We start from the raw sequence: 111,156 nt of genomic DNA, 5'->3' as shown, positions 1-111,156 counted from the left end.
GCATCAGACCTGGCAAAAAATCCAAAAATTACAAAGGTTCAACACCAACCCCCACCCGACAGGGAAAAAAAGGGGGTCAGCAAAAAACGCGAGAAAATCAACCAACCCGCGCACACCAAACCAAACAGCAGCATGATCCATCAATGGATTCAACCACACCACCACCGGCACACACCCAAACAAACACAAAGGATGCAAAACACAGTGCACACAAGGCAGGCAAACAACCCACGCAACAAAAGTACATTGGCACACTATCGAGTTCTCAAACAACACCAGCACACCCAGCAACCAGAACCACACAGTCCCAGCCGATCAAGCGGCGCAAAAGAGTAAGTTACCCACCCGGTAAACAAAAGTCAAACCCAAGTTCAACCACCGTTCACCAAACGGCAACCATATCAACTTCACTCATTCCCCCTGACCGGCAACAACCGCTCAGAAGCAACGGATCGATATATAACCACGAACCACCAACCAACACAAACACCCAGGCAGCGAGGTATTTTAGTGGTATGCGGCGTTCGGCCCGTGAGGCCCGTCGATACCCTGCACCGGCGTATCGAAGATCTTGGTGGGAAGGTCGTCGCGCAGATGTAGTCGGCGTAGCGCGCGACGAAGTTAATGTCGTGCAGCATGATAACGATGGTGCGCCCGAATTCGCGTGCTGCGGCGTGTCTTGGCCCAGGCACCATCGCCACGTAGGCGCGCTTGCGCTGTCCACCCAAAGAAGCCGATGTAGCGCGAGATGATCGCTCCGTTCTGGCATCGGTGAGACAGACAAATTGTCCGCTACGGTTGAGGATCTCGGTGTATCCTTCACCGCGGTGACGTTCTTGAGCGGCGCGGAGTCGTTGATTACGGACAGCACCCCCCGAGCGTCCGCGTATCGACGACCAAAGGCCTAGCGACCAGCCCCCGGCTGGAACTCGATCGCCTTGCCCTGGGCACCCAGGGCAATCGTGTTCGTGTCAATGCGGTACACCGACGGGTTGGCGCGCAGGATCGCCTTGAGTTCGTCGGCCTTATTCATCGCCGCTGGCTCGCACAGGCGCTGAGTCTCGGCCATCGGCCCGACGTGCACCGCCCCGCGCCCGTCGACCTCGTAGGACGCGTTACCGGAATTGCAGCCGTCGTAGTAGTACACCCGGCCTTCCGGATAGAAAGTGAGGGCGATGTTCGGGTCGTCCTTCGCCTCGATGGGCTTCGCCAGCGCCGCCTTGGCTTCCCGCACGGGCAGCGGCTGGGCCCCTTCGGGCAGGTCCTTCATCACGAAACCACTCCCCTGGCGCATCACCGCGCTGTCCTGCGTCGACAGCGCCTGTTGCACCCACTGGTCGACACCCTGGCCAGTGGACGACATCTGGGCGCTGGCGACTCCGGCGCCGAGGACGGCACCAGCAGACGCGGCGAGCGCGGTTGCGGCGGACACAATTTTCGCTGTCGTTGACATCGTTTTGGAAGTCATGCGCCCGACCGTACGTGGTGGCGCCGAGGGCGCAATGGAATTCACCGAACGCGCACGGAACTCCAACACGCTGTCCACCCTCTTCTACGGTGAAACCCCCGACCGTGCAGGTCGGGGGTTTCACACTCGGTGGAGCCGCCGGGAATTGAACCCGGGTCCTTCATCACCGCGCCAGGGCTTCTCCGTGCGCAGTCCGCACGTCGTCTCTCATCGACCCTCCGGATCAGGCAAACATGTCCGGATGACGGGCCCAGTCAGTGAAAGGTGTCCCTTCCAAGGCCCCACTGACACGGCCGGAAGGCAAGTCCCCTTAGTCGACGCCAGGTACCGGGTCGGGGACTTCCCCGGCCTGACGGACACGCAGGTCGCTTGCTCTATTTATTAGGCAGCGAGGGCGTAGTCACGCTGAGAGTTCTTCTCTGCGTTTATTGGTTACAGCGACGCTTACGGTGGTCTCCTGCCTGCACCGGCACGCTTCCCCTGGCTAAGTAGATGAAGTCGAAACCAGAATCGACCCCTTCGACTACGGGAACCGTAGGAGATGAAATGCTACCGCACGCGGCCCAGATGCACAAGAGGCGTTACGACGTCCGCGCCGGGCGCACGCGGAGAAACTCCACCACCGCGTCCGGCCCTGCGTCGACGGCCAACCGGGCCGCCTTGGCCACCTCCGCGGCGTCCATCTTCGGCCGGCCGTCATCGCCGGCGAGCATGTCCGTGTCGGTGCGCCCCGGGTGCAGGGAGGTCACGCGGATCCTGCCCGCCTCCTCTTCTTGCAGCGCGTCGGTAAATCCGCGCAGGGCGAACTTCGACGCGCAGTAGGCGGTGTTGTCCGCGACGCCGTGGAAGCCGGCGCCGGAGTTGATGGCGATGATGAGGCCGGAGGAACGTCGCAACGCAGGCAGCACCGCGCGGGTAAGCGCGACCGGCGCGAGGAGGTTCACGGCCATCGACTCGCGCCACTGCTCGTCGGTGAGCTCCTCGAACGGGCCCTTGTGCAGCACGCCGGCGGCGAGGACGAGGACATCGAGCTCCTCGATCTTGGAGGCCGCCTCCAAGATCGCGTCGGTGTCGGTGAGATCCACCTCGAACGGCTCGGCGCTGGGCAACGCGGCGACGACGTCGGAGGCGTCCTTCGATGCGCCGGCGTAGATGTGGTGGTCGCGGCCGAGCTCCTCGGCGATGGCGCGGCCGATGCCGCGTGATGCTCCGGTAATGAGTGCCTTCTTCATAGGCACCCACCGTAGCGAAATTAGGCCTTGATCCCCTTCAGCTTGCGGCCGAGGTCGCGGGTGATTTCGCGGTCCTCGGTGCGGCGCTTGATGTCGCGGCGCTTGTCGTAATCCTGCTTGCCCTGGGCGAGGCCGAGCTCGACCTTCGCGCGCCCGTCCTTGAGGTAGAGCGACAGCGGCACCAGCGTGCGGTTGCCGTCACGGAGCTTGCCCTCGAGCGAGTCGATCTCGCGGCGGTGGAGCAAGAGCTTGCGGGTGCGGCGCGGGGGGTGATTCGTCCAGTGTCCGCGCGAGTACTCCGGGATGTGCATGTTGCGCAGCCAGACCTCGCCGTTGTCGACGGTGGCGAAGGCCTCGACGAGCGACACCTTGCCCTCGCGCAGCGCCTTGATCTCCGTGCCCTGGAGCACGAGGCCGCACTCCCAGGTGTCCAAGATGGTGTAATCGTGGCGAGCTTTCCGGTTGGTCGCGAGGACACCGGTGTTGGAAAGCTTCGTCTTCTTGTTCTTCTTGGACATAAGAGCGCTAAGTGTACCCCCTACCGCCCTACTTACGCACGTAGGAGCGCAGCGCCACCTGCGCCGCGATGCCACCCAGCACCATGGCGACGAGCCCCACGAGCGGCATGACCGTCCACACCGCGCTGTCCGGCACTCGGGCGATGAGCTGGGAGGAGTAGAGGTCGCCGAGCATCGGGTCGACGACGAACTGCTTGCCGGCCCACACGCCCACGGTGGCCAGCACCGCGCCGATGAGCACGGAGAGCACGGCCTCGAGCACGAACGGCGCCTGGGTAAACCAGCGCGAGGCGCCCACCATGCGCATGATGCCGATTTGCTCGCGACGGTTGTACGCGGCGAGCTGAACCATGTTGGCGATGAGGAACACCGCGGCGAGCGCCTGCGCCGCCGCCACGGCGAACGCGGCGTTGCGGAACGTGTTCAGCGTCCCCGCCGCGGAGCGCACGGTGTCGGCCTGGTCGGTGATCACCGCGACCTGAGGCATGTCGCGGACCTTGTCCAGCGGCGCGGTGTTCGTCGGGTCCTTCAGCCGCACGTGCAGCGCCGCAGGCAGCGCGTCGGGGGCGGTTTCGCGCACAAGCTCCGGCTCGGAGTCCTGAAACAGCTCCACGAAGCGCTGGTAGGACTGCTCGCGGGAGCGGAACGTCACCTGCTCCACCTCGCTGTCCGCCTGCAGGGTGTCGCGCACCTGCTTGCAGGCGTCGGAGGAGCAGTCCTTGTCGTTCGCGGAAATGTCTTCGTCGAGCTCCACCATCACCTCGACGCGGTCGAGGTAGAGATCCTTCGTCTCCGCGGTCGCCTTCGAGATGAGCGCGCCGGTGCCCACGAGCGCGAGCGAAAGCGCGGTGGTGATCACGAGCGCAATAGTCATGGTGAGGTTGCGGCCGAGGCCTTTAAACCCTTCGCGGAAGATGAAATTCCAGTTCATGGTTACTTCCTCACATCCCCGTAGACCCCGTTGGTTTCGTCGCGCACGATCTTGCCCAGTTGCAGCTCCACGACACGCTTGCGCATCTCGTCCACCGCGCGCGCGTTGTGCGTGGACATGATCACCGTCGTACCCATGCGGTTGATGCGCGCAAGCAGCGCCATGATCTCGCTGGCGGTGCCGGGGTCGAGGTTGCCCGTAGGTTCGTCGCAAAGCATGAGCTTCGGCTTATCGACGAACGCACGAGCGATGGCCACGCGCTGCTGCTCGCCGCCGGAAAGTTCCTGCGGCATGCGCTGGGCCTTCGACGCGAGGCCAACGAGTTCGAGGGCCTCCGGGACGAGTTTGGCGATGCGGTCTTTCGGCTTGCCGATGACCTCGAGCGCGAACGCGACGTTGTCGTAGACGCTCAGCCGCGGCAGGAGGCGGAAATCCTGGAACACGTAGCCGATGGACTGGCGCAGCGCGTTGACCTGCTTGCCGGAGAGCGCGTTGACGTGGAAGTTGTCGAAGTAGATGTCGCCCGAGGTGACGTTCTCCTCGCGGATAAGCAGCTCCAGAAACGTGGACTTGCCGGAGCCGGACGCGCCGATGAGGAAGATGAATTCGCCGTCGGGGATCTCGAGGCTGACGTCGGACAGCGCGGGGCGCGTCGACGTCGGGTACGCCTTGGTCACATGGTCGAATCGGATCACGCGGCTCACCTTACCTGTTACTGCTGTGATTCCTGTTGCTGCTGCGCCATGCGCCAGCGGATCCCGGCCTCGAGGAACCCGTCGATGTCGCCGTCGAGCACCTTCTGCGGGTCGCCCACCTCGTACTCCGTGCGCAGGTCCTTCACCATCTGGTACGGGTGCAGCACGTAGGAGCGCATCTGGTTGCCCCAGCTCGCGTTGCCGCCGGCGCCGAGCGCATCGAGTTCCGCCTTCTCCTCCTGGCGCTTGCGCTCGAGCAGCTTGGACTGCAGCACGTTCATCGCGGAGGCCTTGTTCTGGATCTGGGACTTCTCGTTCTGGCAGGTGACCACGATGCCGGTGGGCAGGTGCGTGATGCGCACCGCCGAGTCGGTCGTGTTCACCGACTGGCCGCCCGGCCCGGAGGAGCGGTAGACGTCGACGCGGATGTCGGAGTCCGGAATGTCGATGTGGTCGGTTTGCTCCACCACCGGCAGCACCTCCACCTCGGCGAACGAGGTCTGGCGCCGGCCCTGGTTGTCAAACGGCGAGATGCGCACGAGCCGGTGCGCACCCTGCTCGACGGAGAGCTGGCCGTAGAGGTACTCGCCGTGCACGACGAAGGTGGCCGACTTGATGCCGGCCTCCTCCGCGTAAGAAATGTCGTAGACGTCGACCTTGTGCCCGGCCTTTTCCGCCCAGCGCACGTACATGCGCATGAGCATCTCGGCCCAGTCCGCGGCGTCGACGCCGCCGGCGCCGGAGCGGATGTTCACCACGGCCTCGCGCTGGTCGTACTCGCCGGAGAGCATCGTCTGCACCTCGAGCGAGTCGATCTGGGCGGCGACGTCCGCCAGCTCCTCGTCGGCCATCGAGGCGTCGCCTTCCTCCTCGGCGAGCTCGTACATGACCGGGAGGTCGTCGATACGCGAGCGCAGCGAGGACACCTTTTTCAGCCGCGCCTGCACGTTGGACAGCTCGGTGGTCACCTGCTGCGCGTGCGCCGGATCGTCCCAGAGCGACGGGTCGCCCGCCTGCGCCTCGAGTTCGCGGGCGCGCTCGGCGAGGTCGTCGAGGTCCATCACCTTCTCAATGGTGGAAAGCGTGGCACTGAGGGTGTTGATTCGCGCGTGCGTCTCCGGCTGCATGCTGGGCAAGTTTAGCGAACCGCCTGCCGGAACCTGAAAGACGCGTTAGACTGCCTGGCGTCCCAACACGGGCGCCCGGGGCACCGGGCTGAGATCGCGCTGACGCCACACGTGCACAGCCGCGCGAGCACCGTTCGAACCTGTCTGGTTAGCACCAGCGAAGGAAGTAAGGAGCATGCCATGTCGAACGACACTGCCGACATCTACGCCCGCGAAATCCACCCGAAGCACTCCTACGCGCCGATCGCGCAGGGTGGCCTCGAGGTACCGGAGACCGCGATCCAGCTCGACGACTCCCCCACCGGCCCGAACGCGCCGTTCAAGGTGTACCGCACCCGCGGGCCGTGGGCGGAGCCCGAAGAGGGCCTGCCCGACCTGCGCGGCGGGTGGATCGCGGACCGCGGCGACACCGAGGAGTACACGGGCCGCAGCCGCAATTTGCTTGACGACGGCCGTTCCGCCGTCAAGCGCGGCGCCGCAAGCGAGGAATGGCGCGGGGTCTCCCGCGCGCCCCGCAAGGCACACGAGGGCAAGCGCGTCACCCAGATGCACTACGCCCGGCGCGGCGAGATCACCCGCGAGATGGAGTTCGTCGCCCTGCGCGAGCACTGCGACCCGGAGAAGGTGCGCGCCGAGGTGGCCGCGGGCCGCGCGATCATCCCGAACAACGTCAACCACCCCGAGAGCGAGCCGATGATCATCGGCAACGCGTTTTTGACCAAGATCAACGCGAACATCGGCAACTCGGCGGTAACCTCCTCGATCCGCGAGGAGGTGGACAAGCTGCGCTGGGCGACACGCTGGGGCGCGGACACCGTGATGGACCTGTCCACCGGCGACGACATCCACGCCACCCGCGAGTGGATCCTGCGCAACTCGCCGGTGCCCATCGGCACCGTGCCCATCTACCAGGCGCTGGAGAAAGTCAACGGCATCGCGGAGGACCTGACGTGGGAGATCTTCCGCGACACCGTCATCGAGCAGTGCGAGCAGGGCGTCGACTACATGACCATCCACGCCGGCGTGCGCCTGCCGTACGTGCCGCTGACCTCGAAGCGCGTCACCGGCATCGTCTCCCGCGGCGGCTCGATCATGGCCGGCTGGTGCCTCGCCCACCACAAGGAGTCCTTCCTCTACGAGAACTTCGACGAGCTCTGCGAGATCTTCGCGGCCTACGACGTCGCATTCTCGCTTGGCGACGGCCTCCGGCCCGGCTCTGTGGCCGACGCCAACGACGCCGCCCAGTTCGCCGAGCTGAAAACCATCGGCGAGCTGTGCAAGCGCGCCTGGAACTACGACGTCCAGGTGATGATCGAGGGCCCGGGCCACGTGCCACTGAACATGATCCAGGTGAACAACGAGAAGGAAGAGGAATGGTGCGGCGGCGCCCCCTTCTACACCCTCGGCCCCCTGGTCACGGACATCGCGCCGGGCTACGACCACATCACCTCCGCCATCGGCGCGGCCAACATCGCGATGGGCGGCACGGCGATGCTGTGCTACGTCACCCCGAAAGAGCACCTCGGCCTGCCGAACAAGGACGACGTGAAAACGGGCGTGATCACCTACAAGCTCGCCGCCCACGCCGCCGACGTAGCGAAGGGCCACCCCGGCGCGCGCGACTGGGACGACGCGATGAGCAAGGCGCGCTTCGAGTTCCGCTGGAACGACCAGTTCGCGCTCTCCCTCGACCCGGACACCGCGCAGGCCTACCACGACGAGACGCTGCCGGCGGAGCCCGCGAAGACGGCGCACTTCTGCTCCATGTGCGGGCCGAAGTTCTGCTCGATGCGCATCAGCCAGGACATCCGCGACGAGTTCGGCGACGCCATCGACGAGGCCCTCGACGATGAGAACCGGGCGATGATCGCGGACCTGGGCATCCCCACCTTCGCCGGCGGGGAGGACTACCGCCGCGGCGAGGACGAGATGGCGCGGGAGTTCCGCGAGCTCGGCTCGAACGTCTACCTCGCGGAGACGGAGGCGCAGCACGGGCAGGACGCGCAGCACGGCGCGGGCGCGCCAGCTGCGCAATAATGGCCGCGTGACCGACACCCAAGCCTTCATCACCGCCCACCGCCACTCCACCGACGCCGAGCTCGCCGCCGCCCTCGTCGAGCACGCCGGCGCCCTCGCGCTCGAGATGCGCGCGGGCGGGCTGGGCACCGACTACAAGACGTCTATCTCCGACGTGGTCACCGACGCGGACCGGGCCGCCGAGCGGTTCGTCGCGGACGTGCTCGAGGCGCTGCGCGGCGAGGACGGCGTGCTCGGCGAGGAGGGTGCGGCCCGCGACTCGCAGACGGGCCGCACGTGGGTGATCGACCCGGTCGACGGCACGTACAACTTCTCGCAAGGCTCGGACTACTTCTGCTCCGCGCTCGCGCTCGTCAGCGCCGACGCAGACCGCACCCCCGCGATCGGCGCCGTCCACCGCCCCGCAACGGGCACGACGTGGCTCGCGGCGGACGGGGTGGCCACGCGTGACGGGGAGGTGCTCGGGTCGCTGCCGGAGGCGTCGATACGCGAAAAGGCCCTGGTGACGTACCTCCACCCCTCGAACATGCGCGACGACGCGGTGCGCGAGGCCTGGCTGCGGGTGGCGCGCGAGGCCGCGACGGTGCGGATGATGGGCGCGGGTTCGGTGGACCTGGCCAACATCGCGTCCGGCCAGATGGGTTGCTGGCTGCAGCACACGGTGGCGGACTGGGACTGGCTGCCCGGCAAGGCGCTCGTCGAGGCCGCCGGAGGGCGCGCGGAGAAGGTCGACGCGGGCGGGGTGACCTGGTGCGTCGCGGGCAACGCGCAGATGGCCGGCGACGTCATCGCGCTGCTGCGTAACGACGCCTAAAGCCCTCGGCGCCTAGGGCAAGCGGAAGCCGCCCGGCAGATCGGAAAGCACCGCGTCGAGGCGCACGGAGCCCGTCGGCGCGTGGATCGGCCCCTGCAGCGGCGTGTGGCAAGCAACGTTGAACGGCGGGTGCCACAGGCCGCCGTTGACCATCGCGATCACGCTATCGCCGACGAGCAGCGGCGCACCCGAGTCGCCCTGCATCGCGCAGACGTGGTTCTGGTTCACCGCTCCCCAGTCGCTGATGGTGGGCCCGCACGTGTAGCCGGAGGCGACGCCGAACTTGCACACCTGCCCGCCCGGCTTGACCGGGGCGCCGCCGAGGTGGTTGACGGTCACGCCGTTGTACGAGCGGGTCACCTCGGTGTTGCGCGCGAGGGTGATCACCGCGTAGTCGAGCTGCGGGTTGACGAAGGTGACGGTGCCGGTGCGGCCGAGCCGCCAGGCGTCGGCGGAGCTCACCGCGTCGCCGACGTTGCCGCAGTGCCCGGCGGTGAGCGCGACCTTCTCGCCCCGGTCGTTGTAGCCTGCGGCCGTGGTGGTGCACATGACCTCCTGGCCGGGGTTGTTGCCCACGTAGATCGGGGTGCCAGGGCCATAGAGGGCGTTGCCGCGCGCGGCGGCCTGCTCCGCCTCGGCGGGGATGCGCGGCGCGTCGAAGAGGGAGCCCGGGACGCGGTGGAGCACCTGGTCCGCGAACGGCTTGCCGGCCAGCGTCTTGGACACCGGGTCGGAGCGCCAGACGTAGTTTTGGAAGTTCTCCACCGGCGCGGCGTCGTCCGCGTGCGCGGCCGGGAGCGCGCCCGGCGCGACGGGCGCTGCACACCCGGCGGCAACCAAGAGCGAAGCGGCGAAGGTGCGAACGGCGTGGCGGCGGCGCATGAAATCCCCTATCACTTGTGCAACTTAAGCAACTTTAAAAACAATAGTCCCATTCAACCACACGCCGCGCGGCGGCGAGGCGCGTAGCATGAGCGCATGACGAGCACTCGCCGGCGTCTCCCCGTGGCTGATGCAGGACTGAGCCGGTAGCTTGGGGCTCATGAACCAACCTGCGCCGATTCCCCCTCCCAAGCCGAACCGCGCGACGCAGCAGCGCCTCATCGTCCCCGACCTCGCCCGGGGCACCGCCCTGTGGGGCATCGCGCTGGCAAACGCCTCCACCGCGTGGATTGTCAACGACTGGACGGAGGACCACACACGGGCGGGTTGGTCGGTCGGCGGCGTGCGCCCGGGGAACCTGCTCGACGAGGTCTGCGCCGTGCTCGCGGCGATGTTCGTCCACGTGCGCGGGCTGCCGATGTTTTCCACGCTGCTCGGCTTCGGTTTCGGCCTCGTCGCCGCGAGCCTCGCCCGCAAGGGCTACACCTCGAAGGAGGCGCGGCGCGTGCTGCTGCGCCGCTACGGCGCGCTGGCGCTGTTCGGCCTCGCGCACATGCTCCTGCTGTTCTACGGCGACATCATGCTCACCTACGGGCTCATCGGCGTGCTCCTCGCGCTCATGTTCACGCTTTCCGGCAAAGTCCTGCGCATCATCGCCTACACCATCCTCACGTGTTTCACGCTCCTCGGCACCCTCGGCGCCGCGGCGACCTACTTCTTCGAGGACACTGCCGCCGGCATGGACTCCCCGGGCGACTTCGCCTCGCTCAGCGCCTACTTCGCCGCGAACTTCCGCGGCGGCCTGCTCATGCTGGTCAACCAGCCGTTCGCGGTGGCGCAGCTCGGCGCGCTCACCATCATCGGGTACCTCTGGGCGAGGGAGCGGGTGCTTATCGACGTCGCCGAGCACCGCAAAACCCTCATCACCTGGACCGTCATCGGCGCTGCGGTGGTGCTCTGCATCGGCCTGCCCTGGGGCCTGGCGGCGGCCGGGGTCCTCCCGCCCGAGCTCGAGATGCCGTTCTACATGCTCAATCAGGGCTTCGGCATGTTCACCGGCCCGGGCATCCTCGCCGCGCTGGCGCTCGCGACGGATTCGCTGCGCAACGAGGTTCCCGCGTGGGCACGCGCGTTCGTCGCCCTGGGCAAGCGCTCGATGTCGGGCTACCTGGCGCAGTCGTTCCTCTTCGTCGCCATCGTCATGCCGTTTAGCCTCGGCCTCGCCCACGACGCGCCGGTTTCCGGCCAGCTTGGCGCGGGCACGCTCGTCTGGTTGATCACGCTCGCGCTCGCCGTGCTGCTCGACCGCGCGGGCAAGCAGGGCCCCTTCGAGTGGGCGCACCGCCACGTTTCCTACGGCACAACAGGAAGGATCGAGCCAAAATATGATCGCGTTCAAATCCCTGCATGAGATGACCCCACTCGAGGTCCACCAGCTGTACAAGCTGCGTGTCGACGTCTTCGTCGCCGAGCAGGACTGCCCCTACAACGAGATCGACGACCAGGACGCCAACCCGGACACGAGGCACATTCTCGCGATTGACGACGCACCTTCGGCCACCACCGTCGTCGGCTGCGCCCGCGTCTTCCCCACTGACACCGGCTCGCGCTTCGGCCGCTTCGTCGTGCGCCCCGACTACCGCGGCACCGGGCTCGGGCACGAGATCGTGCGCGCGGGCATCGAGTACACGCAGCGCTGGCCCGGCGACCTTGTCATCGAGGCGCAGGCCGGGCTCGTCGGCTACTACTCCCAGTTCGGGCTCGTGGCCGAGGGCGAGGAGTTCCTCGATACCGGCATCCCTCACCGGCGGATGCGGTTGCGGCGCTAGCGTGCGTCGATACGCTACTGCCCCGGCTTGATCAGCGCGCCGGCGGCGGACGAGGTGACGGCCGAGCCGACGAGCACGCCGACGGTGTAGAGGATGCCGGACACGCCGAGCATGCTGAGCAGCCAGCCGAAGAAGAGGGCGCCCACGACGGCGCCTGCGATTGCGATGACCCAACGGCCCATGGTGGTACCACCTTTCTGAAGCTTCCGATTGCGCAGCCCAGGGTACCGGTTTGCTACACTTTTGCTCCGTTGAAGGGGAGTAGCTCACCAACTGGCTGTTCGACACACTGGCGTCCCGGCTCTCGGCGGCGCCCGGGCAGCAGGCTCCGGTGCGACCGGATGCGGGCGAGACCTTCGGTGCCGTAATTTCCCCGACCCCAAAGGTGTATTCCATGCCCTCGCCTGCCAACGCGCCCGCGAACAACGCCCCCGCGAACGGGCAGAAGCTGCTCGAGCGGTTCATGTGGCTGTCCATCGTGGCCACCGTGCTCACCATCATTTTGAAGGCCACCGCCGCCTTTGTCACCGGCTCCGTCGGCTTCCTCTCGGATGCGATCGAGTCGGGCATCAACCTCATCGCCGCGTCCGTGGGGCTCTGGGCGCTCCGGCTCTCGGCGAAGCCCGCGGACGCGAACCACAACTTCGGCCACTCGCGCGCCGAGTACTTCTCCGCGCAGGTGGAGGGCTCGCTCATCCTCGTGGCGTCGGTGGCCATCATCATCACCGCCATCGACAGGCTCATCAACCCCTCGCCGCTCGAGCAGGTCGGCGTCGGCCTGCTGTTCTCCGTCGTGGCCACCGTGCTCAACGGCGCGGTCGGCGTCGCCCTCATCCGGGCGGGCAAGAAGTACCGCTCGGCCACTCTCGACGCCGACGGGCACCACCTGCTCACCGACGTGTGGACGACCGTCGGCGTCATCGTCGGCATGGCGCTGGTGTGGCTCACCGGCTGGCAGCCGCTCGACCCGATCGTGGCGCTCGTCGTCGGCCTGAACGTCATGTTCACCGGCTACAAGCTGCTCAAGGGCGCGATGCTGGGCCTGCTCTCCGAGGCGCTGCCGAAAGAGGAGACCGAGATCGTGCACAGGTTCCTCGACGACTACGCCGCGGCCAATGGCGTCACGTTCACCTCGGTGCGCACCGCCGCCGCCGGCCGCGAGCGCCTGGTCAACCTGGTCATGCAGGTGCCGGGCGAGTGGACGGTGTCGCGCTCGCACGACCACGCCGACGCCGTCGAGGCGGGGCTGGCGGAGGCGCTCGGCGGCGCGGAGACCATCGTCCACGTCGAGCCGCTCGGCCACCCCACCCGCACCGGCCCGATGACGGTCTAGCGCGCCTACTGTGGGGGCCATGGCTGACTCAATCAAGGACCCCGAGCTCTACGAGACCCTCCTCGAGGAGGGCAACTCCAAGTCCAAGGCCGCCGCGATCGCGAACGCGGCCGCGCGCGACGGCCGCTCCGCGGTGGGCAAGCGCGGCGGCGAGGCTGGCTCCTACGAGGACTGGACGAAGGACGAGCTGTACAAGCGCGCCCAGGAGCTGGACATCGAGGGCCGCTCCGAGATGACCAAGGACGAGCTGATCAAGGCGCTTCGTGACTAGGCCAACCGTCGACCTGCGCTGCTACTTCGTCACCGGCCAGGGCCCAGACGTGGTCGAGCGCGCCCGCGCGGCCGCGGCCGGTGGCGCGGGCGTGATCCAGGTCCGTTCGAAGCCGATCTCGGCGCGCGACCTGTACACCCTCGCGCGCGAGGTCGCGGCCTCCGTCCACGAGGTCAGCCCCGAGGCGCGGGTGCTTATCGACGACCGCGTGGACGTCGCGCTCGCCCTGCGCGGCCAGGGCGTCGCGGGCGTGCACCTCGGCCAGGACGACCTCGACGTCCGCGTTGCGCGCGAGCTGCTCGGGCCGGACGCCGTGATCGGCCTGACCACCGGCACGATGGAGCTTGTCCAGGCCGCGAACGAGCACAAGGACGCCATCGACTACATCGGCTGCGGGCCGTTTCGCGCCACCCCGACGAAGGACTCCGGCCGCTCACTCATCGGCCTCGATGGCTACCCCGCCCTCGCCGCGGCCTCGCGGCTGCCGATGGTGGCCATCGGCGACGTCACCGCCGACGACGCTGCCGACCTCGCCCGCGCGGGCGTCGACGGGTGCGCGATCGTGCGCGGCATCATGCACGCGGACGACCCGCAGGCCTACTGCGCCCGGGTGGTTACCGAGTTCGACCGCGGGCGCCGCGCGCTACGCTCGACACCGTGAATATCGACGTCGTCGGCGCTGGCATCATCGGGCTTTCCACCGCACTCACCCTCGCGGACCGGGGGCACAGCGTCACAGTCCACGACCCGGCCCCGGCGTCGGGCGCCTCGCACCACGCCGGCGGCATGCTCGCCCCCACCGCGGAGGTGGTGTACAAGCAGGAGCCGCTCTTCCCCCTCATGCGCGCCTCCGCCGAGTGGTACCCGGAGCTCATCGCCCTCGCCGCCAAGTACACCGACCTGCCCACCGGCTACCGCACGGACGGCACACTCGTCGTCGCCCGCGACACCGCGGACAAGACCCACCTCGCCGAGCTACGCGACTACCAGGCGCAGCACGGCATGGAGGTGGAGAAGGTAACCACCCGCGCGGCGCGCTCGCTCGAGCCCGCGCTCTCCCCCGCGATCAACGGCGCGGTGCGCATCGCCGGCGACCACCAGGTGCAGCCCCGCCTGTTCACGCAGGCGCTTCTCAGCGCCTGCCGGGCCGCCGGCGTCCGCGTCGACCCCCAGCGCATCGACGACGCACGCACGCTCGACGCCGACCAGGTCGTCATCGCCAACGGGCTCGGCGCCCGCGCGCTCCTGCCTTATCTCGACCTACGCCCGGTCTACGGCGACGTGCTCCAGCTGCGCGTGCCGGACCACCAGTACCCGCTGCTCACCCACGTCGTGCGCGGCTTCGTCGAGGACCGCCCCGTCTACCTCATCCCGCGCGAGGACCGCACGCTCACGGTCGGGGCGACCACGCGCGAGGACGGCCGCGCCGCGCCCCAGGTCCAGGGCGTGCACCAGCTGCTGCGCGACGCCATCGAGCTCGTGCCCGCCGTCGAGGAGTGCGACTTCCTCGAGGCCACGGCCGGCGCGCGGCCCGGCACCCCGGACGACCTGCCGTACCTCGGCCGGTTGGACGAGCGCACGGTCGTGTCCACGGGCTACTTCCGCCACGGGATCTTGCTCAGCGCGCTGGCGGCGCGGTGTGGGGCGGAGCTCGTCGAGAAGCACAAGCCCTCAATAGACTTGTCCGCATGCGACCCGAGGAGGCACGAATGAACATCACGCTCAACGGCGAAACCACCACGACGCGTGCGGGGACGGTCGCGGAGCTCGTCGCCGAGGCCGGCGCGCCCGAGAATGGCACGGCCGTGGCCATCGACGGCGAGGTCGTGCCCCGCTCGCAGTGGGACCGGGCGCTGCGCGAGGGCTGCGCCGCCGACATCCTCACCGCGGTGCAGGGGGGCTAGCTGTGCTGGAGATCGCGGGGACGCAGTTCGCGTCGCACCTCATCATGGGCACGGGCGGGGCGAGCTCGTTTGACATGCTCGAAAAGGCGCTGGCCGCCTCCGGCACCGAGCTGACCACCGTGGCCATGCGGCGCCACTCCGCCACCACCGGCGGCGGGGAGAGCGTCTTCGAACTGCTCGGCCGCCTGGGCATCCGCCCGCTGCCGAACACCGCGGGCTGCCGCACCGCGCGCGACGCCGTGATCACGGCGAAGCTCGCGCGCGAGGCGCTCGGCACCGACTGGGTGAAGCTCGAGGTCATCGCGGACGACCGGACGCTGTTGCCCGACGTCGTGGAGACCGTCGACGCGTGCGAGCAGCTCGTCGACGAGGGCTTCACCGTCCTCGCCTACACGTCCGACGACCCCGTGGCCGCGAAACGCCTCGAGGACCTCGGCGCCGCGGCGGTGATGCCGCTCGGCTCCCCCATCGGCACCGGCCTGGGCATCCTCAACCCCCACAACATCGAGCTCATCTGTTCGCGCGCCGAGGTGCCGGTGCTTATCGACGCAGGAGTGGGCACCGCCTCCGACGCGGCGCTGGCGATGGAGCTCGGCTGCTCGGGCGTGCTGTTGGCCAGCGCGGTGAACCGCTGCCAGGACCCGGTGGCGATGGCGCAGGCCATGCGGCACGCCGTCGAGGCGGGTCGGCTGGCGCGATCCGCAGGCAGGATCCCGAAGCGCGAGCACGCGGTGGCGTCTTCGACGTTCGAGGGCCTGGCGAGCTGGGCCGACGAGGTGCTGTAATTTGCTCCCCCGCGACGAACTGCAGCGCACCGCCCGCCAGATGAACCTCCCCGGCTTCGGCCCGGAGCAGCAAGAGCGCCTGCACGACGCCCGCGTCCTCGTCATCGGCGCGGGCGGCCTGGGGTGCCCGGTGATGCAGACGCTCGCCGCCACCGGGGTCGGGCACATCACGGTCTTCGACGACGACACGGTGGACATGACGAACATCCACCGCCAGATCCTCTTCGGCGCGCCCGACGTCGGCCGTCCCAAAGTCGAGGCCGCGGCCGAGCGACTGCGCACCCTGCAGCCGGGCATCGAGGTCGAGGCCGTGCGCGAGCGCCTCACCCCCGACAACATCCTCCGCGCGCTTTCCGGCGTCGACCTCCTCATCGACGGCTCCGACACCTTCGCCACCAAATTCCTCGCCGCCGACGCCGCCGAGATTACCGGCACGCCGCTCGTCTGGGGCTCGGTGCTGCGCTACCGCGGCGACGTCGCGCTGTGGTGGTCCGGCCCCGGCGCGCCTTCGGACGGCGTGGGTTTGCGCGACCTCTACCCCGCCCAGCCGGACGCGGACAGCGTACCGGACTGCGCCACCGCGGGCGTGCTCGGGGTGACCACCAGCGTTGTCGGCGCGCTCATGGCCACCGAGGCCGTGAAGTTCCTCGCCGGCGTCGGCGAATCCAAGGTCGGCCGCCTGCACATCTACGACGCGCTGACCACCACCATCCGCGCGTTCACCGTCGCGCGCGACCCGGCGCGCCCGCTCACCGCCGCCCTCGGCAGCTACGCGGACGCGTGCGCGGTGGACTCCACACAGGGCCAGTCGCTTATCGACGCCCTCTCGGCCGGCACCGCCCACGCCCTCGACATCCGCGAACCACACGAGCGCGCCATCGCGGACCTGCCGTTCCCGTCCGCACACCTGCCACTCAGCGAGGTGGAGCGCGACGCCGCCGCGGTGGAGCGCGCCCTCGCTGGCTACGCGCCGGGCGACGAGGTGGTCGTGTACTGCGCGGGGGGCGTGCGGTCCGGGAGGTTCGTCGATACGCATCACGCCCTGGCGGAGCAGTTGGGGATTTCGCTGGTCTCCTTGCCGGGTGGGGTGCAGCGCTGGGGATAGGCGAACATGTGATCGAATGTTCGGAACGCCGTGTCGGGGGCAAAAACGCGCGGACGACATCACCGGCCCGGTCCTCGCCGCCAACGGCACGGTCCGGCAGGCGCGGACGGGCCGGGTGGAACATCCCGGTGGCGGCCAGTTCACCGAACGGGTGAGGTGGGGTGTCGTCGAGTCCAGGCTCCTCGTCTTTACCGCGACGGGGTGGCTGCAGGCGGTCGACGACCCGGCGGAGGACGGTGCCTACCAGCTCAACGTCGCCCGCCTGGCCCGGCTGCTCGACGTCGCCGAGGCCGGGCTCGCGAGCGGCGCCGCCGATCCGGGCGCGCTCGAGCGGGCCGACCGCGAACTGCCCGGCGATTTCGAGGCCGACGCCCCGGCGGGTTTGGCCGAGCAGATCGACCGGATCCTCGTGTCCAACCCGGCGACGTAGCCGCGCCCGTCGCCGTGCGCCCGACGCCGTGCGCCCGCGCGTGCTGTAATGGTTGCATGACGTTCCTCGCGCTCTCGACCAGCGTCCACCGCTACGAATCCTCCGGCATCCACACCGGCATGTGGCTCGGTGAGTTCACGCACTTCTACGACGCGCTCACCGGGGCCGGACACGAGGTCACGCTTGCGAGCGTCGACGGCGGCGCCGTGCCCATCGACCCGGTGAGCCTGAAAACCCCCGTGATCCAGATGGGCGGGACGAACAAGCGCTACGAGGATCCGGAGTTCATGGCGCTGCTCGACGACACCCCCGCCATCGGCGAGGTCAACCTCGCCGCCTTCGACGGCATCTACCTCATCGGCGGCCACGGCACGATGTTCGACTTCCCCACCGAGCCCGTCGCGCGCGCCGTCGCCCACTTCGCCGACGCCGGCAAGATCGTCTCCGCCGTGTGCCACGGCCCGTGCGGCCTGCTTGGCGTCCCGCTCGCCAGCGGCGAGACGCTCCTGCACGGCCGCCGGGCCACCGGCTACTCCTGGACGGAGGAGAAGCTCGCGAACCGCACGGACGAGGTCCCCTTCAGCCTCGAGGACAAGCTGCGCGCCGAGGCCGGCGAGTACACGAAGGCGAAGGTGCCGATGACCAAGCACGTCGTGGTGGACGGCAAGCTCATCACCTGCCAGAACCCGATGAGCGCAACGGGCGTCGGCGAGGCGGTCGTGGAGCTTCTCCGCGCGTAGGGCCTTACTTGCTGGAGCCGGCCGTCTCCGAGCACGCCGCCACCGACGCGACCGCGCCGATGAGCAGCAGCGCCACGGCCGGCACGCCGGCGGCGGCCGCCACGTGATCGACCTGCGCCTGGTCGAGGGCCTCGCGGACCTGCGGGGCGGCGTGTTCTCCCGCTCAAAATAGAAGTCCTTGTCGGCCCACTCCGTGTTCGGGTTTACGTAGTGCTCGTTGTAGTGCTTCGTGCCGCTGACGAACTCCTCGTGGTTGCCCATGATGGCCGCACCCGGGGTCTGGCGGATCTGGTTTGGGCTGAAGAACTCGTTGTACTCGCGCATCTGGTCGCCCCAGCCCTCAACCTGGTCGCCCAGGTAGATGTGGAAGCCGGCGTCGGGGTACTGCGCGGCGCCGCGGGTGGCGGCGTCGCGCCAGTTGCGGCCCTACTCGTCGTACTTCAGGTTGGTGCCGATCTGGACGTCGAAGTAGACCTGCACGCCCTGGTTGCGGTCGCCGTCTGCGGTGGTGAAGGTGTTGATGGCGGACCAGCCGCCGTCGTCGGAACCGATCTGGTAGTTGTACCGCGCGCCCGGCTCCAGGCCGGAGGCCTCCGCGCGGCGGGAGGTGTAGGCGATCGCGCCGCCGTCGAACTCGCGGCCGGCGATGTCGGTGGAGTCCTTGGTGCCCTGTTTCCGCAGGCGGACGACCTCGTCGCCCTTGTAGTCGGAGCGCCAGGAGAAGGAGACGCTGGTGTCGTCGGGGCCGACGCCGAGGATGGCGCGGTAGGTCGGGTCGTTCTGGGCGAGGGCCGCAGGCGCGACGATGACGGTGGCGAGGGTGAGTGAGGTGGCGGTGAGGAAAGTGGCGAAGCGTTTCACGGGTGGCTCCTTGTTATTCCAATAGGACAAACCCAAGAAAAACACAGCCTAATGACAGCTAAGTGGCCGCAACACGACAATTTGGTGAGCTACGTCACACAGCTGTCCAACTTCGCCGCGGGGTCAGACCTCAGTGGTGCCCATGCCCGCCATCTCCACGCCGGCGGGTTCCTGTTCCTTATACGGGACGAGCTTGCCCTTCTCGTCGTAGGTGTATTCCTTGCCGCCGAACTTGAGGTACGCCGCCGTCACAACCACAAAAATGACGACGAGAACGGTGTCAACCACAATGCCGATGTCCATGGGATGTTCCTTTGGGGGCTCGATCCGCTTCCCAGCGACCTTCGCTTATGCGCCCATACTATCCCCCGCCCCGCGCGCCAGCACCCCCGCGCGCTGTTGTATGCGTTACAGCGGGCGCCTGCGTAGCGACGCCTCCCGGCCCCCAACGCAACACGGGAGCCGGCCTGCGGTGCAGACCGGCTCACGCCCAGCAGTGTTCGCTGCCGCTTAGTTTCCCTCAGTGAGGTCCTTGAGCTCGGCATCCTGCGCGGCGCGCTTGACCGCCTCAGTGCCCTTCACCGCCGCCGCCTTCGTCTCGTAGGCCTGGCCGGAGGCGACCTCCTCGCCGTTCGCCGCCTTGAGGCGGAAGCGGTACTTGCCCGCGGCGTCTTCGTAGATCTCAAACTTCGCTGCCATGGTGTCTCCGTTTGCTCGTGGTTCGTTTGCGTTGTCGCAGTGGACGGAACAGATCATATGCACCCGTCCAAGGCCCGCACTGAAAAACGGGTTCGGGTTCGCGGGGAGTTTGCTTAAGAGCTTCGCCAACCGGGTGCCGCCCACCTACTACGTCGAACGTTTGTTCTTTCCGTTTCTGGCCCCTCCCCTTACGATCAACCTCCCACCCAACCAACGAGAGGACGATCAGCACTGCACACCACGAGGGCATACCGAGTTGACGGGCGTTTCTTTTCGGTACCGGTAGGGCGGTATCGGGTACCGAGGTGTTGGTGGTTGCCGGTACCCGTTTTTTACCCCCGGTTACGGCTTTCGGGGTTGACGTAGCCGTGTGGGTGTCGTAGGGGCCATCCTTTCTTGTTTGATGTCGTCGCGGGTTCGCATGTCTTCTCCTGTCAGGGTGAGTTTCGAGCCGTGGTTGGCGAGTCTGGACATGACTGCGCCTGCCAGTGCTGCCTCTGAGAACACGTCGTACCAGTAATCGGGTTCGTGTTGGCTGGCGATCACGGTAGAGGCATGCTCACGCCCGACGAGCAGGTTGAATACCTGGTTCAACGCGTGCGCTGAGACATCGGTAGCGAGAAAGTCGTCGATGACGATGAGTGCGGGAGCCTGCAGGTCGGCGAGGAGTTGTTTGCGGGCCTGGGGATGCTCAGCCGCAGCGTCGAAGTCGTTGGCTAGGTCGTTGAGCCTGTAGTAACGGGCGGTGAGCTTTTTGCGGCACGCCGCGACGGCCAGGGCTTGAGCGAGAAAACTTTTACCGGTGCCGGTAGCTCCCACGATGATGAGGTCTTTGCCGTAGTCGATCCATTCGCAGGTGGCGAGCCGGTCGATGCGGTCTTGGGTCACACCGCGGCCGGGATAGGCATCGAAGCGCTCGAGTGCGGCGGTTGAGCCAAGGAGTTTCGCTTCACGCAACCTTGTCTGTATGACCTTGTTGTCGCGGGCGGTGAGTTGGGCTTCGAGGGCTTCTTTGATCTTGTCTTCGAAGGAATCGTTATCGCGCGAGGGGTCGTTGACGATCTCTTGGATCGTCGCGGCGAACACGCGCATCCCGCGCAGCGAGCCGAGCTTGTCGAAATCTTCATCGGTTAACGCCATGATGCTTCTACGCCTCCTCACCGAATTCAAGCTCACTGAACTCGAACGCTGCTTTGCCCCGTACGTGCGACGCCTGGGCTGGTGGTGCGGGACGAGTTACCGGCCTGGTTGACGCGGCAGATGATGTAGGTGATTGCGCACCACCTGTGGCGGTGGTGGTGCGGGTTGCGAGGTCTTTGATGGTGTCGTGGACTTTGCGCACCGACGGGACCATGTGGGAGTCGAGGACGTCTTGGCAGGCTTGTTCAAGCAGGCTGCGGGAGTACTTCTTCGACAGGCTCAGCACGCCAAGGGCGCTATTGTAGGCTTGGGCTTCAACTTGGCGGGCGTGAAACATCTGGCGGATGAGTTCGTAGGTTGCGGCCCCAATACTTTTGGCCCATGACTCAATCCGGCCCCGATCCCACTTGGTGGCCAAGTCCTTGTGCTTTGCCGGCACATGCTCTTTATCTGTGGAGTACTGCATGTTGCCCGGTTTCTTCAGGTGGGAAGCGATATGCTCACCCGCGCTGAAGATGTCGACGACATCGTCGAAGATCTGCACGTCGACACGTTTACCGGCGAAGCTCCACGGCACAGAGTAGAAATGCTTCTCCACTTGGACGTGGTAGTTCACCCCGGCTTTGGCGGTGCGCCACGTGGAATACGACCAGCGCTGTTGCGGCAGCGGGCGCAACGTCTCTGCTTCGCTTTCAACAAACAACTGCCTGCGGGTTGTTTTCCGGCCCCGGAATCCTTCCCGGTCGTTGATCCAGTCGACCTGTGCTGCAATAGCGGCGTTGAGTACCTCAAACGTGGCGAACTCTTGGCCCGCCAACGCTTCTACGACCCAGGTCTGGACGATATCGACCGCTTTTTCCACATGAGCCTTATCCCTGGGTTTACCCGGCCTGGCCGGGGTGATCCCGCAACCGTAGAATTCAGCGAACTGCTGGTAGCGCTCGTTGACTTCACGCACCGTCGCGCCACGTGTGATCTGGTTGGTTGCTGTCGAGGCGTTATCGGGAACGATGCGCACCGGCACGCCACCGATGTAGTCCAACGCGTCGCGGTGGGCACACAGCCACGACCGCATCCGCATATCCGGCCACGCACTGGCATGGATGAGCCCCGAATGCGGCAGCGACGCCACAAACACATACGCCCGCACAGACACCCCGGTCAACGGGTCAACAACTGCCATGGTTTCCCCGGACCAATCAACGCACAGCTCCTCACCAGGGGCATGGGTCAAAAGCGCAGTCAGGTCGTTGACATCGACGTAGTTTTCAAACAGCGCGCAGAACTGCCGGTAGGAATAGTGCTGCTGGCCAGAAGCGGCCTGACGGCGGGTGTATTTATGGTGTTCCACCTTCAACGTCACCCGCTCACCGCGTCGGCGCCGGGCGGCGATGCCTGCGAAATCCGGTTCCACGAACGCATCTGAATCCCGCCGGCGATTATCCGGAAACAACTCCGAAAGCTCCTGCGCCGACAACGCGGTGATCGTGTCCTCGTCCATCCCAGTCGAGCGCAACACTCGGCTGGCCTTATCGATACTGCTGCGCGAGCACCCCAAATCCGACGTGATCTGCGACCACGAGCGGCCTTGCACAAGCGCCAGCATGATCAGCCTGTAATTGGTGACCACACCAAACTCCTTCCATGGTTACGCGGCCCGCGCGTACACACTGCGCAGGGCCGTCAACCACAGACTGCCAACCTAACTACCCCCGGTACCCGATACACGCACACCCAGTACCCGATACACGCCCGACCGGTACTAAAAACCGAACCCGGTCACGAGTAGCCGACGAGTTCGAGACCAATTGGCGCGAGGAGATCCTCCTCGGCCTCCACGAGACCAAGGGATCAATCCCGCCATACGACTTCGAATGGAGCGATCCACTCGTCAACGACGTGAGCTAGCCGCGCCGCGCGGGCGGCGCCCCTTCCGGGCGTCTCGCCCCGCCACTCACCCCTCACATAGTAGGCCCTCAACCCACCTAGTAAGTGTCAAAAAACACTTCTTGAAATGCGGAAATACCCGTGTTAGGTTCCTTCATCGTCGAGACACAAACAAGCCCGACACCCCAACGACAAAGGAGGACCATTTGGGAGAAATTTTACGAGACGCCGTCTCAGCAACCTTCACACCGAGCCTCAACGGACCGGAGAAATCTACCCTCGCGCAGATTGCCACCTACGCCGACAATCGCAGCCGTCTTCGTGGGAACGTGATGGCTGGCGCTGCCGCAGGATCCGTTCCGGCCCTCAGTAGTTCCCCCTGGCGCATGGCTTATGCGGATTGGGCCCGGCCACCGCGCGTGAAAATACAGAAAAGGCACCCCGTGAAGGGTGCCTTTTCTGTTTCCGGGTTGTTTCCCGGTTCATAGTAGCGGGGGCAGGATTCGAACCTACGACCTCTGGGGTTATCGGATTACATTCGAGCCTAACAGGCGTTATTCGATTCTGAACATGCTGTTTAGAGGCGTTTTCGATCATTTAGAACCATTTAGAATCTTCCAGAATCATCCCTCTAGTGCACCATCTAGTGCACCATCTTCAAGTGCCGACTGCATGGCCGACACATCAGTGAGGTCGGTGTGATTTCGCGCGTTCATCGCTTCAGTGTGTCCAAAGGAGGCGCTACGGATCTCAGCGGGAACGCCGCGAGCGATCGCGCGGTTAATCAGCACGGTACGCCAGGCGTGAGACCTCATCGAGGAGATAGCCTGGTCTTCGAGTTGAACACCGATATCTTTATAGAGCGCCGCGCACGCTTTGACTGCATTATCTGTCCGCCAATGCGAGTGTGTATCCCCCTGTGCGGGAATAAGCGGATCGCTGGGGTCAATTGTCTTGATTCGTTCTAACCAGAACCACCTACACCGTGAGTCGAGCATCGGTACGGTTCGACCCCGGTGAGTCTTGGAGTGTTCTGCCCGCACTGTTACTGCCAGTGAGTCTTGCGTATTCGTCACGTCCTCACGAGTGAGCGCAAGCGCTTGGACCTGACCCGTTAGGTCCAACTTCCGGCAGAACTTGCCAAAGTCAACACCACGGTCCACAACGAGAACAAAGCCGAACAATAAACAGGACGACCAGCCCTCTACGACAACGCTATCCCAACCGACTACAACCACAACCTAGGCGTACAAAAAGATGGATAGGAACCTAACCCCCAACACGGGACAAAACCCAGACAAACCTTTTGTCGCTCTCCCGATTGGGTCGAATGACATTCACTCAGGAAAGTGCCACCCGAGCCCGAACAGAACCGCTAAGTTCCTCAGGGGAGCAAATCTCTATTCCAGGCGCCTGCATCGCCTTATGTGTTCCCAAAAAGTGCTTGCTCACATCCGATTTGTCAAGGTTCTCAAGAACCCTGAAAAACCTTTCAGCCTCCTTGGTATTTGGTGGTCCATAGGAATTGAGAGCTGCAAAAACAATGCTCCCACCGGAGGATACAGCAGAGAGTGCCTGACTAGTCAGATGCTGAAGTTTTTCAAAGTATTCATCGATATAAATCTTTCGCGCTACCGATTCTGGTTCATCGCTGACGTCGAAAAACACGATAAACCCTCTTAGAGGGGATAATTCAGGTAAATCTTCACCCTCTTGCACGACTGTAATATCCCTTGGGAAATCGTACTGAATTTCATCATCTTTAACTATTACAGAAAAGCTTGCAGCCAGTTGTTCCGCTACGTCCCAAGATTGCTCGGAGCTAACCCCGTATATAAGCATGTTACCCATTTCTACCACCCTTAATGGCTTCCTTGCAGGCTATATAACCAATAAGAATACCTACACATATCAAGAAAATTCCGGCAATCTGGCCGGCAAGAACAGTTGTCCAGGGAAGGGATTTCAACCCAGGTATATATCCAACTACGAAAGGTTCAGCTAAGAAACACAATGCGAGAATTAAGCTAAGCAAAGGGATTCTGTTCGATAAAGAGCCTAATAAGCCAAATATCATTCCTGCAGGCAATGCAGCGAGGAACCAAATCTGGTTATCAGAAAAAATACTAGATGAAAAAAATCCGAGAAGCGCGCCCGTCGCATAGTGGACTGCCAACATAAAAAGGAATGTAAGTACTCCGACAAACGATGAGAGTAGTGTTCTGCCCGATATGGATTTTCCTGCCAGAAATGCGCAGCTTATCCATAAAGACGCCGACCCCATGATTTGCCCCACTAGATTGCGTGAGAAAAGTAGCCCGTTCGCCTGCCCTTCGAGCATAGCTGTTGATGTTGCATGGGAAAATGCATAACCCACGGCGATGGCTAGGCAGACTGTCGGGAGAATGAATTTGTTCATGAGACCTAACGAAAGGACCTATTGGGTGGACCAGTACGCGTTGCAGATTCCCGCGGAGCTCCCGCCTGTCACACTAGCGGAAGCCCAGCTCCCGGGCTTAGCGGTCCTGGAGCTAGTTTTGGTACCCATAGTGGCCGTGGCGGTGTGGGTCTTTGTCCTGTGTATGTATTTAGACGTGCAAATCTTGGAACCGTCAGATGTGTAGCGGCTCCCATAGGTCCAGGTGCCACCGCCGACATTCTCCGTGGCCCGAGGTTTTATGATTGTGGTGTCCACATCAAAAGTCACAACCCCCGAAGTGGGGTTCCCCTCTTCATCCCATGTTAAAATTCGTTCGAAACTATAAGGGATGGATGGTTCGGACTGATTTTCTTGGGCAATAGCTTGGGGAGTTGCAAGGACTAGTCCAGCAACCACGATGGATGCAAGCACTCCCTTGAGCGTGCGTTTCATGCGAGTCTCCTTGTATTTGAGCGGAACTGGGGGCAAGGCCTAGTAGGCCATTCGAACAGCTGCCAATCAAGTAACTGAGTGACACTTTAAATCTATCATCAAATGGCTTGAGCTGCGATGGGCGGCGAGGACAGCAAAACGAGAAGACCCAACAGCCGAAGAGACTGGTGGGTCTCGGAAGTTGGTAGCGGGGGCCGGATTCGAACCAACGACCCCTGGATTATCGGAGCAAATTCGAGCCTATCGGGGGTTACCAGTGGATAACATTGCATTTCAGAGCCCTCAACGATCATTTGGAATCATTCAGAATCATTCAGGATCATGCCTACAGTGCACCGTCTAGTGCACCACCCGCAAGCGCCGACTGCATGGCCGAAACGTCGGTGAGGTCCGTGTAGTTTCGAGCGTTCAATGCTTCGGTGTGACCGAAAAACGCGCTGCGGATCTCAGCGGGAACTCCACGAGCGATCGCGCGGTTATTGAGTACCGTGCGCCAGGCGTGAGATCTCATGGTTGAAATAGTCTCGTCTTCAAGCCGGGCGCCGATATCGCGGTAGAGCGCTGCACATGCCTTGACGGCATTATCTGTCCGCCAGTGCGAGTGCGCATCCCCCGGTGCGGGAATGAGTGGATCGCCGGAGCCAATTGTTTTGATCCGCTCTCGCCAGAACTTCTCACACCGCGCGTCCAACATTGGCACGGTGCGCCCCCGGTGCGTCTTGGACTGTTCCGCCTGCACCGATACCGCGAGCGAGTCTTGTGTGACAGTCGCGTCCTCACGGGTAAGGGCGAGCGCTTCGCTAATACGCAGACCCGTACCGGCCTGGAGGACCGCTAGCGCCACTGTGATTTCGTGTTTCTTGATCGACGTGTGCCGCCTATCTGTTCCCGGTGGTATCGGCCCCGAGGTATCGCGCTCTACAAGGTGATCAACTACTGCGTCGTACTGTGCATCTGTGAGCGCGTGAGACTGTGCGGGCTTGCTCCCCTTGCGCGTAACGCCAAGGTCAATGGATATGCCCCTCAGCGGGTTGTGGTCGATAATGCCCTCGCGAATCAGCTGGTCAAGGACATACTTACTCAACACTGTGCGCGCCTGCCGTGCAGACTCAGCTCCGTGGTCACGCCCAATGTCCTGCAGCGCCTTTTCGAGAGTCCTAAACCGCACGGCATCGCCGATCGTTAGGCCGTCTAACTGTCGGCGCAGCTGCGATAGAGCCAGCTCATAGCGCTTCTTGGTATTAGGCCTCAGGCGCGCTGCTTTTACGGCAGGTTCGCTCACATCGTCAATAAAGGTTGTAATACGTTTCGCCTTCGTCCAGCTGCTCGTGGACGTGTTGAGATACTCGTCGATCTTCTCTTTGGCCTTGGCACGAAATTCGCCCTTCGTTGCCGCCCGGACATGGAATCGTTTGGAGCGTCCTTCCCAGTTCTTGACAGTGAAAAATTCGTCAAACGGTCCTCGCGTGCGCGTGTCAAGGACGCGCTCAACAGTATCTTCACCCGGTTGAAGTGGTGCGCGTGATGCTTGCTGCTTCTTCGCCATGCGCAAAACTATAGCACCACTTTTGTATAGGTTCGAATACTGGTAAACTGTTGGTCATGAACACGCCACGACCTGTCTGCTGGGATTCCTCCGAACTAATGCAGCGCCGCCTCAGTGATGGGGCAACTCCTCAGGAAGAACGCGAGGCTGAGCGAGCAGCCCTCGCGCGTGAACTCAAGACAATCAACACACGGCTAAAAGAGTTGAGTGCTGACATCAAGGCGTCGCATGGTGATAATGCGCTCGCCTCTGCCAGACGCGAACTCAAGGCGTTTAAGAAGGCGCTGACCGACCGGCTACGTGAGCTTGAATACGGAGAGTTACCCGCGCCCGGCCTTCAACCCGGAGCAGCCCCGTCGGCCTACGCCGGTACTCACTGGGGCACATCGTCGGCAACTGACCTCCCCTTTGACGATTGGTTTCCGCCCCTATTCAAATGGTCCTGAATGGTCTAAAATGATTGGCAGCCTTCCGGGCATCGCCAGCGAGGTGTCATCCTCGAAGTAAGTGGGATAACGATTTAGAACCGGACATGAAAAATAGCCCCTAAGCGTGAGCTGCGCAGGCTGGGGTTGTTTTTCCACGTCTGGAGAACCCACTGTGAATATCCACGAAGATATTCTCCGCCTGTCCGTAAAGTCCACAGTCGCTGCTGAAATGCTCGGGCTTTCGCGCGGCACCCTCGCTAATTGGCGAGCTGAAGGTCGCGGCCCCCGCTACATCAAACTCGGCAGGGATGTCCTCTATCGCGTCAGCGACCTTGAAGCTTGGCTCGACGCGCAGCCCACGATTGGTGGTGCTGCGTAATGCAAAAGAAAACAGCCCCCGCTAATCACAACGAGGACTGGTCCATTGAAGTTTGCACTACCAGTGTACCCGCCCCAGTGTCCAAGCGCTATCGGGAAATCAGGAAAGATGCCGTTGGCTGGCAGACCAAGTTGGTCAATTTTCAGACGGATTCACGCCTGAAATCCACCGCATTTGCTGCCGTGCTCTGGCGCGAAGAAACATTGGAGCTACAAACTATTGAAAGTTCCACTGGCATCAATTCTGAAAGTGATGCCAGTGACCAGTCGAAGATTCCGGACAAACCTGCTGGTCAAGATATTCGAGCAGGTTCCGGCCATATACCCCTACGGGAGGGTGGAGTGGCTGGCCGGACGCAGTCCGGTCAGCCACCGCACCCATGCGACTCCGATCCAGCATTCTCGGATCTGTCGACCACGAAGGCTATGTCGACGAATGAGCGTCGCATCGTCATCGGTGTTGACACTGAGTTCACGTATCACGGTAAGACCCGTGTCATCGACGCGTATCAGTTCGCCTGGCGCGATGTTCTCGACCCTGACACGATGTACGAACTTGTCGTGATGCCGTTGCAGGAAATGGAGCAGCGGATTTTGGTTGAGTCGTCGCTCTACGTCGCCTCGCGCATTGGTCGATTCCATCGTTATGCGAACGGGTTGAAGGATGCCGATCAAATTGGTACTTCGGACCTTGACCCTCGTGGTCTTCGACGTGATCAGGTCGTCCGTGACCCTCGCGGCGGTGAGGGGAACCTCCACAATCGTTATTCGATTCCTATCGTTCTGGTTGGGCACTTTCTAAAAGCCGATCTGACAGCGTTTCAACGCGGCTCGTCGAAAGTCACCGACGCTATGCGTCGCGTGACGTCTGCGGGTGGTGGCCTTGTCAGTCTCAAGCCTGTTCGGTTTACGCACTACCTTGGTACTGGCTCATCGCAGCGTCTGTTGCCGTTTAGCGTATCCATCCGCGACACAATGGCGCAGTGTTCGCAAGACCATAGGTCGCTCGCGGCGCTCGGTGAGGTCGCTGGTGTATGTGTCTGATCTGATGTAGGTGGTCCAGTTCGGCTTGGGAAGTAGTCCGTTTCGGCGGCCTGTTTTGGTCCGTTTCAGCGCGGAAAAGTAGGCCAGTTCCCCGGTGCGTTGCTGTGGCTGGTGTGGCCCCTTTTCTGGAAAGGGAAAGGGCCATGCCGATAACCACCCCCCAGTAGGTTTCTGTTCCTGAGAAACGTCCCATCTTCGTTTGGCCGCGAGGTTGGGGACTTGGATTTTTCAGGAAGGGACCAGAAAGTAGATGACGATCAGCATGACCACGATCGAAACTATCAGACAGCTCGACGATGAGGGAATGTCCAGACGAGCGATCGCGAAGGCGGTCTCGGTATCGCGCGCTACGGTCGATAAGTACGTCAACCAGGACGATTTCAGCCCGACTGCGCCGGTGAAGACACGCAAACCAGGCTCAATCGTGCTGGGTGAGGCGTTGTGCGCGGTTGTTGATCAGTGGCTTGAGCACGACCAGCGCATGCCGCGCAAGCAACGCCACACAGCAAAACGGATCTGTGACCGGCTTACCAACGAGCATGGGTATACAGGCTCGTATTCACCGGTGCAGCGCTACGTGAAGCAGTGGAAGAAGGACCATAAAGCCCCAGGCGATGGGTTCATGGAGTTGGAATGGTCACCGGGGGTCATCCAGGTCGATTTCGGCCAGGCAGAAGTCATCATGGCGTCAGCCGCGAGGGTTGTGCACCTTCTGGTGGTGACGTTTCCGTACTCAAATATGAGGTTTTGCAGGGCCTTTGCCGGTGAAACCGCCGAGTGCGTCATTACCGGGCTGCTGGATGTCATCGACGCCGCCGGCGGGGTGCCAACTGAGATGGTCTTCGATAACGCGAGAGGGTGTCAGGAAGTTTGTGTGTGAGGCTCTGATTGAGAAGGAGTTTCACCGATAATGACTACGGTGTCACCGAAGAAGAACCATGACCCGGCGAGGGTCAACGAGATCAGCGAGAAGCTGATGGAAAATCCTGAGCTCGCCAGTTTGATCAGTGAACTGTCGACCTCGGCTGATGATGCAAGCGAGCTGGTCAAAGGCTTGCTGCAGGCATCGATCAACGCTGGTTTGCAGGCGGAGATGGATGCGCATTTGGGTTACGGCCATTCCGACCGCAAGGCGAAAGCCCAGGTGGAAACCGGGCGGGGCAGCAATCACCGCAACGGGTCGTACACCAAGACCGTCGATTCTGGCTACGGCCCGGTGGAAGTGACTGTGCCCAGGGATCGTGCCGGCACGTTTACTCCCCGGATGGTGCCGAAAGGTGCACGCCGACTCACAGAGCTCGACGACATGATCGTCTCGCTGTACGCCGGCGGGATGACCGTGCGCGATATTCAGCACCATTTAGCGACCACCCTTGGGGTGGATATGAGCCCGGATACGATCAGCACCATTACCGATGCGGTCTTGGAAGAGGTCATGATCTGGCAGAACCGTCAGCTCGATGAGTTTTACCCGGTGATCTTCCTCGACGCGCTGCGCGTGAAGATCCGTGATGGCCACCGCGTGGTCAACAAGGCTTGCTACATGGCGGTTGGTGTCGACATGGACGGCATCAAGCACATCCTGGGATTGTGGATCGCGGACAATGAAGGCGCTGCATTCTGGGCATCGGTGTGCGCGGATCTGGCCAACCGCGGTGTCCAGGACGTGTTCATCGTGTGCTGCGACGGACTCAAAGGCTTGCCGGAAGCTGTCGAGGCAACCTGGCCGAATTCGATGGTGCAGACCTGCATTGTGCACCTGATTCGGGCTGCGAACCGGTGGGTGTCGTATCAGGACCGCAAGGGAGTTTCCCGTGCGCTGCGTGAGGTCTACACGGCCGCCAACGAAGACACCGCACGTGCCAGCCTGGATGCGTTCGAGACCAGTGAACTCGGCCGGAAATACCCGCAGTCGGTCAAAGTTTGGCGTGATGCGTGGGAGCGGTTCGTGCCGTTTCTGCAGTTCCCGCCGGCGGCACGACGGGTGCTCTACACCACGAATTCGATCGAGTCGCTCAATGCTGAATTGCGTAAAGCTACCCGTAACCGGGGCCAATTCCCGAACGATACTGCGGCGCTGAAAACGCTGTGGCTGATGATCTGCAACATCGAAGACAAGCGCGCCGCCCAGCGAGCGAGGAAAGCGAAGCGCGAGATTGAATGCAACGGCTATATTGAAGGAGCGAAAGCCACCGGGTGGAAACAAGCCATCAACCAACTAGCCGTGGCTTACCCCGACCGATTCGCGGACTACTTGTAAACCAAACCCCCGCACACAAAGAATCGGACACTCTCTAACGCGACCGCCGTCGGGCGTCGCGTCGGCCCGAAAGTGGTGGAATCGGAGCTTTTCGCCGCGTTCAAAGCGCACTATAGGACCCGGGCGCGGTACTGCAACCCGTATTCGGGCCATGAGAAAGGCAATGTGGAAAACGCGGTCGGCTTCATCCGCCGAAACCTGCTCGTGCCTGTGCCGGAAGTTGCCTCCCTAGCGGAGTTGAACACCCTTTTGGAGTCCGGGTGCGCCGCGTTTGCTACCCACACCCACTACAAGAAGGCAGCCACGGTCGCTGAGCTGTTCACACATGATCAGCATGCGCTTAAAGCGTGCCCGTCGGTGCGGTTTAACCCGGTGCGTTTCGACGTGCGCCGCACCGACAAAACCGGTGTTGTCACGCTAGACGGCAATCGCTACCTGGTCGGGCCTGCCTGGGCGAACAGGCAAGTCACGCTGGAGTTGTCCCACGACACCGTCACCGTCTTAGATGACGACACCAGACGTATCATCGCGCTGCCGAGAGTCTTCGGCACTGCGGACTCGACGGTGATCAACCCGATGAGTCTGCTGCCTGGGTTAGCGAAGAAACCCGGGGCGTGGACGAACTCGCCGCTTCGCCATCACATGCCGGACGCTGTCGTGGGCTACCTCGACGGGGCGGATGCCGCTACACGCCGGGATTTTTTCACCCACGCCGAAACCACCGCCACAGAGTGCGGATTCGACGCCACCGTCACCGCAGCCGCAGCACTGTTAGAGACCGACGCCCAACCAACTGGGCCTCATCTGGGTATCGCCGCACGCTACAGCGCCCCACCACCAACACAACACAGCAGAGCGAACCTCACCACCTATGACCAGCTCCTTGCCACCACAACCACCACCTCACAGCATGCGGAGGCAACCGCAAAGTGACCACCCCAACCCCCAAAGATCGCGTTGTCGCACTTGGCCGCCAGCTCTACCTCACCACCGCCGTACTACGCGAATGCGCAGACCATGCCACCCCACGCCAATGCGACATCCTCATTGAGCTCTTCGAAGCGGAGCTTGAATCCAGGGCCGCATCCAGAGCGCGCCGCCTGATGCACCGCGCGCGTGTCCCGGTACGCAAAACCCTCGACAGCTACGACTGGTCACCGGTCACCCTGCCAGCCGACATCACCCGCGAACACCTCACCACACTCGAGTTTCTCAACGGCAGTGAAGACCTCGTCTTCTACGGTGATGTCGGCACCGGGAAAACACATCTCGCTATCGCACTCGTCACCCAAGCGTGCCTGCAAGGCATCCCCGCAAGATTCTTCACCGCCGCCGGACTTGTCGACCATCTACGCAACGCGAAACACGCAGGCAGGCTCGATAAAGAGCTCACAGCTCTGGGCAAAAACGAACTCCTCGTCATCGACGAACTCGGATACATCCCCATCGACACCGACGGGGCAAGACTGTTGTTCCAAGCCATCGCCGACGCTTACGAACAACGCAGCCTGATCATCACAACCAACCTCGCGTTTTCCCAATGGGGCCAAGTCTTCGGCAACGACGACATGGCAGCAGCAGCGATCGACCGCATCGTCCACCACGGCCGCATGATCACCTTCACCGGCCAGTCCTACCGCATGGCCAACGCCCTCATGAAATAACCCCGAAACCCCAGTAACGCTTAAACGGCCCAAAACCGTGCAGACCTGGCCTAAAAATCCGAGCCGAAATGGCCTACAACAACTTGACAAAACACAGGTGTACCGAAACTCGATGTGGGTGAGTCGATCACTGACATGAGTCGAATGGCACGCGAGGATCTGCCTCGATTCCTTGAATATGGTGTAAACGACGCGGTCATCGTGGTTGAGTATCTCCGCATGGTCTGGGGCGTTAACTGCACCCCTCCCGTAACAATTTCATCTGGTGGTGCTGCCGCTGCCCGTGATGGCATTCTCAATTATTGGGTGTCTGCCGGTTTTATTCCGCCGTTAAAACTGGTTGAAGGGTGTAACCGCCTCTTTCAAAAGCACTTCCAAGGGCTTCGCAAAGTTTCTAAGACTGTTGTGGAAGGGTCCGAAGATGACAGCTCTCGGTTGAGCTATTACGACGTTCGCGGTTTGGAACCCTTAGATGGTGCCGCAGCTCAGGCGCTCGCCGCGTTTGCATCCGCGTATCACGGTGGGTTTAACGGGTGCCTGTCTGTTGGGTATTTCCCGAAAAAGACCTACGACCATGACCTTCAGTCTGCCTATCCGACCGGTATGGGGTCTTTGTACGACGTTGACTTCGCCCACCCCGACGGGTGTATCAAGCACGTCATCAAGAACCGTGAGTTGACCCTTGATGACTTTGCTGAATATGGCTATCAGACACCATTGGTCGCGTGGGTGGAATTCGACTTCCCGGAGGATGTTCGACAGCCATCATTGCCGATTAATCATGAAAGTTCGCTTTTCTACCCGTTGTCGTCGCATCGCTCTGACCCTGATGAGAAGCAGGGTGTGTGGTGTTGCGGGCCTGAGTTGTTGCTTGCGCTGAAGCTTGGCGCTCGGGTTGAGGTGCAAATTGGTTACGTACTGCACCTGCTTGAGGTTGGCCCCGACGAGAATCGTCAACTCTCCATGTCGCTGCGCCACTCCCTAAAGCGGATGGTTATCGACCGTGGCACTGCGAAAAAGGTGTTCGGTAAGGGTTCTCTCGAAGAGAAAACCATCAAGGTTGCGACCAACTCTGTTTATGGGAAATTAGCGCAAGACTTGCAGGAACAGCACGCTTGGAACGCTTGGGATCAGGAATCTGAAAACGTCGGTGGTTCTGCGATCACCTCGCCGTATCACGCCGCGATGACGACCAGCCTCGTGCGCGCCGCGCTGATTGCCGCTTGCAACGAGGTTGAAGTGTATTCGGTGACTACTGACGGTTTGATTTCTCCGGTCGCGTCTCTGGAGAAGCTCGAACTCTTCGGAATTGCTGACGTGCTCCGTGAATCTCGTGTCGCGCTCACCGGTGATGATCGTGTTTGGGAGGTTAAACACGAGCAGTCTGATCTGTTGAATTTCTCAACGCGCGCTAATGCGTCCTTGGAGGACTGTGGTGTTCTCGCGAGGGGGAATCTTTCGACCCCAAAAGCATAAAGCGTGGCAGTGCTGAAGAGCGCCGTTGGTACATCGAAACTGTGCTGTCACGCGAGGGGAAAATTGACAACGTCTATGACTATAAACCGAATTTTCGCGAGCTGTCGCATGCGACCGAACGAGTCGACTTCTTTATGGAAGAACGCACTGTTGAGAACTCGTCGAACGACTTTGACTTAAAGCGTCGCCCGCTGCTTGATGACCGTCGAGTCGATGTCGTCCTTGGGCATGAGATTTGTGGTTTCGACACTGCCCCTTGGGCCGATATGGATGAGTGTTTGCATGCTCGTGGGGTTGCGGTGCGCATTCAAAACATGCGGCCCGGCACATACGGCGATGACCGGCCCACTGGCTGTCTGCGCACTGAAAGTGATTGGCTGACGTTTAAGAAGCGTGTGGAGTCTGCCACTGGTAGACGCGTGCGTACACATGAATCTGCCTTGCTCGCTGAGCTTGTCGTCGCCCACCACGAGGGACTACTCCATGTCCCCGTACTTGCTAGTTCCCGTTTGAAAGTATCCGACAAGATCGCGTGGCTTTCCTCGTTGGGACTCGGGGACTTTACCCGTAATCAATGGGACCACTTGTACAAGAAATCTCGTCGTGAGTATGTCCTCAAGGACCTAGATCTAGATGAGTTGTGGGCTTTTCTGGAGCACATCGAATCTGAGGGATTGGGGTGATCGATGTGTCTATCGCTCAGCGCACCCGTGGACCGCCTCGGGAGTCCTGCGCAACATTCCAAAACAACTCTGAATTAAGGAGAAATCAGTCATGGGCAACCTGACTTCAACAGTGACAGAAAGCGTGACCGGTAAGCGATCAAAGCAACCTCTAACCCCCGAGACAGCTGGTGTGCTCGGTGCCGACTGGCAGCAGCTGGCCGCGAAGGCTGCGCAAGCCGAGAATGACATGCGCGAGGTGTCTGAAGGAGCGCCCGTTGCTTCAGCCGAACGCGATGTCCAAGGTGTCGCCAAGGACGTCATCAAAGCCTCTCAGGATTCGCGCCAGAAGACCAATAACCGCCGCCGCAAGCAGGCGGTGGTGTCCCAGTCGATGACTTCGCGGAGGTCGTCATCAAAGAGCCATAACGACATTGAAATGGAGTTCTAAACATGGTGACGAAGAAAACGAAAATCGAGATCGCTCTGGAGCGAATCGAGGCTGAGAAGCGCGCTCGCGAGGAAGCCAAGCGGCGTGAGAAGGAACAGCAGGACAAGCTCCTGATGGAGCTTGGCCGAGTGCTGGCCGACGCCGCCGAGAAACCTGCTTCCGAGTGGGCGGCATACCGCGACCGGAATGTCGCGGAGTTGCTCGCCGCGCTGGGGCTTGAGGTGGTCGGAACGATCGCATCCGACGACCCACGCGGTGAAGCAGAGCCGGTGGGAGCGGAGCGACCAACGGGAGATGCTGACCAGCCGACAGGCGGGTCAGATTAGGGGGTCAAGGGGGCCTCCCCTTGCCAGCCGCCCCCCGAAGGCCCGGCGCCAGCCGGGTGAGCGCCGGAGGTGCTCAGGGCGATGCTGGCCGAACGTGCTTAAAAGCCGTCTCCGACGATTACCAGTGCAGGACGAGCGCGGAGCGGTCGGACTGACGGTCATCGCTCGGAGCGTGCGCTAAGCACGTTCCACCTCCCGGCTCGCGTAAGCGAGCTGGGAGATCTACAGCACGAAGACGCATTAGGACAGAAGGACTTTTTGATGGAGTTAGACGGACCGGTTAAGAAGCGATTGACACTGCGGCTCGATGCCGAGCAGTGGGACATCGTCAGCGAGATTTCTAAACAGGCAAACCTGACCCCTGCGGAGGTCATGCGTTTGTCAATCTACATACTCAAGCACCGCCTGCCAAGAGGATTTACTGATCGAAAGAGCGATCCTCCCGAGGATTTCCAGAACGGCGTGAGACGGCTCTGGAAAGAGATAAACAGCATCGGCGTGAACATCAACCAACTCGTGCGTCTAGCGCACATGTCCGGCGACGCTGAGTTGGTCGGCATCATGCTCCACGCTCAGGAAGAGTTGCGTCGGCTCAAAAGGGTGGTGAGTAAGTATGTCAGTCACAACGGTGGATAGGTCAAAGAGCGTCTCATCACCTGTCGTTTACGCCGTTTACGGTTCTCGACCGAACGCGAAAGCTGGCCGGGTCCGCGCAGCAGCCCTGGCCGTCTCCTGCGGTGGCGAAATGGTAAACGACAGTGACGGTCGCTGGGCTGGGGTTGAGTTCATCGACTCCGGCAATGAGATCATGGATCGCTACAGCAATCGCAGCAATCGGGCCATCACCATAGTGCAGTCGTGGTCGCGCGATGAACTCGATAAAGACAATCCCGCAGACGTACAGAAAGCCAACGCCATGGGCGTGAAACTTGCGCAGCGCCTGGCACCTGGCTCTCCGTATGTGGTGGCAACCCACACCGACAGCAAGTCGGGGTGCGTCCACAACCACATCATCCTGTTGAACCACGACGTGAATACTGGAAAGGCAGCGCCCAGGCGTGCAAGCAACTGGCACGCTGTCAAAACCATTAACGACAACGTAATGAACAGCTGGGGTATGCGGACGCTGCAGCCGGAGGGGTTCGTCAAGCTCCGACGTGCTGAACGAATGGCGCTCCGAGACGGTAAGAGCATCGACTCCACCGGTCTGGAAATCAGCGAACTCACCGGTGAAACCTGGGCAGACTTCCTGCGCAAGCGCGTCGATGCGCTCGTGGGTGACGAGCGAGTGCTCACTGCCCCGGATGGACTGCAGAAGGCCCACGAGATCGCCGCCGAGTACGACCTCTCTCTGAGGTCAACGGACGGTGATCTGAGCATCGGCTTGGTCGATGACGACGGCGAGGAGGCCGTCTACACGACACGCACACCGAAGGGTCGCAGCCGCAAGCGAAAAGCAGCGGACGCAGGCTCGAAATCTGGCCCCGGCTACACCGCCAACGGTCTGCGCGACCGTATCGCCGAGGCCCAGGCACAACAGGCGGCAACGCTGGCACGCCAAACGCGAATTGAACGACTTAAGAAGATCAAAGAAAGTGAGAACAACAGTGACCGATCAAGTATTCACCGGACTGCAGCAGCAGGCTCTGGAGACGTACCTCGACGAGAGTCTCGACCCCGTCCTGGAGGTTCTGGAGACTATGGAGGATCAGCGCTTGAAAGACTCAGCGAGGATGGCCGCCGCGCTCGAAGCGATGGACGAACTAGAGAACAGGATTTCGAGCATCGCGGCCTCGGAGACGGAACTGAACACGTTGTCCGAGCAGCAGCAGAAGCTCGACAAGCAGCTGAAAAAACTCGCCCAGACGACGGTCGGGACGAAGGAGTACGACCAAGCTCAGAAAGCAGTGGCGCAGACAATAAGCAGCCTGGTCAGCATGCTGGCGGATATAGGCCCTGCGATGAGGAACATTCAGAAGACACTGGGCGATCTGGCGGTGATGTACCGAGCAACTCTGGAAGTCTCGAAACATCCGGTGAGGCTCAGCGACGAAAGCGCGACGAGCGTATCGCGAGGCTTAACCAGGCAGTTAACGACGAGCCTGAGTTCTGACATTCGGCCTGTAGTTAACGAATCGTTCAGGCGTGTCCAGGCCGACATCGACAACACGGTCAACGCAGCCGTTTCACGGTTGGAGAAGGAGCGCGCCCGGCTCTCGAAAGCGCTGGAGAAGGTAAGCACCGAGAGGCTGGAGCTGGCTGAGGCCATCGAAAAGGACACCGCGAGGATCGACAACACCAAGAGGTTCGCCTTGTGGTCCGTCCTGGCGGCCCTTCTGGCAAGCGTGGGCTTTGTAGCCATTGGTGGTCTCGGCGTAGGTGTCATGACGTTCCTCGGCATCCCTGACGGTCTAGGGACACTCTGGAGCTACGTCGCTGGCGCTGAGACGTGGTACGGGACCGTAGGCTGGTTGATCGTCACATTGGCGGTCATGGGACTTATCGTCAGCCCGATGGTCTACCTTGCCGCGAAATGGATCGGGGGCCGCGACTAGCTGGAGAAGAATAGGCCCCGTAGGACGGTGAAATAGCCCCCGAAAGTGGACACAGGGATTTTCACGATGGCCTGTGTAGCTGATCCGGCGGCACACCAACTGACTGGGGGCAGACTCATCCCGAAGGCCTGCCCGCTTCAGTGACACGTTGAACGACTCCGCTAACGAATTGTCCGCGCTCCTCACGTTTGCCGTTTCGACGTAGTTGGTACCGGTAATCCGCGTAGTTGGTACCGGGTTTCCAGGTAGGTGGTACCGTCATTCATTTTCGGTCATCGTATAGGTGGCGTTGGCGCAACCCGACTCCGCTTCTGGACTCTCGCCGGTCAACCCCCGGCTGCGGTATGAAGTGCGCCGGGTTTTGTTCCTAGGCATTTGCCTTGGTTTCCATTATTTCTCGACTGGGGTGGTGTTCCCAAAATTCGGCTTCGACTTCAGCCGGGGTGCGGTAGCCCAGGCTCTGGTGGAGCCGTGATTCGTTCCACCGAGGGTGTCCGATTGTTTGTGTGCGGGGGGCTTGGTTTACAAGTAGTCCGCGAATCGGTCGGGGTATGCCACGGCTAGTTGGTTGATGGCTTGTTTCCACCCGGTGGCTTTCGCTCCTTCAATATAGCCGTTGCATTCGATGGCGCGCTTTGCTTTCTTCGCCCGCTGGGCAGCGCGCTTGTCCTCGATGTTGCAAATCATCAGCCACAGCGTTTTCAACGCCGCAGTATCGTTCGGGAACTGGCCGCGGTTGCGGGTGGCTTTCCGCAGTTCAGCATTGAGCGATTCGATGGAGTTCGTGGTGTAGAGCACCCTGCGGGCCGCCGGCGGGAACTGCAGAAACGGCACGAACCGATCCCACGCATCACGCCACACCTTGACCGATTGCGGATACTTCCGTCCCAGCTCGGACGCCTCGAACGTGTCCAGGGCGGCACGCGCGGTGTCCTCGTTCGGCGCGGTGTAGACCTCCCGCAACGCGCTGGATACGGGTTTGCGGTCCTGGTAGGACACCCACCTGTTCGCCGCCCGGATCAGATGCACGATACAGGTCTGCACCATGGAATTCGGCCAGGTTGCCTCCACGGCTTCCGGCAGGCCTTTGCACCCGTCGCAGCAGAGGATGAACACGTCCTGGAGACCACGGTTGGCTAGATCTGCGCACACTGACGCCCAAAATGCCGCACCGTCATTGTCAGCGATCCACAATCCCGGGATGTGCTTGATACCGTCCATGTCGACACCAACCGCCATGTAGCAGGATTTATTGACCACGCGGTGGCCGTCGCGGATCTTCACCCGAAGCGCGTCGAGGAAGATCACTGGGTAGAACTCGTCCAACTGGCGGTTCTGCCACAGCATCACCTCATCCAACACCGCGTCAGTAATCGTGCTGATCGTATCCGGACTCATGTCCACCCCGAGGGTGGTGGCGAGATGGTGCTGAATATCGCGAACGGCCATCCCACCGGCGTACAGCGAGATAATCATGTCGTCGAGCTCGGTGAGCCGACGGGAGCCTTTGGGCACCATCTTTGGAGCAAACGTGTCGGCACGATCCCTCGGCATGGTCACTTCCAACGCGCCGTACCCAGAATTAACGGTCTTGGTGTACGACCCGTTGCGGTGATTGCTCTCCTGTGCGGTTTCGACTTGGGCTTTGGTCTTGCGGTCAGAGTGGCTATAGCCTAAGTGCGCATCCATCTCCGCCTGCAGACCAGCGTTGATCGATGCCTGTAGCAGGCCTTTGACCAGCTCGCTTGCATCATCAGCGGAAGTCGACAGCTCGCTGATCAAGCTGGCCAGCTCAGGATTTTCCATCAGCTTCTCGCTGATCTCGTTGACCCTCGCCGGGTCATGGCCTTTTTTCGGTGACACCGTAGTCATTATCGGTGAAACTCCTTCTAGATCAGAGCCTCACACACAAACTTCCTGACACCCTCATCCTTGACTCTATTAACTCCGCTTACCAAGGGGAGAAGGAGTACTGGAGTCGGCTTCAGGACAAGGGGGTCCTAAAAACGCTCTACTCCGGAGTCTCTTAAAGAGTAAACGAAGACCCTGGTTCCAGCCGTCCGGCTGGGGTCCCAGGGTCTTCATCCAATCCTGTCGTAACAGGCGACCATGATTGCATGTTAGCGCTGTATGACACCGTCTGTCACAGCAAGATTTTCTCCCAGTCGCCTCGCTGCTTATCCGGGCAGGGCAGGTCTGTTAGCTGGTCACCAGATAGATGATGAAGAAGATCAGCAGTGATCCCGCCACGCAGACGTAGGGAATTATCTTCTTGTTCATTTTCATTTCTTGCCTCTCTAAGCCGAGTGTTATAAATCTGCAGTATGAGCAGTCACTAGGAGAATTTGCTGTTTTCGTCACGACGAATGGACACCACCGCTAGCAACAATGCTAAGGCTACCCAGATGGCTAGAGAAGCTACCCACCATCCGTTGGTATCTACATCTGTCAGTATTGACTGGCATAACTCTGTAGCCGCTGTAGACGGCAACAGCTTGGCAGTCATATCCAGGAAGGTGGGGACGCTGGCCATCTCCCGGGCTCCGCTAAGCAGCAAAAGGATGAAGGAAACGCCTAGTGAGACTGCCAAAGACGTACGGCTGGAGAGCAGGAAACCGAAAGCCACACCGATAGCTGTAGTACATAGCGCGAACGCGCAGAACACTAGGAAAAGCAAAACTAGCTGCGTCAGAGTGTAACGTGCCGAGCTGAACATCACGCCGACACCGAGACCAACCAAGGCGCTGGTTACCGCCAGCAAAAATGGTGCTCCGCTCCATGCGATTAGCCTGGTTCCTACTCCTGTGGGGAGAGTCCTCAGGTAGTAGTAATAGTCCCCCTGTCGTACTCCGTTGATGCCGTTCGCAGGAAGGTTGATTCCTACCATCAGCACACCGGTGAGAGCCAGAAGTGCGACTGCTGGAGTGGCAATATCTGCATTCTGCCGGACAGCGTCCCCTCCGATGACGAAGAGGAAAACAAGCATAAGCAGGGGATACGCCATGTTAAGTAGAACCGCGGCAGGCTCCTTGATCCAAGCCACAATCTCGTTCTTAAGCCATAGAAAAGCGATGGCAGCATCTGAGGGAAACTGACGCCTGTCCTTTGGCGACACAGGGGTCTGCTCAATGGCTGATGACACGACTATTTCTCCTTTTCTGTCATCGTGATGAACGCTTGCTCTAGCGACGGGTGAGAAATCTCGATGCGGTCAAATGGCCACCCATCCGCGGCAAGTGAAGTAAGCGCCTGCTTGACATCAGATGCTCGAAGATCTACTTCGTCTCCTTCATTTCTGATGACTTCAAACGCTTGCCCCTCTCCGGAAAACGCTCTGTCCCCTACCCCACCGAGAGTGATGACAGATCCGGTAGACGCACCGAGCAGAGATTGCGTTTCCGAGTCGGCGATGAGTTTTCCCTTCTGCATGACGATTACTCGATCACACAGGTTCTCGATTTCCTCGAGGTAGTGGCTTGATACCAACAATGCTCGGTCTTTTCCTGTAATCGAACGAATCGATTCCCAGATCGCCGACCGAGTAACGGTGTCCAAGCCCGTGGTGGGTTCGTCCAGAATGGTTAGCGGAGCGTCAGCAAGAAATGCTGCTGCAACCGAGACCAGACGTTGTTGCCCTCCTGATAGACCCCCGATCACCTTGTCGGATAGGTACGTCAAACGAAATTTTTCGAGAATTTCTTCGACAAGAGAGCGCGTGCCGAAGTGGAATCCTACGAAGTTGAGGAAATCACTAACGCGCATGCGGGGGTCTACACCAGTCCCCTGAGGGGTGACACCGATGTTGCGACGAGCTTTTTGGTGTCGAGGGTTATTGCCCATGAGGCTCACGGAGCCAGATGTTGGAGTGTTGAGCCCGCTGATAAGTGAAAAGAGAGTCGATTTCCCTGCTCCGTTTTCACCCAGTACACCGACTAGTTCTCCGGGGAAGACATCGAAGCTGACCCCGTTGAGAGCCTGGACTTCTCCGAAGCTCTTCGATGCAGAACGAACAGAAAGGATCGCTGTGTCCTTCTGGGGGTTCAACACCTCATCCATGATGATACCTTTCTGAAGCAAATCTCGAACTCAATACAGGGACACTGATATCAACTGGTCCGTATGCCGAGTCCACGGTTTTGGGATAGGAGCCGTTACGGCTGTTGGCTTGGCCGGCAGCTTCCTTAGCAGCCCGGTCGCCATTGACGTAGCCCAGGTGTGCATCCATTTCCGCGCTGAGCCCACTGTTAATCGTGGCCTGCAGCAAGCCACGCACCAGCTCGTTGGCGTCGGCGGTTGATTCACCCAGCTCCTGGATCAGCTTGGCGGTTTCCGGGTTCTCCATCAGCCGGCGGCTGATATCGGCGACGCGCTCAGCGTCACCATGTTTCTTCGGGGCACAACAGTCATTGTTGCACACTCTCCTTCGTGATTGAAGATTAAACCTCATACACAAAGCTTCCGACACCCTCTCAGCTCGTCGATGAATTAGCGGCTTTCTCGCCAGCGGATGAACGCTATGTAGCTAAGATGCGCAAGCTACAAAACATTGATGTTCTCATCCTCGATGATTTCCTGACCATAGGAATCGACCAGCGCGGACAAGAAGACCTCACCAAGATCGTATTCGACCGCGACGGCAGACTGCCGACCATCATCGTCTCCCAAACGACTGCGGCCTACTGGGTGAAGAAACTACCCGACCCCGTCGGAGCAGACTCACTGGTCAGCAGACTCAACGCCGGACAGCGCATCGAACTCGGCGACTACGACATGCGCCAACACCTCGCGCACGCTCAGACAACCGTAGACAGCTAACCTTCAACGACCGGCGAAACCCGACTTCGCTTCTGGACTCTCGCCGGTCATCCCCGGCTGTGGTACCAACTAACCGGAAACAGGCAGTACCACGGATCCGTAACCGCGGTACCAACTACCCGCGCTCAGCAACGTTCGCTCCCATCGACTGGGTGACGACGAACTGCACGGTGTAGGTCTTACGCGGCATGTAGGAAAGGCGCCCCACTTCCCCAGCGAGATGATTGTTTCAGCGCGTCCGCGATAAGGGGGGGGTCGGCCCCACTGCAGTGGGGCCGAAGCTTTGAAACTAATCGGTGCACCCACAGGTTATAGGTTTATGTTATAATCGTGATCGTCACTTTCAATAGGAGGTTTTTTCAATGTTTGAGAATGAGTTCGACATTTTTGCGGTTCCGACCGCATTTGGTGATCGGGATACAGAGAAGGAATTCTTGGATCTCTTCGAGATCTGTGAGCAGGAGGAAAAATTCAAGGACACCGTCTTCAGTGTGGTCCTAAAATATCGGGGCAAAACTGCTGTCGCATCAACCTCGAAACTTTTCCTTGATCTTCTTCCTGAGGACGTGTTGCGCCAGCTTCCTGATACCTTCGCGGAGCCTACAGATGTCAGCTACGACACCGTGATGTCCATCCTGCGCGACATCCTGCGCAGTAAGGAAAAGGGAACCGACGGTCTCAAGGTGCGAGGGAACATTCACAGGGGTGAGATCCTGTACTTCTGGGAGTCATAACGGGTACCTAGCCTTGTAGGCCCAGGAGCCCAGCGCAGGTAGTCGGCTACCTGCGCTGGGCTCATCCGGGGCAAGGTTGGATGAATCCCATCTCAGCGACACCGGAACTGTACGAATCGATGTAAGGATTGACCACGACCTCGGCCGCTCTAATAGTTTGAAGAAAAAAATAACCCCGCAGGTTTCCCTGCGGGGTTTCGGTGTTAGAACGGCGCCTCGTCAGTGCCAGCACCGGCGAGTGCAGTGGTTGCAGCGTCGTTGCCTCGGCGGGCTGCGCGGGCCGCGGATTCTTTCTTCGAGTCGATGAGCTGCACGGTGTCGATGCGCGCGACCAGCGGATAGTGCTTTTGGCCGTCCTTGTCGGTGTAAACGTCGGTTTTCAGCGAGTAGCTCACCGCGACGCGATCGCCGGAGCCTATGCAGCCGAACACGCCGGGGTTCGCGGCATCCTGGACGTAGCCGGTCAGCTCCACGATCTCCGACTCGACCTTGCCGGTGGCCTTGTTCTTGAAGGTGTTGCGCGCATAGAGGGTCAGCTTCACCGTCGCACCGCCGTTTGCGTGCTCGAACAACCTCGGTGCACGAGCTGCGTTGCCGACGATGGAGCCGTTGTTGAAGGGGTTAGACATATTGACTCTCCTAATGGGTACGGGTGGATTCGCTTGCAATGCAGTGTGTGAGCAGCGGCTTTGCTGCTGCCGGGGTTAGAGCACCGCCCAGGGCAGTGGCTCCCCTGCTGCTTCTAGGTCGCGCAGTGCTTGCGTGGCGCCCGGATCGGCGTCCTCGCCGTCGATGCCGTCAGCGAGCTGGTAGAGCAGTTCCAGGTCAGTGTGTGTGATGTCGCGCATCAAGTACCTCCTTGTTCGGATTGATGGTCAATCCGTCTGTTGGAGACAGCTCTGCTGTCTAAAGGCCACTCCCCTGCCTCGTTGAGGTGTCTGTCTTCGCAAGCCACGGCCCCGCGAGAAAAAGAAACCCCGTTGCATCGCTGCAACGGGGTGTGTGGTGCTACTCGGTGAACAAGATCGTGCGGGTCTTCTCGGCGCCCTCGCGGACGAGTTCAACCATCCGCTCGCCTTGGCCGATGTCGGTCAGCTTGGCCACCAGCGAGGCGAAGTTCTCCTTCGGCCCGATCTCGGTGGCTCGCTGCGCAGCCACGCCAGCTAGCCCCGGTTGGCCGGTGGCGTGGGCGAGCACGGCAACAGTGGCGGTGAGCTGCGCACGCATCCCCGGCCAGCTGGTCGGGACAGCGCGCATAACCTGCTCTATGAACGCAAGGCCAGCCTGCGGGTCATCGAGCAGTGCCGCAAGCAGCGTGTCTCGCAAGCGCGGCGTGGTGAAGCATTTCAACGCAGACCGAACAGCACGAATGCTCGGCTGGGTCATCCCCGCCGCCGCCTGTTCGTATTCACGCTGCAGCATGTCGGAGAACATGGGCGGGACATACGCCAGCGCGTCTTCGATGATGTCGGCGTGCTCGGCAGCGTCGATGCCGTGATCGGTGCTGTTCAACCGTGCTTCGATGTCGTCTTTGCTCGGCTCCGGCAGCTCGCCGGTGTGCTCTAGCATCTGCTTAAGCGCCGCCGATGCGGCGACCTCGCCGACAACGCCGTGGCGTGGCTCGTCGATGAACGGATGCTGGTACACCGACCACCAGGCAGCCCCGGTGACGATCTCGGGCACCTGCACCACCCCGAGCAGCGGCGGTAGGTGCACTGCCCCGCTGGTGAGGTACGTGGCCGTCTCGTCGAAGACCGGCTGTGCAATGTCATCGCTGATCATGTACGCGATAACAGCGTCGAGTTCCAGGTGGTTGACCCACGCTGCGAACCGCTCGCGGCTCTCGGTGAGCTTCTCCACGGCCTCGTCCAGGTCGAACCGTGCGACCGGGCCGAGGCGGACGGTGTCGACGCCCTCGTCGTCGACGAAGAACGCGAGGATCCCTTAGTGTCAGGGTGGTTGTGAACGACGAACCGTAGGAGGTTTTGTTCATGACCGATTCGCAGTTGCCTCAGTTGGTGCCGTCGACGTTGACGTCGCCACCGGTTGCTGAAGCCCCGGTGGTTGCCCGAAAGGTCAAGCCTAAGACGTCGCGCGAGGAGGTCGAGGAGATCTTGTCGCAGCCGCCGCGTGTGCTGGCGGCGGGGGAAGTACTCGATGAGGAGACGTTGGCGTCGCTTGAGGCTGTGGCGTTCGTGTTCTCCCCGTACCGCGTGACTGGCCTTGGAAAGTGGTTTCATCCAGCGCAGCAGCGGCAGATGATCACGATTTACAACCTGTTGCCGCATGGCACGAAAGGCCCGTGGTGCGCCCGGCAGGGAATCGAGTATCCCCATATCGGGCGGTGGGCCCGCGCATTGCAGAAGTCGAAAACTATTGACGACGGCGTTGACGGCGTCGAGCGCGCCAAACACATGGTTGATGCTGCCTACCTGGGCAGACCGAGTGCGGAGTACATCCGTGAGGTGGTCGTCGAGTACGGGTTAGTGCCGCATGGCCAGAAAGAAGCCTGGTTGGTGGCGCATGGACTTGCTGGTCACACCGTGCGACGCTGGACAGCAATGGTGGCTGACGGTGACCTGCCAACACGCACAAGACCAAGGAGGATTGGAACGTTGACGATGGATGAATGCGCCGAAATTCAGCAGCTGCGCAAGGAAATTTCCGCGCTGACGCAGGACAAACGCAAGATCGAACTCGATGCCAAACGCCGTGAAGAAGCAATGCAGCGTGCCTTAGATAAGGCGACGGAAAGGGCAGAGCGGGCTGAGCTGGCCACTGATGTGTTGGGAAAAGCTTTAGCGACCATGCCAGGAGCACCTGGCGTGGACTCAAACGCGGAGGAAAAGTCCTCACCGACGCCCAACAACGCCTCTACGAGCAAGGCCGGCAAGCAGAAGAAACGCTGATCAACCAGCTCGTTTCCGTCGGCTACTCCAAAACGAAGGCGATGGGCATCATCGGTGCCTCGCGCAGCCGGGTCTTCTACGAAACCAATCCGCGCCCACGCACCGACAACCCGATCCCGCATCACCAACGCCGGATCAACCGGCTGTCTGATGCCACAGTCACAGACATAGTGGAGCTGCTGGACGACAATCCGCATTGCGGGGTGGACCAGGTGTTTTACGCCGCGTTGAACAACGGGACCTACCTGGCGAGCCTGCGCAGCTTCTACCGGGTGGCTAAAGCCCACGGCAAACTGCTGCACCAACGCCACAACACCAAAGCCAGACAAGCCAAACGCCGCCGCGACGCCACACCGCCGCATGTGCACGCCACCGCCCCCGGGCAGGTACTGTGCTGGGATATCACGTTTTTGCCTGGCCAATACTACGGACAGACCTTCGCGTTGCACATGGTGATCGATCTGTACTCGCGCGCCATCGTCGGGTTCGTCGTCGCAGAACGAGAAAACAGCCAGCTTGCAGCAGCGATGTTCGCCGACATCTTCACCCGTTTTCCAAATGTGCACACTGTCCACTCCGACAACGGCGCTGCCATGACCAGCAAACGACTCGGCAAACTGTTTGCCGAACATGGTGTGGCCCGCTCATTGAACCGGCCGCACACCAGCAACGACAACCCGCACACCGAGTCGGTGTTCCACACCCTAAAGACTAGGACCTACTACCCGAAAACCTTCACCACGCTGGGCGAAGCAAACACCTGGGTCAGCGCTTGGGTGCCGGTCTACAACGCCACCCCACACAGCGGGATCAACTACTACCCACCACAAGCAGTCCTCGACGGCACCTGGAGCGAACTGCAACGCAAACGAGAAGAAGGGATGCGAAACGCGCTAAGCAAAGGCACCATCACACAACTACCGGACACCAAAGCTGGCACAGGCCTCCCGGCAGAAGTCAGCATCATCCGCACCACCACCCAAACCGCCCCAACCCCACAACCCATCACGATCTAACACCCAAACCCGTTCACAACCACTTGACACAAAGCGGATCAGCGAGTTGTTCGGGTAAAACCCGAGGATGCCGGGGAGGTTCGCGAGAATCTCGCCGTGGGATGCAAGCGTGTGAGAATGGGTGGACATGGCAGTGCTCCTTTGCACGAATACGGGGTGTATGTGGTCAATCCCGTATTCGGCCCGGCTCTGCCGGTCGCAGGCGTATCCCAGCAGTGCAGCACTCATGTGTGCCGAGCGTCGCTAGCGCAGCCTGATGCCTTCTCGCCGGGTGCGAGCGCTAGCGACGCAGCCTGTGCCTAAGCGTCGGCTTCGATGCGCTTGAGAGCGCGATAGATCGTCGGCCGCGAGACGTTGAGTGTCCTGGCTACTGCGCTGACGGACTTGCCGCCCTCAATAGGCTTTCTCCCGAACGCCACGGTTGAGCAGTCTCACCCCCCGAGATAGGCAGACCCCCCGAACTGCCGGCTCCCGTGGCGTTCCTTCGTTGCCGCCGACCTCGCAATCACTAAGCAATGCCCCGAAAACCTGCGCCGCTTCGTTGGAGCGTCGCAGTTCCGTTTGGTGCAGGATTTTGACCCTAGTGCACCAGCTAGTGCACCAAATGGTGATCCGCTCACAAAATGAAGAAGGCCCCTACCAGCATTTGCACTGGTAGGGGCCTTATCTTAGTAGCGGGGGCTGGATTCGAACCAACGACCTCTGGGTTATGAGCCCAGCGAGCTACCGAGCTGCTCCACCCCGCGACGGGCGTTTATGTGATTATCGCCTGCCGCCGTTCCCGGCGACGTGGAATTACTATACCTACACCAACGATTCACACCAAACACCCTGGTGGGGCGCTATTTCGCGTTCTGATAATCGGCCACGGCACGGTCGAGCTGGTCGAGGGCCCGACCGTACTCCTCGAAGGAGCCGTTGCGCGCGCTCTCGAGGTTGCGCAGCGCGTCGTTGACGCGGTTCATGGCCTCGTCCTTGCTTATCTGCGGGGTGTCCTTCGCGTCCTCGGCCGGCTTGGCCGCCTCGCCGTCCGGCTTGGCGGCTTCGGAGGCGTTGGGAGCCTTCGGTGCGTCGTCGACAAGCTCGATGTCCTGGGCCGCGGAGGAGTGAATGCCCACCTGGTCCAGCGCCTGCGCGATCGTCGGCGCGTAGCCCACCTGGCCGCGGTAGAACACGAGCACGCGCAGCAGCTTCGGGAAGGCGGACGCCTGATCCTTGCGCTGCGAGTAGATCGGCTCGACGTAGAGGATCTCGCCGCCGCCGACGGGCAGCGTGAGCAGGTTGCCGTTCTTCAGGTCGTTCGAGCCCTGCCACAGCGTGCGGTCGCGGGCCACCTGGTCCGAGGACATGAGCGCGTCCTGCGCCTGCTTCGGGCCCTGGGTCTGCGTGTTCGTGGGCAGCACGCGCACGGTGATGTGGCCGTAGTTGTCCGGGTCGGAGGAGACCGCCATGTGCGCGGAGAGGAACTCGCGGTTGAGGCCGCGGTACGGGGTGATCAGCTGGAAGGAGGCCTTCTCCGTCTCCGGGTCGGCGGCCACCACGTAGTACGGCGGCTGGTTCAGCGTCTCGCGGTCCTCCGGCGCCGTCGGGTCGTTGGGCACGGACCAAAACGCGTCGTTGTTGAAGAACACGCCCGGGTCGTCCACGTGGTAGCGCGCGAGCAGGTCGCGCTGCACCTTGAACAGGTCCTCCGGGTAGCGCAGGTGCTCGCGCAGGGAGTCCGAGATTTCAGACGCCGGGCGCACCGTGCCCGGGAACGCGCCCTCCCAGGCGCGCAGCACCGGGTCGGACTCGTCGAAGGCGTAGAGGTCCACCGTGCCGTCGTAGGCGTCCACCGTCGCCTTCACGGAGTTGCGGATGTAGCCGACCTTGTCCGTGATCAGCCGCTGGGTCGTGCCGTCGGGGTTGAGCGCGTCCTGCGTCGTGGACTGCAGCGAGGTGCGCGTCGAGTACGGCAGCTGGCTCAGTGTGGTGTAGCCGTCCACGATCCACTTCACGCGGCCGTCCACCACGGCGGGGTACGTCTTCGAGTCCGTGGTCAGCCACGGCGCGACGCGCTCGACGCGCTCGCGCGGGTCGCGGTCGTAGAGCACCTTCGAGTTGCCGCCGACGCGGTCGGACAGCAGGAAGCTGAGCTCCTGGTACTTCACGGTGTACGCGAGCCGGTTGAGCACGTTGCCGATGGGCACGCCGCCCTGGCCGGTGTAGGTGTAGGTCGAGGTGTCGGTGTCGTACTCGACCGGGCCCTCCCCGTTGTCGCCGACGATGGCGTAGTCCAGCCCGTCGTTCGCCCCGGCGATAACCGGGCCGTAGTAGATGCGCGGCTCCTCGACCTTGATGCCCAGCTGTGCGGCGTCGTCGTTCTGCTTCGCCGCCGCATTGGACTGCAGGTCGGAGACCGTGAAGATGGGCAGGCCGCCGCGGGTGGAGCCCGCGTCCTGCGCCGCCTCGTCGACCGTGTTGGCCTGAGCCGCGATGAAGCCGTTGCCGTGCGTGTATACGGTGTGGCGGTTGATCCAGTCGCGCTGGTTTTCGCTTAGCGCGTTCGGGTTCATTTCGCGCGCCGCGACGACGAAGTCGCGCATCTGCCCGTCCACCTCGTAGCGGTCCATCGCCAGCTGGTCCGGGAAGCCGTAGAAGTTACGCAGCTGCTGGTTCTGGGTGAACGTCGGGGAGATGATGTCCGGGTCCAGCAGTCGCAGGTTGGCGATGGTCGCCTCGTCGGACGCGACCTGCGTGTTCGACGTGTTGCCCGCGCCCCAGTCGTTCTTGTACGTGACCTTGTCGTCCGTCAGCCCGTACGCCTCGCGCGTGGCCTCGATGTTGCGGCCGATGTACTCGTACTCCTTGGCTTGGCGGTTCGGCTTCACCGAGAACTGCTCCAAGAGCGCCGGCCAGATGCTGCCCACCACGAGCGACGACAGGAGCATGAGCACGGTGGCCAGCACCGGAATGCGGAAGTCCTTGTACACGATGGAGGCGAAGAACGCCGCGGCCACCACGACCGCGATGACGGTGAGGATGATCTTCGCCGGCAGCATCGCGTTCACCGTGGTGTAGGAGGCGCCGGTGAAGATGTCGTTGCGGCTGTAGAGCAGGTAGTAACGGTCCAGCCAGTAGCTCACGGCCTTCACCAGCATCCACAGGCCGGCGGTGACCGCGAGCTGCACGCGCGCCTGCTTGGTCACCCGCCCCCGCGCGCCGGAGACGTTGTTGCCGATGCGGATGCCGCCGAGCAGGTAGTGCCCCACGGCGCCGATGATGAACGCGACGATGAGGAGCATCGACAGCGTGTCCACCACCGCGGAGATGCCGGGCAGCGTGAACGCGTAGAAGCCGAGGTCGTGCCCGAACTGCGGATCGGAGGTACCGAAGGTGCCGCCGTTGATCCACAGCATGAAGACGCGCCACATGCGCTGGCCCGCCAGGCCGCTGAGGATGGCGACGATAACGGGCACCCACAGCAGCAGCCCACGCACGCCCTGCTGGAGCTGGGCGCGGTACTGCGCGTTCTGCGCGAACGGGCTCGGATCCTCCACCGGGCGCCCGCGCCACGCGAACCACGCGGCGAGCCACGAAATGCCCCCGCCGAGCAGCGCGAAGACGAGGAACAGGATGATCCGGGCGACGATCACGCGGTTGAACACGCCGCGGAAGTGCACCTCGCCGAACCAGAGGAAGTCCGTGTACAGGCCGACCAGCACCGGCACGAGGAAGAGGATGAGTCCGAGCACGCCCACGGTGACCCACAGCCCCGTGTTCGATTTCTTTGCGCGCGGTTGCGGCCGGTTGAGGCGGGTAGCCAAGCCTGCTCCTTAGGAATAGTCGAACAACGCCATTAAGCTCCAAGCTTAAAGAGTCCAACGTCCAACCTGCCGAAAGGGTTCCCGTGCGCGAACAGCAAGCATTGAACAAGGCCATGCTCGAGGCCGTCGAGTTCGTCCACGCCGAGGGGTGGGACGCGCCCCCGACGTTGTTCGGGCTGGTGCCGACGCAGTTGCTTGTCGACGAGCTGATAGACCTCGACGATTCCTCCCCATTAACCCTCGTCGTCCAGGACCTCCCCGCGACCATCCTGCCCGGTTCCGAAGAGCTCGGCGAGTACGTCGCCCGCACCGCGTGGCCGAACGAGGTCGCCGGCGTCATCCTCGCCCAGGAAATCGTGTTCAAGGACGCTTCCGAGGGCGAGGCGGCCGAGCCTCGCCCGGCGCGGTTGTTCTCCGGCGTCCTACGCTCGGACGACGTGGAGCAGACCCTGCTGCAGATGCGCCTGAGCGACGAGGAGCTCGAGGAGCGCGGCGCCTTCGCCCAGGACGACATCGAGCTGCGCGGCGGGCCCGGGGTGGCGCCGGGCGTGATCGCCGCCCTGCGCTACGGGCTGGAGCAGGACCCCGACGAGCTGGTTTAGGCTGGTTTAGGATGTCAGGCGTGTTCGCTTCCCGTAAGTTCTCCCGCCCCGCCCCCGTCGCCGCCGTTACGGTGGCAGCGGCTGCCGCGCTGACGCTCACCGCCTGCGGCGGCCAGAACGACGAGCCGGCCAACGACCCCACCGACGACGCTTCCGCGGTCTCCGAAGCAACGGAGACCACCGAATCCTCCACCGAGCCCTCAACCACGACGGCGACAAGCACGGCGACCGCCACGAGCTCGGCGACCCCCAGCACCGGCGCGACCACGACGCACTCGGGCACCGGCGCGGCAGCGGCGACGGGGCGCACGACGGCGGCGACGCAGACGTCGAAAAGCAAAAGCTCCTCTCGCGGCTCCGAGACGCTAAAGGAGGTGCGCGAGCGCTTCTCCACCCTCGCGCCGGGCGAATTCTTCGACAAGCTCGACGAGTGCTCGCCGTCCGGGATCAGCGGCTCGTTCGACTGCTCCGGCGACGAGATCGGGCAGTTCCAGTTCTTCGACTCGGAGTCGAAGGCGGCATCGACCACGCAGCTGCTCACCGAGCTGCGCTCCTCGCGCGTGGTGGAGGACGACGGCGACCGCATCGTCGGCTGGTCCACGCTGGGCACCTCCGCGATCATCACCGTGGTGGACAACCGCGCGGGCCAGGTGCTGCAGCAGCTCGTCTCCTCAGACCAGGAGGATCCGCGCCAGCGCATCTACGACCTCGGCCTGGCCACCCGCTAGCTTCAGGTTCGGCGTCAGTCGCACGTCGGCACGTCGCGCCCGGCCGCGTACGCGTCCATCGCGTTGACGGCCTCGGTGAGGTTCGCCACCGCCGCCACCGTCATCGCGCCCGCGTGCGCACCCTTGACGGCGGGGCAGTTGTCCCGCGGCGCGAGGAAGAGCTCGGCGCCCGCGTCGCTCGCGGCCCGGATCTTGTGCTCGATGCCGCCGATCGGGCCGACCGTGCCGTCCTCGTCGATCGTGCCCGTCCCGGCGACTTTCTTGCCGCCGTTGAGCTCGCCGGGCGTGAGCTTGTCAATCACCGCGAGCGAGAACATCATGCCCGCGCTCGGGCCGCCAACGTCGTTGAGGTTGTAGTGCACGCTCACGCCGCCGGCGGGCTCGGAGTTCATGAGAATCCCGAGCATCGCCTGGCCCTTCTCGTGCGGGTTCTCCCCCAGCGTCACGCTCACCGTGCTGTCCTGCCCGTCGCGCTCGATGCCGAGCTCGACCGTGTCGCCGGGCTGCTTCGCGCGCACCGCCTGCTGCACGTCGCTCGGCGTATCGACGTCAGCTTCGCCCACCTTCACAATCCGGTCGCCCGCGCGCAGCACCCCGTCCGACGCGCTGCCGTCGACCACGTCGTGCACCGCGACGGTGGTCGGCCGGTTGAGGTAGTGCATCGCGGCGACGGTCGCCGACGCCTCCGAGGCGACGAACGCCTGCTGGTTCATCTCGCGCGTCTGTTCCTCGTTCGAGTCCGGCGGCATGATCTGCTCGATGGGCACGATGGTGTCGTCGGTGGCCACCCACCGCCCGATCGCTTGCCCGAGCGTCATGTTCGTGCGCACCGACACCGTGGTCATGTTGAGCTGCCCGCCGGTCTCGAGCGTCGGCGTGCCTTCGATGTCCACCACCGGCTCGCCGCCGGCGTCGCCAAGTGTGTCGAAGACGGGCCCCGGCCCCTCCGCCGCGTACGGCACGGTGAGGCGGATGCTGGTGCCCGGGATGTGGTCGATGACCAGCGCCCCGGCCAGCAGGGCGACCGGGATCGCGCCCCACACGAGCGTGGACCACCGCCGGTTGCGTACCTCGAGCGCGTCTGACATGGGGGCAGATCTTAGCGCAGCGCCCCGGCACACTCTCGACGGCCGAAGGTATCCTTGCGCGTATGACTCACGGATTCGGATTTTCCTTTCCCAACGACTCGAACGATGACGGCGACGACCGCGAGAACAACGAGCGCCGCGGCGAGCCGTCGAATCCGTTCGCCGCATTCGGCTTCGGCGGGAACATCGGGGGCCAGTCCGGCGCCCAGGGCCAAGGCGGTCTGGGCGACATGCTCAACCAGTTCGGGCAGATGCTCTCCGGCATGGGCTCGTCGATGAACGCGCAGGACAAAGGCGATGCGGTGAACTTCGACCTCGCCGCGCGCATGGCGCGCCAGCGCATCGGCAGCACCCCGGCGGTGTCCGAGGCTGACACGCGCGCGGCCGAAGAGTCCCTGCGGCTCGCGGAGCTGTGGCTCGACGACGCCACCACGCTGCCCGCGAGCCAGGCGAAGCCGGAGGCGTGGAACGCCGAGCAGTGGCTGGCCAAGACGATGCCGATGTGGAAGCGACTGGTCAACCCGGTTGCGGACCACATGAACCGCGCGCAGCTGGAGACGATGCCGGAGGAGGCCCGCGAGATGATGGGCTCGATGGCGGGCGTGGTGAACCAGATGAACGCCATGCAGTTCGGCATGAAGCTTGGCCACGCGCTCGGCGACCTCGCCCAGCAGGCGCTCACCGGCTCCGACTTCGGTCTCCCCGTCGCCCCCGCCGGCGTCGCGGCGGTGCTGCCGCGCAACGTCGCTGAGATCTCGAAGGGCCTGTCCCTGCCCGGGCAGGAAGTGATGGTCTACATCGCCGCGCGCGAGGCCGCCCGGCAGCGCCTCTTCCGCCACGTGCCGTGGCTGGTGGAGCGCCTCGTCTCCTCCGTGGAGGAGTACGCGGCGGGCCTGGAGATCGACACGTCCCACATCGAGGAGGTCGTGCGCGGGCTCAACCTGGAAAGCGGGGACCCGCAGCAGATCCAGGACGCGCTGCAGAACCTGCAGGGCGAGGATCTCTCGCCGCGCGTCGGCTCCCGCAACGCCGGGGCGACCTCGCGGCTGGAGACGCTCATCGCGCTCGTGGAGGGCTGGGTCGACGTCGTTGTCGCCGAGGCGCTCGGCGAGCGCATCCCGTCGACGCCGCAGCTCGCGGAGGCGTGGGCGCGCCGCCGCGCGACCGGCGGGTCGGCGGAGCAGGCGTTCTCCACGATCGTCGGCATTGAGCTCGGCGCCCCGCGCACCCGCGACGCGGCGGAGCTGTGGCGGCGCATCGGCAACGCCGTCGGTACGCAGCGCCGCGACGCGGTGTGGGACCACCCGGACTTCCTGCCCACCGCGGAGCACCTGGACAACCCCGCCGCCTTCATCGACACGCTGCTCGACGACGCGCCGGACACCGACCTCGACGACGAGTTTGCCAAGCTCGAGCAGGAGCTGCGTGACAACCCGGAGCTCAAGCGCGAAGAGGGCGACGGCAAGGACGACGGCAGCCAGGACGGCACCGAGCTGTAGCGGGGCTGTAGCGGGGCTGTAGCGGGGCTGTAGCGGCGCGCTCACCCGAAGCGCTGGTACGCCTCAAGGTAGCCTTTCGCCCGCTCCGCGTGCGGCACCCGGTCCGCCCACGCGTAGAACTCCGCGCTGTGGCCGGGGATGAACGTGTGCGTGAGCTCGTGCACGACCACCGCGTCGAGCACGTAATCCGGCACCTGCTTGAGCCGGTCGCTGATGCGGATCTCCCCCGTGGACACGGTGCACGACCCCCAGCGGGCCGACTGGTTGGACACCCAGCGGATCGACCCCACGGTGGCCCGGCCGTCCAGCACCGTGCGGTTGAGGGTCTCGGCGCGGGACCGGAGGTCGGCGTCGCTACGCAGGCTCGACGTCGATTTCCGGGAGAGCTTCGCCAGCATCTCCTCGACGGCCGCGCGCTCCTGCGCCGGGGTGAACCGGTCCGGGATACGGATCTCCGCGACGCCGCCCACGACGCGGGCCTGCACCGTCCGCGACCTGCGCGCGGAGCGGATCACGCGGTACACCATCCCGCCCGGTGTCTCGTTCACGCTGCCTGCCATGGCGACCGATTGTAGGATGCGCGGTCGGGGGGGGAGATGACTGTGATACTCAACGACCACGACCGGATCAGGCTCGCGCCCGGGGTGCGCCCGTTTCTGCGCGCGCCGACCATCGTCCAATTCGGCGCGGACGCCACGCGCACCGGCATGATCACCACGCCCGCCGCGCGCGAGCTCGTGCCCGTGCTGCAGGGCCTCGCGCGGCCGAAGACGCTGCGACGCGCCGTCGAGGCGGCCGCCTCGGTGGTTGGCCCCGACGCGGCGCACAGCCTCATCGACGACCTCGTTTCCTACCGCATCCTCGTCCCGGTGCGCTCCCCCGCCGTGCTCACCGTCGGGCACGGCGAGCTGGCCGCGCAGGTGCGCACCGGCCTCGAGCTCGCCGGCCTCGAGGTGCGCGCCCCGCTGCGGGGCGAGGCGCTCGCCCGCTTCGTCCTGCGCCAAGAGCCGACCCTGCCCCTCATCGCCGTGAATTGCGCCGCGCTTCTCGACGATGTGAACGCCCTGGCCAGCAACCGCAGCGGGGCGATCGTGCCCGTCACGCAGGTCGACGCCCGCGTGTTCGTCGGCCCCGTGGCGGCGCCGGGCGGGCCGTGCCCCGTCTGCGCCCGCCACTACCACCTCGACCGGGACCCGAACTGGAACATCGTGGTGGAGCGGGCCCCGCTCGCTGCCGACACCGAGGCGGTCTCGCTCGCCGCCGGGGCCGCGGCCGCGGTGCTCGTGGCGCGCAAGCTCGCGGGGGTGCCGGACCCGCCCGGCGTCGGCACCGGCCCGGTCGGGCCCGGGCACCTCGTCACCGTCGACCCGTACGGCCAGGTGCCGGTGCGGGCGGAGACGCTGCCGCCCCACCCCGACTGCCCGAGCTGCTACTAGCGGAACTGCGCCAGCACGCCGAGTACCCCGGCGCCGAACTGCTCCACCTTCACCGGCCCGACGCCGGAGATGTCGAGCATCTCCGCCTCGCTCGCCGGCATCGCCTCCGCGATCGACATGAGCGTGGCGTCCGAGAACACCACGTAGGCAGGCTTGTTCGCGGCGCGCGAGACCTCGAGGCGCCACCGCTTGAGCGTCGCAAGCACGCGCTCGTCGTACCCCGGCTCGCACGACTCGTGCCTGCCCAGCGCCTTGTCCGCGGGCGTGGCCAGCGGGTTGCCGCACACGCGGCAACGCTTGTTGCGCTTGAGCCGCTGCGGCGACTGCTCGACGTCGAGCTGCGGGACGAGCCCGTCGAGGAAGCGCGAGCGCGACCGGTTCTTGTGCCCGCCCTCCTGGCGCGCGAGCGACCACGACAGGTGCAGGTGCTCGCGGGCGCGGGTGACGCCGACGTAGAACAGTCGCCGCTCCTCCTCCACTTGGTCGTCGCCCGCCTTGATCGCGTGCGAGATCGGCAGCGTCTTCTCCACCAAGCCGACGAGGAAGACCGCGTCCCACTCGAGCCCCTTCGCGGCGTGGAGGCTGGCCAGGGTCACCCCGTCGACGGCGGGCGGCTGCTTCGCGTCCGCGCGCCGGCGCAGCGAGACGAGCACCTCCGGCAGCGTCGAGGCCTCCTGGGAGCGCACGATCTCCTCGATGAGGTCCACGAGCGCGCTGAGCGCCTGCCAGCGCTCGCGGGCCTGCGCACCCTCCGGCTCGGTGGGAGTCAGACCGAGCGGGGCGAGGGCTGCGCGCGCGACGACGACGGGATCGCTCGGCAGGTCCGTGCGCTTCGCGGAGCGCACGAGCTGGGCGAGGGCATCGCGGATCTCCGCGCGCTGGAAGAACCCCTCGCCGCCGCGCACCTGGTAGACGATCCCCTCGTCCGCGAGCGCCGCTTCGAACGCGGCGGACTGCGCGTTGATGCGGTAGAGGATGGCGATCTCGCGGGCGGGCACGCCGCTGTCGAGCAGCTTGCGCACCTCCGCCGCGACCGCGCGGGCCTCCGAAGGTTCGTCGTCAAACCCGCGGAACTGCGGCTCCGGGCCGTGGCCGCGCATCCCCTGCAGCTCGAGCCGCGTGCCGGCCACGCGCCCGCTCGCCTTGCCGATGACGGTGTTGGCGAGCTCCGTGATCTCCACCGTCGAGCGGTAGTCGCGCTGCAGCTTGACGACGGTCGCGTGCCCGTACGTCCGCGAGAAATTCAGCAGGTAATCCGGGGTCGCGCCCGTGAACGAGTAGATGGTCTGGTTCGCGTCGCCGACGACGGTGAGGTCGTCGCGGGTGCCCAGCCACCCCTCGAGCACGCGCTGCTGCAGCGGGGTGACGTCCTGGTACTCGTCCACCACGAACGACTGGTACTGGGCGCGGAACTCCTCCGCCACCGCCGGCGCGTTCTCGAGCGCGCCCGCGACGTGGAGCAGCAGATCGTCGAAGTCGAGCAGCATCCCGTCCGGGTTCGTCTTCGCCTCCTCGTAGAGGCGGTAGACCTGTGCGACCTTCGCCACGTCGGCGGGCGGGGTGCGCGGCGACTCGCCGATCCGCTGGACGTAATCGTCCGGGCCGATGACGCTCGCCTTCGCCCACTCGATCTCCGAAAGCAGGTCGCGCACCATGTCCTTGCCCGTGTCCAGCCCCGCGGCGCGGGCCGCCCGGGCGACGTACGGGAACTTGTTGTCCAGGACCTTCCACGGCAGGTCCCCGGCGATCTGGGGCCAGAAGTACTGCAGCTGGCGCATCGCGGCGGAGTGGAACGTGCGCGCCTGCACCCCGCCGATGCCCATGGAGCGCAGGCGGTCCGCCATCTCCCCCGCCGCGCGTTTGGTGAACGTCACGGCGAGCACGCGGTTCGGCGCGACCTGCCCCCTGTCGATCATGTTCGCGATGCGGTACGTGATCGTCCTCGTCTTGCCCGTGCCGGCGCCCGCCAGGATGCATACCGGGCCGCGCGGCGCCTCCGCGGCCACGCGCTGGTCCGCATCCAGCACGCTGAGGTCTATCGCCATGTCCCCGCCTTTCGTGTGTCGTGTCCTGCCCACCGGTCGATGAGCCGGCGCGCGATCGTGCCGTGCGCCGCGAGGTCGAGCCCCGGCAGCTCCTCCCGGCTCGCCCACCGGGTGCGCGCGAGCTCCCCGCCGGTCGGCGCCTGCGCGTCGACGTCCGCGGTGCGCGACGTCATGCCGAGCATGAGCGCGCCCGAGGCGGGCCACGGCTGGGACTCGACGTAGGCGACGTCCCCGACGCGGCGCCCGGTCTCCTCGAGCACCTCGCGGGCGAACGCGGCCTCGATGGACTCCCCGACGTCGACGTAGCCGGCCACGAGCGTGAAAAAGCCGGGGCGGCGGCGATGCTCGGCGAGCAGGATGCGCTCGCCGTCCTCGCTTTCCACGACGCCGATGACGCACGGGTCGAGCCGCGGGAAGATCGGCGTGCCGGACGCCCCGCGCGCGACGATCCCGGCCTCGCCCCAGGTCACCGCAGACCCGTCGGCCGGGTCGAAGCGGGTACGCTCCCGCGCGTCGAGCAGGCCGACGGCGCGCGCCGCCAGCGGGTGGTCGGCGTGGGTGCGCGCGTCGCCGGTGCGCGGCGCGAGGTCCTCGGCGTTCCAGCCGGTGATGCGAACCGCGTCCACGCCGGGCGCGATGCGCACGGTGTGGGTGGGGGCGGCGGCGGGCGGGACGACGTCGTAAAGCAACGGCTCGCCGGCGGTGTCGACCGGGAAGCGGCCCGCGGTGTCGATGGGCAGGTGCACGGCGCTACTCCTGGCGCGCGGCGTCGCTGCCGTTCATGCGCACGTAAAGCAGGCGGTCGCCCGGCTCGACGGTTTCCGCCTCCGGGGAATCGATGCGGTAGAGCTCGCCGGAGCGCACGACGCCGAGCACGATGTCGGCGAGGTGGCGGGGGTTCGCGCCGACCTCGTCGTCCGCGATCTGGCGCTCGGAGACGGCGAAGCCCTCGTCGGGGCTGAGCAAGTCTTCCATCATCTCCACCACCGGCGGGGTGACCGTGGCGATGCCGAGCAGGCGGCCCGCGGTTTCGGAGGAGACGATCACCGAGTCCGCGCCCGACTGCATGAGCAGGTGCTGGTTCTCGCTTTCGCGCACGCTGACCACGATCATCGCGCTCGGGGCGAGCTCGCGGACCGACAGCGTGATCAGCACCGCCGTGTCGTCCGAGGACGGCGCGACGATGACGGACCGGGCGCGGCTCACCGCCGCGACGCGCAGCACGTCAGACTTCGTGCCGTTGCCGTGGACGGTGACCAGGCCACGCTTCTCGGCGACGGCGAGGGCGTTCGGGTCCGGGTCGATGACGACGATGGACGACGGGGACGCGCCGCCGGCGAGGAGTGCGTCGATCGCGGAGCGGCCTTTCGTGCCGTACCCGATGACGATAGTGTGGTTGCGCACGGAATTCCTCCACTGTTGGATCTGGAGCGTCTTGCGGGAGTCCTCGGTGAGCACGGACAGGGTCGTGCCGACGAGGAGCATGAGGAAGGCCACGCGGGCCGGGGTGATGATGAAGATGTTGACGAGGCGGGCGGACTGCGTCACCGGCGTGATGTCGCCGTAGCCGGTGGTGGACAGCGTCACCGCCGAGTAGTACAGCGCGTCGATGAAGGTGAGGTCTTCGGAGTAGCCGCCTTTGTCCAGGTAGGAGACGAACGCGATGGCGATGATGAGCGCCAGCGCGTACGCGAAGCGGCGGGCCATGAGCGACCACGGGGTGGCACGCACCGCGGTGGGGATGCTGACGACGTCGAGGAGGCGGTGGACGGGGATCTCGAGGTCGGATTCGTCCGAGCGCCACGAAATGATGCGCCGCATTTTCATTTGCTGTCCTCCTCGCGGTGTCCGCGCCTGCTCCTGTCCACTTCGCTGCTTTACTCGCCGCTCGGCTCGCCGGCCGCCGTCGACCCGAGCAGGGCCTCGAGCTGGTCTGCGTCCGGCAAGTCCCGCGGCGCGAAAGTCTCGCCCGTGCGGACGTAGAAAAACACCGCCCGCACCGGTTTACCGTCGCCCGCGATGCGCTTCCACGCCTCACGGTAGACCGCCAGTTGCAGTTTCGCGGATTCCATCCTGTCACGCCGGGGTTTCTCCCCCGTCTTCCAGTCCACCACGACCCAGCCGTCGGCGTCCTCGAATACCGCATCCATGCGCCCGCGCACCACGGCGTTGCCGAGCGCGAGCTCGAACGGGTGCTCCACGAAAGCGGGGGTGCGCCCGGCCCACTCGCTGGCCTCGAAGTTGCGCTTCAGCCGCTCGAGCGTCGCGCGGTCCACGTCCGCCTCGTCCCCGCCGGGTAGCTCGTCCTCGGTGAGTAGTGGGCGCGCGCCGTAGAACTCCTCGAGCCACTCGTGGAAGGCGGTGCCGCGCTTGGCGTAGGTGTTGGGCTTGAACGGCACCGGACGGCGCGCACGGCGGGCGAATTGTGCCGGGTCCGCCTTGAGCGCGACGACGTCCGACGCCGTCAGCTCGCCCGGCATCTCCACGGCGACGTCGCCGGCCTGCGCCGCCTCGTACTCCTCGATGAGCGCGGTGACGTCGCGCTCCCACAGCTCGTAGAGCTCGCCGGCGGCGTAGTCGGGCAGCTGCCGCTGCGCCTCGCGTACCGCGTCGGCCGCCGCGGCATCGGCGGCGGACGGCCCGTAGTTAGGCCACCTGCCCGCGCGCTGCTCCTCGGCGCCGCGGTCGTCACCCGCATCGGCGCGTTGACCGGTGGTGTCGCCGTCGTCCGCGGACTCCGCCGCGTCGGCTCCGTCGTCCCACGTGGCAACGCACGCGTCGCTGATACGCGTGCGCATCTTCTCGAAGTGCTCGTACGGCGCCGCCGACTTGGTTGCGCCGTCGCGCCAGCGCGAGCCGGTGACGATGAGGCGGTGCGCCGAGCGGGTGACCGCGACGTAGAACAGCCGCGCCGTCTCCTCCGCGAGCTCGTCGCCCACCGTCTGCTTCCAGGCATTGGCCGCCTTTTCAAAGTCGGTCCGGTTCTCCACCTCGGCGAACACCTCGTAGACCTCCGGGTCGCCGAACGTCTCGGTCGGCAGGCGGGGCACCAGGGTGAGGAACGTCTCCGTCTTCGCCTTGTACGTCTCCGCGTCGGCGTGCAGCACCGCGACGGTGTCCCACTCGAGCCCCTTCGCCTTGTGGGCGGTGAGAATCTGCACGCGATCCTCGCGCACCGTGACGTTTCCCGGGGCAAGGCCGTCCTCGTGCTCGCGCGCCAGGTCGAAGTAGTTGAGCAGCCCTTCCACGCTCGCGCCCGGATAGGCCGCGACCTCCTCGAGCAGGCGGTCGAGGTGGACGGCGCCCGCCGTCCCGCCGCGCGCGAGGACCTCGGTGCGGATGCCGAAGACGTCGATGATGTCCGCGAACAGGTCGCTGAGCCGCTTGCCCAGGCTGTGGGTGCGCAGCCAGCGCAGCTTCGCCGCGGTGTCGCGCATCCGCCGCAGCCCCTCTTCGCTGTAGCGCTCCGGCTCGCCGAGGTCCGCCAGCGCGTCGGCGAGCCCTTCGGCGCGGTCGGTGCTCGCGCTGATCTCGGCGGCGCGCGCCACGAGTTCGGCGAGCTGCGTGGCGTAGCGTTCCTCCGCGTCGCCCGGCGCGGTCTCGCGCGGCTGGTGCGCGCCGGCGAGGTTGCGCGCGCGGCTGGCGAGCGCGTCGATGTCGGCGAGGCCGAGACCCACCGCCGGCCCGCCGAGGATGCGCAGCGCGGCCGCGGTGTCATCCGGGCGCACGAGCATCGTCGCTACCGCGACGGTGTCGGCCACCTCCGGGACGTCGAGCAGTCCCGCCAGCCCCACGATCTCGTACGGCACGCCGCGCTCCTCCAGCGCCTCGGCAATGAGGTGCGAGTGGCGGTTCTTGCGCACGAGCGCGGCGGCGGAAAACGGCCTGCCGGCCGCCTCCGCGGCGCGGTATTCCTCCGCGAGCGCGTCGGCGACGAACTCGATCTCGGCGCCCTGGTCGGTGAAAAACCCAAGCGTGACGTCGCCCGCGCCCGCGCCCGGGCGTGCCTCGAGCGGGGCGACGGCGCGGGCGGCGCCGGTGCCGAGGATGGCGTCGGAGACCCCGTTCGCGAGCGCGAGCACCTCGGGCGGGTTGCGCCAGGAGGTGGTGAGCTGCTTCACCGGCGCCGGGCCGGTGGAGGACGGGAAATCCTCGGGGAACGCCTGCAGGTTCGCCGCCGTCGCGCCGCGCCACCCGTAGATCGCCTGCATCGGGTCGCCCACCGCGGTGACCGTTAGGCCGGGGTCGGCGCCGTCGCCGAACAGGCTGCGCAGCAGCACGCGCTGCGCGTGTGAGGTGTCCTGGTACTCGTCGAGCATGACCACGCGGAAGCGGGCGCGCTGCGACTCGCCCACGCTCGCGTGGTCGCGCGCGAGCTTCGCCGCCACCGACATCTGCTCGTTGAATGTGACCACCCCGCGGCGGCGCAGTTCCGCGTTGAGCGCGTCGACCAGGGGTAGGTACAAGATGCGTTCCTCCTGGCGCGCGCGCCACCCGGTGAGCGTCTGGTTGAACTCCACCCTGGCCCGCGGCCCCTTGGGGTACGCCTCCGTCTCGGCGAGGAAGTCCCTGGCGTGCTCGCGCACCCAGTCCGGCTCGGCGAGCTCGTTGCCCATCGCCGTGGACAGCTCGAGCACGTTGTCGACCACGGTGTTCAGCGTGACGTTCGTGCCGAACTCGGAGATCACCCCGCCGGCGTAGTTGGTCACGACATCCGTCGCAATCGCGTGCAGCTCCGCGTCGGTGATCAGCCGGGCGTCCGGCTCCACCGGGACGAGCAGCCCGTACTCGCGGATGAGCGTGCCCGCGTAGGAGTCGTAGGTGGCCACGGTCGGCGCGATGATCTGCAGCGTCTCGGCGAGCTCCCCCGACGGGTCGAGGCGGCGGATGAGCTCCGTGTTGCTCGCGAGCGCGCCCAGCCGGTCGCGGATGCGCTTGCCCATCTCGTGCGCAGCTTTCCGGGTGAAGGTGAGGCCGAGCACCTCGTCCGGCCGGACGTAGCCGTTGGCGACGAGCCACACCACGCGCGCGGCCATGGTCTCGGTCTTGCCGGCTCCGGCGCCCGCCACCACGAGCAGCGGGCCCGTCTCCGCCCCGATTACGTCCGCCTGCTGCGGCGTCGGCGGGTACGGCTGGCCGAGGTAGCGCGACAGTAACACCGGCGACATCGGTTCGTTGGGGTTAGCCATGACTGATCGTTGCTCCTTCCGGCTGCACCGGGCACAGGGCCCGCACTTCGCACCGCTCGCAGTGGTCGCCCGTCGTGGCGAGGAGCGTCGGCCCCCGCATCTCCTCCGGCAGGCCGTCGATCGCCGCCGCGAAGGCCGCGAGCTCGTCCTCGGTCTTCGGCGCCTGCTCCCGCGTGGCCGCTTTGGCCCGCTTCGGGGCCGGGTAGACCAGTACCGCGCCGCCAACCTCGAGGGGCGTGTCCGACGCCGACGCCGTGGTCACCTTGTCCCCCGCGATCACGCCCTTCGACAGCGCCAGCTGGTACGCCGCGAGCTGCGCGTTGTCGGCGGTCTTCGCCGCCGTCGGCGGGGTCGCGCCGGTTTTCAGGTCCACGATGTGCAGCGCGCCACTCTCCTCGCGCTCCAGGCGGTCGAGTCGCCCGCGGATGCTCGCGTGCTCGCTCACCTCGACGTCCACCTCGGCCTCTACCGCCACCTGCTCAAACGCAGAGCGGCTCGCCGTGAGCCATCCCTCGGTGCGCTCGAGCATCGCCTCGAAATCCGCGATGTCGCGCTCCGCCTTCCACGCCGGGGCGGCGTCGGCGGCGCGGCGCGCGGCGACCGCGTCGCGCCGCGCGGTGCCCGGGTCGACACCGCGCCCGAGCGCCTCGAAGTACGCGTGCGCCATCGAGCCGTACACCATCTGCAGGGTCTCGTCGAGCCCGGACATACGCACCAGCACCGCCCGCATCGGGCACTCGAGGAGGCTCTCAATCCGCGACGGCGAGAGCGCCCGGCCGCCCTTGACGCGTTCGCGTGTCGACGCCTCCGTGGTCGACCACCACTGCTCCGGGTCCGCGCCCAGCACCCCCGCCTCGGCGAGCCTGGCCAGCTGGCGGGCGGCTTGGGTCTTGTCGCGCTCGCTGCTCGCGGGGTCCGTGAGCACGCGGCGGAACTCGGCGACGAGGTCGTCGTGCGCGAGCACGCGCACCGTTACGGTTGCGCTCTCCCCCGCCGCGCCCTGCGGGCTGCTGGCGAGCTCCACGTGCGCGGGTTCAACGTCGCGTTCGGCGCAGAACTCCTCGACGAAGCGGGAGCGCTGCTCCGCCTCCTCGCTATCCGGGTTTTCCACCGCCGTCACGAGCAGCTTTTCCGTCGCGCGGCTGGTGGCGACGGTGAACAAGCGCCGCTCCTCCGCGAGCCGCTCCCCGGCGTGGTACACCGGCACCGCCGGGTCGACGCCCTCGTCCACGAAGTCCACGAGGTCTTCCTGGCGGAAGAGCGAGCCGGTCTCCCCCATGCTCGGCCAGGTCATCTCCTGCACCCCGCAGACGATGACCCGGCGGTACTCGCGCCCCACCGCGCCGTGCGCCGTGAGCAGGCGCACCGCGTCCGGGGTGGCGCTGCGCCGGTCGCGCACACCACTCGGTAGCTCCTGCTCGGTAATGGAGTCCACGAACGACTCGATGCCCGCCGACGGGCGGCGCTCCGTGTAATCGCCGGCCGCGTCGAACAGCGCCATCACAGAGTCCAGGTCGCGGTCTGCCTGCGACCCCGCGGCGCCGCCGCGCAGCGCCGTGGCGAGCAGGTGGTTCGACAACCCGGTTGCCTCCCACAGCGCCCAGAGCACCTCCTCGACGCTGCCGCCGTCCGCGAGCGCCGCCGCACCCGCGTCCACCGTGCCGCGGATGCGGGCGAGGATGCCCAGCTCCCGGTCCGTGAGCACGGTGCCGAAGTCCGGCAGCCCGCCGGGCGCCCGGAGCAGCTCGCGCAAGGTCTCCTCTGCCCGCTGCTCCGGCTTCCACCGCCGCAGCCCTCGCATAAGCCTGCGCAGGGTCACCGGGTCCGTGCCGCCGACGGGGCTGAGGAGTAGCTCGCGCCACTCGGCTGCCGTGAGGTCGCTGTAGAGGGCCCGCACGGCGAGCAGGAGCGAGGCGACGATGCGCTGCTCGCTGAGCACGAGATCCGTCTGGTCGATCGCCACCGGCACCCCGGAGCGCAAAAGCGCGCGGCGCGCGGGCTCGAGCAGCGGCGCCGAGCGGACCACGACCGCCATGTCCCGGTACGCGACGCCGTCCTCGAGGTGGGCGCGTCGCAGGGTGTCGGCGACGAGCCCGAGTTCCGTCCCCGCGTCCGGTGCGATGGCCACGGACGGCTCCGGCGTGCGCCGGGTCGCCCCGAGGTCGATGACCTCGTGGCCCATCCCGTTGAGACCCCGGAAGAAGGCGGGCGACGCGCCGCGGAAGTGGTAGACGGACTGCTCGAGGCTGCCGCCCACGACGGCGAGGTCCGCCTGACCGATGAGGCGCGAGACGAGCTCGGCCGAGGCGGGCGCGAGGTGCTGCGCGTCGTCCACGATGACGGTGTGCCACGCCCGCGGCAGCGGCAGCCGAAGCGCCGCGTCCACCAGCTCCGAGGCCGAGAGCCTCCGCGCCCCGGACAGCGCCATCACCTGCTGGTACTCGCGCAGGAAGCTCCCCGCGGCCGACCAGATCGGGATGCCGTGGGCGGCGCCGAGCCGCTCGAGGTCCTCCGGGCCGAGGCCGCGCTCCACCGCGCGCAGGAGGAAGTCGCGCAGCTGGCGGGCGAACCCCACCATCGGCAGCGCGGGACGCAGCTCCGCAGGCCACTCGCCCGTGCCGTCCTCGGCGTGGCCTTGCAGCAGCTGGCGGATCACAGCGTCCTGCTCCGCGCCGGAGATGAGCCGCACCTCCTCGTCCACGCTGCTACGCACGATGGCGAACGCGAGCGAGTGCACGGAGCGCACCATCGGCTCGTCTGCGACGTAGCCGGTGTCGGCAAGCGTCTCGGACAGCTCGGCGCGCAGCCGGGCCGCCGACGCCTTGTTATCGGTGAGCACGAGGACTCCGCCGGGGTCTCCCGCTCCCGCCTCCGCGTGACGACGCGTCACCGCCGCCGCCGTATCCACCAGGAAGCTGGACACGCCAGAGCCTGGGGCGCCGGTGACCTTCCACGTGCCGGCGGTGGGCAGCTCCACGTCCCACGCCCGCGCGACCGACGGCCGCTGGCGGGGAACGAGGTACGCCTTCGGTTCAAGGGCCGCCGGGGGGACCGGCGACGGGTGCGAATTGAGCATGGACAAGATTGTGTCAGGTCAGTCCGACACAAGCAGCGAGCCGACCCACTCGATTTTCGAACGCATGTTTGTATACGCCGGATCCACGCAGTTCACGCGGTAGTCCAACGCGCGCTGCGCGAGGTCGCGCAAGGACGGGACGTGCGCCCAGCGGTCGATGACCGCCGCGTCGACCGCCCCGGCCAACAGGCCGTCGACGAGCACGATCGCCGCCGTGTAGCCGCGCGGGCGCAGACCCGCCGACGGGACGATGTCCGTCAGCGTCGCCGGCCCGTCGCCCGCGAAGAGCAGGCACGAGAGAAAATCGAGGTGGGCAACGACTCCGCCCGGCGCGCTGGGCGCGTCGCGCCACACCGCGCGGTCGGCCTCGGCCCGGGGCTCGCCGCGGTAGTCCGCGGGCGGGTCGAACGGGGACATGGCCTCGTCGAAGTACAGGGCGGCGGCCACGGCTTCGTCGATACGCTGCCTCGGCTCACCCTCCGCGAACTCGGTGGCGGTGTAGCCGCCCACGATGAGGCGGCCGTCGGTCGCGCGCACCGGCCTGGCCACGCGCAGCGCGGCGCCGGAGTCGATCTTCTCGCGCACCTTGCCGGACCACGCGGACGCCGCGCTGGCGGGCGAGACCACCGCGCGGCCGAACCTCGTGCCGCCGCCCCACGCCCATCCGAGCGGCTCCCCCTCGGTGCCGTCCAGCTGGAAGGCCGAGAGCACGTGGGCGGGCAGTTCGGGCGCCGCGTTACGCATCGCTTTCACCCGCCTACAGCACCGCCGGGCGCGGGTACGGCCACGGGTTGGCGCGGCAGGTGTCCTGGTTGTCCGGGTACGGCCCCTCGGGGCTCATCTCGCGGAGCTGGGCGTTATTCAGGCTCAGGGTCTGCTGCATCATGATCGGGGCGAGCGCGTTCGGCTCGGGGCACGGCACATGGTCGGCGAACCCGAGGGCGTGGCCGACTTCGTGGTTGATCACGTACTGGCGGTAGCTGCCGATGTCGCCCTGGAACGGGACCGCGCCGCGCACCCAGCGCGACTCGTTGATGATCACGGTGTCATCGCCCGTGATCGTGGTCCGACAGCTTGTCTCGGTGCCCAGCGCCGCGCCGCACAGCTCGGCGGTGGTGTCCAGCGAGGTGAGGCGGATCTTCACCGTCGGGGAATCGGCGTCGGTGACGTGCTCGAAGCGGAAGCGCGGGTCATTGATCCACCCGCGCGGATCTGCCAGCGTCGCGTCGACCATCTTGGCAAAGGACTGGTCCCCGCCGTAGCCGGAGGCGTCGATGCCGTGCTCGACCTCGACGCTGTAGCGCACCACCGTTTCGGTGCCCTGCCCGGCGCTCGCCCCGGGGACGCCGACCTCGTAGAAGGTGCCCTGGCCGGCTGTCGTGTACGGCCCGCCCGGCGGGAGGTCGTGCGGGTCGAACTCGCCCTCGGCGATCTTCGCCGGCTCGAGCGTCGGATCCGTCCGGCCCACCTGCCCGGCAGAGGGCGGCGCTGCCTGCATGCCGGTTTCCCCGACGCGGGCGATCGCCTCGTCATCGGGGTTCTGGAACATGTTGATGAGCACGAAGACCGTGATCACGGCGAGCACCGGCACCGCGTAGGCACGCCACCCGTACTCGCGAGCGAACGCGACGAGGCGCCCTTCCTCGGGGCGCTCCTCCCTGCGCCGGCGCGGCGTACGACCGGCGCGATCCGTGCCACCCTTCTCCCCCGTGGCGGCGTCGGGCCCGTCCGGCCTGTCGAGCTCCCAGCTGTCGAACCAGTCCCCGAAATCGTCGGCGGGGTCCTCGCCTCGCCGGGCCGCGCCCTCGTCGTGGCGGGCGCGCCGGCTGCCGCCCTGCTCGTGTGCGCCGTGCCGTTGTGCCATGAATGGGTAATTTAGCGCATGAAGCCGACAGTTCGGGCCGCGGCGGTGCCCTGCTCCACGTAGACGATGCGCTCGGTGCGGATCAGGTAGCGCTGGCCCTTGGCGTCCTCGAGCTTCAGCGTCGGCTGACCACCCGAGATCGCCTGTTCCACGGTGGAGAGCACATCGTCTTGCCCCTCGGGGAGCTTGATCACGAGTTCACGGGGGCTGTCGGCGAGCCCAATCTTGATGTCCATTCTCACTGTCCTTACTTGTTGCGACGGGGCGGGTGCGCTCACCCGCTCGCAGTGGGCCCATTGTAACGGCCGGCGGTTAAGATGGTCGCGTGCCTTATCCTGCCGAGAGCGAACACGACAGCGCGACGTCCTCCGAGGCCGCCGCGCCGACGTTTGCCTCCCTCGGCGTCGCCGTCGAGATCACCGACGCGCTCGCCCGCCAGGGCATCACCCGCCCGTTCGCCATCCAGGAGCTCGCGCTGCCGATCGCACTGAGCGGGCGCGATCTTATCGGCCAGGCCCGCACCGGGATGGGCAAGACCTACGGCTTCGGCGTCCCGCTGCTCGACCGCGTCTTCGACGACGCGGACATCGCCGAGCTCGACGGCACGCCCCGCGCCCTCGTCGTCGTACCGACACGCGAGCTCGCGGTGCAGGTCGGCGAGGACCTCGAGCGCGCGGCCGAGCTCACCCCGGTCCGCGTGGCCACCATCTACGGCGGCCGCCCGTACGAGGAGCAGATCGAGGTGCTCCACCGCGGCGCCGACGTCGTCGTGGGCACACCGGGGCGCCTGCTCGACCTTGAGCAGCGGGGCGAGCTCCGCCTCGACAACGTGGCCATCCTCGTGCTCGACGAGGCGGACGAGATGCTCGACATGGGCTTCCTCCCGGACATTGAGGCCCTCTGGTCCCACGTCGATACGCGGGCGCAAACGATGCTGTTCTCCGCGACGATGCCCGGGCCCATCCTCGCCCTCGCCCGGGAGAAGATGCTCAAGCCCGTGCACATCCGCGCCGAGGCGGACGACGCGGCGCAGACCCACGCGACGACGCGGCAGGTGGCGTTCAAGTCGCACAAGATGGATAAGCCCGAGGTCGTGGCGCGGATCCTCCAGGCGGAAGGCCGCGAGAAGACGATCATCTTCGCGCGCACGAAACGCTCTGCGGCCGAGCTGGCGGACGATCTCGCGGCGCGCGGGTTCTCCGTCGCGGCCGTGCACGGCGACCTCGGCCAGAGCTCCCGCGAGTCGGCGCTCGACGCGTTCCGCGGCGATACCGCCGAGATCCTCGTGGCCACCGACGTCGCGGCGCGCGGCATCGACGTCGACGACGTCACCCACGTGATCAACTTCCAGACGCCGGACGACCCGATGACCTACGTCCACCGCATCGGCAGGACGGGGCGCGCCGGCCGCACCGGCACGGCGATCACGCTCGTCGGGTACGACGAAACACGCAAGTGGGAGGCCATCGACGACGAGCTCGCCCTCGGCACCGGGGCGCTGCCCGAGTGGTTCTCCACCTCCCCGGACATGTTCGCGGCGCTCGCCATCCCGGACTCGGCGTCGGGCCGCGTGGGCAGCCCGCGTAAAGTGCTCGGAGCACGCTCTCTACAGCTGAAAGGAAGGAAACGGCGTTGAATAAGCCACTGCGCCGCACCCGCGGCGACCTCATCGCCACCGCAGTGATCGCAGGCGTTTCCACCCTGCTGCTTGGCACGGCGTTTGTCACCGCACCGGTGCGTAGCGCCCACCTCTCGCCGTCCGCCGAAGCACACGAGGACTACGGCCAGCTCGCGGTCGTGCCGTCCTCCGTGAGCGAGGGCTTCACGCTGCCGGACACCTCCGGGCGCGACCAGCCGCTCGTGGCCAACGGCCTCATCATCACGTACAACGACCACACCATCACCGCGACGACGCCCGACGGCGAGACGGCGTGGACGTATAAGCGCCCGAACGACCTCTGCCTGGTGGAGCAGGCCTGGGACAAGGTGGTGGCGGTCTACCGCAACCACGCCGGCTGCGGCGACGTCGTCGCCATCGACGCGAAGACGGGCCAGTACGCGGGCACCCGTTCCGCGATCGCGCCGGATGACGTGGTGCGCCTCGCCTCCAATGACCGCGTCGGCTACGCCGCGTCGGACCGGCTCGAGGTGTGGCGCTCCGACCTCGTGCGCACGGTCGAGTACGGCCGCGTCGAGGCGAAGCAGGAGCCGGACATGCAACCGAACGAGTGCACCATCACCTCCGCGCTGACCCGCACCGAGCTCGTCGCGGTGACCGAGACGTGCAACGACGGCTCGTACCTGCGCCTGCAGAAGGCGACGCCGGAGGACTCGCGCAAGCCGGAGATCTTGGCGAACATCTCCATCAGCCCGGACGCGTACCTCGTGGCCATTTCTCAGGACGCCGCGGCCATCTACGACCCGGAGACCTCGGAGGTGCGCGGCTACAACCAGGACGGCAACAGCATCAGCTCCTCCTCCGTGCCCGCCATGGAGAACCCGGAGCTCGGCGCGGACGGGATCATCCACAACCTCCCGGTCGCGGACCTGCCCCACCACATGACGTACTGGCAGAACGGTTCGCTGCTGCTCATGGAGCCGGCCGCCCTCGGGGTGACCGGGGTGTTTCAGGGCGCCCTGGGCACCGGCTTTTCGGCGGGCGACAAGCTGATGTACGCGTCCGACGGCGGCATCGCGGTCGTCGACTGGGACAAGAACGCGGTGGACCGGATCATTCCGGTGGATCGGGGCAGTTACTCCGGGCCCGTCCACATCGCCTCCGCGGGGGCGAACATCGTGGAAAAGCGCGGGGACGAGGTCGTCGTCCTCAAGGCCAACGTCTAGAAGACGGGCCTGCGCTTAACGACGCGCCTTGCGCTCCGCGTAGCGCGCCTCGTTGTACGCGGTGGACTGCGGGTGGAAGATGCCGACGAGCGCGAGCACCGCGGATAGCAGCGTCGCCGCCCCGAGCAGCGGCACGCCGCCCCGGAACATGTAGAACGACACCCCGATAAGGATCGCCTCGGCGAGCACGATCGCGCCCGTCGCGCGCGGCTCGCCGCGCAGGATGGTCCAGGCGGCGTGCCCCACGAAGCCGAACACGATGAAGAGGAACGCCGCAGTGCCCAAGTTGACGTAGTGCGCCGCCGGCGATGCGGATTCGAGCGTGGAGTCGTGGCTGGTGAACTGGGACACGACGAGGAAGATGGCGTAGGCGAACAGCGCCGCGCACTGCAGCAGGACCACGGCGGCGCCGTAGCGCAGCACAGCCGGTGGCTGCGCCGGTTCCCCGGCGGGCCTGGCGGTTTCGCGCCCGCGTGCCCGGGCAGCGTCGTTCTTCAACTCGTTCCTGTTCGCGTCGTTCACGTCGAAGCAGTCTATCCTCCTCGCCCGACACGCCCCACGCCGCGGATCTGAGCAATCGTCCGATTTGACCCTGGATATCCCCCACGATTCTCGTGTTTTACCACGTCAACGCGCATGTTCGCCCGGAGCATTGGGTGAAATCCCACCCGCGGCAACCAGCAAACAACCATTTATTTCTATGAAATGGGTCACAATTTGCTCGCAGACCCTAGCGAGGTCGGGGTGAACGTGCCATTATTTCCCGGTAGCAAAAACAACGGGCTGGTTACACAGCCCTTAACCCTAAGTCACCACAGGGTTAACGCCCGGTAAACCGGAAGACGGGTCCCGCATCCATCGGGAACTACCGCCCGGAACCAGGAATCAAACTTCGTTTGCAACGCACCTGCACACTGTGGGTGTTCAAGTGGTGCGCATTTCTGACCACGCGTGTCTGGCTGCACGTCCGACACCGATGAACTGACACTGACAAAGGAGAGTCACCACAATGGATTGGCGCCATGAAGCAATCTGCCGCGACGAGGACCCGGAACTGTTCTTCCCGGTCGGTAACTCCGGCCCGGCACTTACCCAGATCGCACAGGCGAAGCTCGTCTGCAACCGCTGCCCCGTGACATCCCAGTGCCTGAAGTGGGCGCTGGAGACCGGCCAGGACGCGGGCGTGTGGGGCGGCATGTCCGAGGAGGAGCGCCGCGCCCTCAAGCGCCGCAACAAGGCACGCGCCCGTAACCGCGCCCGCCTGTCGGCCTAATTTTCAGCTCCGTTGACACTGGCGATACAGTAGAACACCTGTATCCGGTACAACACCCCAAGGAGGCCCCCATGAGCAAGCGTGGTCGTAAGCGCAAGGACCGTCGCAAGAAGAGCGCGAACCGCGGCAAGCGCCCCAACGCGTAAGCGCGACGGTAGCGAAAAGGAAGCGGGCACCTCCCCCTCTCCGCAGAGGGAAGGTGCCCGCTTCCTTTTGTGTTGTGCGCCTACTGCATGGACATGAAGGCGAACCCGGCGCCGAGGATGGCGAGGAGGGCGACGATCGAGCCGACGATTGCCGCGACGTTCACCTTGGCCGCGGGCGCGTCCTTGGCCACCTTCTCCTGCACCTGCTCCACCTTGTGCTGGGCCTGCTCGGCCTTCTCGGCCTTTGCCTCAGCCTTCGCCGGCTGCTGCTCAACCTTCTTGTCCTTGTCGATGTGCTCGCCGCCGAAGGACTCCGGGGCCTTCTCCGCCTTGTCGGCCTTGGCAGCCTTGATCTCCTCGACCGGAGCCTCGACCGCGACCTTCTCCGCGGCCGGGACGTCGGCCACCGCGATCTCCTCAGCGGGGATCTCCTTGACCGGCGCGATGTCGTCGGCCTTCACCTCGGCGACCTCGATGTGGGCGCGGGCGCCGATGGACTCGGCGTAGGCGCCGATCCGGCTGTTGTCCAGGCGCAGCACGTCCCAGTCGGCCGGGACGAAGCGCTTGCCCTCCGGCGTGTCGGCGAAGTACGGCTGGTCGGAGTAGTCGAAGTGGCTGAACTGGTACTTGTAGTTCATCGCCGACTTGTAGCCGGCCTGCATCGGCGCCGTGTTCTTGATGTCCGTCGTGTAGTCAGCGGCGCCGTAGTGGCGCAGGCCGAGCGTGTGGCCGAACTCGTGGAGGATCGTGTTGCGCAGCTGCTCCTGCGTCGTCATCCGCGCGTTGTTGGACACGTAGAAGGAGTTGTCGCCGACGAGCGCGATGCCCGAGGCCATGGAGTCCTGGCGCATCTGGTCGCCGATGATGCCCACGCGGAAGATGTTCTGGCGCTCACCGATGGCGTCGATGTTGCGGAGGAGCTTGCGCGCCTCCGGCTCGCCGGGCCCGAAGTAGACCGGCGCGTAATCGACCGTCTCGCCGCCGAAGCGCTTGCCGTAGTTCGGGATGTTCGTGTACACGTCGCCCGCGTCGATGTGGAGGTTGATGCCGTGGTCGTCGAAGAGCTTTACGAGCTGCTCAAGCGTCTCGACGCTCGGAGCGTAGGACTTCCTGTTGGCGTCGGCGCACGCGGCGGCGGCGCGGGCGTTGCAGCCGAGGGTGTCGTACTCGGACTTCATCCAGTTCAGCTGGAGGTACAGATCCGGGCGGTGCGGGTCGGCGCCCCAGTCCGGCAGGGGGATCTCCGTGCCGTCGGAGAGGACAACGCCCTGCTCCTCCCAGATGTCCGGGATGCCGTCGTGGTCGGAGTCCTCAAGCACGGCCGTGTTCGTGCGAATCGGGGCGAGTTCCGCGAAGGCGGCGCCGGAATCGGCGGCAGCCGGCGTGTGCATACCGGCGAGGGAAAGGCTGGCGGCGAGTGCTACTGCGATGCCGTTGCGGAGGTTGGCGCGCATCTCGATACTCCTCGTGTTGTGCCCCGCGGGGCTTTGTTCTGTTGACACCCCTGAGTTTATGCACCGTGTATACGCAGGTAAACCGAACTGAGACGCCAGCATTTTCGGGGCGGATCGTTGAACAAAGTTTCCGGATTGTTCAACGTTTTCACCCGTTCTGGACTGCCGATTGTTCACCAATCGAGCGACAGAAAATAGACGCCTCTCCACTTTGTTGAACGATCCATCATCGGCGCGAGATGGTTTGTTGAACAATAAACTATTCATGTATTTTATGCATTCTCAGGTAATTTCTTACACGTCGACCCAACCCCCGCCGCGACCTGCACTAACCGTTGGTTATACACACTTATAATGGCTCAGAAACGAACAGCCTCGCGCTTGACCCTCGCCCCTCACGCGGAATGTTCAACGGATTGCGGATTGTTCAACGGAACGTCAACCCCCTCTACCCCCGCAAATTACCCCCGCTCGCCGCCCGTCGCGGAACGCGTCGACAAACGCGGCGCTGCAGGCCCGTTTCGGGCAGCAAAAAGCCCGCACCGGGCGTGGTGCGGGCGGGGCGGGCGGTGGCGAACGCTACTGGTAACGCACCCGCGTCACCGTCTCCGTATAGGTCGTCTGCGCGGACGCATCCGCGTAGGAGACGGTGGTGGAGCTGATCGAGGTGATGATGCGCTGGCGCAGCGGCTCCGGCGCCCGGGTCGATGCGCAGCAGTCGCGCACGATCGCGCGCACGTCGCTCTCCGACTGCGCGACCGCTAAGCATTCGGGGCAGGAGGCGATGTCCTCCTTAATCTCCGCGCGGCGCTGCGCCGGGGTCTCCGGGTTGAAAAGCTCGCACAACAGGCGGTGCGTATCGGCGCAACCGTGGCCGCCCGGGTGGTCGTGTCCAGCGGACATTACTTCTCCTTCGCGTCCTGCGTTGTAGCCTCCGGTTTCGCCGCCGCAGCGGCTGCCCCGTCGGCGTGGTCGAGGCCGATGCCCCGTTCGTGTGCCACGTCCTTCAACATCTCCCGCAGTTGCTTTCTTCCCCGGTGCAGCCGGCTCATCACCGTGCCCATGGGAATGTCCATGACGTCGGCGATTTCCTTGTACGACAGGCCCTCCACGTCGGCGTAGTACACCACCATGCGGTAGTCCTCGTTGAGCGCGTTGAGCGCGTCCGAGATCTGCGAGTTCGGCATGGACTTCAGCGCCTCCACCTCGGCGGATTCGAGGCCGGTGGAATCGTGCGAGCTCGACGTGTACAGCTGGCTGTCCGTCACCTCGTCCGCGGAGGTCACCAGCGGGCGGCGCTGCTTCTTGCGGTAGTTGTTGATGTACGTGTTCGTCATAATCCGGTACAGCCACGCCTTGAGGTTGGTCCCCGGCTTGAAGCTGTCGAACGCCTTGTACGCCTTTAAATAGGTCTCCTGCACGAGGTCCTCGGCGTCCTGCGGGTTGCGGGTCATGCGCAGCGCTCCGCCGTACAGCTGGTCCAGCAGTGGCATCGCTTCCTCGGTGAAGCGCGACTTCAGGTCGGCGCCTGCGTCGGCGGGGTCGAGCTCGGTTTCGGGCATGGCAGCCATTGTAGGGCCACACCACCACCCCGCTACCCTGTCCCCATGGCCGACAAAACCCGCGCACTCACCGCCGCCCAGGGCGTGCCCCACGAGGTACTCACCTACGCCCCCAGCCAGGACCACTTTGGCGAGCATTCCGCCACGGAGCTCGGACTCGACCCAGCCGCGGTGCTCAAGACGCTGGTCATCGCGCACGAGCGCGACCTCGCCGTGTGCTGCGTGCCCGTCGCGGGCCACCTCTCCCTCAAGGCGGCGGCGAAGGCGCTCGGCTGGAAGCGCGCCGAGATGGCGGACCCCGCCAAGGCCCAGCGCGCCACCGGCTACGTCGTCGGCGGCATCTCGCCGCTCGGCACCCTTCAGCAGCTGCCCACGCTTATCGACGCCTCCGTGGCCGACCTGCCCGCCGTCACCGTCTCGGCCGGCCAGCGGGGGCTCTCGCTCCGGCTCGCGCCCGGCGACCTCGCCAGCCTGGCGGGAGCGCAGTTCGCCGAGATCAGCGCGCCCTAGCGTCCCATTCCCACAGCGTCTCCCATGAGCTCGGCGTAGTCGTTGCGCACGCCGCCAACTTCCTGCGCCGCCTCGTTCCACACGAGCCGCTGCGCCACCCGCGACGGGTGCACGAGCTCGAGCGCCTCCTCCGGGGAGCCGTCGACCCACTGCCGCACCTCGTCGGGCAGGAGGAAGAGCGGGAGGCGGTGGTGTAGCCACGCCATGTTCTCGGCGGCCTCGGTGGTCACCATGGTCGCGGAGACGCGGTCGCACCCCGTCTCCCACAGCGCGGCGGCGTAGAGCATCCCCTCGTCCGCGCGCACGAAGTACGGCTGCTTGCCGGACTCGCGCTGCTGCCACTCGTAGTAGCCGTCGAGCACCATGAGCCCACGCCGCGCCTTGAACGCGCTGCGGAACGAGGGCTTCTCCGCCACGGTCTCGCCGCGCGCGTTGAACAGCGGCGGGCCCGAGTCGTCCTTCTTCCAGGAGGGCAGGAGGCCCCACCGGGCGGCGTCGATACGCGCCTGCTCCCCCTCGATCCTGATGAGCGGCACCTGCTGCGTCGGCGCGATGTTGTAGCGCGGCGGCGGGGTGCCGTCCGGCGCCTCGACCGCGGCGACGCCGGGCAAGGAGCCGACCTCGGCGAGCAGGTCGTCACCGGAAGTGAAAAGCACGAATCGTCCACACATGGCTCCATTATTATTGCCTCCATGAGCGAACTGTGGCCCGCGCCGTACCATCCGGCCCCGATCACCCACACCCAGGCGGTGCCGGGGTCCAAATCCATGACGAACCGCGCGTACGTCCTCTCCGCGCTGGCCTCCGGCCCGTCGACGATCACGGGCGCGCTGCGCTCGCGCGACACCGACCTCATGGAGGCGGCGCTCGCCTCCATGGGTGCCGGCATCGAGCGCGACGGGGAGACGATCCGCGTCACCCCGGGCGCGCTCCACGGCGCGACCGTCGACTGCGGCCTCGCCGGCACCGTCATGCGCTTCGTGCCGCCGGTCGCGGCCTTCGCCGAGGGGGCCGTGCTTTTCGACGGCGACCCGCACGCGCGCAACCGCCCCATGTCCACGATCCTGGACGCCCTGCGCACCCTCGGGGTGTCCGTGGCGGGCGAGACGCTGCCGTTTACCGTCCACGGCACCGGGCGCGCCGACGGCGGGCCGGTGGAGATCGACGCCTCCGCGTCCTCCCAGTTCGTCTCCGGCCTGCTGCTCGCCGCGGCGCGCTTCGAGCGCGGCGTGCAGGTGCGCCACACAGGGGCGACGCTGCCGTCCATGCCCCACATTGAGATGACGGTGGAGATGCTGCGCGACGCCGGGGTCGAGGTCGACGCCACGATCAACTCGTGGTCGGTCGCCCCCCAGGAGATCCGCGGCACGCACTGGGAGATCGAGCCGGACCTGTCGAACGCCGCGCCGTTCCTCGCGGCCGCGGCGGTCACGGGCGGGTGCGTGCGCATCCCGCACTGGCCGGTGCTCAGCGTGCAGCCGGGCGCGACGATGCAATCGATCCTCGACCGGATGGGCTGCGACGTGGAGCTCGAGGCCGAGGGCGCCTCCAACACCATGTGCGTGCGCGGGCCGCAGCCGGGCCGCCTCACCGGCATCCGGGTGGACATGAGCGACATCGGCGAGCTCGCCCCCACCATCGCGGCGCTCGCCGCCTGCGCCTCCACGCCGAGCGAGCTCGTCGGCATCGCCCACCTGCGCGGCCACGAGACGGACCGCCTCGCCGCGCTGACCCGCGAAATCAACGCGCTCGGCGGCGACTGCGAGGAGCTGCCCGACGGCCTGCGCATCCGCCCCGCGGCGCTGCGCGGCGGGGTGTGGCACAGCCACGACGACCACCGCATGGCCACCGCCGGCGCCATCGTCGGCCTGGTCACCGAGGGCGTCGAGGTGGAAAACATCGCCACCACGGCGAAGACACTCCCCGGGTTCGACCGGATGTGGACGGCCATGGTGTCCACGGTGTCGCAGTAATGGCGGGGCGCAGCTTTGCCGACTACGACGAGTCGGACGTCCGCATCCGCCCCGGCAAGGGGTCGCGCCCCCGGTCGAAGAACCGCCCCTCGCACGACGACGCCGAGTTCGGCCTCGTCGTGGCCAAGGACCGAGGCCGCTGGGGCGTCGTCTTGGACTCGGGCCCGCGGGTGCAGTGCACCCGGGCGCGGGAGCTCAAACGCACGTCAATCGAGGTCGGCGACCGCGTCGGCGTCGTCGGCGACACCTCCGGCGGCAAGGACACGCTCGCCCGCATCGTCAAACGCGAGGAGCGGACATCGGTCCTGCGGCGCACGGCGGACGACACGGACCCGTTCGAGCGCATCATCGTGGCCAACGCGCAGCTGCTGCTCATCGTCGTCGCGGCCGCCGACCCGCCGCCGCGCACCGGGTTCGTCGAACGCGCGCTCATCGCCGCGTTCGTCGGCGGCGTCACACCCGTGGTGTGCGTGACCAAGTCGGACCTCGCCGACCCGTCCGACTTCGAGCGCGAGCTCGCGGACATGGGCGTGGAGGTCTTGCGCACCGGCGTCGAGGACGGCGTCGAGGCGCTGCGCGCGCTCATCGCGGGGCGCGTCTCCGCGCTCATCGGCCACTCCGGGGTGGGCAAGTCCACCCTGGTCAACCGCATCGTCCCGGACGCACAGCGCGAGACCGGCGCCGTGTCCGGCGTGGGCAAGGGCCGCCACACCTCGACGCAGTCGGTGGCGTTCGAGGTGCCGGGCGGCGGCTGGATCATCGACACGCCCGGCATCCGCTCGTTCGGCCTCGCGCACGTCTCCCCCGACGAGATCGTCGGCGTGTTCCCGGACCTCGCCGAGGCGGCCGAGCGCTGCCCGCGCGGCTGCACGCACCTCGGCCCGCCCGCCGACCCGGAGTGCGCGTGGGACGACCTCGACCCGGACTCCCCGGTCGGCCGCCGCTCGCGCGCGGTGCGCGGGTTGCTCGAGGCGCTGCACTCGAACAACGAGTGGGAGCTAAAGCAGCTCGACGAGGAACGCTAGCTCGCTCGGGTCGTAGAACGCCATGTAGTTGTCCTGGGCGTCGCCCACGGCCAGCTCCGCGTCCTCGTCGCCGAGGTCCGCCGCGTCCACCACCACGATAGCCTTCGCGGTCGCCTCCTCGGCCTCCTCGATGTCCACGTGGATCGCCGCGACCTGCTCGAGCTCCACCGGGCCCGCGAGCTTCACCACGGACTCGCCCATCTCGGGGTCCTCCGTGGCCTCCACGTCCGCGGAAATGACCACGCGGCGGTGCGGGAAGCGCTCCTCGTCCCCGATCGCGAGCAGGCGTATCGACGCGAGCGCGGCGTCGTCGAACGCCACCGCCTCAATCTCCTCCTCGTCGCCCGAGGTGAAGAAGTCGTGCAGCGCACTGGTCGCGGCGAACGCCCAGCCGTTGCGGGCGTGGATGAGCCCGTTGTCCTGCAACGAAGCGAGCATGGAAAACGTCGCGGGGATGTAGACGCGCACTAGAACTCGCCCTCGATGCCGAAGATGGACTGGATCTCCACCGCCGTGCGGTCGACGGCGGTGTGGAGGATGCCGATCATCCCATACTCGACGGCGGCGCGGATGTTCATGATGTCGTCGTCCACCATGACGCAGTTATTCAGCTCCTCGTCGAGCGCGTCCGCCGCGGCCTGGAACGCCGCGCGCTCGGGCTTTTCCGCCCCGATCTCGCCGGAGAGCACGACCGCGTCGACGGTGCCGTTAAACTCCCACTCACGGATCTTCTCCGCGGCCGCGCCGTCGCCGTCCTCGTTCGAGAGGATGGCCACCGGGACGTCCTTCGCCTTGACTGCCTCGATCAGGGCCCGCCAGCGGCGCTCGTCCTCGTCGCTCATGTCCAGCACACCTGCGTAGTCGATGATCAAGCCCTGCACGGGTCCCCGCTTTCGTTGGTTGCGTACTTTAGTGTGCACACCCTTTACTCGGGCGGCAGTGAACGGGGACAATGATACCCACCCAGCACAGCGCCCGCCCCCTCCCCGAACCGGCCGCACGCGACTTTCCGCGCGCGGCCACCAGCCAACGGAGGAGACACCATGTACTACACCGCTCCCGGCCAACGGCACGTCCAGGTCCTCGTGCCCGCCCAGGCCCCCACTCGCGCGCTGCCTGCGCCGCCACCACAGCCACAGGCACAGGCACAGCCACAGAAGCCCCCGCCGGCGACGCGCTCCGCGCCCGAGCCGCCGCCGGTGAACCCCGTCGTGCGCGAGGCCCTCGACGCCGCCTTCGGCGCACACGGCGTCGCGTCCCCGATGCTCGCCCGGTTCGCGCCGGCCGTGCGCGCCCACATCAGGGCGCGCAAACGCGCCGCCGCCCCCGCGCCGCAGCCGGTGCGCGTTGTCACCTGCCACGCCCGCGAGGGCGGCGAATACTTCGGCACCGTCGACACCGGCGCGGGCCGCCGGCTCGCCTACGCGGCGAAGGTCGACGGCGCCAAGCTCGTCTCGTTCAAGGTGCTCTGACCGAGGCGCCGGGGCGCGGCTAGATCACCGTGGAGCCGCCCTCGGCGGGCGCGGAGCCTGCGGCGGCGTCCTCGGTCTGCTGCACAAACTGCTTGCGCATGGCGAAGAGCTGGCGCACGGTCTCCTCCTGGACGGCCTCGTTCATCGCGTTGAACATCTCGCCGCCCTCCTTCTGGTACTCCACCAGCGGGTCGCGCTGCGCCATGGCGCGCAGGCCGATGCCCTCCTTGAGGTAGTCCATCTCGTAGAGGTGCTCGCGCCACTTCGTGTCGATGATCGGCAGGATCACCATGCGCTCGAGGTTGCGCATCTGGGCCTCGCCGCCGATGGAAACGACGCCCTCCTCGAGCTGGTCGTATTGCGCGTTCGCGTCGTCGACAAGCGCCTGGCGCAGCTGCGCTGCGGTGAGCTCACCGGGGCGGCCGTAGGCGTCGCCGTCGATAAGCTCCTGCGCGCTCACGGAGGGGCCGTAGAGGGAGTCGAGGGCGTTCCACAGCTCGTCGAGGTCCCAGTCCTCGACGTAGCCCTCAGCGGTCGCCCCGTCGACGTACGCGCTGATCGTGTCCGCGATCATGCGGCGCACCTGGCCCGCGATGTCCTTCGAGGCGAGAATCTCCTGGCGCTCGCCGTAGACGACCTTGCGCTGCTCGTTGAGCACCTCGTCGTACTTGAGCACGTTCTTGCGCATCTCGAAGTTCTGGTTCTCCACCTGGGACTGCGCGCCCTTGATGGCGTTGGAGACCATTTTCGCCTCGATCGGCACGTCGTCCGGCACGTTGAGGCGGTTCATCATGTTCTCCATCGACTGGCCGACGAAGCGCACCATGAGCTCATCGCGCATGGAGAGGTAGAAGCGGGACTCGCCCGGGTCGCCCTGGCGTCCGGAGCGGCCGCGCAGCTGGTTGTCGATGCGGCGCGACTCGTGACGCTCGGTGCCGATGACGTAGAGGCCGCCCGCTTCGCGTACCTCGTCGCCAAGCTGCTGCGAACGCTCCTTGGCCAGCGGCAGCTGCTCGTCCCACGCCTCCTGGTAGCGCTCCTCGTCCTCGAACGGGTCGAGGCCCTGGGTTTGCAGCTTCGCGTCGAGGAGGATCTCGGGGTTGCCGCCGAGCACGATGTCGGTGCCGCGACCCGCCATGTTCGTGGACACCGTCACCTTGCCGGGCAGGCCCGCCTCGGCGATGATGCGGCCCTCCTCCTCGTGGTGCTTCGCGTTGAGCACGTTGTGCGCGACGCCCTTGCGGGTGAGCAGCTGCGAGAGGTACTCGGAGCGCTCGACCGAGGTCGTGCCCACGAGAACCGGCTGGCCCTTCTCCACGTGCTCCGCGATGTCCTCGGCCACCGCCGCGAACTTGGCCTCCTGCGTCTTGTAGATGAGGTCGTCGCGGTCGGTGCGCTGGTTCGGCTTGTTCGGCGGGATCTGCACGACGTCCATCTTGTAGATCTGGTGCAGCTCCGCGGCCTCGGTCTCGGCGGTACCGGTCATGCCGGACAGCTTGTCGTAGAGGCGGAAGTAGTTCTGCAGCGTGACGGTCGCCAGCGTCTGGTTCTCGTTCTTGATCTCGACGTTTTCCTTGGCCTCGATGGCCTGGTGCATGCCCTCGTTGTAGCGGCGGCCCGGGAGCACGCGGCCCGTGAAGCTGTCGACGATGAGCACCTCGCCCTGGCGGATGATGTAGTCCTTGTCGCGCTCGAAGAGCTCCTTCGCCTTGATGGCGTTGTTGAGGTAGCTCACGAGCTGCGAGTGCTCCGGGGCGTACAGGTTGTCAATGCCCAGCTGGTCCTCGACGAACTCCACTCCCTCCTCGGTGATGCCGACGGTGCGCTTGCGGTGATCCACCTCGTAGTGGATGCCCTCGCGCATGCGCGGCGCGAGCTGGGCGAACACGGTGTAGAACTGGCTCGATCCGTCCACCGGGCCGGAGATGATAAGCGGCGTACGGGCCTCATCGATGAGGATCGAGTCAACCTCGTCCACGATGGCGTAGTTGTGGCCGCGCTGCACGATGTCATCCGGCGAGCGCGTCATGTTGTCGCGCAGGTAGTCGAAGCCGAGCTCGTTGTTCGTGCCGTACGTGATGTCGGCGTCGTAGGCCTTCTTGCGCTCCGCCGGGCGCATGTCGGAGAGGATCACGCCGACCTCGAGGCCGAGGAAGTGGTGGACGCGGCCCATCATCTCGGCGTCGCGCTTGGCCAGGTAGTCGTTCACCGTCACCACGTGCACACCCTTGCCGGACAGGCCGTTGAGGTAGGCGGGCAGCACCGACGTCAGCGTCTTGCCCTCGCCGGTCTTCATCTCGGCGACGTTGCCGAAGTGCAGGGCCGCGCCGCCCATGATCTGCACCTTGAAGTGCTTCTGGCCCAGCACGCGCCACGACGCCTCGCGGGCGGTGGCGAACGCGTCGAGCAGGATGTCGTCGAGGGTGGCGCCGTCCGCCAACTGCTGCTTGAACTCCTCGGTCTTGGCCTTGAGTTCCTCGTCGGTCAGTGCGGAGTACTCGTCGTCGAGCGCCATGACCTCATCGGCGATCTTGGCGAGGCGCTTGACGGTGCGCCCCTCACCGGCACGGAGCAGCTTCGACAGTCCAAACACGTGTGCAACGTCCTTTACTTCTGGTTTGACAGGGCCAGGATGATACGACCTGCCATTCTACGCACGACTACCCCGGGAGAGACAACCCCCTCTGGGCACGTCGAGACGCAATTGCTTCTCGACGAAAACCGCGCGGCCCCGACTGCGGGGCCGCGCGGCGTTGACGCTTTCGGCTAGTCGATCTCGCCCTCGGGGGCCAGCTCGATCAGGCCGTAATCGAACGCGTGGCGGCGGTACACCACCGCCGGGCGGTTCGTCTCCTCGTCCACGAAGAGGTAGAAATCGTGGCCGACGAGCTCCATCTCGCTGAGCGCGTCGTCGACGCTGCGCGGGGTGTTCGGGTGCACCTTGGTGCGCACGATCTGGCCCGGCGTGAGGTCGTCGACGAGCCCCTCGTACGGGTCCACGTCGTACTTGCCCGCCTGCGCCGCGGCGCGCTCCTGTTCGGCCTTCGCGTCCGCCTCGATCTGGGCGGCGAGCTCGCCGGTGCCCTTCGGCGCGCGGTGGCCGGACATCGCGATGTTGCGGCGGGCTTTCACCTTGCGCAGGGAACGCTCGAGCTTGTCCACCGCGGAATCAAGCGCGGCGTAGAACGTCTCCTCGCGGGCCTCCGCGCGGGCGAGGTGGCCCGACCCGGTGGCGGTGATCTGGATGCGCTCGGCTTGCGCCTCGCGCCGCGGGTTCGGCTCGTGCTTGAGCTCGACGTTGAATGACGTGAGCGTGGGGTCAAGCTTCTCGATCTTCGCCAGCTTGGTGTTCACCCGTTCCTGGAAGTGCTCGGGCACCTCGACGTTGCGGCCGGTGATGGTCACCAGGGCATCGGGGCTCAGCGCCTCGCCTTGGACTTGGACCTCGCCTTGGATCGGCGCGCCGGCCTGTTCTACTTTGCGGTCTGCGGCAGTCATCTGCGTCCTCCCTTGCAGTAGTAGGAACTGTGTCCACCACCACTATACAACTGGTTATGACCAATTCGGGCGAAAATCGTGGGAGGTTGCTGTGGGCTCCCCTACGCCACGCATAACGCCAGGCAGGCGACCGGGTTCGCCCCGTGCGCGAGGAGGGCGGACACGCTCGCCTGCAGCGTCGCGCCGGTGGTGACCACGTCGTCGACCACTACCACCTCGCCCCGGGGCACGCCGGCGATGCGGACCCTCCCGGCGAGGTTCGCCCGGCGCGCCGCCTCGTCGAGGCCCGCCTGGTCCGCCGCCGCCGGGTCGAGGGCGAGCACCGGAGCCACGCGGCGCCCGCTCGCGCGGCACACCTGCTCCACCGGGTCCCCGCCGCGGGCGCGCGCGGAGCGGGGGCGCGTCGGGGCGGGCACGAGCACGGCCCCCGCGGGGATCTCGCCGCGCGCCTCGAGGTAGTCGAGCGCAGCGGCGAGCACCGCCCCCATGTGGGAGCGCACGGCGAGGTGGTTGCGCTCCTTCATCGCCAGCACCACCGCGCGGTGCGGATCCGCGTACGGCGCGAGCGCGAACACGGGCGTGTGCGGGGTGGACTTCGGAAACACCCGCCGCGGCGGGGCGGCGAGCGCGGTGCGGCAGCGGGTGCACAGCAGCTCCCCGGGGTGGCCGCACCCCGCGCACCGGCGCGGCAGCACCAGCTCCCCGATCTGGCCGAACATCCCCGCCATCGCGTCCCCCTGTATCGTCTTCGCCCCCGCGGCGCCCGTCAGCGCGCCGCGATCGGCAGCGCGCGCACGCCCTCGAGCCCCGGCACCTCGCGCCAGATCGGATTATCCGCCCCGGAGGTGGGCACCTGCAACAGGGCGTTGGCGTCCGTGACGTAGAGCGTGTTCGGCGACGCCGCGACCGCCACCACCGGCGCCGAGATGTTGCCCGAGGACTGCGCGGTCATGGACGAGCCATCCTGTTCCACGCGCATTACCGGGGTGCTCGAGGACGTGCCCACGATAAACGAGCCGTCCGGGCGCCAGTCGGCCGCGACGACGCTGCCGCCAAGCTCCTGGGCGTACTCGTAGACGTTGACGATGGAGCGCTCGCCCGAGGTCGCCCGCCGCACGATGCCAGTGTAGAGGCACCCGTCGATGACCATGACAACGCGGGTGCCGGTGCGCGAGAGCCGCAGCACCGAAATCTTACCGTCCACGCCGTCCGGCAGCTCCGCCTTCACCTCGCTCGTGGTCAGGTCGCCAGTGGCCGCGGACTGCACGGTGCGCAGGATCCGCTTGCCGTCGGCGACGGTCCACACCGCGCCGGCGTCGGACTCGAACGACGGGCGGGTGAACGTCCCGGCGCGCATCACCTCCGCCTCGCGCCCGCCGAACCGGCCGACGCGGAACACGTCGTCGACGCCGTCGTCTGGGCGGCCGAAGACCGCGGCCCACTCTCCGGTGTTCGTGATGTCGGCCGAGGCGGCGTCGGTGGACTTGCCCAGCTCCCCCTCGACGGGCTGGGCCGAGCGGTCGCCGACGCGCACGACCTTGCCGTCGGAGAGCGCGTAGAGCATGGTCTCGCCGACGCTCTCCACCAGCGGGCTCACGTCAACGAAGTCGTCGGTGTCGAGCGTGTCGGTGCCGTCGATCAGCGGCTCCCCGTCCGCGGTAAGCCGGTAGGGCCCGGTCACGCCCGCGGTGGCGAGCGTCCACACCACCTGGGCCGCGAAGCGGGTGCGCTCGTCCTGCGGCACGCCGCCGAACCCGGTGAACGTGTACGCGCCGTCGCGCACGCCCGTAAACGCCGCGCTCGATGGCAGCACCCCGGTCAGCGCCGAGCGTAGCCGCTCGGACGGGCCCTCCATGACCAGCGCGATGAGGTCGCTCGCGAGCGTTTCGCGCGCGGAGTGCACCCAGCGCCGGTCAGTGACCAGCTCGCGGTCCTCGTCGTCGAAGAAGTAGAGGTTATAGGGCTGGTACTGGTTGCGCAGCTCCGTGCGCTCCATGACCACCCCGGCCGGCAGCGAGGAGATGCGCCACTGCCCGTCCACCATGTCCAGCTCGATCGTCGCCTCGTACGTGCCGCGTTCCGGGGTGTAGGCGCCGCCCTGGCGCAGCGTGCCCACCACCTTGCCGTGCACCGCGAAGCTGCGCTTGCCCACGGTCGAGCCGGGCAGCGTGGTCATGCCGATGCTGTCGACGACGAGCTTTTCCTCCTCCGGGTTCCACGCGGACGCTGCGGCGTCGGTGAGGTAGGACCGGGCCGCCTCGTAGTTCCCGTCCGGCCGCGCGGACGCGGCGTAGAAGCCGCGCAGCAGCAGGTCCGGCTCCTGCCCGTCGACGGGCCGCGGCGCGGAGGCCTCGGACTCCTCCGGGGTGAACGAGCGCAGCACGTGGGGCGCGGAGTTCGTCGGCAAGGATGCGCACCCCGCCGCCGGGCCGGCCGTCACCGCGAGCACCACGGCGAGCACTTTCTTACGCACGTTCATCGCGGCCCTCCTCGAGCGGTTGCGTATCGACGTCCTCCGGCCCCGCCGCGGCCTCGGCCCCACCGGACGTGGCATCTGGGTCCACCGCGCCCGGGGCCGGGCTGGGGGCCTCGAGCTCGAGCGGCGCCTGCGTGAACCCGGTCTCCGGGTGGCGGGGCAGCACGAGGCGGAACTGCGAGCCCACCCCGAACTCCCCCACGGCGTCGAGCGTGCCGCCGTGCAGCTGCGCGTCCTCCCGGGCGATGGCCAGGCCCAGCCCGGTGCCGCCGGAGTGGCGCTTGCGCGACTTGTCGGCGCGCCAGAACCGGTTGAACACGAGCTCGTCCTCGCCCGGCTTGAGGCCCACGCCGCGGTCGGTGACGGTGAGCGCGACGGCCTCCTCGTTTGACCGCATTGTGACGGTGACGGGGTTGCCCTCCGAGTGGTCGATGGCATTCGCCATGAGGTTGCGCGCGATGCGCTCGATGCGCCGGGCGTCGCCCTCGAGCATCTGCGGCTCCTCCGGGACGTCGAAGACGACCTCGACGTCGAGCTCCTCGGCGAGGTGCCGGGTCTGCTGCCACGCGGATTCCACCGGCTGGCGCGCGTCGACGTTCGCGGCGGAGAGCTCGGCCACGCCCGCGTCGTGGCGCGAGATCTCGAGCAGGTCGTTGAGCAGCGCCTCGAACCGGTCGAGCTCGCTGATCATGAGCTGCGAGGCGCGCCGCGTCGCCGGCTCGAGCGAGTCCTCGTCCGCGGCGATGAGGTCCGCCGCCATGCGCACCGTGGTCAGCGGCGTGCGCAGCTCGTGCGAGACGTCCGAGGTGAACTGCCGCTGCAGGTTGCTGTATTCCTCGAGGTTGTTGATCTGGCGCGACAGCGCGTCCGCCATGTCGTTGAAGGACATCGCGAGCACCGCCATCTCGTCCTCCCCGTCGACGGGCATGCGCTCGCGCAGGTGGCCCGACGCGAAGCGCTGCGCGGTGCGCGACGCCGAGCGCACCGGTCCGACAATCTGCTGCGAGGCGAGCCAGGAAATGCCCATGAGCAGCACCGCGACGATGACGGCGGCGGAGGCGAGGATGCCGCGCATGAGCGCGACCGTGGAGGCCTCGTTCTCCATGTTCATCACGAGGTAGAGCTGCAGGTTCGGGATGTCCGTGTTCGTCGGCGTGCCCACGATGAGCGCGTCGTAGGACGAGCGGTCCGAGCGCTCCACGGACGCGAACTGGTAGGCCACGTTGCCGCCGGAGACGAACTCGGCGAGCCGGGCCGGGATCTGGTACGACTCCGGCGAGGACGTCACCGAGCCGTCCGGGCTCTGCACCACGAGCACGGGCTCGTAGAAGCTCGAGGAGTCGCCGCTTTCCTGGGCCCGCTGCGCGAGGCCGGCGCGCGCCGAGTTGAGCCGCGCCTGCAGCGAGGAGGACGTCCCCGAGTTCGCCAGCTGGTACTCGACGGTGGAGCGGGCGCGCTCGATCTCCACACTCGCCGTCTCAATTTTCGCCGCGGTGATGCGGTCCGTGACCACGGAGGCGAGTGCGAATCCGAGCACGGACATCACGACCATCGACACGAGCATCACCGTGCCCACGAAGCGCACCTGCAGCTTCGTAGACCACGCGTGCCGGACGCGGTCGCGCGCGCGTCTGAAGGCGTCCAGCTGCTACACCTCCGGCTTGCCGGTCTTGTAGCCGACGCCGCGCACGGTGAGGATGATCTCCGGGTTCTCCGGGTCATGCTCGATCTTGGAGCGCAGGCGCTGGACGTGGACGTTCACGAGGCGCGTGTCCGAGGCGTTGCGGTAGCCCCACACGGACTCGAGCAGCTCCTCGCGGCTGTGCACCTGGTTCGGCTTGCGCGCCATCTCCAGCAGCAGGTCGAACTCGAGCGGGGTGAGCTGGATTTCCTCGCCCCCGCGGGTGACGGTGTGCTGCGGCACGTCGATGGTGAGGTCGCCCACCTCGAAGACGTCCGAAGGCTCGTCGTCAGTCCGGCGCAGCCGTGCCCTGATGCGGGCCACGAGCTCTTTCGGCTTAAACGGCTTCGTGATGTAGTCGTCCGCGCCCGATTCGAGGCCGAGTACGACGTCGACGGTGTCCGTCTTCGCTGTGAGCATGACGATCGGCACCCCGGATTCCTTGCGGATCTCGCGGCAGATGTCGATGCCGTTCATCCCCGGCAGCATGAGGTCGAGCAGGATGAGGTCCGGGTCGAATGAGTGGAACGCGCCCACCGCCTCCGCGCCGTCCGTGACGGAGCTGGTGTGGAACCCCTCGGCTTCCAGCACGATGGTGAGCATCTCGTTGATCGCCGGGTCGTCGTCGACGACGAGGATCTTCGCTGCCATGGGGCCTCCCTATTCCGTTCCTGCTGCGCCTGCCGCTCCCGCGAGCTCGCGCGCGACGTCGCTCACTGCCTGCATAATAACCGCGGGATCGTCCGTGCGGACCCACCGGCCCGCCCAGCCGGAATCGGCGAGCTCGCGGTAGGCCGCGGAGGTCGCGGCTTGCAGCGCCGCATCGCGCTCGTAGCGGTCCCGGGTGCGCGCCTCGTCCTGCTCCTCACGCTTCGCCGCGCGCTCGCGCGCGACGTCCGGCTGCGTGTCCACGAGCACCTGGAGGTCGGGCTTCGGCAGCCCGAGCCGGCCGAACTCGAGGTCGTGCACCCACGCGACCGCGGCCGGGTCGCCCGTGCGCGCGCTCGTGTACGCGGCGTTCGAGGCCACGTAGCGGTCGAGGATGAGGACCCGGTCCGGGTCGCCCGCGTAGCCGTCGAGCAGCGGCTTCGCGCCGCGCCTGTCCAGCGCGAACAGTGTGGCCATGCCAAACGCGGAGTCGGTCAGGTCACCCATCCGCCCGTGCAGGGCCTCTTGGGCGAGCTGGGCGTGCACGGAGTCGTCGTAACGCGGGAACGCGAGCGTGTCCGCCCCGAACCGCTCCTCCACCGCGGTGACCAGTGTGTGCTTGCCCGCCCCGTCGATGCCTTCAACTGCGACGATCATGGCGCTCCCCGCCGCCCGCTAGGACAGCGCCTCAAGGAACTGCTCGAGGTCGGCCTCGGTGTCGGCCTCCTCGAGGACCGCCGCGGCGGCGTCCATGAGTTGCTCGTCGATCTCCTCCGGGTGGCGGCGAATGAACGGGTACGTCTCGGCGATGTCGCCCGCGGAAAACGGCGCGCCGGCCCAGATCGCGGTGATCGTCGCCCCCGCCTGGCCATTGAGCAGCTCGTCCTCCGTGGGGGACTCCTGGCGCGCCGCGAGGAGCACGGCGTCGCGCACAGTGTCAAAGACCTCGTCGAAGTCGAGTTCCGCAAGCTCGTCGAGGAAATCCGCGTTGGTGTCGACGGTGAAGATTTCCTTGTCCCAGGTATTCACGGCGACGCTCCTTTCATGGCGTTGAGTGGAAGACTTTCCTACCACATCTATATACGTCACCGCGCCCGCGCGCATGGTTTTGCGTTGCGACGCACCTTCGGCGGGGTTCCGCTTCCGGCCCGGACGTGCTATAACTTTGCCGTAGAATAACTGTTACCAACTTGTGATGAACTTGCGCCGCGGGCTGGACAGGCGCGGAAGGAGTGCACCGTGGAACGCTCGACACGCCGGATGGCCGCGTTCTTGGGCGCCGGTGCCCTCCTCGCCGCCATCGTCGGCTGGAGCGTCTGGGCGACGTCCACCCACGGGCAGTCCAACGCCGGGTTCACCGCAGACGCCGCCGGCGTGTCGCCGTCGTCGCCCGGTGCGGCATCTGAATCCGTCTCCGGCGCGGCATCCACGACGTCGGCAAGCGCCCGCCCCTCCGCCGACAGCGGCCGGTCGCAGGCTTCGTCGACGGGGTCGACCGGGGCGTCGCGGCAGTCCGCGGGCGCGGAACCGGGCGGCTCCGAGTCCGCCGCATCCGCGGACGGGGCGGCGGCGCCCGGCAGCGGGAGGTTCCCGTCCGGCTACCAGGCGGAGCGCGACCCCTACCTGCCCCCGCACGCGATCGTCGCCCAGGTGCCCGCGTCGGACCAGCCGGATCGTGTGTACAAGCCGACCAACATCGTGCCCACCTCGGCAGCGCAGCAGAGCGAGGCGCCGACGAGTGGCGCGTCCGAGCCGCAGCCCACGCCTGGCGGCAGCGCGGCACCCACGCCGCAGGGCCCGGACCGCAACCCGGCTTCGACCTCCGTCGAGCCGATGACCCCCGCCGCGCCGCCAGCACGGCCGAACGAGCCCGGATCCCAGGCCGGCGCCGGCGTACCGTCGGAGAATGCGGAGACGGAGGAGGACACCCCGCAGCCGGGCGCGCCACAACCCGAACCGGCCGAGTCCCCCGCCGAGCGCCCGGCCTCGGTGCCGGGCAAGGAGGACGTGGCCGGCTACCCGTCGCCGCAGTCCACGCGCTTCGACCCGCGCGAGATCATCGACCGCATCTCCAGGCGCTAGGCGGGCGCAGCCGGGATAGTCCGTTAGGCCGTCGCCACGAAGAGCTGGGCGCCCTCCGGGCCCGCGGTCAACGTCGCGGGCCCGTCGCTCGCGGGGACCCAGGCGGCGTTGCCCTGCACGAGTTCGAGCTCGCCGCTGTCCGCGCGGCCCGCGGCGCAGAGCACGACGGCCGGGCCGTCAAGGTCGACGGTGAGGTGCTCGCCGGCGGCGAGGGTGCGCGTGCGCACGGCGAAGTCATCCACCGGGAGCTGGAACTCCACCCCACCCTCGGCGAGCGGCGCCGTCTGGGTCCGGGGGTTGTCCAGCGCGGAGAAATCGAGCACCCGGACGAGCTCCGGCACGTCGACGTGCTTGGTGGTCAGGCCCCCGCGTAGCACGTTGTCCGAGTTGGCCATGACCTCGACGCCGAGGCCCGAGAGGTACGCGTGCAGCTGACCGGCGCGCAGAAAGGCCGCCTCGCCCGGCTGGAGCGTGACCACGTTGAGCAACAGCGCCGCAACGACGCCGACGTCCCCCGGGTAGGTCTCGTTGAGCTGGAGGAACACGCGGGCCGCCTCGACCATCCAGTCTGGGTGGCCGCTGCCGGCGGCGATACGCTCGGCGCCCGCCGCGACGGACTCCACGAGCTCGGCGCGCGCCTGATTGGGCAGCGAGATGAGGGTGGTAAACAGCGCGCGCAGATCCCCCTCACCGTCCGTGGGCAGCATGGTCGCGTAGCGGGAAAGCTCGGGGCTCGCGATCGCCTTGAACAGCACCGCGGTGGCCGCGGGCGGGCGGAACCCGGCGAGCGCCTTGAACTCGGTGAGGGCGACGATGAGCTCCGGCTTCGGGTTGGGGTCCTTGTAGTTGCGCCGCGGGTCGGTGAGCGCGATGCCCGCGGCGTTTTCGCGGGCGAAGCCCCCCTCCGCCTGCTCGCGCGACGGGTGCGCCTGGATGCTCAGCGGCGCCGCCGCCGCGAGCAGCTTGACCAGAAACGGCAGCTCGTCGCCGTGCTCGGCGCGCACGCGCTCCCCCAGCGCCGCCGCTGGGTCGGAGGCGATCACGTCGTTAAGCGGCTGCCCGTCGACAAGGGCCGGCGCCGCGGGGTGGGCGCCGAACCACAGCTCGGCCTCCGGTTGAGCGCTCGGCGTCGGCTCGCCGCGCAGCTGCGCGAGCAACGTGCGCGAGCCCCAGGGGTACGGGCGCAGGACACCCTCGAGGTGCTGCATGGGGTTCTCCTTTACTCCTCGGTGCCCTCGCTGTGCGGGCTCAACGCGGTCGCGGCGTACGCCCGCGCGAGTAGGCGCAGGCCTCGGGCTGTCTCGTCCCCGGTTTCCGGGGCAGCGGTTTCCACCCGCACGCCGGCGGACACGGCCGGCGGGAGCGGGTCCACCGACCACGCAACGGTTGTCAAACCTACCAGCCCGGGCGGCCCGTCCACGTACGGGTCGTAGAAGATGTCGTCCGCGGCCGGCCCCGGCCCGGCCTGGTTGCGCTCGCGGTCGCGCTCGAGGGCGGCGGGCAGCTCGTCCGAGCCGATGTAGCTCGACGCGGCGCCACCCACGGTCCATACCGCCGCGACGAGCTCGGCGAGCGCCGCTCCACGCGGGCCGACACCGGTGTGCGCCACGCGCGCGCCCTCGACGGCGGCGCTGAGCTGGCGAGCGGGGTTGACGGCCGCGCCGCGCGCCGGCGCGCAGGCCTCGAGTTCCGCGTCCACCTCGTCGGCGAGGAGCTCGAGGCGCTCGGCGACGAGGTCCGGCTCGAGGTGCAGGCACTGCACCACCGCGGCGACCGCGGTGGCCGCGCGTGCGGGCGAGGACCCGCCGGCACCCGGCAGCGCGGGGATGCGCGCGGTGGAGTGCGGAGCCTCGTCGATGAGCATCCCCTGCCGCGGCCCCGCGAGCACCGTCTCCGCGCCGCGGCCGGCGGCGTCGGAAAGCCCGCGCAACGCGTCCTCACCACCGCTCTCCCCGCCGAGCTCCGCCCCGCCGCTGACGACCACGACGACGTCGAGCGGGCCGACGTAGGCCGGCAGCGTGCGCGCGACGACGACCGGGGCCGCGAGCGGCGCGAGCCACGCCACGGCGGCGCGGGCGGCCGCTTCGGCGACCTGGTCGGCCGCGAGCACGACGACGCTGCGCGGCGCGAGACCCGCCACCTCGGCGAGCGCGCCGCCCCGCAGCGCCTGCGCGACGGCGCGGACCTGGGCGCCTTCGTGCGCGACGTCGAAGAATGCGGCCTCGTCCCGGTGCAACCCGTCCATACCGCGCGAGCCTACGCGCGGATGATGCCGAGCACCTCGTCCGTGAGCGCGTCGACCTCTTCGCGCGTGGGCGCCTCCGCGTTGAGGCGCAGCAGCGGCTCGGTGTTGGAGGCGCGGACGTTGAACCACGCCTTCGAGTCCTTGAGCTGCACCGTCACGCCGTCGAGCTCGTCGACGGACGCGGCGCGGTCCGCGAACGCGTCCACCACGCGCTGGGTGGCGGCCGCCTGGTCGGCGACCTCGCTGTTGATCTCGCCGGAGGCGGCGTAGCGGTCGAACTGCGCCATGAGCTCGGACAGTGGCGCGTCCTGCTCGGCGAGGGCGGCCAGCACGTGCAGGGCCGCCACCAGGCCGGAGTCCGCGTTGAAGAAGTCGGCGAAATAGTAGTGCGCGGAGTGCTCCCCGCCGAAGAGTGCGTCGTGCTCCGCCATCTGCGCCTTGATGTAGGAGTGGCCCACGCGCGTGCGCACCGGGGTGCCGCCGCACTCCTCGATGACCTCGGGCACGGCACGCGAGGTGATGAGGTTGTGGATGATCGTCGCCCCCGGGTGCTCCGCGAGCGTGCGGGTGGCGATGAGCGCGGTGATCGCGGACGGCGAGACGGCGTTACCCTGCTCGTCGACGACGAAGCAGCGGTCCGCGTCCCCGTCGAACGCGAGCCCGATGTCGGCGCCCTGTTCCACGGTGAAGCGCTGCAGGTCGACGAGGTTCTTCGGGTCAAGCGGGTTCGCCTCGTGGTTCGGGAAGGTGCCGTCGAGCTCGAAGTACAGCGGGCGGATATCCATGTCGCCGAGCACCGCCGGCACCGTCATCCCGGCCATGCCGTTCGCGGCATCCACCGCGATGACGAGCGGGCGGCGCGTGGGCACCGGCACGAGTTCGCGCAAGTAGTGGGCGTACTCGCCGAGGGCATCGTGCTTCTCGACGGCCCCAGGCTCGCCGTCATATTCCGGCACGCCCTCGAGAATCATCCGGCCGACCTCGGCGAGCCCGGTGTCGGTGGACACCGGCTTCGCGCCCGCGCGGCACAGCTTGATGCCGTTGTACTTCGCCGGGTTGTGGGAGGCGGTGAACATCGCGCCCGCGCAGCGCTTCGTGCCGGCGACGAAGTACAGCTCGTCGGTGGAGGTCAGCCCGAGCTCGGTGACGTCGATGCCCTGCGAGGCCGCGCCCTGCGCGAACGCCGCGGCCAGCGACGGCGAGGAGGGGCGCATGTCGTGGCCCACCGCGATGCGGATCTCGCCCTCGCCGCGCAGGATGTTCGCAAACGCGGCGCCCGCGGTACGGACGAAGTCCTCGTCGATGGTCTCGCCGACGACGCCGCGGACGTCGTACGCCTTGATGACGTTCTTCAGCGTTTCACTCGTGTGCTCGATAGCCATGCGCGACATCTTATCGCGGGCCTGCGCCGGGGCGCGCTAGTCGTCCCCGGGGTTCGCCCCGCTCTCGCCGCCGGCGTGGGTGTTGTTCGGATCCGGCACGACCCGCAGGTGGGAGCGCCGCGCGGCCTTGTGCGCCGCAATCTGCTCCTCCACGCGCTTGGTCCGGTGGACCGGGTGGTTCGAGGTCTCCGGGTCGTTGAAGTCGCGCGCGGCGCTGTACTCGATGGGGTCCTGCCCGCCCTCGACGAGGCCGGTGGTCACGCGCCCGGCCTCGCGCACCGCGGCAGCGAGCGCGGTGATGTCGTTGGTCTCGTCCTCGGCGTCGTCGTCCGGGTCGAGCTCCACGTGCTCGACGCGCACCATCTCCCAGCCCACCGGCGCGGTGATGTGGGCGGAGTGGCGCTCGCAGAGGTCCCAGGCGTGGGGGTCGGGCGTCGGCGCGAGCGGGCCGATGACGGCCGTGGAGTCGGCGTACGCGTAGATCAGCGTGGCGACGGCAGGCCTGCCACACCCGGGACGGCAGCAGCGACGGTAGACATTCACGGCGCCAAGTCTAAACCCGACATTGAGAATTCCGCGCCGCAACGCGGCGCGCCCCGCCGCCGCGCGCGCCGCGGACCCCTAGCATTGTGCTCCATGAGTTCCACGCGAGTGCCGCACGGCGACCCCTCCAGCCCGCTGCACACCCACCCCGCGCGCAACCGCCACGGGCGCGGCGCGCGGGGCCCGCTCCTGCCGGTCGGCGTGCCGCGCTATACGACGCGTTCCGCGCACTTCGACCAGCTCGTCATCGACGCGTACGCGCCATTGCACAACGCCTACTTTCGCGAACTCGCCGGCGTGGACCTCGCTGTGGACACCATCCCCCGGATGCGGCTCAGCCCAGACATGACCGTCTTTCCGGACGAGATCATCGCCGACGGGCCCGTGCCGCTGGGCCGCGTGCTGCAGGCCGGCGTGGATCGGCGGGGCAACCCCACCCGCGCGCGCTTCGTCGTCTTCCGCATGCCCATCGAGCAGCGCGCCGCGACGACGGAGGAGCGCTCCGAGCTCGTGACCTGGGTCCTCACCGCCCTAGTGGCGAATTACCTCAACTTGGACGCGCGGACGATCGACCCCGATTTCCCCTGGTAGTCCCCCGTTAGACCCCCGGTTAGACCCGCTAGCCGATCTGCTTTTTCAGGCGGCGGCGTTCGCGGTCGGACAGCCCGCCCCAGATGCCGAAGCGCTCGTCGTGCTCGAGCGCGTACTCGAGGCACTCGTCGCGCACGGCGCACGCCTTGCAGATGCGCTTCGCCTCTCGGGTGGAGCCGCCCTTTTCGGGGAAGAACGCCTCGGGGTCGGTCTGGGCGCACAGCGCCTGGTCCTGCCACTCCTGCTCGACGGCACCAAACAACTCGTCGAGGGTCATGCCCCCCGCGGCGGCGCCGCGGAGGATGGCGTCAGCCTGGTTTTCCACGCCCGTACCTTCCTTCGTTGCTCTTCCATGTCGTCCCTCAGGCGGCCTCAGATGCCGCGCATGACACTGCTGTGATTAGACACCGGGACACTAAATAGTCGCAACCAGAATCCGGGGCTTCCCGCGCTCGCGCGCACAAGAGCCACGTCATTCGCCACACCAGTCACACGAGTCACAGCCCGCCAGGTTCGGGGGTGAACAGTGGGGGTACTACATATAGGGGTCCGCGGCGAAAAAGGAACTATTTCGCCGCGTTCGGCGTGTCGGTTACGCGTCGGAGGAGAAACGCACTCCCGAATCCGGGATCTCCACGCCCGGCCACACGCGCATGCCCCCGAGCAGCTCGCAGCGGGCCCCGACCGTGGCGCCCTCGCCGATCACGCAGTCCGTGATCCGCGCGTTCGCGCCGATGCGCGCGCCGGCGGCGATGATCGAGTTGCGCACCATCGCGCCCGGCTCGATGGTTGCCCCGTCGAAGATCACGGAGTCGTCGACACGCGAGCCTGCGCCGATCTCGCACCCGCGGCCCACCGTCGTGCCGCCCATGAGGATGACGCCGTGGGCGACGCCGGCGGAGGCGTCGACAAGCGACTCGCCCGTGCGGCCCTCGAGTAGCGGCGAGTACGCGATGCCGCGCACGACGTCCGAGGAGCCCTGCACGAAGTCGGCCGGGCGACCCATGTCGCGCCAGTACGACGAGTCGACGTGGCCAACGACCTTCGCCCCGGAAGCGAGCAGGCCGGGGAACGTCTCGCGCTCCACCGACACCACGCGCCCTGCCGGGATCTGCTCGATCACGGAGCGCTTGAACACGTAGCAGCCCGCGTTGATCTGGTCGGTCGGCGGATCCTCCGTCTTCTCCAGGAAGGCCAAGACGTTGCCGTCCTCGTCCGTGGGCACCGAGCCGAACGCGCGCGGGTCCGGCACGCGCACGAGGTGCAGCGTCACGTCTGCGTCCTTGCCCACGTGTGTCGCGGCGATCGCGGAAAGGTCCGCACCGGAGAGCACGTCGCCGTTGAACACCATGACATTGTCGTGGCGCAGCTTGTCGTAGACGTTGCGGATGCCGCCGCCGGTGCCTAGGGCCTCCTCCTCCACGACGTACTCGATCTCCAGGCCCCACTCCGCGCCGTCGCCGAAGTACTCCTCGAACACCTCCGCCTTGTAGGAGGTGCCCAGCACGACGTGGCGCATGCCCGCCTCGCGGATGCGCGCCAGCAGGTGCGCCAGGAAGGGGTAGCCCGCGGTGGGCAGCATCGGCTTCGGCGTCGACACCGTGAGCGGCCGCAGGCGCGTGCCGCGCCCGCCGACGAGAATCACCGCGTCCATGTCTGCGATCGGCGCGTTACCGCCGTTGCCAATGGGGTCCGTGTGTGCCATCTATTCGTCCTTCGTTGTCGTTTGGTCCGCCAGCGCCTTGGACTTCACCAGCCGCGGGCGGAAGCCGAGCTGGAGCGCCCCGCGCACGCGCAGGCCGAGCCACAGCGCGAGCCGGAGCGGAGCTTGCCACGCGTGCGGGTGCCTGTCGCGCTGGAAGCGGTACGCCGAGGCGTGGTGCGCCGGCACGGTCACCCGCCGGTGCTTATCCGCCACGTGACCCTGGTCGTGCAGGATCACCGACGACGGGCAGTACAGGTTGTCCCACCCCGCGCGCGTGAGCCGATCCCCGAAGTCGATGTCCTCGAGGTACATGAAGTAGCGCTCGTCGAAGCCGCCGATCGCGTCGAACGCCTCCCACCGCACGAGCAGGCACGCCCCGGAGAGCCACCCCGCCGTGCGCTGGACGTGCATGTTCGCGTTCGCCTGGTAGGCGCGCGAGAACGGGTTGCCCGGCCAGAGGTCGTACAGCAGGGCGTGGCCGATGCCGGTGGTCAGGCCCGGCACCTCGCGCGCGCTCGGGTAGGCCGAACCGTCGGCCTCCTCGATGCGCGGGCCGGCGGCGCCCACGTGCGGGCTCACCTCGATGCAGCGCACCAGCTCATCGATACTGCCCGGCGCGAACTCGACGTCGGGGTTGACGATGAGGAAGTAGTCGGGGTTGATGGCCCCCGCGTCTCGACGCCCGCGAAGCGCCCCCACCGCGGCATTGATGGCCGCGCCGTAGCCGATGTTGCCGCCGGTGGGCAGCACCTCGACGAAGTCGTGCTCGGCGGCCGCGCGCTGCGGGGCCCCGTCGGTCGAGCCGTTATCCGCGCAGACCAGCGTGTACGGGTTGCGCGTCGCCCCTGCGAGCGAGGCGATGAGGTGGCGCAGATGCCCGCCGGGCGAATACGTCACCGTAATCACCGCGAGCGGCGCATCATTAACCGAGTCTCGTACCTGTCGTTTCACAATGGGAGAAAGCATACCTACCCACCCCCCGCGTTCCCGCGCACGACGCTTTTCCCGGCGGGGGCATGTCGTATACTTCCCGGCGTGACTGACCCCAACCGTCGCGCCCGCGACATCCAGGCCGCCCCCTCGCGCGCGAGGGACGTGTCCCAGGCCGGCCACCCCGTGGTCAAAGGGGTCCTCGCGCTGTTGTCCGCCGCCGCGCTCACGCTCTCCGGCGTGGGCTACTTCACGGTCGGCCGCCTGGGCAGCCAGCTCAGCGCCTCGGAGCTCAACGTGAACACGCAGAGCAAGTCGAAGGGCAAGAAGAGCGACACCTCCCTCGACGGGGCGATGGACATCCTCCTCGTCGGCTCGGATTCGCGTACCGACGCGCAGGGTAACCCGCTGTCCGAAGACGAGCTGCGCCGCCTCAACGCCGGCGTCGCGGACGGCGAGGTAAACACCGACACCATCATGGTCGTGCGCATCCCGGAGGACGGGTCGAAGGCAACGGCGGTGTCCATCCCGCGCGACACGTACATCCACAACTCGAAGTACGGCAACATCAAGATCAACGGCGTCTACGGCGCGTACGCCGCTGACAAGCGCGAGGAGCTCGTGGAAAAGCACGGGATGAGCGAGGGCCCAGAGCTCGAGCAGCAGGTCGCCCGCGCGGGTCAGGAGGGCCTCATCGACGCGGTCGCGAGCCTCACCGGCGTGGAGGTGGACCACTACGCGCAGGTTGGCCTCTTGGGCTTCGTGCTGCTTACCGACGCCGTCGGTGGCGTCCGAGTCTGCCTCAACAACCCCGTGGACGAGCCGCTCTCCGGCGCCCACTTCCCCGCGGGCGTGCAGACGCTCGACGGCGCGCAGGCCCTCTCCTTCGTGCGCCAGCGCCACGACCTGCCCCGCGGCGACCTCGACCGCATCGTCCGCCAGCAGGCCTACATGGCGTCGCTGGTGAGCAGCGTGCTCTCCACCGGCACGCTCACCAACCCCGCCAAGCTGCGGGAGCTGTCCAACGCGGCGGAGCGCTCCGTGACGCTGGACAAGGGGTGGGACGTGGTCCGCTTCGCCCAGCAGCTCTCGGGCCTGGCCGGCGATAACGTCACCTTCACCACCATCCCGGTGACCTCCGTGAACGGCACCGGCGACTACGGCGAGTCCATCGTCACCGTCGACGTCTCCCAGGTGCAGGACTTCATGGCCAAGACGGTCGAGCCGGAGAAGAAGGAGACGGAGAGCAGCACGGTCGCGACGACCGCCGCGAACGCCGCCGCCTTTGCCCACGCCGATGTGAGCGTGCTCAACGCCGGCTCCACGGTCGGCCAGGCGGGGCGCGTCGCCGACGCCCTCAAGGAGCAGGGCATCACCGTCTCCAGCGTGTCCAACGCGATGGAGGGGGTCTACAGCGAGACCCAGGTCGTGGCCGCCGACGCGAACGACCCGGCGGCGCTGGAGCTGGCGCGGGTGCTCGGCGGCGTGCCGGTGACCGTGAACGCGACGCTCGAGCCGGGCGCCGTCATCGCGGTGATCGCGGACGGGTACTCCGGGCCGGGGGCGATGTCCGCGGAGGAGGCGGAGCAGGACGCGCCGGTGGGCACGCCGGGCGACGACTTCGGCGCGGCGGAACCCGCCCCGGAGCTCACCGCGGACAGCGACAGCCCGCGCTGCGTGAATTAACATTCACATATTCCTGGAATAAAACTCCAGGAAACTCGGTTATTTTACGCAATTAGACCAAAGTTATGCATTCTTGCGGTAGAACCTGAGTGCATGACTGACGCGACAGAACCAACCACGCCCACCAGCACCACGCCCACCCAGCCCTCGGACACCGACCCGCCACGGCGGGCAAGCGCCACCGACAAGGTTCTCGCCGGCATCGAGAAGGTCGGCAACGCGCTCCCCGAGCCGTTCACGCTCTTCCTCCTGCTGTTCCTCATCACCGGCATCATCTCCACCGCCATGGCCTGGGCCGGCGCCGAGGTGCAGGTCCCGGGCAGCGACGACATCCGCCAGATCAAGGGCCTGTTCACCAAGGAGGGCCTCGCCTGGTTCACCGTCAACATCGGCGAGAACTACGTCGGCTTCCCGCCGCTCGCGTACGTTTTGCCCATCATCCTCGCCGTCGGCATCGCGGAGCGTTCGGGGATGCTCTCGGCGCTCATCCGCAGCCTGTTCGGCTCCGCAAACACAGTGGTCCTGCCCTACGCCGTGGGCATCATCGGGGTGTCCGCCTCGCTCATCGCGGACCCCGCCTTCATTGTCATCCCGCCGCTCGCCGCGATGGTATTCCAGGCCGCCGGGCGCCACCCCGTCGCCGGGCTGCTCGGCGGCTTCGCGTCCGTCGGCGCCGGCTACGCCACCTCTCTCCTGCCCGGCTCCCTCGACGCCCTGTTCGCCGGCATCACCAATTCCGTCATGGAGTCGCTGCCGGGCATCGAGACCAACGAGGTCACGGTGGTGTCCAACTACTGGTTCAACCTCGCCTCGGCGAGCATCCTCGGCTTCCTCGCCGGCTTCATCATCGACAAGATCCTCGAGCCGCGCCTGCGCAAGCTCGGCGTGCCCGACGCGATGGTCGAGGGCGACGACGGCATGAGCCGCGACCGCGACGGCAACGAGATCTCCGCCGAACTCGCCCCCAACGAGCGGCGTGGCCTGCGCGCCACCCTGTGGGCCACGCTCGTGCTCACCATCATCACGGTCGTGGCGGTGCTCGTCCCCAACTCGCCGTGGCGCAACGAGGACGGCGGCTTCCTGCCCGACTCCCCGCTCATGGAGTCCTCCGTCTTCCTCGTGGTGATGTATTTCGTCGTCATGGGCCTGGCGTATGGCGCGGCCGCCGGCACCGTGAAGAGCGTCACCGACATGACCGACATGATGGGCGAGGCGATGAAGGACATGATCGGCTTTCTCATCCTGGCGTTCATCCTTGGCCAGTTCATCGCGCTGTTCAACTGGTCCGGCATCGGCACCTTCACCGCGGTGAAGGGCGCGCAGGCGCTCGAGAGCGCGGGCATCTCCGGGTTCGGCGCGATCGTCGCCTTCGTCGTCCTCGCGAGCTGCCTCAACCTGCTCATCATCTCCGGGTCGGCGCTGTGGACGCTCATGGCTTCCGTCTTCGTACCGATGTTCGCCCTGCTCGGCTTCGACCCCGCCTTCGTGCAGGCCGCCTACCGCGTAGGCGACTCCGCCACCCAGATCATCACCCCGCTCAACCCGTACATCATCGTCGTCCTCTCCCAGCTTCGGCGTTACGAGCCGAAGGCCGGCGTCGGCACGCTGATGTCCCGACTTATCGTGTTCACCGTGCCGTTCTGGCTGTTCTGGCTCGCGCTGCTGTTCGTCTGGTACCAGTTCGACCTGCCGCTCGGACCGGGCTCGTCGATCTTCCTCTAGTGCCTACACTGGGCGGGCATGAGCATGCTCGCACCGCTTCTGCACAACGATCCGGCATCCCCGCGCCTGACCGTCTACGACGACGCGCGCGGGGTGCGCATGGACTTCTCCGCGCAAACGCTCGACAACTGGGCCAGCAAGGTCGCCAACATGCTCGACGAGGAATTCGACCTCGCCCCCGACGCCGACATCCTCGTCGATCTCCCCGTCTCGTGGCAGGCGGCCGTCATCGCGCTCGGGGCGCTCAACTCGTCGCGCACCCCGCGTATCGACGCCTCCGGAGCCCCCTCCCCAACCCCACCACCGGATCTCGTCTTCACCACCCTCGAAGGCGCCGACCGCTGGAGCGACGTGCCGGACTGCGTTGTCGTCTCCGAGGACCCGTTCGGGCGCGGCGTCGTCGAGTCCGGCGGCGAGCTGCCCGTCGGCACTGTCGATTTCGGCCCGACCGTCCGCTTCTACGGCGACGCCTACTTCGGCGAGAGCCCGCAGCTCGGCGACTTCGCGCGCGACGACGTGCCCGCCGAGCGCACCCTCGTGCAGCGCTGGCAAGACGCGCGGGATTTCATGGAGTCCGTCCTTGCGCCCATCGCCGCCGGCGGCTCCGTCGTCGTGGTCGCGGGCCTCGTTTCCGCGGAGCGGCTGCAGGAAATCGCCTCCGCGGAGAAGGTCACCCAGTTCATCGAAGAGATGTAAGGACACGTCGGCTATCCTGTAGCGCGACACTGCCCGCCCTTCAGGAGGTCCACCGATGCCCGCACGCCCGCCCTTCCGCCTCGCGCTCGCACCCGCTCTCGCCGTGACGGTCGCCGCGGGAGCGCTCGTGCCCGCCGCATCGCCGGCCGCATCGTCCGCCGCAGCAGCGACGTCGACCCCCGCCGCGGGTGCAGCCACCACTACGACCACCCCGGCGACGCCCCAGATGGCCACCGGCCCGGGCAGCAGCAAGTTCACCCAGGACGAGGTGGACAACGCGACGCGCTTCCTCGGCCTGCTCGTGGGCATCGGCGCCGTGGTGGTCACGCTCGGCGCGGCGGGCATCTACTTCGCCGGCCCGCACCTCGGGCTGAAGGTGCCGCAGCTCCCAGGGCTCCCCCGCTAGGCGCGCGAGGCCGTCCTGGGCGCGCCTTGGCCGCCGCGCCCACCCCGCCGCGGCCCGGCCGATCCGCCCCACCACGGCCAAATCCAGCTACTAAGACCCAGCTATTAGCGTTTAGAACGCTAATAGCTGGGTCTTAGTAGCTGGATCGAGCGGAAATGGCGGGCCACCCGGCAACCCACACCCCTACCGCCCGAGCGCGCGGCGCACGAAGCGTCGCCACGCAACGCGCGCCGCCGAGTGCGGCAACGCGACGAGTTCGCGGGCGTAGTTGCGCTTCCGCGACGCCTTGGGCGTCGGTGCCGCCACCATGCGCACCGGGATGCCCAGGTGCCACGCCCACACTTTCGTGCGCGGGACGTGAAACCCGCTGGTCACGACGGTGAGGTACGGCACGTCCGGAAACAGCGCCCGGGATCGCTCCAGGTTCTCGTTCGTGGATTCTGCAAGCGGCTCGAGTACGATCGAGGTCTCCGGCACCCCGTGCGCGGCCAGCCACGCGGCCATGACGCCGGCCTCCTCGTACCCGCTGACCACCACGGGCGCTGGCTCACGGCGCCACACCTCGAGCGCCGTGCGCAGCCGGAACTTGAGCATGCGGGACGGGCGCCCGTCGATAATGCGGGCGCCGAGCACGACGATCGGGCTATTCACCCATGAGACGCCGGCGCAGCGCCTCGTCCTTGCGCTCCACCTCGGCGCTCAGCCGCGCTTGGTAATCCACCATCGCGCGCCGCAGCCCGGGGTCGGACGCGCCGAGGATGCGCGCCGCCAGCAGCCCGGCGTTCTTCGCCCCGCCGATGGAGACGGTGGCCACCGGCACGCCGGACGGCATCTGCACGATGGACAGCAGCGAGTCCAGCCCGTCGAGCGTGTCCAGCGCCCGCGGGATCCCGATGACGGGCAGCGGCGTTGCGGCCGCGACCATGCCCGGCAGGTGGGCGGCGCCGCCCGCGCAGGCGATGATCACCTGCAGGTCACGCGTGTGCGCCTCTTTCGCGTAGGCGAGCATCTTCTCCGGGGTGCGGTGCGCGGAGACCACGCCCACCTCGAACGGGATGCCGAACTCGGCGAGCACCTCCGCCGCAGGCGCGACGGTGTCCCAGTCCGAGTCCGAACCCATGATGATGCCGACAACCGGCTGTGACATTTCCGCCATTTCCCTAGTCCTTCCAGGTTGCGTGGATGATGTAGTGCGCGGCGTCCTCCGCCACGGCGAGCGCCTCCTCGACGCTGCCCGCGCACACGTTGACGTGCCCCATCTTGCGCCCGGGGCGGTGGTCCTTGCCGTAGAGGTGCACCTTGGCCTGCGGGTACTTGCGCATCACCGCGGCGACGCGCTCGGCCATCGGGGTCGCCGGGTCGTCCTCCCCGCCGAGCGTGTTCACCATCACCGTCGCGGGCGCCTGCGTATCGACGCTGCCTAGCGGCCAATCCAGCACCGCCCGCAGGTGCTGCTCAAACTGGGAGGTCACGCAGCCGTCCTGGGTCCAGTGGCCGGTGTTGTGCGGGCGCATCGCCAGCTCGTTGACGGCGACGTCGGGGCCGGTCTCCCCCTCGAACTCGAATAGCTCCACCGCGAGCACGCCGGTCACGCCGAGCCCCTCGGCGACGCGCACCGCGAGGTCCTGGCAGCGCCGCGCGAGTTCGGCAGACAGCCCCGGCGCCGGCGCGATGGCCACGCGGCAGATGCCCCCGTCCTGGCGCGACTCCACGACGGGCCACGCCCGCACCTCGCCGGAGCGGTTGCGCGCCACCATCGCGGAGAGCTCGCGGGTGAACGCGACCTTCTTCTCCGCCATGAGTGGCAGGTCGCGGCCGAGCAGGTCCTCGACCAGGCGCGCGCACTCCTCGCGCGTCGCCGGGAACCACACGCCGTGGCCGTCGTAACCGCCGCGGGTGGCTTTCAAGCACACCTGGCCGTCGGTCTCGTCCCAGAACGCCTCGGCGTCGGCCACCGACCCGATCGCGGCGAACGCCGGCACGGGCAGGCCCGCCTCGGACAGGCGGCGGCGCTGCTCGAGCTTGTCCTGGGCGTACAGGAGCGCGTCGGGGCGGGGTTCGACGGACACGCCAGCGTCGATAAGCAGCTGCGCGTACTCGTTGGGCACGTGCTCGTGGTCGAAGGTGACGGCGTCCGCGCCGTCCGCGATCGCGCGCAGGTCAGCGAGGTCGGTGTAGTCCCCGAGCCGCACGTCGCCGAAGACCTGGGCGGCGGAATCCTCCCGCGACGCGGCGAGCACGCGGGTCTCCACCCCTAGCTCGATCGCTTCCGTCTGCATCATTCGTGCCAACTGGCCGTCGCCGATGACGGCGACGACGGGCATCCCATACGCGTTACTCACGCCGAACACTGTAGTCGCCGCGCCGACGCGCACTCCGGCTACCATCGCAGCCATGGCTGACACGATCGCCCGGCACACTATTTTCCAGAACTCGCTGATGACCGCGCTGCTCGACGGCATCTACGACGGCGAGCTCACCATCGGCGACATCCTGGGCAAGGGCAACTTCGGCCTCGGCACGTTCGACGCGCTCGACGGGGAGATGCTCATCCTCGACGGCGTGTGCCACCAGCTCACCTCCGACGGCAAGGCACGCGTGGCCGACCTCGACCAGCGCACCCCGTTCACGGTGGTGACCAACTTCGTGCCGCGCCTGCGTCTCGACGCACCGAAGGCCATGGTCCGCTCCGAACTTTCCAGCTTCATCGACGCCGCCGAGCCGAGCCACAACTTCTTCACCGCGGTGAAGATCACCGGCCGGTTCAAGGAGGTGCGCGTGCGCACCGTGACCAAGCAGGAAAAGCCGTACCCGCCGATGTCGGAGGCGGTGTCCGCAGACGCCGAGCACACGTTCACCGACGTCAGCGGCGTGATCGGGGGATTTCGCACCCCGGCGTACGCGAAGGGCATCGGCGTGCCGGGCTGCCACGTCCACTTCATCAACGACGAGCACACGCGTGGCGGCCACGTGCTCGACTACACCGTCGACGAGGCGGTCATCGAGCTGTGCCCCGGCACGGACATGGAGCTGCACCTGCCGGTCACGGCCGAGTTCCTCGGCGGGCACCTCTCGCCCGAGGACCTCGACGAACAGCTGCACACTACCGAGGTGAAGGGGTAGCGGGCCTACCGCCGCAACTGCGCCTGGAGCACCTTCTCCACGGCGCGCGTCTTGGCCACCCGCTCGAAGCGCACGGGCTGCGCGTAGCCGTAGAGCGCCACCCACAGCCCGCCGCGCTCGCGGCGCACGGAGTGGATCTGGCGCAGCGGGATGGAATCCACCGCGCCGCGCTTCCCGCGGGCGAGGATGCGCTTGTCGGTGACGATGAAGCGGTGACGCCGCGACGCCGCCAGCGGCACGAGGAACCGCCATGCCACCAGCACCGCCCAGGCGAGCACGACGAGGTTGCGCGTCTGCGGGTTCACGTGCGGGGTGACGTCCATCCAGCCGATGGCCATCCACGCCACGCCGGTGGCCAAGACGATCTCCAGCAGCGGGATGGTCAGCGAGGAAAGCGGCGCGCAGACGTCGGCGAGGACCACCTCGTCCTCGCCAACCCGAAACGGCGCCTTTCCAGCCATCACCAGGCAGGGTACTGGACGCCTAGGACGTCGGGCGCAGGTGGTGGACGTCGCCGACGGAGTACGGGACGCCGTCGATAAGTACCTCGCCCTCGTCGCTGACGCCGGTGACGGTGCCGCGGACCTCGCCGTCGTCGTCGCTCGTACGCAGCTCGAGGCGGACCTGCTGGCCGATGGTGGAGCACACCGCGCGGTAGTCGGCGAGCAGCTGCGGGTCGCCGTCGCGCCACTGCCGCAGGCGTTGCCCCATGGCGGTGAGGATGTCGACGGTGAAGTCGTCGAAGTCGACGTCGATGCCCTCGAGGTTGAGCGCCGTGGCGGTCTCTACCGGCAGATCCTCGGGGCGCATGGCCACGTTGATGCCGATGCCGACGATGACGCGTGGCATGTCCAGCGCGGAGAGAATACCGGCGATCTTCTTGCCGCCGATCTGCACGTCGTTCGGCCACTTCAGCTTCGCCTGCGGCACGACGTCGGTGACGGCGACGCCCGGCGCGATGGAGAGCAGCCCGAACGGCGGCGGAGTCTCGCCCGCCTCGACGACCATGCTCATCGCCAGCTGCGACCCCTTCGGAGAGACCCAGTGGCGCCCGAGTCGGCCCTTGCCCTCGGTCTGCTCGTCGGCGATGAGCACGGTGCCCGGCGCGCCCTCCTTGAGCAGGTCGGCGTTGGTGGAACCGGTCGTCTCCACCCACCGCACGTCCGGCCAGTACTCCGCCACCGCGTCCTGGATGGCCTGAATATCCCTCACAGTCATGCCCCCGAGCATATTGCGTATCGACGCCCCGACGGCACCCGCCGCCGAATCCTGAATAGTCGTCCGACATTCACCCGCCCCGCGGCCCTATCCTCGGCTGTGTTCCCCAACCCCCGATGAAAGGTTGCAGGTATGTCGAACAACGACCACACTCCCGCCACGAACGCCGCCTCCCCGGCCGGCGACACCGTCTCCGGCAAGCCGGGGGCCGCCACGCCGAGCGTTGAGGAGCCCCAGGCCCCCGCGAACCCGCCGCGCGACACCGACGCGCAGCAGGGCCCGGCGCCCGTCTCCCCCACCGGCTGCCCGTTCCACGTCGGCGCGGGTAGCGCTGCCGAGGTCGATCCGCGCGCGCAGCAGGGCAAGTACCTCACCACCTCGCAGGGTGCGCGCCTGGGCGAGACGTCGAAGTCCCTGCGCGCCGGCGAGCGCGGCCCGCTGCTCATGCAGGACCACCACTTCCGCGAGAAGATCACCCACTTCGACCATGAGCGCATCCCGGAGCGCGCCGTGCACGCCCGCGGCGTCGGCGCCCACGGCGTGTTCGTGGCCAACGGCAACGCGTCGAAAATCTCGAAGGCCGCCGTGTTCAAGAAGGACAAGGAGACGCCGGTCTTCGTCCGCTTCTCCACCGTGCTGGGCTCCCGCGGCTCTGCCGATTCCGTGCGCGACACCCGCGGCTGGGCGACGAAGTTCTACACCGAGGAGGGCAACTGGGACCTCGTGGGCAACAACATCCCGGTCTTCTTCATCCAGGACGCGATCAAGTTCCCGGACGTTGTCCACGCCGGCAAGCCGCACCCAGACCGCGAGATCCCGCAGGCCCAGTCCGCGCACGACACGTTCTGGGACTTCGTCGGCCTGCACACCGAGGCCACGCACCACACGCTGTGGAACATGTCGGACCGCGGCATCCCGCGCTCGCTGCGCACGATGGAGGGCTTCGGCATCCACACCTTCCGCTTCATCAACGACGCAGGCGAGACCACGCTGGTGAAGTTCCACTGGAAGCCCAAGTTCGGCGTGCACTCCCAGGTCTGGGAGGAGGCGCAGATCACCGGCGGCATGGACCCGGACTTCCACCGCCGCGACCTGTACGACGCGATCGAGGCCGGCGCCTACCCGCAGTGGGATCTGGGCGTGCAGGTCTTCCCGGACACCGAGGACCAGATGTTCGAGGGCATCGACCTGCTGGACCCGACCAAGCTCGTGCCCGAGGAGCTCGCACCGGTGGAGATCATCGGCACCATGACGCTGAACAAGAACCCGCGCAACTACTTCGAGGAAGTTGAGCAGGTCGCGTTCTGCCCGTCCCACCTGCCCCCGGGCATCGACGTCACCGCCGACCCGCTGCTCCAGGGCCGCCTGTTCTCCTACCTGGACACCCAGATCTCGCGCCTCGGCGGGCCGAACTTCACCCAGCTGCCGATCAACCGCCCGCAGGCCCCGGTGAACGACAACCTGCGCGACGCCATGCACCAGGTCGGCTCCCACACCGGCGTCGCGCCGTACAAGCCGAACTCGCTCGACGAGAACGCGCCGGCCGAGGCGTCCGTCGAAGAGGGCGCATTCATCGACGTCCCGGTGGCCGTCTCTGGCGAGATCACCCGCGAGCACGCCGCCTCCTTCGACGACCACTTCTCCCAGGCCCGCCTGTTCTACATCTCCCTGTCTGACGTGGAGCAGGAGCACCTCACCCAGGCCCTCTCCTTCGAGTTGGGCAAGTGCTACGAGGAGGCCGTGAAGGTGCGCTACCTCGATGTGCTCGCGCACGTGGACCAGCAGCTCGCGGAAACGGTCGCGGACAACCTCGGCCTGCCGCACCCGGCAGCCCAGGATGTGGCGGACGTTAAGCCGTCCAAGGCGCTGTCCCAGATGGGCGGCACCTGGCCTATCGACGGCCGCCAGGTGGGCATCCTCATCTCCACCGATCTGGACGACGCTTCCGCCAAGGCAGTAGGCGCACTGGTGGACGACCTCTTCGCCGCCGGCACCACCCCGCTGCTCGTGGCGGAGAAGGGCGGCACTGTCAACCTCGGCGGCAAGGACGTGTCCATCTCGCGCACGTACCTCACCGCCAGCTCGATCGAGTTCGACGCCGCCATCGTGGTCAACCCGCCCGCGAAGCCGGACGTGGCCACCATGCTTGGCGAGTTCGAGCGCCACAAGAAGGCCATCGTCGCCGTGGGCGGCGCCGGCAAGCAGGCGCTCGACGCGGCGCGCGTGCCGGCCGACCAGCCGGGCATCGTCGCCGTCGACACCGCGGACGCCGCCGCTGCCCCGGTGAAGGAGCTGCTCGCGTCCCACCGCGTCTGGGAGCGTTAGTTCCGCACTGGCCCCCGCATTCGCCCCGCGCCGCTCGTTCGGCGCGGGGCGTCGTTCTGAAAATGCGGTAGTAGGCGCCGTTCGTGCAGTATGATTCCGACGTCAGGCACCTGCTGTGGCTGCGCGAGCGCCTCGGCGGCCGCGCGGCCAACCTCATGGTGCTCACCACGGGCAAGCAGGCGTACGTGCGCAAGGGCGAAACGTTCGGGGCGGAGCCGTCGATAAGCATGGGGCAACGCACGGAATCTACACTGGGGCGCTATGAGTTCATCCAAACCCGACATGACCACCACGGCCGGCCGCATCGAAGACCTGCGCAACCGCCTGGACGAGGCGCAGGTCCCGGTCGGCCAGGACGCGATCGACGCGGTCCACGACGCCGGGGCGGCGACCGCCCGCGAGCGCGTGGAGCGCCTGCTTGACGACGGCACATTCGTGGAGACCGACGCCCTAGCTAAGCACCGCGTCGAGGCCTACAAGATGGACAAGACGAAGCCATCGACGGACGGCGTGGTCACCGGCTACGGGCTCATCGACGGCCGGCGGGTCTGCGTGTTTTCCCAGGATCCGACGATCTTCGACGGGCAGATCGGCGAGGTCTACGCCGAGAAGATGCTCAAGGTCTACGAGCTGGCCACCAAGACGGGCGTGCCGCTGATCGGCATCTACGACTCCACCGGCCCGCGCTGGAAGGAAGGCATTGTCACCGCGCACATGCAGGCGCAGATCCTGCGCGCCGCCACCCGCGCGTCGGGGCTCGTCCCGCAGATCGCGGTCGTGGCG

Annotated in this window: 112 protein-coding genes, 1 tRNA gene, 1 other RNA gene and 6 pseudogenes (1 of these 120 cut by a window edge); 54 read left to right on the top strand and 66 right to left on the bottom strand. The window is 66.4% G+C overall.

Annotated elements, in window-relative coordinates; translation table 11 throughout:
* Positions 1-507: 507 nt before the first annotated feature.
* From CJEDD_RS03350 to prfB, 8 genes and pseudogenes are all read right to left on the bottom strand, one after another.
* Positions 508-725: pseudogene (locus tag CJEDD_RS03350) on the bottom strand (iron ABC transporter ATP-binding protein); the annotation flags it as partial.
* Positions 726-904: 179 nt separating this feature from the next.
* The gene (locus CJEDD_RS03345) at positions 905-1,468 is read right to left on the bottom strand and encodes an META domain-containing protein (protein ID WP_081764615.1); all 564 of its coding nucleotides are present in this window, start codon (positions 1,466-1,468) and stop codon (positions 905-907) included.
* A gap of 127 nt (positions 1,469-1,595) precedes the next feature.
* Positions 1,596-1,986, bottom strand: a transfer-messenger RNA (tmRNA) gene (gene ssrA, locus CJEDD_RS03340).
* 63 nt (positions 1,987-2,049) lie between these two features.
* Complete coding sequence (locus CJEDD_RS03335; RefSeq protein ID WP_042410056.1) at positions 2,050-2,700, bottom strand: SDR family oxidoreductase; 651 nt, start codon at positions 2,698-2,700, stop codon at positions 2,050-2,052.
* A 20-nt stretch (positions 2,701-2,720) separates the two neighbouring features.
* On the bottom strand, positions 2,721-3,218 hold the full coding sequence (gene smpB / locus CJEDD_RS03330; RefSeq protein WP_042410059.1) for an SsrA-binding protein SmpB: 498 nt from the start codon (positions 3,216-3,218) through the stop codon (positions 2,721-2,723).
* A 28-nt stretch (positions 3,219-3,246) separates the two neighbouring features.
* Positions 3,247-4,149, bottom strand: coding sequence for a permease-like cell division protein FtsX (gene ftsX, locus CJEDD_RS03325; RefSeq protein WP_042410063.1), 903 nt, complete (start codon positions 4,147-4,149; stop codon positions 3,247-3,249).
* A gap of 2 nt (positions 4,150-4,151) precedes the next feature.
* Positions 4,152-4,844, bottom strand: a complete 693-nt coding sequence (gene ftsE / locus CJEDD_RS03320) for a cell division ATP-binding protein FtsE (RefSeq protein ID WP_042410066.1) — start codon at positions 4,842-4,844, stop codon at positions 4,152-4,154.
* 17 nt (positions 4,845-4,861) lie between these two features.
* A complete protein-coding gene (gene prfB, locus CJEDD_RS03315) occupies positions 4,862-5,971 on the bottom strand; it encodes a peptide chain release factor 2 (protein WP_273657617.1) in 1,110 nt (369 codons plus the stop codon).
* A gap of 180 nt (positions 5,972-6,151) precedes the next feature.
* On the opposite strand from prfB, the gene thiC reads away from it, so the two are divergent.
* Both thiC and CJEDD_RS03305 read left to right on the top strand, forming a co-directional pair.
* Positions 6,152-8,008: a phosphomethylpyrimidine synthase ThiC gene (gene thiC / locus CJEDD_RS03310; protein ID WP_042406795.1), complete on the top strand. Its 1,857-nt coding sequence runs from the start codon at positions 6,152-6,154 to the stop codon at positions 8,006-8,008.
* Positions 8,009-8,015: 7 nt separating this feature from the next.
* Positions 8,016-8,822: an inositol monophosphatase family protein gene (locus CJEDD_RS03305; RefSeq protein ID WP_232297701.1), complete on the top strand. Its 807-nt coding sequence runs from the start codon at positions 8,016-8,018 to the stop codon at positions 8,820-8,822.
* Positions 8,823-8,834: 12 nt separating this feature from the next.
* On the opposite strand, the gene CJEDD_RS03300 is transcribed toward CJEDD_RS03305, so the two are convergent.
* Complete coding sequence (locus CJEDD_RS03300) at positions 8,835-9,704, bottom strand: S1 family peptidase (RefSeq protein ID WP_042406789.1); 870 nt, start codon at positions 9,702-9,704, stop codon at positions 8,835-8,837.
* 160 nt (positions 9,705-9,864) lie between these two features.
* Here CJEDD_RS03300 and CJEDD_RS03295 point away from each other — a divergent pair, with 160 nt between their 5' ends.
* The gene (locus tag CJEDD_RS03295) at positions 9,865-11,115 is read left to right on the top strand and encodes a DUF418 domain-containing protein (RefSeq protein WP_042406786.1); all 1,251 of its coding nucleotides are present in this window, start codon (positions 9,865-9,867) and stop codon (positions 11,113-11,115) included.
* A complete protein-coding gene (locus CJEDD_RS03290) occupies positions 11,090-11,533 on the top strand; it encodes a GNAT family N-acetyltransferase (protein WP_042406784.1) in 444 nt (147 codons plus the stop codon). The genes CJEDD_RS03295 and CJEDD_RS03290 overlap by 26 nt, the downstream gene beginning before the upstream one ends.
* A 14-nt stretch (positions 11,534-11,547) precedes the next feature.
* Here CJEDD_RS03290 and CJEDD_RS03285 read toward each other — a convergent pair whose 3' ends face one another.
* The gene (locus tag CJEDD_RS03285) at positions 11,548-11,715 is read right to left on the bottom strand and encodes a hypothetical protein (RefSeq protein WP_042406782.1); all 168 of its coding nucleotides are present in this window, start codon (positions 11,713-11,715) and stop codon (positions 11,548-11,550) included.
* A gap of 212 nt (positions 11,716-11,927) precedes the next feature.
* Here CJEDD_RS03285 and CJEDD_RS03280 point away from each other — a divergent pair, with 212 nt between their 5' ends.
* From CJEDD_RS03280 to CJEDD_RS03240, 9 genes are all read left to right on the top strand, one after another.
* Entirely contained in the window at positions 11,928-12,866 is a 939-nt protein-coding gene (locus tag CJEDD_RS03280) for a cation diffusion facilitator family transporter (protein WP_042406780.1), read from the top strand.
* A 19-nt stretch (positions 12,867-12,885) separates the two neighbouring features.
* Positions 12,886-13,137 (top strand): DUF7218 family protein, encoded by a 252-nt coding sequence (locus tag CJEDD_RS03275; protein ID WP_042406777.1) that lies wholly within the window; start codon positions 12,886-12,888, stop codon positions 13,135-13,137.
* A complete protein-coding gene (locus tag CJEDD_RS03270; protein ID WP_042406776.1) occupies positions 13,130-13,798 on the top strand; it encodes a thiamine phosphate synthase in 669 nt (222 codons plus the stop codon). Before CJEDD_RS03275 ends, CJEDD_RS03270 begins: the two co-directional genes overlap by 8 nt.
* Positions 13,795-14,850: a glycine oxidase ThiO gene (thiO, locus tag CJEDD_RS03265; protein WP_042406773.1), complete on the top strand. Its 1,056-nt coding sequence runs from the start codon at positions 13,795-13,797 to the stop codon at positions 14,848-14,850. Before CJEDD_RS03270 ends, thiO begins: the two co-directional genes overlap by 4 nt.
* Positions 14,826-15,041, top strand: a complete 216-nt coding sequence (thiS, locus tag CJEDD_RS03260) for a sulfur carrier protein ThiS (protein ID WP_332307887.1) — start codon at positions 14,826-14,828, stop codon at positions 15,039-15,041. The genes thiO and thiS overlap by 25 nt, the downstream gene beginning before the upstream one ends.
* Positions 15,042-15,043: 2 nt before the next feature.
* Complete coding sequence (locus CJEDD_RS03255) at positions 15,044-15,826, top strand: thiazole synthase (protein ID WP_042406767.1); 783 nt, start codon at positions 15,044-15,046, stop codon at positions 15,824-15,826.
* A 40-nt stretch (positions 15,827-15,866) separates the two neighbouring features.
* Positions 15,867-16,931 (top strand): ThiF family adenylyltransferase, encoded by a 1,065-nt coding sequence (locus CJEDD_RS03250; protein ID WP_042406803.1) that lies wholly within the window; start codon positions 15,867-15,869, stop codon positions 16,929-16,931.
* Positions 16,932-17,046: 115 nt separating this feature from the next.
* The gene (locus tag CJEDD_RS03245) at positions 17,047-17,361 is read left to right on the top strand and encodes a hypothetical protein (protein ID WP_157034455.1); all 315 of its coding nucleotides are present in this window, start codon (positions 17,047-17,049) and stop codon (positions 17,359-17,361) included.
* A gap of 56 nt (positions 17,362-17,417) precedes the next feature.
* Complete coding sequence (locus CJEDD_RS03240) at positions 17,418-18,101, top strand: type 1 glutamine amidotransferase domain-containing protein (protein ID WP_042406762.1); 684 nt, start codon at positions 17,418-17,420, stop codon at positions 18,099-18,101.
* A gap of 426 nt (positions 18,102-18,527) precedes the next feature.
* Here CJEDD_RS03240 and CJEDD_RS03235 read toward each other — a convergent pair whose 3' ends face one another.
* The 5 genes from CJEDD_RS03235 to istA form a co-directional block, all read right to left on the bottom strand.
* Complete coding sequence (locus CJEDD_RS03235) at positions 18,528-18,962, bottom strand: fibronectin type III domain-containing protein (RefSeq protein WP_042406758.1); 435 nt, start codon at positions 18,960-18,962, stop codon at positions 18,528-18,530.
* A gap of 123 nt (positions 18,963-19,085) precedes the next feature.
* On the bottom strand, positions 19,086-19,265 hold the full coding sequence (locus CJEDD_RS03230; RefSeq protein ID WP_042406755.1) for a hypothetical protein: 180 nt from the start codon (positions 19,263-19,265) through the stop codon (positions 19,086-19,088).
* Positions 19,266-19,472: 207 nt separating this feature from the next.
* A complete protein-coding gene (locus CJEDD_RS03225) occupies positions 19,473-19,661 on the bottom strand; it encodes a YegP family protein (RefSeq protein WP_042406752.1) in 189 nt (62 codons plus the stop codon).
* Between the two features lie 342 nt (positions 19,662-20,003).
* Complete coding sequence (locus tag CJEDD_RS03220; RefSeq protein ID WP_042406748.1) at positions 20,004-20,801, bottom strand: ATP-binding protein; 798 nt, start codon at positions 20,799-20,801, stop codon at positions 20,004-20,006.
* A gap of 7 nt (positions 20,802-20,808) precedes the next feature.
* Positions 20,809-22,431, bottom strand: coding sequence for an IS21 family transposase (gene istA / locus CJEDD_RS03215; RefSeq protein ID WP_273657616.1), 1,623 nt, complete (start codon positions 22,429-22,431; stop codon positions 20,809-20,811).
* A 1,390-nt stretch (positions 22,432-23,821) separates the two neighbouring features.
* On the opposite strand from istA, the pseudogene CJEDD_RS03210 reads away from it, so the two are divergent.
* Positions 23,822-23,961, top strand: a pseudogene (locus CJEDD_RS03210) (IS256-like element ISCoam1 family transposase); the annotation flags it as partial.
* Between the two features lie 68 nt (positions 23,962-24,029).
* Here the strand turns inward: CJEDD_RS03210 and CJEDD_RS03205 are convergent.
* The 4 genes from CJEDD_RS03205 to CJEDD_RS03195 all read right to left on the bottom strand — a co-directional run bounded on the left by CJEDD_RS03205 (position 24,030) and on the right by CJEDD_RS03195 (position 27,106).
* Entirely contained in the window at positions 24,030-24,539 is a 510-nt protein-coding gene (locus tag CJEDD_RS03205; RefSeq protein ID WP_157034525.1) for a hypothetical protein, read from the bottom strand.
* Positions 24,532-25,107: a hypothetical protein gene (locus CJEDD_RS03200; RefSeq protein ID WP_157034526.1), complete on the bottom strand. Its 576-nt coding sequence runs from the start codon at positions 25,105-25,107 to the stop codon at positions 24,532-24,534. Before CJEDD_RS03200 ends, CJEDD_RS03205 begins: the two co-directional genes overlap by 8 nt.
* Before the next feature lie 18 nt (positions 25,108-25,125).
* Complete coding sequence (locus CJEDD_RS12335; RefSeq protein WP_074432572.1) at positions 25,126-25,560, bottom strand: lactococcin 972 family bacteriocin; 435 nt, start codon at positions 25,558-25,560, stop codon at positions 25,126-25,128.
* 325 nt (positions 25,561-25,885) lie between these two features.
* Positions 25,886-27,106 (bottom strand): site-specific integrase, encoded by a 1,221-nt coding sequence (locus tag CJEDD_RS03195; RefSeq protein WP_081764596.1) that lies wholly within the window; start codon positions 27,104-27,106, stop codon positions 25,886-25,888.
* 56 nt (positions 27,107-27,162) lie between these two features.
* On the opposite strand from CJEDD_RS03195, the gene CJEDD_RS03190 reads away from it, so the two are divergent.
* From CJEDD_RS03190 to CJEDD_RS03125, 15 genes and pseudogenes are all read left to right on the top strand, one after another.
* Positions 27,163-27,552 carry a hypothetical protein gene (locus CJEDD_RS03190; protein WP_157034527.1) on the top strand — a complete coding sequence of 130 codons (390 nt, stop codon included), beginning with the start codon at positions 27,163-27,165 and terminating at the stop codon, positions 27,550-27,552.
* 154 nt (positions 27,553-27,706) lie between these two features.
* A complete protein-coding gene (locus tag CJEDD_RS03185; protein ID WP_232297765.1) occupies positions 27,707-27,913 on the top strand; it encodes a helix-turn-helix transcriptional regulator in 207 nt (68 codons plus the stop codon).
* Positions 27,913-28,956, top strand: coding sequence for a hypothetical protein (locus CJEDD_RS03180; RefSeq protein WP_273657614.1), 1,044 nt, complete (start codon positions 27,913-27,915; stop codon positions 28,954-28,956). Before CJEDD_RS03185 ends, CJEDD_RS03180 begins: the two co-directional genes overlap by 1 nt.
* Positions 28,957-29,206: 250 nt before the next feature.
* A pseudogene (locus CJEDD_RS12330) lies at positions 29,207-29,272 on the top strand (hypothetical protein); the annotation flags it as partial.
* Entirely contained in the window at positions 29,261-29,836 is a 576-nt protein-coding gene (locus CJEDD_RS03175; RefSeq protein ID WP_420536343.1) for a hypothetical protein, read from the top strand. The pseudogene CJEDD_RS12330 and the gene CJEDD_RS03175, both read left to right, overlap by 12 nt.
* A gap of 30 nt (positions 29,837-29,866) precedes the next feature.
* Positions 29,867-31,216, top strand: coding sequence for an IS256 family transposase (locus CJEDD_RS03170; protein WP_273657485.1), 1,350 nt, complete (start codon positions 29,867-29,869; stop codon positions 31,214-31,216).
* A 165-nt stretch (positions 31,217-31,381) separates the two neighbouring features.
* Positions 31,382-32,149: a Mu transposase domain-containing protein gene (locus tag CJEDD_RS03165; protein ID WP_273657612.1), complete on the top strand. Its 768-nt coding sequence runs from the start codon at positions 31,382-31,384 to the stop codon at positions 32,147-32,149.
* On the top strand, positions 32,146-32,880 hold the full coding sequence (istB, locus tag CJEDD_RS03160; protein ID WP_081764632.1) for an IS21-like element helper ATPase IstB: 735 nt from the start codon (positions 32,146-32,148) through the stop codon (positions 32,878-32,880). The genes CJEDD_RS03165 and istB overlap by 4 nt, the downstream gene beginning before the upstream one ends.
* 144 nt (positions 32,881-33,024) lie before the next feature.
* A complete protein-coding gene (locus CJEDD_RS03155) occupies positions 33,025-34,356 on the top strand; it encodes a hypothetical protein (RefSeq protein ID WP_273657611.1) in 1,332 nt (443 codons plus the stop codon).
* Between the two features lie 41 nt (positions 34,357-34,397).
* Positions 34,398-35,039 carry a hypothetical protein gene (locus CJEDD_RS03150; protein WP_157034497.1) on the top strand — a complete coding sequence of 214 codons (642 nt, stop codon included), beginning with the start codon at positions 34,398-34,400 and terminating at the stop codon, positions 35,037-35,039.
* Positions 35,040-35,130: 91 nt separating this feature from the next.
* Entirely contained in the window at positions 35,131-35,469 is a 339-nt protein-coding gene (locus CJEDD_RS03145; protein ID WP_157034498.1) for a hypothetical protein, read from the top strand.
* Between the two features lie 2 nt (positions 35,470-35,471).
* Entirely contained in the window at positions 35,472-35,795 is a 324-nt protein-coding gene (locus CJEDD_RS03140) for a hypothetical protein (protein ID WP_042408170.1), read from the top strand.
* A gap of 261 nt (positions 35,796-36,056) precedes the next feature.
* The gene (locus CJEDD_RS03135; RefSeq protein ID WP_042408174.1) at positions 36,057-36,431 is read left to right on the top strand and encodes a plasmid mobilization relaxosome protein MobC; all 375 of its coding nucleotides are present in this window, start codon (positions 36,057-36,059) and stop codon (positions 36,429-36,431) included.
* A pseudogene (locus CJEDD_RS12325) lies at positions 36,409-36,843 on the top strand (relaxase/mobilization nuclease domain-containing protein); the annotation flags it as partial. The gene CJEDD_RS03135 and the pseudogene CJEDD_RS12325, both read left to right, overlap by 23 nt.
* Before the next feature lie 559 nt (positions 36,844-37,402).
* Positions 37,403-38,350, top strand: coding sequence for a hypothetical protein (locus CJEDD_RS03125; protein WP_042408176.1), 948 nt, complete (start codon positions 37,403-37,405; stop codon positions 38,348-38,350).
* Positions 38,351-38,872: 522 nt separating this feature from the next.
* On the opposite strand, the gene CJEDD_RS03120 is transcribed toward CJEDD_RS03125, so the two are convergent.
* The 4 genes and pseudogenes from CJEDD_RS03120 to CJEDD_RS03105 form a co-directional block, all read right to left on the bottom strand.
* On the bottom strand, positions 38,873-40,222 hold the full coding sequence (locus CJEDD_RS03120) for an IS256 family transposase (RefSeq protein ID WP_042408180.1): 1,350 nt from the start codon (positions 40,220-40,222) through the stop codon (positions 38,873-38,875).
* A gap of 463 nt (positions 40,223-40,685) precedes the next feature.
* Complete coding sequence (locus CJEDD_RS03115; RefSeq protein ID WP_042408183.1) at positions 40,686-41,492, bottom strand: hypothetical protein; 807 nt, start codon at positions 41,490-41,492, stop codon at positions 40,686-40,688.
* Positions 41,493-41,494: 2 nt separating this feature from the next.
* On the bottom strand, positions 41,495-42,406 hold the full coding sequence (locus CJEDD_RS03110) for an ABC transporter ATP-binding protein (protein ID WP_074432549.1): 912 nt from the start codon (positions 42,404-42,406) through the stop codon (positions 41,495-41,497).
* Between the two features lie 37 nt (positions 42,407-42,443).
* A pseudogene (locus CJEDD_RS03105) lies at positions 42,444-42,797 on the bottom strand (transposase); the annotation flags it as partial.
* A gap of 23 nt (positions 42,798-42,820) precedes the next feature.
* Here CJEDD_RS03105 and CJEDD_RS03100 point away from each other — a divergent pair.
* Positions 42,821-43,165, top strand: a pseudogene (locus tag CJEDD_RS03100) (ATP-binding protein); the annotation flags it as partial.
* A gap of 362 nt (positions 43,166-43,527) precedes the next feature.
* Entirely contained in the window at positions 43,528-43,899 is a 372-nt protein-coding gene (locus tag CJEDD_RS03095) for a hypothetical protein (RefSeq protein ID WP_042408186.1), read from the top strand.
* 203 nt (positions 43,900-44,102) lie between these two features.
* Here CJEDD_RS03095 and CJEDD_RS03090 read toward each other — a convergent pair whose 3' ends face one another.
* The 3 genes from CJEDD_RS03090 to CJEDD_RS03080 all read right to left on the bottom strand — a co-directional run bounded on the left by CJEDD_RS03090 (position 44,103) and on the right by CJEDD_RS03080 (position 45,759).
* A complete protein-coding gene (locus CJEDD_RS03090) occupies positions 44,103-44,528 on the bottom strand; it encodes a single-stranded DNA-binding protein (RefSeq protein ID WP_042408189.1) in 426 nt (141 codons plus the stop codon).
* 75 nt (positions 44,529-44,603) lie between these two features.
* Positions 44,604-44,747: a hypothetical protein gene (locus tag CJEDD_RS03085; RefSeq protein ID WP_198133010.1), complete on the bottom strand. Its 144-nt coding sequence runs from the start codon at positions 44,745-44,747 to the stop codon at positions 44,604-44,606.
* 160 nt (positions 44,748-44,907) lie between these two features.
* On the bottom strand, positions 44,908-45,759 hold the full coding sequence (locus CJEDD_RS03080; RefSeq protein ID WP_337956177.1) for a DUF4192 family protein: 852 nt from the start codon (positions 45,757-45,759) through the stop codon (positions 44,908-44,910).
* A 131-nt stretch (positions 45,760-45,890) separates the two neighbouring features.
* Here CJEDD_RS03080 and CJEDD_RS03075 point away from each other — a divergent pair, with 131 nt between their 5' ends.
* Both CJEDD_RS03075 and CJEDD_RS03070 read left to right on the top strand, forming a co-directional pair.
* Positions 45,891-46,808: a hypothetical protein gene (locus CJEDD_RS03075; protein WP_042410540.1), complete on the top strand. Its 918-nt coding sequence runs from the start codon at positions 45,891-45,893 to the stop codon at positions 46,806-46,808.
* Positions 46,805-47,824 carry an IS3 family transposase gene (locus CJEDD_RS03070; RefSeq protein WP_273657694.1) on the top strand — a complete coding sequence of 340 codons (1,020 nt, stop codon included), beginning with the start codon at positions 46,805-46,807 and terminating at the stop codon, positions 47,822-47,824. The genes CJEDD_RS03075 and CJEDD_RS03070 overlap by 4 nt, the downstream gene beginning before the upstream one ends.
* Before the next feature lie 299 nt (positions 47,825-48,123).
* Here the strand turns inward: CJEDD_RS03070 and CJEDD_RS12320 are convergent, their stop codons facing one another.
* The 3 genes from CJEDD_RS12320 to CJEDD_RS03060 all read right to left on the bottom strand — a co-directional run bounded on the left by CJEDD_RS12320 (position 48,124) and on the right by CJEDD_RS03060 (position 51,630).
* Positions 48,124-48,243 (bottom strand): helix-turn-helix domain-containing protein, encoded by a 120-nt coding sequence (locus CJEDD_RS12320; protein ID WP_074432552.1) that lies wholly within the window; start codon positions 48,241-48,243, stop codon positions 48,124-48,126.
* Between the two features lie 253 nt (positions 48,244-48,496).
* A tRNA-Met gene (locus tag CJEDD_RS03065) sits at positions 48,497-48,570 on the bottom strand.
* A gap of 96 nt (positions 48,571-48,666) precedes the next feature.
* Positions 48,667-51,630, bottom strand: a complete 2,964-nt coding sequence (locus CJEDD_RS03060) for a UPF0182 family protein (protein ID WP_042408312.1) — start codon at positions 51,628-51,630, stop codon at positions 48,667-48,669.
* A gap of 113 nt (positions 51,631-51,743) precedes the next feature.
* On the opposite strand from CJEDD_RS03060, the gene CJEDD_RS03055 reads away from it, so the two are divergent.
* Both CJEDD_RS03055 and CJEDD_RS03050 read left to right on the top strand, forming a co-directional pair.
* Positions 51,744-52,232 carry a PPA1309 family protein gene (locus CJEDD_RS03055; RefSeq protein ID WP_042408332.1) on the top strand — a complete coding sequence of 163 codons (489 nt, stop codon included), beginning with the start codon at positions 51,744-51,746 and terminating at the stop codon, positions 52,230-52,232.
* A 20-nt stretch (positions 52,233-52,252) separates the two neighbouring features.
* The gene (locus tag CJEDD_RS03050) at positions 52,253-52,960 is read left to right on the top strand and encodes a hypothetical protein (protein WP_232297736.1); all 708 of its coding nucleotides are present in this window, start codon (positions 52,253-52,255) and stop codon (positions 52,958-52,960) included.
* Positions 52,961-52,974: 14 nt separating this feature from the next.
* Here CJEDD_RS03050 and CJEDD_RS03045 read toward each other — a convergent pair whose 3' ends face one another.
* The gene (locus CJEDD_RS03045) at positions 52,975-54,048 is read right to left on the bottom strand and encodes a YlbL family protein (protein ID WP_042408318.1); all 1,074 of its coding nucleotides are present in this window, start codon (positions 54,046-54,048) and stop codon (positions 52,975-52,977) included.
* 62 nt (positions 54,049-54,110) lie between these two features.
* Here CJEDD_RS03045 and CJEDD_RS03040 point away from each other — a divergent pair, with 62 nt between their 5' ends.
* Positions 54,111-55,547, top strand: coding sequence for a zinc-dependent metalloprotease (locus CJEDD_RS03040; RefSeq protein WP_042408320.1), 1,437 nt, complete (start codon positions 54,111-54,113; stop codon positions 55,545-55,547).
* A 41-nt stretch (positions 55,548-55,588) separates the two neighbouring features.
* Here CJEDD_RS03040 and CJEDD_RS03035 read toward each other — a convergent pair whose 3' ends face one another.
* The gene (locus CJEDD_RS03035) at positions 55,589-56,107 is read right to left on the bottom strand and encodes a M48 metallopeptidase family protein (protein ID WP_232297737.1); all 519 of its coding nucleotides are present in this window, start codon (positions 56,105-56,107) and stop codon (positions 55,589-55,591) included.
* A gap of 36 nt (positions 56,108-56,143) precedes the next feature.
* On the opposite strand from CJEDD_RS03035, the gene CJEDD_RS03030 reads away from it, so the two are divergent.
* Complete coding sequence (locus CJEDD_RS03030) at positions 56,144-56,983, top strand: hypothetical protein (protein ID WP_042408324.1); 840 nt, start codon at positions 56,144-56,146, stop codon at positions 56,981-56,983.
* Here the strand turns inward: CJEDD_RS03030 and CJEDD_RS03025 are convergent.
* From CJEDD_RS03025 to CJEDD_RS02990, 8 genes are read right to left on the bottom strand one after another with little or no spacing between them, the layout of a single operon-like run.
* A complete protein-coding gene (locus CJEDD_RS03025; protein WP_042408327.1) occupies positions 56,980-59,028 on the bottom strand; it encodes an ATP-dependent DNA helicase UvrD2 in 2,049 nt (682 codons plus the stop codon). The genes CJEDD_RS03030 and CJEDD_RS03025 overlap by 4 nt on opposite strands.
* On the bottom strand, positions 59,019-59,774 hold the full coding sequence (locus CJEDD_RS03020) for an NAD(+) diphosphatase (protein WP_042408329.1): 756 nt from the start codon (positions 59,772-59,774) through the stop codon (positions 59,019-59,021). The genes CJEDD_RS03025 and CJEDD_RS03020 overlap by 10 nt, the downstream gene beginning before the upstream one ends.
* Positions 59,775-59,778: 4 nt before the next feature.
* Positions 59,779-60,849 (bottom strand): potassium channel family protein, encoded by a 1,071-nt coding sequence (locus CJEDD_RS03015; protein ID WP_420536341.1) that lies wholly within the window; start codon positions 60,847-60,849, stop codon positions 59,779-59,781.
* Positions 60,850-60,905: 56 nt separating this feature from the next.
* Entirely contained in the window at positions 60,906-64,217 is a 3,312-nt protein-coding gene (locus CJEDD_RS03010) for an ATP-dependent helicase (protein ID WP_273657608.1), read from the bottom strand.
* On the bottom strand, positions 64,210-67,293 hold the full coding sequence (locus CJEDD_RS03005; RefSeq protein WP_042406411.1) for an ATP-dependent DNA helicase: 3,084 nt from the start codon (positions 67,291-67,293) through the stop codon (positions 64,210-64,212). Before CJEDD_RS03005 ends, CJEDD_RS03010 begins: the two co-directional genes overlap by 8 nt.
* A gap of 18 nt (positions 67,294-67,311) precedes the next feature.
* Positions 67,312-68,037, bottom strand: a complete 726-nt coding sequence (locus CJEDD_RS03000; RefSeq protein ID WP_042406436.1) for a hypothetical protein — start codon at positions 68,035-68,037, stop codon at positions 67,312-67,314.
* Positions 68,038-68,050: 13 nt separating this feature from the next.
* Entirely contained in the window at positions 68,051-69,157 is a 1,107-nt protein-coding gene (locus CJEDD_RS02995) for a DUF3152 domain-containing protein (protein ID WP_081764508.1), read from the bottom strand.
* A gap of 11 nt (positions 69,158-69,168) precedes the next feature.
* A complete protein-coding gene (locus CJEDD_RS02990) occupies positions 69,169-69,393 on the bottom strand; it encodes a DUF3107 domain-containing protein (RefSeq protein WP_042406412.1) in 225 nt (74 codons plus the stop codon).
* 89 nt (positions 69,394-69,482) lie between these two features.
* Here CJEDD_RS02990 and CJEDD_RS02985 point away from each other — a divergent pair, with 89 nt between their 5' ends.
* Positions 69,483-70,793, top strand: a complete 1,311-nt coding sequence (locus tag CJEDD_RS02985) for a DEAD/DEAH box helicase (protein WP_042406414.1) — start codon at positions 69,483-69,485, stop codon at positions 70,791-70,793.
* The gene (locus tag CJEDD_RS02980; protein ID WP_042406415.1) at positions 70,790-72,001 is read left to right on the top strand and encodes an Rv3212 family protein; all 1,212 of its coding nucleotides are present in this window, start codon (positions 70,790-70,792) and stop codon (positions 71,999-72,001) included. The genes CJEDD_RS02985 and CJEDD_RS02980 overlap by 4 nt, the downstream gene beginning before the upstream one ends.
* Positions 72,002-72,016: 15 nt before the next feature.
* Here CJEDD_RS02980 and CJEDD_RS02975 read toward each other — a convergent pair whose 3' ends face one another.
* Positions 72,017-72,523 (bottom strand): hypothetical protein, encoded by a 507-nt coding sequence (locus CJEDD_RS02975; protein WP_232297693.1) that lies wholly within the window; start codon positions 72,521-72,523, stop codon positions 72,017-72,019.
* A 487-nt stretch (positions 72,524-73,010) separates the two neighbouring features.
* Between CJEDD_RS02975 and CJEDD_RS02970 the strand changes: the two genes are divergently transcribed.
* Together CJEDD_RS02970 and CJEDD_RS12315 are read left to right on the top strand one after the other, a co-directional pair.
* Entirely contained in the window at positions 73,011-73,274 is a 264-nt protein-coding gene (locus CJEDD_RS02970) for a WhiB family transcriptional regulator (protein ID WP_042406416.1), read from the top strand.
* A 71-nt stretch (positions 73,275-73,345) separates the two neighbouring features.
* A complete protein-coding gene (locus CJEDD_RS12315) occupies positions 73,346-73,420 on the top strand; it encodes a 50S ribosomal protein bL37 (RefSeq protein WP_100227335.1) in 75 nt (24 codons plus the stop codon).
* An 80-nt stretch (positions 73,421-73,500) separates the two neighbouring features.
* Here CJEDD_RS12315 and CJEDD_RS02965 read toward each other — a convergent pair whose 3' ends face one another.
* From CJEDD_RS02965 to CJEDD_RS02955, 3 genes are all read right to left on the bottom strand, one after another.
* Entirely contained in the window at positions 73,501-74,874 is a 1,374-nt protein-coding gene (locus CJEDD_RS02965) for a hypothetical protein (RefSeq protein ID WP_042406419.1), read from the bottom strand.
* 579 nt (positions 74,875-75,453) lie between these two features.
* A complete protein-coding gene (locus CJEDD_RS02960; protein WP_042406422.1) occupies positions 75,454-75,777 on the bottom strand; it encodes a hypothetical protein in 324 nt (107 codons plus the stop codon).
* The gene (locus CJEDD_RS02955; protein WP_042406424.1) at positions 75,777-76,436 is read right to left on the bottom strand and encodes a sigma-70 family RNA polymerase sigma factor; all 660 of its coding nucleotides are present in this window, start codon (positions 76,434-76,436) and stop codon (positions 75,777-75,779) included. The genes CJEDD_RS02960 and CJEDD_RS02955 overlap by 1 nt, the downstream gene beginning before the upstream one ends.
* A gap of 45 nt (positions 76,437-76,481) precedes the next feature.
* Here CJEDD_RS02955 and ybaK point away from each other — a divergent pair, with 45 nt between their 5' ends.
* Positions 76,482-76,946: a Cys-tRNA(Pro) deacylase gene (ybaK, locus tag CJEDD_RS02950; protein ID WP_042406425.1), complete on the top strand. Its 465-nt coding sequence runs from the start codon at positions 76,482-76,484 to the stop codon at positions 76,944-76,946.
* Here the strand turns inward: ybaK and CJEDD_RS02945 are convergent.
* Positions 76,943-77,617, bottom strand: a complete 675-nt coding sequence (locus CJEDD_RS02945; RefSeq protein ID WP_042406427.1) for an SOS response-associated peptidase — start codon at positions 77,615-77,617, stop codon at positions 76,943-76,945. The genes ybaK and CJEDD_RS02945 overlap by 4 nt on opposite strands.
* Before the next feature lie 21 nt (positions 77,618-77,638).
* Here CJEDD_RS02945 and aroA point away from each other — a divergent pair, with 21 nt between their 5' ends.
* A complete protein-coding gene (aroA, locus tag CJEDD_RS02940; protein WP_042406429.1) occupies positions 77,639-78,919 on the top strand; it encodes a 3-phosphoshikimate 1-carboxyvinyltransferase in 1,281 nt (426 codons plus the stop codon).
* Complete coding sequence (rsgA, locus tag CJEDD_RS02935) at positions 78,919-79,944, top strand: ribosome small subunit-dependent GTPase A (RefSeq protein WP_042406430.1); 1,026 nt, start codon at positions 78,919-78,921, stop codon at positions 79,942-79,944. Before aroA ends, rsgA begins: the two co-directional genes overlap by 1 nt.
* Here rsgA and CJEDD_RS02930 read toward each other — a convergent pair.
* Positions 79,918-80,412, bottom strand: coding sequence for a DUF6912 family protein (locus tag CJEDD_RS02930; protein ID WP_042406431.1), 495 nt, complete (start codon positions 80,410-80,412; stop codon positions 79,918-79,920). The two genes, rsgA and CJEDD_RS02930, sit on opposite strands and share 27 nt — an antisense overlap.
* The gene (locus CJEDD_RS02925; RefSeq protein ID WP_042406434.1) at positions 80,412-80,825 is read right to left on the bottom strand and encodes an HAD family hydrolase; all 414 of its coding nucleotides are present in this window, start codon (positions 80,823-80,825) and stop codon (positions 80,412-80,414) included. Before CJEDD_RS02925 ends, CJEDD_RS02930 begins: the two co-directional genes overlap by 1 nt.
* A 162-nt stretch (positions 80,826-80,987) precedes the next feature.
* On the opposite strand from CJEDD_RS02925, the gene CJEDD_RS02920 reads away from it, so the two are divergent.
* On the top strand, positions 80,988-81,416 hold the full coding sequence (locus tag CJEDD_RS02920) for a hypothetical protein (RefSeq protein ID WP_042405986.1): 429 nt from the start codon (positions 80,988-80,990) through the stop codon (positions 81,414-81,416).
* Positions 81,417-81,435: 19 nt separating this feature from the next.
* On the opposite strand, the gene secA is transcribed toward CJEDD_RS02920, so the two are convergent.
* From secA to CJEDD_RS02880, 8 genes are all read right to left on the bottom strand, one after another.
* A complete protein-coding gene (gene secA, locus CJEDD_RS02915) occupies positions 81,436-84,009 on the bottom strand; it encodes a preprotein translocase subunit SecA (RefSeq protein WP_042405987.1) in 2,574 nt (857 codons plus the stop codon).
* 173 nt (positions 84,010-84,182) lie between these two features.
* A complete protein-coding gene (gene hpf, locus CJEDD_RS02910) occupies positions 84,183-84,914 on the bottom strand; it encodes a ribosome hibernation-promoting factor, HPF/YfiA family (protein ID WP_081764492.1) in 732 nt (243 codons plus the stop codon).
* 101 nt (positions 84,915-85,015) lie between these two features.
* Positions 85,016-85,642, bottom strand: coding sequence for a ComF family protein (locus CJEDD_RS02905; protein WP_232297679.1), 627 nt, complete (start codon positions 85,640-85,642; stop codon positions 85,016-85,018).
* A 38-nt stretch (positions 85,643-85,680) separates the two neighbouring features.
* Entirely contained in the window at positions 85,681-87,393 is a 1,713-nt protein-coding gene (lpqB, locus tag CJEDD_RS02900) for an MtrAB system accessory lipoprotein LpqB (RefSeq protein WP_042405989.1), read from the bottom strand.
* Entirely contained in the window at positions 87,380-88,954 is a 1,575-nt protein-coding gene (gene mtrB, locus CJEDD_RS02895) for an MtrAB system histidine kinase MtrB (protein WP_198132969.1), read from the bottom strand. The genes lpqB and mtrB overlap by 14 nt, the downstream gene beginning before the upstream one ends.
* Positions 88,955-89,038: 84 nt before the next feature.
* Positions 89,039-89,722, bottom strand: a complete 684-nt coding sequence (gene mtrA / locus CJEDD_RS02890; protein ID WP_042405991.1) for an MtrAB system response regulator MtrA — start codon at positions 89,720-89,722, stop codon at positions 89,039-89,041.
* Positions 89,723-89,731: 9 nt separating this feature from the next.
* Positions 89,732-90,376, bottom strand: coding sequence for a dTMP kinase (locus CJEDD_RS02885; protein WP_042405992.1), 645 nt, complete (start codon positions 90,374-90,376; stop codon positions 89,732-89,734).
* A gap of 18 nt (positions 90,377-90,394) precedes the next feature.
* Positions 90,395-90,748: a hypothetical protein gene (locus CJEDD_RS02880; RefSeq protein WP_042405995.1), complete on the bottom strand. Its 354-nt coding sequence runs from the start codon at positions 90,746-90,748 to the stop codon at positions 90,395-90,397.
* A 210-nt stretch (positions 90,749-90,958) separates the two neighbouring features.
* Between CJEDD_RS02880 and CJEDD_RS02875 the strand changes: the two genes are divergently transcribed.
* Positions 90,959-91,801: a hypothetical protein gene (locus tag CJEDD_RS02875; RefSeq protein ID WP_157034425.1), complete on the top strand. Its 843-nt coding sequence runs from the start codon at positions 90,959-90,961 to the stop codon at positions 91,799-91,801.
* Positions 91,802-91,824: 23 nt separating this feature from the next.
* Here CJEDD_RS02875 and manA read toward each other — a convergent pair whose 3' ends face one another.
* From manA to CJEDD_RS02855, 4 genes are read right to left on the bottom strand one after another with little or no spacing between them, the layout of a single operon-like run.
* Positions 91,825-93,009 carry a mannose-6-phosphate isomerase, class I gene (manA, locus tag CJEDD_RS02870; RefSeq protein WP_042405998.1) on the bottom strand — a complete coding sequence of 395 codons (1,185 nt, stop codon included), beginning with the start codon at positions 93,007-93,009 and terminating at the stop codon, positions 91,825-91,827.
* A gap of 11 nt (positions 93,010-93,020) precedes the next feature.
* Positions 93,021-94,046, bottom strand: a complete 1,026-nt coding sequence (locus CJEDD_RS02865) for a hypothetical protein (RefSeq protein WP_042406000.1) — start codon at positions 94,044-94,046, stop codon at positions 93,021-93,023.
* An 11-nt stretch (positions 94,047-94,057) separates the two neighbouring features.
* Positions 94,058-95,428 carry a phosphomannomutase/phosphoglucomutase gene (locus CJEDD_RS02860; protein WP_415857849.1) on the bottom strand — a complete coding sequence of 457 codons (1,371 nt, stop codon included), beginning with the start codon at positions 95,426-95,428 and terminating at the stop codon, positions 94,058-94,060.
* A 36-nt stretch (positions 95,429-95,464) separates the two neighbouring features.
* Complete coding sequence (locus tag CJEDD_RS02855; RefSeq protein ID WP_042406005.1) at positions 95,465-95,971, bottom strand: DUF3499 domain-containing protein; 507 nt, start codon at positions 95,969-95,971, stop codon at positions 95,465-95,467.
* A gap of 93 nt (positions 95,972-96,064) precedes the next feature.
* Between CJEDD_RS02855 and CJEDD_RS02850 the strand changes: the two genes are divergently transcribed.
* Complete coding sequence (locus CJEDD_RS02850) at positions 96,065-96,562, top strand: metallopeptidase family protein (protein WP_042406008.1); 498 nt, start codon at positions 96,065-96,067, stop codon at positions 96,560-96,562.
* 28 nt (positions 96,563-96,590) lie between these two features.
* Here the strand turns inward: CJEDD_RS02850 and CJEDD_RS02845 are convergent, their stop codons facing one another.
* The 3 genes from CJEDD_RS02845 to CJEDD_RS02835 form a co-directional block, all read right to left on the bottom strand.
* Positions 96,591-96,839, bottom strand: coding sequence for a WhiB family transcriptional regulator (locus CJEDD_RS02845; RefSeq protein ID WP_171194374.1), 249 nt, complete (start codon positions 96,837-96,839; stop codon positions 96,591-96,593).
* 315 nt (positions 96,840-97,154) lie between these two features.
* Entirely contained in the window at positions 97,155-98,267 is a 1,113-nt protein-coding gene (manB, locus tag CJEDD_RS02840; protein ID WP_232297680.1) for a mannose-1-phosphate guanylyltransferase, read from the bottom strand.
* Positions 98,268-99,233, bottom strand: a complete 966-nt coding sequence (locus CJEDD_RS02835; protein WP_042406012.1) for a glycosyltransferase family 2 protein — start codon at positions 99,231-99,233, stop codon at positions 98,268-98,270. It abuts the gene before it with no gap.
* 69 nt (positions 99,234-99,302) lie between these two features.
* On the opposite strand from CJEDD_RS02835, the gene CJEDD_RS02830 reads away from it, so the two are divergent.
* The 4 genes from CJEDD_RS02830 to CJEDD_RS02815 all read left to right on the top strand — a co-directional run bounded on the left by CJEDD_RS02830 (position 99,303) and on the right by CJEDD_RS02815 (position 103,707).
* Positions 99,303-100,883, top strand: a complete 1,581-nt coding sequence (locus tag CJEDD_RS02830; RefSeq protein ID WP_042406014.1) for an LCP family protein — start codon at positions 99,303-99,305, stop codon at positions 100,881-100,883.
* A gap of 93 nt (positions 100,884-100,976) precedes the next feature.
* A complete protein-coding gene (locus CJEDD_RS02825) occupies positions 100,977-102,605 on the top strand; it encodes an AbgT family transporter (protein WP_081764493.1) in 1,629 nt (542 codons plus the stop codon).
* Positions 102,606-102,623: 18 nt separating this feature from the next.
* Complete coding sequence (locus CJEDD_RS02820) at positions 102,624-103,301, top strand: TIGR03089 family protein (protein WP_273657602.1); 678 nt, start codon at positions 102,624-102,626, stop codon at positions 103,299-103,301.
* A 55-nt stretch (positions 103,302-103,356) separates the two neighbouring features.
* A complete protein-coding gene (locus tag CJEDD_RS02815; protein ID WP_042405460.1) occupies positions 103,357-103,707 on the top strand; it encodes a hypothetical protein in 351 nt (116 codons plus the stop codon).
* A gap of 183 nt (positions 103,708-103,890) precedes the next feature.
* Here the strand turns inward: CJEDD_RS02815 and CJEDD_RS02810 are convergent, their stop codons facing one another.
* From CJEDD_RS02810 to CJEDD_RS02800, 3 genes are read right to left on the bottom strand one after another with little or no spacing between them, the layout of a single operon-like run.
* Positions 103,891-104,358 carry a YdcF family protein gene (locus tag CJEDD_RS02810; RefSeq protein WP_074432477.1) on the bottom strand — a complete coding sequence of 156 codons (468 nt, stop codon included), beginning with the start codon at positions 104,356-104,358 and terminating at the stop codon, positions 103,891-103,893.
* A complete protein-coding gene (purE, locus tag CJEDD_RS02805; protein ID WP_042405475.1) occupies positions 104,351-104,854 on the bottom strand; it encodes a 5-(carboxyamino)imidazole ribonucleotide mutase in 504 nt (167 codons plus the stop codon). The genes CJEDD_RS02810 and purE overlap by 8 nt, the downstream gene beginning before the upstream one ends.
* 13 nt (positions 104,855-104,867) lie before the next feature.
* A complete protein-coding gene (locus tag CJEDD_RS02800) occupies positions 104,868-106,031 on the bottom strand; it encodes a 5-(carboxyamino)imidazole ribonucleotide synthase (RefSeq protein WP_081764474.1) in 1,164 nt (387 codons plus the stop codon).
* 70 nt (positions 106,032-106,101) lie between these two features.
* On the opposite strand from CJEDD_RS02800, the gene budA reads away from it, so the two are divergent.
* Positions 106,102-106,830, top strand: coding sequence for an acetolactate decarboxylase (budA, locus tag CJEDD_RS02795; RefSeq protein ID WP_042405459.1), 729 nt, complete (start codon positions 106,102-106,104; stop codon positions 106,828-106,830).
* A gap of 5 nt (positions 106,831-106,835) precedes the next feature.
* Here budA and CJEDD_RS02790 read toward each other — a convergent pair whose 3' ends face one another.
* A complete protein-coding gene (locus CJEDD_RS02790) occupies positions 106,836-107,291 on the bottom strand; it encodes a hypothetical protein (RefSeq protein ID WP_042405458.1) in 456 nt (151 codons plus the stop codon).
* 22 nt (positions 107,292-107,313) lie between these two features.
* Positions 107,314-108,048 carry a biotin--[acetyl-CoA-carboxylase] ligase gene (locus CJEDD_RS02785; protein ID WP_232297664.1) on the bottom strand — a complete coding sequence of 245 codons (735 nt, stop codon included), beginning with the start codon at positions 108,046-108,048 and terminating at the stop codon, positions 107,314-107,316.
* Between the two features lie 132 nt (positions 108,049-108,180).
* On the opposite strand from CJEDD_RS02785, the gene CJEDD_RS02780 reads away from it, so the two are divergent.
* Together CJEDD_RS02780 and CJEDD_RS02775 are read left to right on the top strand one after the other, a co-directional pair.
* On the top strand, positions 108,181-110,373 hold the full coding sequence (locus CJEDD_RS02780; RefSeq protein ID WP_042405455.1) for a catalase: 2,193 nt from the start codon (positions 108,181-108,183) through the stop codon (positions 110,371-110,373).
* 261 nt (positions 110,374-110,634) lie between these two features.
* Positions 110,635-111,156, top strand: partial view of an acyl-CoA carboxylase subunit beta gene (locus CJEDD_RS02775; RefSeq protein WP_042405453.1) — the beginning only. 996 nt of this gene lie beyond the right edge of the window; only the first 522 of its 1,518 coding nucleotides appear in the window; its start codon is at positions 110,635-110,637; its stop codon lies off the right edge, out of view.

This window comes from Corynebacterium jeddahense (assembly GCF_028609865.1).
GTDB lineage: Bacteria > Actinomycetota > Actinomycetes > Mycobacteriales > Mycobacteriaceae > Corynebacterium > Corynebacterium jeddahense.
Note: the sequence above shows the minus strand (reverse complement) of the source record. Positions and strands in the feature narration are given on the sequence as shown.

Excerpts from the sequence above, each read along its gene's own strand:
- CJEDD_RS12335 (WP_074432572.1), bottom strand. The coding sequence starts at position 25,560 with ATGAAACGCACGCTCAAGGGAGTGCTTGCATCCATCGTGGTTGCTGGA.
- CJEDD_RS03075 (WP_042410540.1), top strand. The coding sequence starts at position 45,891 with ATGACCGATTCGCAGTTGCCTCAGTTGGTGCCGTCGACGTTGACGTCG.
- CJEDD_RS02800 (WP_081764474.1), bottom strand. The coding sequence starts at position 106,031 with ATGCCCGTCGTCGCCGTCATCGGCGACGGCCAGTTGGCACGAATGATG.
- CJEDD_RS03295 (WP_042406786.1), top strand. The coding sequence starts at position 9,865 with ATGAACCAACCTGCGCCGATTCCCCCTCCCAAGCCGAACCGCGCGACG.
- CJEDD_RS02905 (WP_232297679.1), bottom strand. The coding sequence starts at position 85,642 with ATGGCGGGGATGTTCGGCCAGATCGGGGAGCTGGTGCTGCCGCGCCGG.
- CJEDD_RS03190 (WP_157034527.1), top strand. The coding sequence starts at position 27,163 with ATGAACACGCCACGACCTGTCTGCTGGGATTCCTCCGAACTAATGCAG.
- CJEDD_RS02820 (WP_273657602.1), top strand. The coding sequence starts at position 102,624 with ATGAGCATGCTCGCACCGCTTCTGCACAACGATCCGGCATCCCCGCGC.
- manB (WP_232297680.1), bottom strand. The coding sequence starts at position 98,267 with ATGGCACACACGGACCCCATTGGCAACGGCGGTAACGCGCCGATCGCA.
- CJEDD_RS03300 (WP_042406789.1), bottom strand. The coding sequence starts at position 9,704 with ATGCGCCGCCGCCACGCCGTTCGCACCTTCGCCGCTTCGCTCTTGGTT.
- lpqB (WP_042405989.1), bottom strand. The coding sequence starts at position 87,393 with ATGAACGTGCGTAAGAAAGTGCTCGCCGTGGTGCTCGCGGTGACGGCC.
- CJEDD_RS02990 (WP_042406412.1), bottom strand. The coding sequence starts at position 69,393 with ATGGACATCAAGATTGGGCTCGCCGACAGCCCCCGTGAACTCGTGATC.
- mtrB (WP_198132969.1), bottom strand. The coding sequence starts at position 88,954 with ATGCTCGTGTCGATGGTCGTGATGTCCGTGCTCGGATTCGCACTCGCC.
- thiC (WP_042406795.1), top strand. The coding sequence starts at position 6,152 with ATGTCGAACGACACTGCCGACATCTACGCCCGCGAAATCCACCCGAAG.
- CJEDD_RS02825 (WP_081764493.1), top strand. The coding sequence starts at position 100,977 with ATGACTGACGCGACAGAACCAACCACGCCCACCAGCACCACGCCCACC.
- rsgA (WP_042406430.1), top strand. The coding sequence starts at position 78,919 with ATGGCGGGGCGCAGCTTTGCCGACTACGACGAGTCGGACGTCCGCATC.
- CJEDD_RS03090 (WP_042408189.1), bottom strand. The coding sequence starts at position 44,528 with ATGTCTAACCCCTTCAACAACGGCTCCATCGTCGGCAACGCAGCTCGT.
- prfB (WP_273657617.1), bottom strand. The coding sequence starts at position 5,971 with ATGCAGCCGGAGACGCACGCGCGAATCAACACCCTCAGTGCCACGCTT.
- thiS (WP_332307887.1), top strand. The coding sequence starts at position 14,826 with ATGCGACCCGAGGAGGCACGAATGAACATCACGCTCAACGGCGAAACC.
- CJEDD_RS03135 (WP_042408174.1), top strand. The coding sequence starts at position 36,057 with ATGGAGTTAGACGGACCGGTTAAGAAGCGATTGACACTGCGGCTCGAT.
- CJEDD_RS03010 (WP_273657608.1), bottom strand. The coding sequence starts at position 64,217 with ATGGCTAACCCCAACGAACCGATGTCGCCGGTGTTACTGTCGCGCTAC.
- CJEDD_RS03015 (WP_420536341.1), bottom strand. The coding sequence starts at position 60,849 with ATGCGGCGCATCATTTCGTGGCGCTCGGACGAATCCGACCTCGAGATC.
- aroA (WP_042406429.1), top strand. The coding sequence starts at position 77,639 with ATGAGCGAACTGTGGCCCGCGCCGTACCATCCGGCCCCGATCACCCAC.
- CJEDD_RS02790 (WP_042405458.1), bottom strand. The coding sequence starts at position 107,291 with ATGGCTGGAAAGGCGCCGTTTCGGGTTGGCGAGGACGAGGTGGTCCTC.
- CJEDD_RS03145 (WP_157034498.1), top strand. The coding sequence starts at position 35,131 with ATGGGCAACCTGACTTCAACAGTGACAGAAAGCGTGACCGGTAAGCGA.
- CJEDD_RS03220 (WP_042406748.1), bottom strand. The coding sequence starts at position 20,801 with ATGGCGTTAACCGATGAAGATTTCGACAAGCTCGGCTCGCTGCGCGGG.
- mtrA (WP_042405991.1), bottom strand. The coding sequence starts at position 89,722 with ATGGCAGCGAAGATCCTCGTCGTCGACGACGACCCGGCGATCAACGAG.
- CJEDD_RS03240 (WP_042406762.1), top strand. The coding sequence starts at position 17,418 with ATGACGTTCCTCGCGCTCTCGACCAGCGTCCACCGCTACGAATCCTCC.
- ftsX (WP_042410063.1), bottom strand. The coding sequence starts at position 4,149 with ATGAACTGGAATTTCATCTTCCGCGAAGGGTTTAAAGGCCTCGGCCGC.
- CJEDD_RS03140 (WP_042408170.1), top strand. The coding sequence starts at position 35,472 with ATGGTGACGAAGAAAACGAAAATCGAGATCGCTCTGGAGCGAATCGAG.
- CJEDD_RS02785 (WP_232297664.1), bottom strand. The coding sequence starts at position 108,048 with ATGACTGTGAGGGATATTCAGGCCATCCAGGACGCGGTGGCGGAGTAC.
- CJEDD_RS03085 (WP_198133010.1), bottom strand. The coding sequence starts at position 44,747 with ATGCGCGACATCACACACACTGACCTGGAACTGCTCTACCAGCTCGCT.
- CJEDD_RS03175 (WP_420536343.1), top strand. The coding sequence starts at position 29,261 with ATGTCCAGACGAGCGATCGCGAAGGCGGTCTCGGTATCGCGCGCTACG.
- CJEDD_RS03120 (WP_042408180.1), bottom strand. The coding sequence starts at position 40,222 with ATGACTACGGTGTCACCGAAAAAAGGCCATGACCCGGCGAGGGTCAAC.
- CJEDD_RS02970 (WP_042406416.1), top strand. The coding sequence starts at position 73,011 with ATGGATTGGCGCCATGAAGCAATCTGCCGCGACGAGGACCCGGAACTG.
- CJEDD_RS03035 (WP_232297737.1), bottom strand. The coding sequence starts at position 56,107 with ATGGCAGGCAGCGTGAACGAGACACCGGGCGGGATGGTGTACCGCGTG.
- CJEDD_RS03225 (WP_042406752.1), bottom strand. The coding sequence starts at position 19,661 with ATGGCAGCGAAGTTTGAGATCTACGAAGACGCCGCGGGCAAGTACCGC.
- CJEDD_RS02945 (WP_042406427.1), bottom strand. The coding sequence starts at position 77,617 with ATGTGTGGACGATTCGTGCTTTTCACTTCCGGTGACGACCTGCTCGCC.
- CJEDD_RS03290 (WP_042406784.1), top strand. The coding sequence starts at position 11,090 with ATGATCGCGTTCAAATCCCTGCATGAGATGACCCCACTCGAGGTCCAC.
- CJEDD_RS03025 (WP_042408327.1), bottom strand. The coding sequence starts at position 59,028 with ATGGCGATAGACCTCAGCGTGCTGGATGCGGACCAGCGCGTGGCCGCG.
- CJEDD_RS03230 (WP_042406755.1), bottom strand. The coding sequence starts at position 19,265 with ATGGACATCGGCATTGTGGTTGACACCGTTCTCGTCGTCATTTTTGTG.
- CJEDD_RS03180 (WP_273657614.1), top strand. The coding sequence starts at position 27,913 with ATGCAAAAGAAAACAGCCCCCGCTAATCACAACGAGGACTGGTCCATT.
- CJEDD_RS02955 (WP_042406424.1), bottom strand. The coding sequence starts at position 76,436 with ATGCCCGAAACCGAGCTCGACCCCGCCGACGCAGGCGCCGACCTGAAG.
- CJEDD_RS02850 (WP_042406008.1), top strand. The coding sequence starts at position 96,065 with ATGAGTTCCACGCGAGTGCCGCACGGCGACCCCTCCAGCCCGCTGCAC.
- purE (WP_042405475.1), bottom strand. The coding sequence starts at position 104,854 with ATGTCACAGCCGGTTGTCGGCATCATCATGGGTTCGGACTCGGACTGG.
- CJEDD_RS03155 (WP_273657611.1), top strand. The coding sequence starts at position 33,025 with ATGGCACGCGAGGATCTGCCTCGATTCCTTGAATATGGTGTAAACGAC.
- CJEDD_RS02845 (WP_171194374.1), bottom strand. The coding sequence starts at position 96,839 with ATGACCCTCGACGAGTTGTTTGGTGCCGTCGAGCAGGAGTGGCAGGAC.
- CJEDD_RS02960 (WP_042406422.1), bottom strand. The coding sequence starts at position 75,777 with ATGTCCGCTGGACACGACCACCCGGGCGGCCACGGTTGCGCCGATACG.
- CJEDD_RS03170 (WP_273657485.1), top strand. The coding sequence starts at position 29,867 with ATGACTACGGTGTCACCGAAGAAGAACCATGACCCGGCGAGGGTCAAC.
- CJEDD_RS03110 (WP_074432549.1), bottom strand. The coding sequence starts at position 42,406 with ATGGATGAGGTGTTGAACCCCCAGAAGGACACAGCGATCCTTTCTGTT.
- CJEDD_RS02835 (WP_042406012.1), bottom strand. The coding sequence starts at position 99,233 with ATGCTTTCTCCCATTGTGAAACGACAGGTACGAGACTCGGTTAATGAT.
- CJEDD_RS02920 (WP_042405986.1), top strand. The coding sequence starts at position 80,988 with ATGTACTACACCGCTCCCGGCCAACGGCACGTCCAGGTCCTCGTGCCC.
- CJEDD_RS02860 (WP_415857849.1), bottom strand. The coding sequence starts at position 95,428 with ATGGCTATCGAGCACACGAGTGAAACGCTGAAGAACGTCATCAAGGCG.
- CJEDD_RS02865 (WP_042406000.1), bottom strand. The coding sequence starts at position 94,046 with ATGGACGGGTTGCACCGGGACGAGGCCGCATTCTTCGACGTCGCGCAC.
- CJEDD_RS03045 (WP_042408318.1), bottom strand. The coding sequence starts at position 54,048 with ATGTCAGACGCGCTCGAGGTACGCAACCGGCGGTGGTCCACGCTCGTG.
- CJEDD_RS03275 (WP_042406777.1), top strand. The coding sequence starts at position 12,886 with ATGGCTGACTCAATCAAGGACCCCGAGCTCTACGAGACCCTCCTCGAG.
- CJEDD_RS02995 (WP_081764508.1), bottom strand. The coding sequence starts at position 69,157 with ATGGCACAACGGCACGGCGCACACGAGCAGGGCGGCAGCCGGCGCGCC.
- CJEDD_RS03280 (WP_042406780.1), top strand. The coding sequence starts at position 11,928 with ATGCCCTCGCCTGCCAACGCGCCCGCGAACAACGCCCCCGCGAACGGG.
- CJEDD_RS03285 (WP_042406782.1), bottom strand. The coding sequence starts at position 11,715 with ATGGGCCGTTGGGTCATCGCAATCGCAGGCGCCGTCGTGGGCGCCCTC.
- CJEDD_RS03055 (WP_042408332.1), top strand. The coding sequence starts at position 51,744 with ATGCTCGAGGCCGTCGAGTTCGTCCACGCCGAGGGGTGGGACGCGCCC.
- CJEDD_RS02780 (WP_042405455.1), top strand. The coding sequence starts at position 108,181 with ATGTCGAACAACGACCACACTCCCGCCACGAACGCCGCCTCCCCGGCC.
- CJEDD_RS02885 (WP_042405992.1), bottom strand. The coding sequence starts at position 90,376 with ATGATCGTCGCAGTTGAAGGCATCGACGGGGCGGGCAAGCACACACTG.
- CJEDD_RS03005 (WP_042406411.1), bottom strand. The coding sequence starts at position 67,293 with ATGCTCAATTCGCACCCGTCGCCGGTCCCCCCGGCGGCCCTTGAACCG.
- CJEDD_RS02965 (WP_042406419.1), bottom strand. The coding sequence starts at position 74,874 with ATGCGCGCCAACCTCCGCAACGGCATCGCAGTAGCACTCGCCGCCAGC.
- CJEDD_RS03000 (WP_042406436.1), bottom strand. The coding sequence starts at position 68,037 with ATGCGTAACGCGGCGCCCGAACTGCCCGCCCACGTGCTCTCGGCCTTC.
- smpB (WP_042410059.1), bottom strand. The coding sequence starts at position 3,218 with ATGTCCAAGAAGAACAAGAAGACGAAGCTTTCCAACACCGGTGTCCTC.
- CJEDD_RS03200 (WP_157034526.1), bottom strand. The coding sequence starts at position 25,107 with ATGAACAAATTCATTCTCCCGACAGTCTGCCTAGCCATCGCCGTGGGT.
- CJEDD_RS02815 (WP_042405460.1), top strand. The coding sequence starts at position 103,357 with ATGCCCGCACGCCCGCCCTTCCGCCTCGCGCTCGCACCCGCTCTCGCC.
- CJEDD_RS03040 (WP_042408320.1), top strand. The coding sequence starts at position 54,111 with ATGACTCACGGATTCGGATTTTCCTTTCCCAACGACTCGAACGATGAC.
- CJEDD_RS03095 (WP_042408186.1), top strand. The coding sequence starts at position 43,528 with ATGTTTGAGAATGAGTTCGACATTTTTGCGGTTCCGACCGCATTTGGT.
- CJEDD_RS03030 (WP_042408324.1), top strand. The coding sequence starts at position 56,144 with ATGACTGTGATACTCAACGACCACGACCGGATCAGGCTCGCGCCCGGG.
- CJEDD_RS03195 (WP_081764596.1), bottom strand. The coding sequence starts at position 27,106 with ATGGCGAAGAAGCAGCAAGCATCACGCGCACCACTTCAACCGGGTGAA.
- ybaK (WP_042406425.1), top strand. The coding sequence starts at position 76,482 with ATGGCCGACAAAACCCGCGCACTCACCGCCGCCCAGGGCGTGCCCCAC.
- CJEDD_RS03205 (WP_157034525.1), bottom strand. The coding sequence starts at position 24,539 with ATGGGTAACATGCTTATATACGGGGTTAGCTCCGAGCAATCTTGGGAC.
- budA (WP_042405459.1), top strand. The coding sequence starts at position 106,102 with ATGGCTGACACGATCGCCCGGCACACTATTTTCCAGAACTCGCTGATG.
- hpf (WP_081764492.1), bottom strand. The coding sequence starts at position 84,914 with ATGACTGCCGCAGACCGCAAAGTAGAACAGGCCGGCGCGCCGATCCAA.
- CJEDD_RS03335 (WP_042410056.1), bottom strand. The coding sequence starts at position 2,700 with ATGAAGAAGGCACTCATTACCGGAGCATCACGCGGCATCGGCCGCGCC.
- CJEDD_RS03250 (WP_042406803.1), top strand. The coding sequence starts at position 15,867 with ATGAACCTCCCCGGCTTCGGCCCGGAGCAGCAAGAGCGCCTGCACGAC.
- CJEDD_RS03345 (WP_081764615.1), bottom strand. The coding sequence starts at position 1,468 with ATGACTTCCAAAACGATGTCAACGACAGCGAAAATTGTGTCCGCCGCA.
- manA (WP_042405998.1), bottom strand. The coding sequence starts at position 93,009 with ATGCAGCACCTCGAGGGTGTCCTGCGCCCGTACCCCTGGGGCTCGCGC.